This window comes from Ancylobacter novellus DSM 506 (genome assembly GCF_000092925.1).
GTDB lineage: Bacteria > Pseudomonadota > Alphaproteobacteria > Rhizobiales > Xanthobacteraceae > Ancylobacter > Ancylobacter novellus.
Genome location: NC_014217.1, coordinates 4264408 through 4375581, shown reverse-complemented (window position 1 = coordinate 4375581; position 111174 = coordinate 4264408). Strand labels below are relative to the sequence as shown.

The 111174-nt window shown below is 68.7% G+C and carries 109 protein-coding genes (1 of these 109 only partly in view); 50 read left to right on the top strand and 59 right to left on the bottom strand.

Translation table 11 applies throughout. The features are described from left to right. On the bottom strand, positions 1-308 hold the start of the coding sequence (locus SNOV_RS20620; protein WP_013168913.1) for an ABC transporter substrate-binding protein. 697 nt of this gene lie to the left of the window's left edge; the window shows 308 of its 1005 coding nt (coding positions 1-308); the start codon lies at positions 306-308; the stop codon falls past the left edge of the window. Between the two features lie 183 nt (positions 309-491). On the opposite strand from SNOV_RS20620, the gene SNOV_RS20615 reads away from it, so the two are divergent. Then, positions 492-1202 carry a FadR/GntR family transcriptional regulator gene (locus SNOV_RS20615; protein ID WP_013168912.1) on the top strand — a complete coding sequence of 237 codons (711 nt, stop codon included), beginning with the start codon at positions 492-494 and terminating at the stop codon, positions 1200-1202. Positions 1203-1315: 113 nt separating this feature from the next. Here the strand turns inward: SNOV_RS20615 and SNOV_RS20610 are convergent, their stop codons facing one another. From SNOV_RS20610 to SNOV_RS20585, 6 genes are all read right to left on the bottom strand, one after another. Then, positions 1316-2251, bottom strand: a complete 936-nt coding sequence (locus SNOV_RS20610) for an acetamidase/formamidase family protein (protein ID WP_013168911.1) — start codon at positions 2249-2251, stop codon at positions 1316-1318. Between the two features lie 31 nt (positions 2252-2282). Beyond that, complete coding sequence (gene urtE / locus SNOV_RS20605) at positions 2283-2975, bottom strand: urea ABC transporter ATP-binding subunit UrtE (protein ID WP_013168910.1); 693 nt, start codon at positions 2973-2975, stop codon at positions 2283-2285. Positions 2976-2977: 2 nt separating this feature from the next. After that, a complete protein-coding gene (locus tag SNOV_RS20600) occupies positions 2978-3727 on the bottom strand; it encodes an ABC transporter ATP-binding protein (RefSeq protein ID WP_013168909.1) in 750 nt (249 codons plus the stop codon). Continuing rightward, entirely contained in the window at positions 3727-4821 is a 1095-nt protein-coding gene (gene urtC, locus SNOV_RS20595) for an urea ABC transporter permease subunit UrtC (protein WP_013168908.1), read from the bottom strand. The genes SNOV_RS20600 and urtC overlap by 1 nt, the downstream gene beginning before the upstream one ends. Then, positions 4818-6425, bottom strand: coding sequence for an urea ABC transporter permease subunit UrtB (urtB, locus tag SNOV_RS20590; RefSeq protein WP_013168907.1), 1608 nt, complete (start codon positions 6423-6425; stop codon positions 4818-4820). Before urtB ends, urtC begins: the two co-directional genes overlap by 4 nt. 71 nt (positions 6426-6496) lie before the next feature. Then, positions 6497-7747: a transporter substrate-binding protein gene (locus SNOV_RS20585; protein ID WP_013168906.1), complete on the bottom strand. Its 1251-nt coding sequence runs from the start codon at positions 7745-7747 to the stop codon at positions 6497-6499. Positions 7748-8155: 408 nt separating this feature from the next. Here SNOV_RS20585 and SNOV_RS20580 point away from each other — a divergent pair, with 408 nt between their 5' ends. From SNOV_RS20580 to SNOV_RS22745, 7 genes are all read left to right on the top strand, one after another. Continuing rightward, complete coding sequence (locus tag SNOV_RS20580; protein WP_013168905.1) at positions 8156-8551, top strand: transposase; 396 nt, start codon at positions 8156-8158, stop codon at positions 8549-8551. A gap of 271 nt (positions 8552-8822) precedes the next feature. Then, on the top strand, positions 8823-9845 hold the full coding sequence (locus SNOV_RS20575; RefSeq protein WP_013168904.1) for an ABC transporter substrate-binding protein: 1023 nt from the start codon (positions 8823-8825) through the stop codon (positions 9843-9845). Next, positions 9842-10669, top strand: coding sequence for an ABC transporter ATP-binding protein (locus tag SNOV_RS20570; protein WP_013168903.1), 828 nt, complete (start codon positions 9842-9844; stop codon positions 10667-10669). Before SNOV_RS20575 ends, SNOV_RS20570 begins: the two co-directional genes overlap by 4 nt. Before the next feature lie 11 nt (positions 10670-10680). Next, complete coding sequence (locus tag SNOV_RS20565) at positions 10681-11535, top strand: ABC transporter permease (RefSeq protein ID WP_013168902.1); 855 nt, start codon at positions 10681-10683, stop codon at positions 11533-11535. Positions 11536-11561: 26 nt separating this feature from the next. Continuing rightward, entirely contained in the window at positions 11562-12485 is a 924-nt protein-coding gene (locus SNOV_RS20560; protein WP_013168901.1) for an acetamidase/formamidase family protein, read from the top strand. 295 nt (positions 12486-12780) lie between these two features. Then, on the top strand, positions 12781-13176 hold the full coding sequence (locus SNOV_RS20555; RefSeq protein ID WP_013168900.1) for a DUF1236 domain-containing protein: 396 nt from the start codon (positions 12781-12783) through the stop codon (positions 13174-13176). 89 nt (positions 13177-13265) lie between these two features. Further along, the gene (locus SNOV_RS22745; protein WP_013168899.1) at positions 13266-13994 is read left to right on the top strand and encodes a DUF1236 domain-containing protein; all 729 of its coding nucleotides are present in this window, start codon (positions 13266-13268) and stop codon (positions 13992-13994) included. Positions 13995-14164: 170 nt separating this feature from the next. Here SNOV_RS22745 and SNOV_RS20545 read toward each other — a convergent pair whose 3' ends face one another. The 3 genes from SNOV_RS20545 to SNOV_RS20535 all read right to left on the bottom strand — a co-directional run bounded on the left by SNOV_RS20545 (position 14165) and on the right by SNOV_RS20535 (position 15780). Continuing rightward, entirely contained in the window at positions 14165-14662 is a 498-nt protein-coding gene (locus SNOV_RS20545) for a YciE/YciF ferroxidase family protein (RefSeq protein ID WP_013168898.1), read from the bottom strand. Positions 14663-14736: 74 nt separating this feature from the next. Further along, positions 14737-15357 (bottom strand): cysteine hydrolase family protein, encoded by a 621-nt coding sequence (locus tag SNOV_RS20540; RefSeq protein ID WP_013168897.1) that lies wholly within the window; start codon positions 15355-15357, stop codon positions 14737-14739. A 12-nt stretch (positions 15358-15369) separates the two neighbouring features. Continuing rightward, on the bottom strand, positions 15370-15780 hold the full coding sequence (locus SNOV_RS20535; protein ID WP_013168896.1) for a DUF2934 domain-containing protein: 411 nt from the start codon (positions 15778-15780) through the stop codon (positions 15370-15372). A 129-nt stretch (positions 15781-15909) separates the two neighbouring features. Between SNOV_RS20535 and SNOV_RS20530 the strand changes: the two genes are divergently transcribed. Both SNOV_RS20530 and SNOV_RS20525 read left to right on the top strand, forming a co-directional pair. Then, positions 15910-17034, top strand: a complete 1125-nt coding sequence (locus SNOV_RS20530) for a DNA topoisomerase IB (RefSeq protein ID WP_013168895.1) — start codon at positions 15910-15912, stop codon at positions 17032-17034. A gap of 17 nt (positions 17035-17051) precedes the next feature. Next, positions 17052-17324: a hypothetical protein gene (locus tag SNOV_RS20525; protein WP_013168894.1), complete on the top strand. Its 273-nt coding sequence runs from the start codon at positions 17052-17054 to the stop codon at positions 17322-17324. Positions 17325-17393: 69 nt separating this feature from the next. Here the strand turns inward: SNOV_RS20525 and SNOV_RS20520 are convergent, their stop codons facing one another. The 6 genes from SNOV_RS20520 to SNOV_RS20495 form a co-directional block, all read right to left on the bottom strand. After that, positions 17394-18428, bottom strand: a complete 1035-nt coding sequence (locus SNOV_RS20520; protein ID WP_013168893.1) for an extracellular solute-binding protein — start codon at positions 18426-18428, stop codon at positions 17394-17396. A gap of 26 nt (positions 18429-18454) precedes the next feature. Continuing rightward, positions 18455-19270 (bottom strand): ABC transporter permease, encoded by an 816-nt coding sequence (locus tag SNOV_RS20515; RefSeq protein ID WP_013168892.1) that lies wholly within the window; start codon positions 19268-19270, stop codon positions 18455-18457. Then, complete coding sequence (locus SNOV_RS20510) at positions 19263-20183, bottom strand: ABC transporter permease (RefSeq protein ID WP_013168891.1); 921 nt, start codon at positions 20181-20183, stop codon at positions 19263-19265. The genes SNOV_RS20515 and SNOV_RS20510 overlap by 8 nt, the downstream gene beginning before the upstream one ends. A gap of 2 nt (positions 20184-20185) precedes the next feature. Next, positions 20186-21292: an ABC transporter ATP-binding protein gene (locus SNOV_RS20505; protein WP_013168890.1), complete on the bottom strand. Its 1107-nt coding sequence runs from the start codon at positions 21290-21292 to the stop codon at positions 20186-20188. A 122-nt stretch (positions 21293-21414) separates the two neighbouring features. Next, the gene (locus SNOV_RS20500) at positions 21415-22872 is read right to left on the bottom strand and encodes an amidase (protein ID WP_013168889.1); all 1458 of its coding nucleotides are present in this window, start codon (positions 22870-22872) and stop codon (positions 21415-21417) included. Positions 22873-22884: 12 nt separating this feature from the next. Beyond that, positions 22885-24123 (bottom strand): CaiB/BaiF CoA transferase family protein, encoded by a 1239-nt coding sequence (locus tag SNOV_RS20495; RefSeq protein ID WP_013168888.1) that lies wholly within the window; start codon positions 24121-24123, stop codon positions 22885-22887. 75 nt (positions 24124-24198) lie between these two features. Between SNOV_RS20495 and SNOV_RS20490 the strand changes: the two genes are divergently transcribed. Both SNOV_RS20490 and SNOV_RS20485 read left to right on the top strand, forming a co-directional pair. Then, entirely contained in the window at positions 24199-24444 is a 246-nt protein-coding gene (locus SNOV_RS20490; RefSeq protein ID WP_013168887.1) for a type II toxin-antitoxin system VapB family antitoxin, read from the top strand. Next, the gene (locus SNOV_RS20485) at positions 24444-24860 is read left to right on the top strand and encodes a type II toxin-antitoxin system VapC family toxin (RefSeq protein ID WP_013168886.1); all 417 of its coding nucleotides are present in this window, start codon (positions 24444-24446) and stop codon (positions 24858-24860) included. The genes SNOV_RS20490 and SNOV_RS20485 overlap by 1 nt, the downstream gene beginning before the upstream one ends. A 23-nt stretch (positions 24861-24883) precedes the next feature. Here SNOV_RS20485 and SNOV_RS20480 read toward each other — a convergent pair whose 3' ends face one another. After that, positions 24884-25483, bottom strand: a complete 600-nt coding sequence (locus tag SNOV_RS20480) for an invasion associated locus B family protein (protein WP_013168885.1) — start codon at positions 25481-25483, stop codon at positions 24884-24886. Positions 25484-25684: 201 nt separating this feature from the next. On the opposite strand from SNOV_RS20480, the gene SNOV_RS20475 reads away from it, so the two are divergent. Continuing rightward, positions 25685-27580 (top strand): ATP-binding protein, encoded by a 1896-nt coding sequence (locus tag SNOV_RS20475; RefSeq protein WP_013168884.1) that lies wholly within the window; start codon positions 25685-25687, stop codon positions 27578-27580. 1 nt (position 27581) lies between these two features. Here the strand turns inward: SNOV_RS20475 and SNOV_RS20470 are convergent, their stop codons facing one another. The 13 genes from SNOV_RS20470 to SNOV_RS20410 all read right to left on the bottom strand — a co-directional run bounded on the left by SNOV_RS20470 (position 27582) and on the right by SNOV_RS20410 (position 39474). Continuing rightward, positions 27582-28571 carry a dihydroxyacetone kinase subunit DhaK gene (locus SNOV_RS20470; protein WP_013168883.1) on the bottom strand — a complete coding sequence of 330 codons (990 nt, stop codon included), beginning with the start codon at positions 28569-28571 and terminating at the stop codon, positions 27582-27584. 22 nt (positions 28572-28593) lie between these two features. After that, a complete protein-coding gene (locus SNOV_RS20465) occupies positions 28594-29004 on the bottom strand; it encodes a hypothetical protein (protein ID WP_013168882.1) in 411 nt (136 codons plus the stop codon). A gap of 2 nt (positions 29005-29006) precedes the next feature. Further along, complete coding sequence (locus tag SNOV_RS20460) at positions 29007-30557, bottom strand: putative PEP-binding protein (protein WP_041783713.1); 1551 nt, start codon at positions 30555-30557, stop codon at positions 29007-29009. Then, the gene (locus SNOV_RS20455; RefSeq protein WP_013168880.1) at positions 30541-30891 is read right to left on the bottom strand and encodes an HPr family phosphocarrier protein; all 351 of its coding nucleotides are present in this window, start codon (positions 30889-30891) and stop codon (positions 30541-30543) included. Before SNOV_RS20455 ends, SNOV_RS20460 begins: the two co-directional genes overlap by 17 nt. Continuing rightward, the gene (gene dhaM / locus SNOV_RS20450) at positions 30891-31304 is read right to left on the bottom strand and encodes a dihydroxyacetone kinase phosphoryl donor subunit DhaM (protein WP_013168879.1); all 414 of its coding nucleotides are present in this window, start codon (positions 31302-31304) and stop codon (positions 30891-30893) included. The genes SNOV_RS20455 and dhaM overlap by 1 nt, the downstream gene beginning before the upstream one ends. Then, on the bottom strand, positions 31301-31921 hold the full coding sequence (gene dhaL / locus SNOV_RS20445; RefSeq protein ID WP_187291081.1) for a dihydroxyacetone kinase subunit DhaL: 621 nt from the start codon (positions 31919-31921) through the stop codon (positions 31301-31303). The genes dhaM and dhaL overlap by 4 nt, the downstream gene beginning before the upstream one ends. Before the next feature lie 25 nt (positions 31922-31946). Continuing rightward, a complete protein-coding gene (locus SNOV_RS20440) occupies positions 31947-33578 on the bottom strand; it encodes a dihydroxyacetone kinase subunit DhaK (protein ID WP_013168877.1) in 1632 nt (543 codons plus the stop codon). A gap of 64 nt (positions 33579-33642) precedes the next feature. Then, entirely contained in the window at positions 33643-34653 is a 1011-nt protein-coding gene (locus SNOV_RS20435) for an ABC transporter ATP-binding protein (RefSeq protein ID WP_013168876.1), read from the bottom strand. Beyond that, complete coding sequence (locus SNOV_RS20430) at positions 34646-35758, bottom strand: ABC transporter ATP-binding protein (protein ID WP_013168875.1); 1113 nt, start codon at positions 35756-35758, stop codon at positions 34646-34648. The genes SNOV_RS20435 and SNOV_RS20430 overlap by 8 nt, the downstream gene beginning before the upstream one ends. A gap of 4 nt (positions 35759-35762) precedes the next feature. Then, positions 35763-35969, bottom strand: a complete 207-nt coding sequence (locus SNOV_RS20425) for a hypothetical protein (RefSeq protein WP_013168874.1) — start codon at positions 35967-35969, stop codon at positions 35763-35765. After that, a complete protein-coding gene (locus SNOV_RS20420; RefSeq protein ID WP_013168873.1) occupies positions 35966-36934 on the bottom strand; it encodes a carbohydrate ABC transporter permease in 969 nt (322 codons plus the stop codon). The genes SNOV_RS20425 and SNOV_RS20420 overlap by 4 nt, the downstream gene beginning before the upstream one ends. After that, positions 36931-37911, bottom strand: a complete 981-nt coding sequence (locus SNOV_RS20415) for a carbohydrate ABC transporter permease (protein ID WP_013168872.1) — start codon at positions 37909-37911, stop codon at positions 36931-36933. The genes SNOV_RS20420 and SNOV_RS20415 overlap by 4 nt, the downstream gene beginning before the upstream one ends. Before the next feature lie 240 nt (positions 37912-38151). Further along, the gene (locus SNOV_RS20410) at positions 38152-39474 is read right to left on the bottom strand and encodes an ABC transporter substrate-binding protein (RefSeq protein ID WP_041783712.1); all 1323 of its coding nucleotides are present in this window, start codon (positions 39472-39474) and stop codon (positions 38152-38154) included. A 276-nt stretch (positions 39475-39750) separates the two neighbouring features. On the opposite strand from SNOV_RS20410, the gene SNOV_RS20405 reads away from it, so the two are divergent. Then, positions 39751-41241 (top strand): FAD-dependent monooxygenase, encoded by a 1491-nt coding sequence (locus SNOV_RS20405; protein WP_013168870.1) that lies wholly within the window; start codon positions 39751-39753, stop codon positions 41239-41241. Positions 41242-41247: 6 nt separating this feature from the next. Here the strand turns inward: SNOV_RS20405 and SNOV_RS20400 are convergent, their stop codons facing one another. The 3 genes from SNOV_RS20400 to SNOV_RS20390 form a co-directional block, all read right to left on the bottom strand. Next, the gene (locus SNOV_RS20400) at positions 41248-42753 is read right to left on the bottom strand and encodes a tripartite tricarboxylate transporter permease (protein ID WP_013168869.1); all 1506 of its coding nucleotides are present in this window, start codon (positions 42751-42753) and stop codon (positions 41248-41250) included. Next, a complete protein-coding gene (locus SNOV_RS20395; protein ID WP_013168868.1) occupies positions 42753-43211 on the bottom strand; it encodes a tripartite tricarboxylate transporter TctB family protein in 459 nt (152 codons plus the stop codon). The genes SNOV_RS20400 and SNOV_RS20395 overlap by 1 nt, the downstream gene beginning before the upstream one ends. A gap of 142 nt (positions 43212-43353) precedes the next feature. Beyond that, a complete protein-coding gene (locus tag SNOV_RS20390) occupies positions 43354-44340 on the bottom strand; it encodes a Bug family tripartite tricarboxylate transporter substrate binding protein (RefSeq protein ID WP_013168867.1) in 987 nt (328 codons plus the stop codon). A gap of 556 nt (positions 44341-44896) precedes the next feature. Between SNOV_RS20390 and SNOV_RS20385 the strand changes: the two genes are divergently transcribed. Continuing rightward, positions 44897-45691 (top strand): enoyl-CoA hydratase/isomerase family protein, encoded by a 795-nt coding sequence (locus SNOV_RS20385; protein ID WP_013168866.1) that lies wholly within the window; start codon positions 44897-44899, stop codon positions 45689-45691. 148 nt (positions 45692-45839) lie between these two features. Here SNOV_RS20385 and SNOV_RS20380 read toward each other — a convergent pair whose 3' ends face one another. Further along, positions 45840-46652 carry a FadR/GntR family transcriptional regulator gene (locus tag SNOV_RS20380; protein WP_013168865.1) on the bottom strand — a complete coding sequence of 271 codons (813 nt, stop codon included), beginning with the start codon at positions 46650-46652 and terminating at the stop codon, positions 45840-45842. Next, a complete protein-coding gene (locus SNOV_RS20375; protein ID WP_013168864.1) occupies positions 46618-47805 on the bottom strand; it encodes a mandelate racemase/muconate lactonizing enzyme family protein in 1188 nt (395 codons plus the stop codon). The genes SNOV_RS20380 and SNOV_RS20375 overlap by 35 nt, the downstream gene beginning before the upstream one ends. A 187-nt stretch (positions 47806-47992) precedes the next feature. On the opposite strand from SNOV_RS20375, the gene SNOV_RS20370 reads away from it, so the two are divergent. The 6 genes from SNOV_RS20370 (at position 47993) to denD (ending at position 54876) form a co-directional block, all read left to right on the top strand. Beyond that, positions 47993-48847, top strand: a complete 855-nt coding sequence (locus tag SNOV_RS20370; RefSeq protein ID WP_013168863.1) for a substrate-binding periplasmic protein — start codon at positions 47993-47995, stop codon at positions 48845-48847. 229 nt (positions 48848-49076) lie between these two features. Next, on the top strand, positions 49077-49757 hold the full coding sequence (locus SNOV_RS20365; protein ID WP_013168862.1) for an amino acid ABC transporter permease: 681 nt from the start codon (positions 49077-49079) through the stop codon (positions 49755-49757). Positions 49758-49765: 8 nt separating this feature from the next. Beyond that, positions 49766-50935, top strand: coding sequence for a mandelate racemase/muconate lactonizing enzyme family protein (locus tag SNOV_RS20360; RefSeq protein WP_013168861.1), 1170 nt, complete (start codon positions 49766-49768; stop codon positions 50933-50935). 32 nt (positions 50936-50967) lie between these two features. Continuing rightward, the gene (locus SNOV_RS20355) at positions 50968-51720 is read left to right on the top strand and encodes an SDR family NAD(P)-dependent oxidoreductase (protein ID WP_013168860.1); all 753 of its coding nucleotides are present in this window, start codon (positions 50968-50970) and stop codon (positions 51718-51720) included. A 350-nt stretch (positions 51721-52070) separates the two neighbouring features. Next, a complete protein-coding gene (locus tag SNOV_RS20350; protein ID WP_013168859.1) occupies positions 52071-53714 on the top strand; it encodes a Na+/H+ antiporter in 1644 nt (547 codons plus the stop codon). A 172-nt stretch (positions 53715-53886) separates the two neighbouring features. After that, the gene (denD, locus tag SNOV_RS20345; protein WP_013168858.1) at positions 53887-54876 is read left to right on the top strand and encodes a D-erythronate dehydrogenase; all 990 of its coding nucleotides are present in this window, start codon (positions 53887-53889) and stop codon (positions 54874-54876) included. 143 nt (positions 54877-55019) lie between these two features. On the opposite strand, the gene SNOV_RS20340 is transcribed toward denD, so the two are convergent. After that, positions 55020-55688, bottom strand: a complete 669-nt coding sequence (locus SNOV_RS20340; RefSeq protein WP_144296023.1) for a GntR family transcriptional regulator — start codon at positions 55686-55688, stop codon at positions 55020-55022. Between the two features lie 166 nt (positions 55689-55854). Here SNOV_RS20340 and SNOV_RS20335 point away from each other — a divergent pair, with 166 nt between their 5' ends. The 9 genes from SNOV_RS20335 to SNOV_RS20295 all read left to right on the top strand — a co-directional run bounded on the left by SNOV_RS20335 (position 55855) and on the right by SNOV_RS20295 (position 65589). Continuing rightward, the gene (locus SNOV_RS20335; protein WP_013168856.1) at positions 55855-56994 is read left to right on the top strand and encodes an ABC transporter substrate-binding protein; all 1140 of its coding nucleotides are present in this window, start codon (positions 55855-55857) and stop codon (positions 56992-56994) included. Positions 56995-57205: 211 nt separating this feature from the next. After that, on the top strand, positions 57206-58081 hold the full coding sequence (locus SNOV_RS20330; protein WP_013168855.1) for a branched-chain amino acid ABC transporter permease: 876 nt from the start codon (positions 57206-57208) through the stop codon (positions 58079-58081). An 11-nt stretch (positions 58082-58092) separates the two neighbouring features. Further along, positions 58093-59847 (top strand): branched-chain amino acid ABC transporter ATP-binding protein/permease, encoded by a 1755-nt coding sequence (locus SNOV_RS20325; RefSeq protein WP_013168854.1) that lies wholly within the window; start codon positions 58093-58095, stop codon positions 59845-59847. Beyond that, positions 59834-60565: an ABC transporter ATP-binding protein gene (locus SNOV_RS20320; protein ID WP_013168853.1), complete on the top strand. Its 732-nt coding sequence runs from the start codon at positions 59834-59836 to the stop codon at positions 60563-60565. The genes SNOV_RS20325 and SNOV_RS20320 overlap by 14 nt, the downstream gene beginning before the upstream one ends. 67 nt (positions 60566-60632) lie before the next feature. Continuing rightward, positions 60633-61577 carry a 3-hydroxyacyl-CoA dehydrogenase gene (locus SNOV_RS20315; RefSeq protein WP_013168852.1) on the top strand — a complete coding sequence of 315 codons (945 nt, stop codon included), beginning with the start codon at positions 60633-60635 and terminating at the stop codon, positions 61575-61577. 29 nt (positions 61578-61606) lie between these two features. After that, positions 61607-62884, top strand: coding sequence for a 3-oxo-tetronate kinase (otnK, locus tag SNOV_RS20310; protein ID WP_013168851.1), 1278 nt, complete (start codon positions 61607-61609; stop codon positions 62882-62884). Positions 62885-62895: 11 nt separating this feature from the next. After that, a complete protein-coding gene (otnC, locus tag SNOV_RS20305; protein WP_013168850.1) occupies positions 62896-63528 on the top strand; it encodes a 3-oxo-tetronate 4-phosphate decarboxylase in 633 nt (210 codons plus the stop codon). Continuing rightward, positions 63525-64214 carry an aspartate/glutamate racemase family protein gene (locus tag SNOV_RS20300; RefSeq protein WP_013168849.1) on the top strand — a complete coding sequence of 230 codons (690 nt, stop codon included), beginning with the start codon at positions 63525-63527 and terminating at the stop codon, positions 64212-64214. The genes otnC and SNOV_RS20300 overlap by 4 nt, the downstream gene beginning before the upstream one ends. Positions 64215-64332: 118 nt before the next feature. After that, positions 64333-65589, top strand: coding sequence for a porin (locus SNOV_RS20295; RefSeq protein WP_013168848.1), 1257 nt, complete (start codon positions 64333-64335; stop codon positions 65587-65589). Positions 65590-65604: 15 nt separating this feature from the next. On the opposite strand, the gene SNOV_RS20290 is transcribed toward SNOV_RS20295, so the two are convergent. Then, positions 65605-66738 (bottom strand): mandelate racemase/muconate lactonizing enzyme family protein, encoded by a 1134-nt coding sequence (locus SNOV_RS20290; protein ID WP_013168847.1) that lies wholly within the window; start codon positions 66736-66738, stop codon positions 65605-65607. 179 nt (positions 66739-66917) lie between these two features. On the opposite strand from SNOV_RS20290, the gene SNOV_RS20285 reads away from it, so the two are divergent. Continuing rightward, a complete protein-coding gene (locus SNOV_RS20285; RefSeq protein ID WP_013168846.1) occupies positions 66918-67640 on the top strand; it encodes an SDR family oxidoreductase in 723 nt (240 codons plus the stop codon). Positions 67641-67658: 18 nt separating this feature from the next. On the opposite strand, the gene SNOV_RS20280 is transcribed toward SNOV_RS20285, so the two are convergent. Genes SNOV_RS20280 through SNOV_RS20270 form a run of 3 tightly spaced genes read right to left on the bottom strand, consistent with a single transcriptional unit; the run spans position 67659 to position 69984 of the window. Beyond that, positions 67659-68285, bottom strand: coding sequence for a 2-dehydro-3-deoxy-6-phosphogalactonate aldolase (locus SNOV_RS20280; RefSeq protein WP_013168845.1), 627 nt, complete (start codon positions 68283-68285; stop codon positions 67659-67661). Between the two features lie 2 nt (positions 68286-68287). After that, complete coding sequence (locus tag SNOV_RS20275) at positions 68288-69241, bottom strand: 2-dehydro-3-deoxygalactonokinase (protein ID WP_013168844.1); 954 nt, start codon at positions 69239-69241, stop codon at positions 68288-68290. Positions 69242-69249: 8 nt separating this feature from the next. Beyond that, on the bottom strand, positions 69250-69984 hold the full coding sequence (locus SNOV_RS20270) for a FadR/GntR family transcriptional regulator (protein ID WP_013168843.1): 735 nt from the start codon (positions 69982-69984) through the stop codon (positions 69250-69252). A gap of 117 nt (positions 69985-70101) precedes the next feature. On the opposite strand from SNOV_RS20270, the gene SNOV_RS20265 reads away from it, so the two are divergent. Continuing rightward, positions 70102-70884 (top strand): 2-keto-4-pentenoate hydratase, encoded by a 783-nt coding sequence (locus SNOV_RS20265; RefSeq protein WP_013168842.1) that lies wholly within the window; start codon positions 70102-70104, stop codon positions 70882-70884. A gap of 18 nt (positions 70885-70902) precedes the next feature. Here the strand turns inward: SNOV_RS20265 and SNOV_RS20260 are convergent, their stop codons facing one another. Both SNOV_RS20260 and SNOV_RS20255 read right to left on the bottom strand, forming a co-directional pair. Further along, complete coding sequence (locus tag SNOV_RS20260) at positions 70903-71901, bottom strand: 2-hydroxyacid dehydrogenase (protein WP_013168841.1); 999 nt, start codon at positions 71899-71901, stop codon at positions 70903-70905. Positions 71902-71979: 78 nt separating this feature from the next. Next, positions 71980-72789, bottom strand: a complete 810-nt coding sequence (locus tag SNOV_RS20255; protein ID WP_013168840.1) for a FadR/GntR family transcriptional regulator — start codon at positions 72787-72789, stop codon at positions 71980-71982. Between the two features lie 233 nt (positions 72790-73022). Between SNOV_RS20255 and SNOV_RS20250 the strand changes: the two genes are divergently transcribed. Then, positions 73023-74213 carry an alpha-hydroxy acid oxidase gene (locus SNOV_RS20250; RefSeq protein ID WP_013168839.1) on the top strand — a complete coding sequence of 397 codons (1191 nt, stop codon included), beginning with the start codon at positions 73023-73025 and terminating at the stop codon, positions 74211-74213. A 37-nt stretch (positions 74214-74250) separates the two neighbouring features. Here SNOV_RS20250 and SNOV_RS20245 read toward each other — a convergent pair whose 3' ends face one another. Beyond that, entirely contained in the window at positions 74251-75354 is a 1104-nt protein-coding gene (locus tag SNOV_RS20245) for an isocitrate/isopropylmalate dehydrogenase family protein (protein WP_013168838.1), read from the bottom strand. 306 nt (positions 75355-75660) lie between these two features. Next, the gene (fabG, locus tag SNOV_RS20240; RefSeq protein WP_013168837.1) at positions 75661-76440 is read right to left on the bottom strand and encodes a 3-oxoacyl-ACP reductase FabG; all 780 of its coding nucleotides are present in this window, start codon (positions 76438-76440) and stop codon (positions 75661-75663) included. A 257-nt stretch (positions 76441-76697) separates the two neighbouring features. On the opposite strand from fabG, the gene SNOV_RS20235 reads away from it, so the two are divergent. The 10 genes from SNOV_RS20235 to SNOV_RS20190 all read left to right on the top strand — a co-directional run bounded on the left by SNOV_RS20235 (position 76698) and on the right by SNOV_RS20190 (position 86076). After that, a complete protein-coding gene (locus SNOV_RS20235; protein WP_013168836.1) occupies positions 76698-77852 on the top strand; it encodes an ABC transporter substrate-binding protein in 1155 nt (384 codons plus the stop codon). 218 nt (positions 77853-78070) lie between these two features. Continuing rightward, the gene (locus SNOV_RS20230; RefSeq protein WP_013168835.1) at positions 78071-79192 is read left to right on the top strand and encodes an ABC transporter ATP-binding protein; all 1122 of its coding nucleotides are present in this window, start codon (positions 78071-78073) and stop codon (positions 79190-79192) included. Between the two features lie 3 nt (positions 79193-79195). Further along, a complete protein-coding gene (locus tag SNOV_RS20225) occupies positions 79196-80101 on the top strand; it encodes an ABC transporter permease (RefSeq protein WP_013168834.1) in 906 nt (301 codons plus the stop codon). After that, positions 80101-80901, top strand: a complete 801-nt coding sequence (locus SNOV_RS20220) for an ABC transporter permease (RefSeq protein WP_013168833.1) — start codon at positions 80101-80103, stop codon at positions 80899-80901. Before SNOV_RS20225 ends, SNOV_RS20220 begins: the two co-directional genes overlap by 1 nt. Positions 80902-80910: 9 nt before the next feature. Then, positions 80911-81720, top strand: coding sequence for a DeoR/GlpR family DNA-binding transcription regulator (locus SNOV_RS20215; protein WP_013168832.1), 810 nt, complete (start codon positions 80911-80913; stop codon positions 81718-81720). A 5-nt stretch (positions 81721-81725) separates the two neighbouring features. Next, positions 81726-82703 carry a proline iminopeptidase-family hydrolase gene (locus SNOV_RS20210; RefSeq protein WP_013168831.1) on the top strand — a complete coding sequence of 326 codons (978 nt, stop codon included), beginning with the start codon at positions 81726-81728 and terminating at the stop codon, positions 82701-82703. Next, complete coding sequence (locus SNOV_RS20205; RefSeq protein ID WP_013168830.1) at positions 82700-83413, top strand: cysteine hydrolase family protein; 714 nt, start codon at positions 82700-82702, stop codon at positions 83411-83413. Before SNOV_RS20210 ends, SNOV_RS20205 begins: the two co-directional genes overlap by 4 nt. A gap of 10 nt (positions 83414-83423) precedes the next feature. After that, positions 83424-84449, top strand: a complete 1026-nt coding sequence (locus SNOV_RS20200) for a phosphotransferase enzyme family protein (protein WP_041782456.1) — start codon at positions 83424-83426, stop codon at positions 84447-84449. Continuing rightward, complete coding sequence (locus SNOV_RS20195) at positions 84446-85759, top strand: aspartate aminotransferase family protein (RefSeq protein WP_013168828.1); 1314 nt, start codon at positions 84446-84448, stop codon at positions 85757-85759. The genes SNOV_RS20200 and SNOV_RS20195 overlap by 4 nt, the downstream gene beginning before the upstream one ends. 83 nt (positions 85760-85842) lie before the next feature. Beyond that, positions 85843-86076 (top strand): BON domain-containing protein, encoded by a 234-nt coding sequence (locus tag SNOV_RS20190; protein ID WP_013168827.1) that lies wholly within the window; start codon positions 85843-85845, stop codon positions 86074-86076. Between the two features lie 22 nt (positions 86077-86098). Here SNOV_RS20190 and SNOV_RS20185 read toward each other — a convergent pair whose 3' ends face one another. Both SNOV_RS20185 and SNOV_RS20180 read right to left on the bottom strand, forming a co-directional pair. After that, the gene (locus SNOV_RS20185; RefSeq protein ID WP_013168826.1) at positions 86099-87103 is read right to left on the bottom strand and encodes an aldo/keto reductase; all 1005 of its coding nucleotides are present in this window, start codon (positions 87101-87103) and stop codon (positions 86099-86101) included. A 77-nt stretch (positions 87104-87180) separates the two neighbouring features. After that, the gene (locus SNOV_RS20180) at positions 87181-87594 is read right to left on the bottom strand and encodes a (R)-mandelonitrile lyase (RefSeq protein ID WP_013168825.1); all 414 of its coding nucleotides are present in this window, start codon (positions 87592-87594) and stop codon (positions 87181-87183) included. Positions 87595-87830: 236 nt separating this feature from the next. Here SNOV_RS20180 and SNOV_RS20175 point away from each other — a divergent pair, with 236 nt between their 5' ends. Together SNOV_RS20175 and SNOV_RS20170 are read left to right on the top strand one after the other, a co-directional pair. Beyond that, on the top strand, positions 87831-88412 hold the full coding sequence (locus SNOV_RS20175; protein WP_013168824.1) for a DUF2478 domain-containing protein: 582 nt from the start codon (positions 87831-87833) through the stop codon (positions 88410-88412). Then, complete coding sequence (locus SNOV_RS20170; RefSeq protein WP_013168823.1) at positions 88387-88743, top strand: winged helix-turn-helix domain-containing protein; 357 nt, start codon at positions 88387-88389, stop codon at positions 88741-88743. Before SNOV_RS20175 ends, SNOV_RS20170 begins: the two co-directional genes overlap by 26 nt. 191 nt (positions 88744-88934) lie before the next feature. On the opposite strand, the gene SNOV_RS20165 is transcribed toward SNOV_RS20170, so the two are convergent. The 3 genes from SNOV_RS20165 to SNOV_RS20155 form a co-directional block, all read right to left on the bottom strand. Beyond that, the gene (locus SNOV_RS20165) at positions 88935-91655 is read right to left on the bottom strand and encodes an HAD-IC family P-type ATPase (RefSeq protein WP_013168822.1); all 2721 of its coding nucleotides are present in this window, start codon (positions 91653-91655) and stop codon (positions 88935-88937) included. Between the two features lie 175 nt (positions 91656-91830). Next, positions 91831-92379, bottom strand: a complete 549-nt coding sequence (locus SNOV_RS20160) for an ActR/PrrA/RegA family redox response regulator transcription factor (RefSeq protein ID WP_013168821.1) — start codon at positions 92377-92379, stop codon at positions 91831-91833. A 140-nt stretch (positions 92380-92519) separates the two neighbouring features. Continuing rightward, positions 92520-93893 (bottom strand): ActS/PrrB/RegB family redox-sensitive histidine kinase, encoded by a 1374-nt coding sequence (locus tag SNOV_RS20155; protein WP_013168820.1) that lies wholly within the window; start codon positions 93891-93893, stop codon positions 92520-92522. 181 nt (positions 93894-94074) lie between these two features. Here SNOV_RS20155 and SNOV_RS20150 point away from each other — a divergent pair, with 181 nt between their 5' ends. Continuing rightward, on the top strand, positions 94075-95427 hold the full coding sequence (locus tag SNOV_RS20150; protein WP_013168819.1) for a polyhydroxyalkanoate depolymerase: 1353 nt from the start codon (positions 94075-94077) through the stop codon (positions 95425-95427). Positions 95428-95441: 14 nt separating this feature from the next. Here SNOV_RS20150 and SNOV_RS20145 read toward each other — a convergent pair whose 3' ends face one another. Then, positions 95442-96365 carry a LysR family transcriptional regulator gene (locus SNOV_RS20145; RefSeq protein ID WP_013168818.1) on the bottom strand — a complete coding sequence of 308 codons (924 nt, stop codon included), beginning with the start codon at positions 96363-96365 and terminating at the stop codon, positions 95442-95444. Between the two features lie 136 nt (positions 96366-96501). Between SNOV_RS20145 and SNOV_RS20140 the strand changes: the two genes are divergently transcribed. Both SNOV_RS20140 and SNOV_RS20135 read left to right on the top strand, forming a co-directional pair. Beyond that, positions 96502-97266 (top strand): SDR family oxidoreductase, encoded by a 765-nt coding sequence (locus tag SNOV_RS20140; protein WP_013168817.1) that lies wholly within the window; start codon positions 96502-96504, stop codon positions 97264-97266. A gap of 247 nt (positions 97267-97513) precedes the next feature. After that, entirely contained in the window at positions 97514-98593 is a 1080-nt protein-coding gene (locus SNOV_RS20135; protein WP_013168816.1) for a bifunctional transcriptional activator/DNA repair enzyme AdaA, read from the top strand. Positions 98594-98839: 246 nt separating this feature from the next. On the opposite strand, the gene phoB is transcribed toward SNOV_RS20135, so the two are convergent. The 7 genes from phoB to SNOV_RS20100 form a co-directional block, all read right to left on the bottom strand. Continuing rightward, entirely contained in the window at positions 98840-99541 is a 702-nt protein-coding gene (gene phoB / locus SNOV_RS20130) for a phosphate regulon transcriptional regulator PhoB (protein WP_013168815.1), read from the bottom strand. Positions 99542-99566: 25 nt separating this feature from the next. Continuing rightward, positions 99567-100280 (bottom strand): phosphate signaling complex protein PhoU, encoded by a 714-nt coding sequence (phoU, locus tag SNOV_RS20125; protein ID WP_013168814.1) that lies wholly within the window; start codon positions 100278-100280, stop codon positions 99567-99569. A 25-nt stretch (positions 100281-100305) separates the two neighbouring features. Beyond that, positions 100306-101127 (bottom strand): phosphate ABC transporter ATP-binding protein PstB, encoded by an 822-nt coding sequence (gene pstB / locus SNOV_RS20120; protein WP_013168813.1) that lies wholly within the window; start codon positions 101125-101127, stop codon positions 100306-100308. Between the two features lie 8 nt (positions 101128-101135). After that, positions 101136-101969 carry a phosphate ABC transporter permease PstA gene (gene pstA, locus SNOV_RS20115; protein WP_013168812.1) on the bottom strand — a complete coding sequence of 278 codons (834 nt, stop codon included), beginning with the start codon at positions 101967-101969 and terminating at the stop codon, positions 101136-101138. A 14-nt stretch (positions 101970-101983) separates the two neighbouring features. After that, the gene (gene pstC, locus SNOV_RS20110; RefSeq protein WP_013168811.1) at positions 101984-102955 is read right to left on the bottom strand and encodes a phosphate ABC transporter permease subunit PstC; all 972 of its coding nucleotides are present in this window, start codon (positions 102953-102955) and stop codon (positions 101984-101986) included. 191 nt (positions 102956-103146) lie between these two features. Beyond that, entirely contained in the window at positions 103147-104187 is a 1041-nt protein-coding gene (pstS, locus tag SNOV_RS20105) for a phosphate ABC transporter substrate-binding protein PstS (RefSeq protein WP_013168810.1), read from the bottom strand. Between the two features lie 163 nt (positions 104188-104350). Continuing rightward, positions 104351-105649, bottom strand: coding sequence for an ATP-binding protein (locus SNOV_RS20100; RefSeq protein ID WP_013168809.1), 1299 nt, complete (start codon positions 105647-105649; stop codon positions 104351-104353). Positions 105650-105809: 160 nt separating this feature from the next. Between SNOV_RS20100 and ppk2 the strand changes: the two genes are divergently transcribed. Both ppk2 and SNOV_RS20090 read left to right on the top strand, forming a co-directional pair. Then, positions 105810-106775: a polyphosphate kinase 2 gene (gene ppk2 / locus SNOV_RS20095; RefSeq protein ID WP_013168808.1), complete on the top strand. Its 966-nt coding sequence runs from the start codon at positions 105810-105812 to the stop codon at positions 106773-106775. 67 nt (positions 106776-106842) lie between these two features. Then, a complete protein-coding gene (locus SNOV_RS20090; RefSeq protein ID WP_041782453.1) occupies positions 106843-107448 on the top strand; it encodes a hypothetical protein in 606 nt (201 codons plus the stop codon). 21 nt (positions 107449-107469) lie between these two features. Here the strand turns inward: SNOV_RS20090 and SNOV_RS20085 are convergent, their stop codons facing one another. Together SNOV_RS20085 and SNOV_RS20080 are read right to left on the bottom strand one after the other, a co-directional pair. After that, complete coding sequence (locus SNOV_RS20085; protein ID WP_013168806.1) at positions 107470-108555, bottom strand: putative bifunctional lysylphosphatidylglycerol flippase/synthetase; 1086 nt, start codon at positions 108553-108555, stop codon at positions 107470-107472. A 208-nt stretch (positions 108556-108763) separates the two neighbouring features. Beyond that, positions 108764-110647, bottom strand: a complete 1884-nt coding sequence (locus SNOV_RS20080; protein WP_013168805.1) for a potassium transporter Kup — start codon at positions 110645-110647, stop codon at positions 108764-108766. Between the last annotated feature and the right edge of the window lie 527 nt (positions 110648-111174).

Here is a 111174-nt window from a genome sequence, read left to right as displayed (position 1 = left end):
CGCACCGGCACCTTCACCTTCTGGATCAGCGCATAGGGACCGCCGACGCCGATGTCGGCCTGGCCGCTGACCACCGCCTGGGCGGCGATGTCCTCGGACTTCAGATAGGTCATCTCGATGTCGACGCCCTTCTGCTTGGCCAGCTCGAAGGCGGCGAGCAGGTGGAGATTCTCCACGCTGGCGATGTCGCCATAGGCGACGCGGACCTTCGCCTCGGCCTGCGGCGCGGCGATGAGCACAGCGCCGAGACCAATGGCGGCCGCGGCACCAGAAAGATTGCGGAATCCTGACGTGAGGCTCTTGAGCATTTTCCGACTCCCATGAGTGTCGAGTGGTTGAGTCCACTCCTGACCAACCCCGCGAGGTTGGATACCAATTGGAATTTGGTTTATATTGGCGGTCGCCGACGGTCAAGGCGCTTTCGCTTGACCTTGCGCTTTCTTGGCTCCATAGATTGAACCAATCTCCACTTTGGTTGACCCGAGTCGCCTATGCTAATGCCGCCTGCCGACGCGTATCCCGAGAAGAGCATCGTCACGCAGCTGCGCGCCTATCTGGCGCAAGCCGACCTGCCACAGGACGGGCGCATTCCGCCCGAACGCGACCTCGCGGTGGCGCTCGGCGTGTCGCGCACCGAGCTGCGCAAGGCGCTCGACGTGCTCGAAGCCGAAGGCCAGCTCTGGCGCCATGTCGGCAAGGGCACCTTCATGGGCAGCCGGCCGCTCGACACTTTCGCCGACATCGCGGCGCTCGCCCGCCGCAGCAACCCGGCCGAGGTGATGCGCGCGCGCCTCGTCATCGAGCCGGAGATCGCCCGCGCCGCCGCCTTCATGGCGACGCCGGCGGCGATCTCAGAGATGCGGCTGTGCCTCGCCCGCTCACGGCAGGCGGATACGTGGCGGCAATATGAGGGCTGGGACGCGCGGCTTCACCGCACCATTGCGGAAGCGACGCAGAACAGTCTGCTGCTAGGCCTGTTCGACACGCTGAACGCGGTGCGGCGCGCCGTCACCTGGGGCCGGCTGCGCACCGCGCCGGTGAAGCCCCTGCCGAGCCATCACAGCTTCGCCGAGCACGACGCCATCGTCGACGCCATCGAGCACCGCGACATGACCGGCGCCGCCTCGGCGATGCGGACGCATCTGCGCAGCGTCGAGCGCAAGCTGCTGGACAAGCAGGACGCCCGCGCCGACGAGGGGTGAGGCTGGCGTTTTCCTTGGCGCCACGATGGCCGAGAGAACGGCTGAGCTCCCTCTCCCCGACGGGGAGAGGGAAAGAAGCCTCGGGCGCTCCGGATAACGCCGTCAAAAGTCTCTCACAGCAGCGACTTGCGCAGCAGCATGTGGACTCCCTTGTTGCCGTCCACCATCTGCGTCACGCGCAGATTCCCCGCCAGCGAGCACAGCATATAGGCCTGGTTGCGCGAGAGGTTGGTGCGCTCGCAGACATGCTTGACCATCTCGCGCGTCGCCTGCTTGGCGGCGTCGTCGAGGTCCTCGTCGAGGCCGATCGACATCAGATGCGTCGCGCTCTCGGCGAAGGGCCAGCTCAGCTCCATGTCCTTGCGCAAGGTGAGGCGGAAAGTGCCGGTGACGCCGGTCTCGAGCGCCGTAATGCACACCTCGCCGTCGCCCTGGACGCCATGGCCGTCGCCGGCGAAAAACAGCGCGCCTTCGTTGAACACCGGCAGATAGAGCGTGGTGCCGGCGCGCAGCTCCTTATTGTCCATGTTGCCTCCGAAGGCGCGGGGGACGGGGGAGCCGCAGCGGCCCCAGGCCGGTGGCGGGGCGGTGGCAATGATGCCGAAGAACGGGTCGAGCGGAATCTCCGTGCCCCACGGCATGACGCAGACATTCTTGGCGTGGTCGACCACCGGATGGATGGTCTCGTAATCGGTGAATTCGTCCGGCAGCGTGCCGAGCAGCGGCAGGATGGAGACGAAGCCCCAGTCCTGGCGCACCTTCACGTCGAGAATGTCGACCTGCAGCACGTCCCCGGGCTTGGCGTCCTTCACATAGACCGGCCCGGTGATGAAATGCGGCCCCGGCCCCTGCGGCAGGGTGTCGAGCGCCAGCATGTAGTCGTCCGGCACCGGGAGCGTGTCCGGCAGCGTCTCCTTGCCGCCGGCGGGGAAGGAATGGAGCGTCACCACGTCGCCCGAGGCGACTTCGAGCACCGGCGGCGTCGTGCTGTCGAGATAGCCCCACACCATGTTTTCCGGCGTGGCGGGGATTTCAAAGCGGCGCGACATAGATAACTCCTGCATGCGGGTTCGAAGCTGTTCAGACGGCGATGAAGCGGGTGAGGTGATCGCGGCTCATCGCCTCGGCGCGGCCGCTCTCGACGACGGCGCCGCGCGAGAGGATGACGAAAGCGTCAGCGGTCTCGATGGCGAAGTCGAGATATTGCTCGACCAGCAGGATCGACAGCCGACCTTTGAGCGACCGCAGCACCTCGCCGATGGCGGCGACGATGTTGGGCTGGATGCCCTCGGTGGGCTCGTCGAGGATGAGCAGGCGCGGCCGGGTGACAAGGGCGCGGGCGATGGCGAGCTGCTGCTGCTGGCCGCCCGACAGCGCGCCGCCCGAGCGCTTCCACATCTCGCGCAGCACCGGGAAGAGCGCGACCGCCGCCTCCATCGCCGGCGTGCCATAGGTGCCGTGGGCGCGGGCGGCGGCCTCGATGTTCTCGCCCACCGTGAGCTCGGAGAAGATCTCGCGGCCCTGCGGCACATAGGCGACGCCCGCGCGGGAGCGGCGGTTCGGCGACCATGCGGTGGCGTCCTCGCCGTCGAGCAGCACCCTTCCCGAGGTCGGCGCGATCAGCCCCATGACGCATTTGAGCAGCGTCGTCTTACCGGCGCCGTTGCGGCCGAGCACCGCCATGCACTCGCCCGGCGCGATCTCCAGCCCGACATGGCGGAGCACCTGCGAGGAGCCGTAATGCTGATCGAGAGCCTCGATACGGAACTGCATGGTCAGCGCCCCAGATAGACCTCGATGACGCCGGCATCGGCGCGGACCTTGTCCATCGGCCCTTCGAACAGCGTGCGGCCTTCGTGCAGCACGGTGACGCGGTCGGCGATGCGCTCGACGAAATCCATGTCGTGCTCAACCACGACGATGGCGCGGTCCGGCCGGTTGAGCCGGCGCACAAGCGCCGCCGTCCGCTCGGTTTCCTCGTCGGTGAGGCCGGCGACCGGCTCGTCCAGCATCAGAACCTTCGGGTCGGAGGCTAGTACCATGCCGATCTCCAGCCATTGCTTCTGGCCGTGGCCGAGTTCGCCGGCGAGGCGGTCGGCATGCTCGGTGAGGCCAACCGTTTCCATCACCTCACTAATACGGTCCTCCAGCGCCGGCTCGTCGAGGCGGCGGCGGAATCCGGCATCGGCGCCGATGGCGATGTGCTGGCGCACGCTCAAACCCTCGAAAACACTGGGTTTCTGGAACTTGCGGCGGATGCCGGCGCGGGCGATGGCGGATTCGCTGCGGGTGGTGACATCAAAGGTGACATTTGCGCTGCCACCGGTGGCGTCGAAGATGACCCTGCCCTCCTTCGGCCGGGTGATGCCGGAGATGACGTCGAGCAGCGTCGTCTTGCCCGCCCCGTTCGGTCCGATCACCGCGCGCACCTCGCCATAGTCGATGGCGAGCGACAAATCGTCGATGGCGCGGAAGCTGCCGAAGCGGACGGTCAGGCCGTCGACGAGGAGAGCGGTCACCGCCATCAGCGCGCCTCCTCCAGCTCGGCCGCCATGCGCCGCGCGCCCATCGGGCGGACGAGCCTGAGCTTGGCGAGGTCGATCAGGCCGTTGGGGAAGACCAGCACCACCAGCACGATCAGGCCGGAGAGGATGAACGGCCAGACCTCCGGCGCGGCGAAGGACAGCCAGAACTTCACCGCGTTGACGAGGAGCGCGCCGATCACCGCGCCGACGAGATGGCCGCGCCCGCCGATCGCGACCCAGACGGCGATCTCCAGCGAGAGTTCGGGCGAGAGCACGCGCGGATTGATGATGCCGACCTGCGGCACGTAGAGCATGCCGGCAAGCATGGCGATGAGCGCCGACAGGCACCAGACGCCGAGCTTGAGCCGCAGCGTCTCGTAGCCGAGCGTGCGCAGGCGGGTCTCGTCGTCGCGGGTCGCCAGCATCAGCGCGCCGAAGCGGCTGCCGACGAGAAGACGGCAGCCGAGCAGCACCGCCGCCAGCACCAGCAGCGAGGCGACGGAGAGCGCGGTGATCATGCCGCTCGTGCCCATCGGCCAGCCGAAGGCGACGGCGAATCCGGTCATGCCGTTATTGCCGCCGAAGCCGGTGTCGTTGCGGAACATCAGCAGCATGGCGACGTAGACCAGCGCCTGGGTGATGATGGCGAAATAGACCCCGCCCACCCGCGAGCGGAACGACACATAGCCGAAGAGGCCGGCGATCAGCCCCGTCACCGCGATCGCGACAAAGAGCGCATAGGGGAAGAAATCGAAGCCGGCCCAGTAGAAGGGGAATTCCTTCCAGCCCATGAACTGGAGGAAGTCCGGCACCGTGCCCGTCACCTCGAAGGAGTGCTTGAGCAGGTACATGGCGATCACATAGCCGCCTATGGCGAAGAACAGGCCATGGCCGAGCGAGAGGATCCCCAAGTAACCCCAGATGAGATCGAGCGAGAGCGCCAGCACGGCGAAGGCGGCGAGCTGGCCGATGGCGTTGGTGAGGTAGCGCGACAGCCCGAAGGGCGTGCCGGCGAGCAGCGGCATCGCCACGGCGACGACGACGAGCGCGAGCACCAACGCGAGGAAGGGGCGGTCCTTGCCGATGGACGTCATTTGCGGCGCCCCTTCACGGCGAACAGCCCTTCGGGCCGCCATTGCAGGAAGCCGATGATCATCAGCAGCACGATGACCTTCGCGGCGACCGCGCCCCAGAGCGGCTCGATCAGCACGTTGATCTGGCCGATGCCCAAGGCTGCGACCACCGTGCCGGCGATGGTGCCGACGCCGCCGAGCACCACGACCATGAAGCTGTCGATGATGAAGTTCTGGCCCATTTGCGGGTTCACCGAATAGATCGGCGACAGCGCCAGCCCGGCGAGCCCGGCAAGGCCGGAGCCGAGGCCGAAGGCCATCATGTCGACGCGCCTTGTGGGGATGCCGATGCAGGCCGCCATGTCGCGGTTCTGCGTCACCGCGCGGATGTTGAGCCCGAGCGGGGTCTTGCGCACGACCAGCCACGTCAGCGCCAGCGTCACGACAGCGAAGAGAATCGCGAACATGCGGTTCCAGGTGAAGATGAAGTCGCCGATCACCGGCACGCCGCCGGTGACGTAGAAGGGCGTCTCGAACTGCAGATTCTGCGTGCCGAAGATGACGCGCACGAGATTGACCAGGAACAGGCTCACCGCCCAGGTGGCGAGCAGGCTCATCAGCGGCCGCTTGTAGAGATGGCGCAGCAGCGCCGCCTCCAGCGCGATGCCGATGGCCGCCGTGACGAGGAAGGCGGCGGGGATGGCGAGGATCAGGTACCAGTCGAGCAGGCCGGGGGCGACGCTGCGCAGGCCCTGCTGCACCAGCCAGGTGACATAGGCGCCGATCATGATCAGCTCGCCCTGGGCGAGGTTGATGACGCCCATCAGCCCGAAGATGATGGCGAGGCCGATGGCGGCCATGAACAGGATCGAGGCGAAGCTCAACCCGTTATAGAGCGTCGCCATCACGTCGCCGATGGCGATGCCGCGCTCGACCCTGGAGATGCCCGCGTCCACCGCCTGCCGGAAGCCGGCATCCGCGCCATAGGCGGGATCGTTCTTCAGCGCGGTGAGCTGGGTCAGGGTACGGCGGTTGGTGTTCTCGGCGACGCGGCCGATGGCGCGGATGCGCGCGGCGGGATCGGAGGCATTGAGCGCGGCGCTCTGGGCGAGGTTCTCGATCTGCGCCTTCAGCCCGGCATCGGCCTCGGCTTGCGCGGCCCGCTCCAGCAGGCCCTCGGGGATCAGCGCCGGGCGGCGCTCCAATATCTTCAGCGCCGCCGCGCGCTGGCCCGCGTTCGGCGCCGTTCGCAGGGCGAAGGCGGCGTCGGCGAGCTCGAAGACCGGGCGGTTCTTCAGGCTGAGCAGCGGCGAGCGCGGCGTGCCCTGCGCCTCGCGCGGCGCGCGAGTGACGGCATCGAGCCCGCCCTCGGTGAGAACGGCGCCGGCCTCGTCGCAGGCGAGCTTGCGGTCGATGGCGGCACGGGGCAGCGCGGCGGCCCAGGTGCGATCCGCGTCGTCCCCCGTTGCGGCGATGGAGGCGAGCGCCGTCCCCGCCTCGCCCATCTGCCCGGCATCGCCGCAGAGTTTCGCGACGAGCCCGGCGCGGTCGACCGGCGCCGCAACCGCCGCGATGGGCAGCGCCGCGAGCAGGCCGGCAATGAGAGGCAGGAACCAGTGCTTCATTCGGGAACTCAAGACGGCCGCCCTCTCGCGAGGACGGCCGCCCAAGGGGTCAGGGAAGGGTTCGCGCCGGCTCAGCCATAGGGGCTGAACGGCACGGGCTTCGGCGTGTCCTTGGACTGCCAGAGGATGTCGAAGCCCTGCTTGTCGTTGACCGAGCCGATGAACACGCCGCGCGAGACGTAGTTGTTCTCCCCGGTCATCGCGATCTTGTAGCCCGACGGGCAGTCGAAGGAGAGGCCGGCGAAGGCCTTGGAGACCTCCGGCACGTCGAAGGAGCCGGCCTTCTGCGCCGCCATCGCCCACAGATGCACGGCGTCATAGGCCGAGACCATCGGGTCGATGGAGACGTCCGGGCTGAACGGCACCTTCTTGGCCTTCACATAGTCGGCCCAGCTAGCGAGGAACTTCTTGTTGGCCTCGCCCTTGGCGTTCTGCAGATAGGCCCAGCAATTGAGGTGGCCGACGAGCTTGGAGGTGTCGAGGCCCTCGAGGTCGGCCTCCACCATGTCGAGGCCGAGCACCGGGATGTCGGTGGCGAGGATGCCCTGATTGGCGAATTCGCGCAGGAAGTCCGGGATCGAGTTGCCGACCACGGTCAGCACCACGATGGGCTGGCCGCCGCCCTCGTCGGCGAAGGCGCGGATCTGGTTCACCAGCGTCTGGAAGTTGGAGAAGCCGAAGGGGACGTATTCCTCCTTCCAGGCGCTCTCCGGAATGCCCTTGGACTTCCAGTAGCCCTTGAGCTGCTTGTTGATGGTGCGCGGCCACACATAGTCCGAGCCGAGCATGAAGAAGCGCTTGGCCGAGACGCCTTCCTCGCCCATCAGGTAGTCGACGGCGGGCAGCACCGAGCTCGCCGGCGGCGAGTTGACGTAGACGACGTTCTTGGAGTTCTCGTCGCCCTCGAAATGCAGCGGGTAGTAGAGCAGGCCGTTCTCCTGCTCGACCACCGGCAGCACGGTCTTGCGCGACACCGAGGTCCAGCAGCCGAACAGCGCCGCCACCTTCTCCTGCTGGAGCATCTGCTTGGCGGACTGGGCGTAGAGCGGCCAGTCGGAGGCGGGATCGGAGACCAGCACGTCGATGGTCGAACCGTTGACGCCGCCCTTGGCGTTGATCTCGTCGGCCGCCATCTTCACCACATAGTTCAGACGGCCTTCGAGATTGGCCATGGTGCCGGAGGAGGAGAACAGGCAGCCGAGCTTCACCGGGCCGGCGGCCCGAGCGTTGCGGAGGATGGCCGGCATGCCGATGGGAGATGCCAGCCCGGCGGCGGCGAGGCCGGTCGCCTGCATGAAGGAACGCCGCGAGAACTTGACCATGTGACGGACACCTCGATGTTCGGAAGATGCCGCGAATTCTGTTGAGCCCCCGCGCCGGCGCAACTTCATATAATGTTCAGCCCTGCCCAATGGCGCGGCACAAGGCACACAAGGCCGCCATTTCTGGCAGTATTGCCACTTGATGACAGAGGTCGCGGCCCGCCGCCGCTACGGCAGGGCGCGCTTGAAGGCGCCGCCTCGCCAAGCGCGGCCAAGGGCGGATGCCCCGCCCTGCTGCGGCGCAATAAATGCATTCACCTCGCGCGGTGATCGGCTATAGTATGCCCATATTAAGCGCATGCTCATCTGATGTGCGGCTGACGGCCGCCGCGCAGGGTGGGCGGCTTCGGAGATCCGAGGAGAGGTTCGACCGTCATCCGATCCGTCAACTTTCATGAGGACGATCCGATGCGACGTTCGCAGTTCACCGAGAGCGAGATCCTCCACCTGATCCAGGAGGCCAATGCCGGCGTGCCGGTCGACGAGATCTGCCGCACCGCCCAGGTCTCGCTGCGTACCTTCTACCGCTGGCGCCGTCGCTTCGGCGGCCTGAGCGCGCCGGCGGTGATGCAGATGAAGGAGCTGGAGGCGGAGAACCGCCGGCTGCGGGCGCTGGTCTCCAACCTGTCGCAGCGGCTGCACGAGCCGCAGGACGCCCCACTCCCCGGCGAGCTGCCGCACCGCGCCGACCGTCTCGCCGTGCGCGCCAGCGGGATGCAGCCGCAGCGCGCCTCGATGCTGGCGGCCGAGCGCTGCGGCGGCGCGCTGGTCGGCCGCTTCGCCTCGGTGCGGATCACGCGGTGAGCCCACCTGCCAAATTGTTGGGCGGGCTAAATGTCAAAACTGCCATAATGCGCCGTCCGGCGCGGGCCGAATAACCATGGCGCCGCCCGAGTAATCGCCACCGGCACGCAAAATACGCACGCCAAATGTCACCGCTGACATTTAGCGCCGGCGGGTCGTTCCTGCCGCCGGGGGCGGCAAACCGCTGCGTTCTATTTCGACTTGTGACGCGACGATGATGGGAATTCTCTAGCTTCCAGATTTCCGGGCCCCGGAGAGTGGAGAGCAACCCATGTCCAACAGCGTGCGCACCGGCCTCGACCGGCGTGGTTTCCTCAAGACATCGGCGCTGGCCGCCGGCGGCCTCGTCGCCGCTCCCTATGTGATCCGCCGTGCCTCGGCGGCGGCGCTGAAGACGGTCAATTTCAGCGAAGCCGTGCACAACCTCGGCTACATCAACCTCTATGTCGGCATGCATGACGGCATCTTCGAGAAGAACGGGCTGGACATGAAGGTCACCGCCGCCGGCGGCGACACCCAGACCTTCGCCGCGGTGCTCGGCGGCTCGGCCGACTTCGCCATCGGCGACGCCACCATGGCGCAGATCTCGCGCGAGAATGGCGGACCGGGCGTCGTCGTCGGCACGGTGGTGCAGCGCGCCCATTATTTCGGCGTGTCAAAGACCATGGAGCCCTTCACCGACCCGAAGGACCTCAAGGGCAAGAAGGTCGTCACAAGCCCCGAGCCCAACACCAACTTCTCCGTCACCAAGCGCATGGTGGAGAAGGCCGGCATGAAGCTCGGCACCGACGTCACCATCGTGCCGGTCAACCCCGGCACCGAGATCGGCGCCATGCTCGCCGGCCAGGCCGACATGGCGGTCGCCTACCAGCCGAGCGTCGCCGCCGCCGAAGCGCAGGGCTCCAAGGTGGTGTTCGACTTCTCCAACTATATCGGCCCGTTCTGCAACACCGGCATCATGGTGCTGCCCTCCACCATCGCCAAGGACCCGGCCATGGTGCAGGCGCTCGTCACCTCCTTCGAGGAAGCCTCGCGCAAGACCTATGCGGACCCCGCCTTCGCCAAGAAGGTGGCGCGGCTCGAATTCCCCGATCTGCCGGGCGAGGTGGTCGACAAGGCGATCGATGCCGAGCTGAAATACCTGATCCCGGCGCAGTCGGTGATCACCAAGCCGGACCAGTGGGCGAACCTGATGGACATGCAGGTCTATCTCGGCAACGCCAAGGGCACGATCAAGTTCGACGAGATCATCGACAATTCCTTCGCCGAGAAGGCCATCAAGCAGCTCGGGTGAGCGCGGTGGAGACCCCCGCCATCGCGGCAGGGGCGGTGGCGCCGGCTCGGGCCGGCGTTCCGCCCCTCACCGTCGAGCACGTCGCCAAGAGCTACGATTCGGACGGGCGCATCGTGCCCGTCATCGGCGACCTGTCGCTGACGCTGAACGAGGGCGAGATCGTCGCCATCGTCGGCCCGTCCGGCTGCGGCAAGACCACGCTCCTGAACACGCTGTGCGGGCTCATCTCCGCCGATGCCGGCCGCATACGCTGGCACGGGCGGGAGATTTCCGGCCAGCCGTCCGGCGTCGGCTACATGCTGCAGAAGGACCTGCTGCTGCCCTGGCGCACGGCGCTGCGCAACGTGATGCTGGGGCTGGAAATCCGCGGCGTCTCGCTGTCCGAAGCGGAGGAGCGCAGCCATGTCGTGCTCGACAAGCTCGGCCTGCACGGCTTCGACGAACACTATCCCTCGACGCTGTCCGGCGGCATGCGCCAGCGCGTGGCGCTCGCCCGCACGCTGGTCAACGAACCGGATGTGCTGCTCCTCGACGAGCCCTTCGCCGCGCTCGACTTCCAGACCAAGCTGCTGATCGAGAGCGACACCGCCAAGCTCGTGCGCGAGAGCGGGCGCTCGGTGCTGCTCATCACCCACGACATCGAGGAAGCCGTCTCCATCGCCGACCGGGTGATCGTGCTGTCGAAGCGGCCGACACGGGTGAAGGCGGTCTACGACATCGCGCTCGACAGCGACCGCACCGACATGATCGCCGCCCGCGAGAGCCACGGCTTCACCGATTACGTCCGGCGCATCTGGGCCGATCTCGACGTGGCGCGGAATTGAGGAGGCGGCACATGGACAGCTCCGCCGGCTATGGCGCGCCCCTCGCGGCAACCAGCAAGACCGAGGCCGCCCCCGCCCTGCTCGCCGCGCGCCGCCGCGCCCGGCTGCGGGCGACGCTGCTGGTCATTTTCACCCAGATCGCGCTGCTCGCCGCCTTCCTCGCCTTCTGGGAATACATGACCGTCTTCGACAAGCAGACGGCCTTCATGTTCGGCTCGCCCTCGGCCATCGCCGGCTTCCTGATGACCATGGCGGCCGATGGCAGCCTCTGGCGCGATAGCTACGTCACCGGCCTGGAGACGCTGCTGGGCTTCGCCGTCGGCAACGTCATCGGCACGCTGATCGGCCTGTCGCTCTGGTATTCGCGTTTCGTCTCGCGCGTCATCGAGCCCTTCGTCATCGCGCTCGGCTCGATCCCGATCATCGCCCTGGCGCCGATCATCATCATCTGGTTCGGCACCGGGCTGATGTCGAAGATCGCCATGTCGACGCTCTCCGTGGTGATCGTCGCGCTGGTCACCTCCTACAAGGGCGCGGTCGGCGTCGACGAGGACCAGATCAATTTGATGCGCACGCTCGGCGCCTCGAAGTTCCAGATCTTCCGCAAGCTGGTGGTGCCGGCTTCCCTCACCGATATCTTCGCGGGGCTGAAGCTCACCGTCGGCTTCGCGCTGATCGGCGCCATCGTCGGCGAATTCATGTCGTCCTCGGAAGGGCTCGGCCATGCCATCTTCAAGGCCGGCTCGCTCTACATCATCCCCAAGGTGTTCGCCGCGCTGGTGGCGACCATCGCGCTCGCGCTCATCCTCACCTTCCTCGTCGGCAAGGTCGAGAAGCTGCTCATGCCCTGGCGCCGCCTCGGCTGATATCCACAGTGCCCATCGGAGTGACCATGACCCAGCGTGTCAGCAAGGTCGGCAACATCAAATATGCGCTTTCGGCGAATGAGGCCTTCGTCGCCAGCGTCGAGCCGGGCGAGACCTTCGTCGTCGAATGCGCCATCAACGCCAATGACGGCACCATCCGCCATCTCGGCCAGCAGCTCACGCCGGACGACGTCACCTTTCCCTTCGTCAACGGCGCCACCGGCCCGATCGAGGTGAAGGGCGCCAAGGCCGGCGACATGCTGGTTCTGGAGATCCTCAAGATGGAGGTCGACACGCTCGGCTACACCGCGCTGTGGCCCGGCATCGGCATGTTCCCGGACTGGGTGCGGCAGAAGGAATTCGGCCTGCGCACCCATGTCGTCGAGGTGAAGGACGGCATCGTCCACTGGAGCGACAAGGTGAAGCTCCCGGTGCGCCCGATGATCGGCGTCGCCGGCGTCGCGCCGATCCACGGCGCGGTGCTGACCGTCGACAACGGCCCGCATGGCGGCAATCTCGACGTGCAGGAAGTGACCGAAGGCAACACCGTGATGTTCCGCATCAGCCATGACGGCGCGCATCTCTTCCTCGGCGACTGCCACGCGCTGCAGGGCGACGGCGAGGCCAACGGCATGGGCGCCATCGAGATCGCCGCGACGCTGACGGTGAAGGTGTCGCTGAAAGCGGCGCCGAAGCGCCTCAACCATCCGCGCATCGAGACGCCGACCCACATCTGCACGCTCGGCTGCGCGCGGCCGCTGGAGGACGCGATGCGCACCGCCTTCCAGGAGATGATCTACTGGCTGGAAGACGAGTACGGCATCCCCGCGCCCGAGGGCTACATGCTGCTCGGCCAGATCGCCGAGGCGCGCTGCACCCAGGTGGTGAACCCGAAATACACCTATATCTGCAAGGTCGATAAGAAGGTGCTGGCGCAGTTCGCCGGCTGACGACCCAACAGAGCGTCCCAAGACATGCGGCGTGAGGTTCGGCCTCACGCCGCCCTCGCTCTCCGCTCCACCACAAGCGGCAGCAAAGATGGCGTCATGGTGGCCGCAATCGTCCGCTCCATTGGCGGTGGCGCGACGAAGCTATGCAATGTTGCGGAATATACCGCAAGGTAAAGCCTTATCTCATAATATAAATACCACATATTACCTCGAATTCACGCCGACGTTACGGCGCTTCCCTCGAAACATTGTTTGGACCGGACGTTTACCGGCCAGTTCGACAATGGAGGGATCCATGAGAAAACCGAACCTTCTTACCACTACTGCCCTGCTCGCCGGCCTCGCCATGCCGGCAGTGGCCTATGCCCAGCAGGGTGCAGTCCCCGGCGCGATCGGCGGTGCGGCCGCCGGTGCCGCGGTGGGCGGTCCGGCCGGTGCCGTGGTCGGCGGTGTCGCCGGCGCGACGGTCGGTGCCGCGGCGACGCCCCCGGCCGAGGTACGCACCTATGTGATGAGGGAGAGCGTGCCGTCGGTGCGGGTGGAGGAACAGGTCGTCGTCGGCTCGGCGCTGCCGGCCACCGTCGAAATCCATCCGGTGCCGAAATATGAGCGCTACAGCTACGCCGTGGTCAACGACCAGCGCGTCATCGTCGACGCCGGCAGCCGCAAGGTCATCCAGGTCATCAACTGACGGATGACCGACTGACCTGACATCCGACAACCAGCCGACCGGCGCGACGTCCGCGTCCGCCGGGCCGGCCATGCAATGGAGAAACGCTCATGCGCAAGCTGATCATTCTCGCAACCGTGGCCCCCGTCGCGCTCTTCGCCGGCGGCGCCATGGGCCAGACTCCGCTGCCGCCGTCGAGTGGCGCCGCCCCGTCCACCGGCGGTGGCGCGGGCGGCATGCAGCCTTCGACCCCGCAGGCGACGCCGGACCGGCCGGACGCCACCGGCGGCGAGCTCGGCGGCACGCCGCAGGGCGGCAACACCGCCCAGGGCAACACGCAGATGCCGCCCGGCACCGGCAATGCGCCGCAGCGCAGCGCCCAGCAGCCCGACGCGCAGGTGCCCAAGGCCAACCGCAACGCCCAGGACACCCAGGGCAAGCAGCAGGACCGCATGCAGGGCCAGAACGCGCAGCGCAACGAGCCTGCGGCGACGCCGGGTACGGGCACGGCCGACTCCGGCGCCACCCGCGACAAGAGCTCCCAGACCACCACCAACACGACGAACACGACCAACAACACCAACGTCAACATCACCAGCGAGAAGCGCACGACGATCAAGCAGACCATCACCCAGACCGACGTCGAGCCGGTCCGCGACGTGAACTTCTCGGTGAGCGTGGGCGTGGCGATCCCGCAGACGGTGGAGCTGCACCCGCTGCCGCCGCGCGTGGTGGAGATCGTTCCGCAGTACCGGAACTATCGCTACTTCGTGCTGGCGGACGGGCGCATCGTCATCGTCCAGCCGAACACCTACACGATCGTCTACGTCGTCGCGTAACGCGGCCGACGCGGACGACAGGCTTCCCGTCTCTTGCGGGGACGGGAAGCCTTCCTGCGTCCGGTGCCCGGCCGGAGCGGCCCTCGCGGGCGAGGCGCCACCTTATTGATAGCCGGCAAACTGCAATCACGGAGAAATGGCGCCGGCGGATCACGCCGGCGCCATTCCGGTCACGCCGCCTTCAGCGCCTTGGCGTTGGCGACCTGGTCGGCGAGCTTGGTCAGCGTCTCGTCGGTCAGGGTCTCTTCCTTCAGCGTCGCGTCGAACAGCTTCACCGCGTCCTTCAGGCCCATCACCTGGGCCCAGCGCTTCAGCGTGCCGTAGCGGCTGATCTCGTAATGCTCGACCGCCTGGGCGGCGGCGGCGAGCCCGGCATCGAGGGCCGGCTGGCCCTTGAATTCCTCGAGGATCTCCTCGCCTTCCTCGATGATGCCGTCGATCGCCGGACAGGTCTTGCCCTGCGCCCGCTTGCCGATCATCTCGAACACCTGCTGCAGGCGCTCGATCTGGCCTTCGGTCTCGTCGCGGTGCTTCTCGAAGGCCGCCTTGACCTGCGGCGACTGCGCGCCGCGGGCCATTTTCGGCAGCGCCTTGAGGATCTTGCGCTCGGCGTAATAGATGTCCTTGAGGGTCTCGTGGAAAAGCGTGTCGAGTGTCTTCTCGGCCATGGCCGTCTCCTGCTGGCTTGTCTCCCCAAGCGAGCGAAGAACGAGATGGCGGGCGCTTCGTTCCGATCCGTCCGCTAAAGCGCGCGGGCTTCCGCCCGTTCGAGCAGCGCCTGCGTCGTCAGCGTCTCGATCTGCTGGGCGAAGCGGGTGCGGTAGAGCGTCAGCGCCGCCTCGTGCCCCTCGTCGGAGGAGGAGCAGACCGCGTCCTCGACCACGACCACGCGATAGCCGCGGTCGACCGCGTCCATCACACTCGCGAGCACGCACATGTCGGTCTCCGCGCCGGTGACGATGAGCGTCTCCGCGCCGTGGCCGTTGAGGACCTCCGCAAGCCGCGGCGCCGAGAAGGCGGAGAAGCGGCGCTTGTCGACGACGCGGGCGAAGCGCGCGAGGGGCTTCAATTCGTCGACCAGTTCGAGAAGGCTCGGGTCGAGCCGCTCCAGCGTGAGCGCCGACCAGCGCCGGTAATAGTCGCGCCAGGTGCCGATCTCGGTGCCGGGGTCGCGGGCGGGGATGAAGCGGGTGAACACGGTCCGCCCGGCGAACCTCTCCGCCACCGCGGCGATGTTCGGCAGGGAATTGACCATCCACGGCGTCGGCCATGGGCCGCCCGGCGAGAACAGCCGCTGCATGTCGAGGCACAGATGCACCGCGCGGCCCCGACAGCCGGTGTCGCCTCCCGCTCCGCCATCCATCACGCGCCGCCGCTACCTGACGCGCGAGCCGGAAAGTCCACCCATCGCGCCTTCGCGGTCGGCGACGGGGGAGGCGCGGCCGCGACGCTTCGGCGGCACCTCCAGCGTGCGCCGCACGGTCTCGATCTCGCTCGCCGGCTCGTACTCGCCGCCGTCGATCACCACGTTGGGATCGACCTCCAGCGCGTGCGGCAGCGGCGGCTTGCCGGCCGCGTCGTCGACGGCCGGCGCGCCATGCGTCTGCGTGTCCCCCATCGGCTCCGGCGGGGCCTCCGCGGCGTCGACGGGGCGGAAGCTGCCGCCTTCCCCGTCGAGCGTGGCTTCGGCGCGCAGCCAGTGCTCATGGGCGCGCCCGTCCGGGCGGCCCTCCTCCTCCCAGAATCTGTGCGCCTGCACGCGGATGCGGTCCTCGCGGTCGTCCATGGCTTCCTCCTGCATGTGTGTTGCGGAACAACGTGCCGACGCTCGCCCGTGTTCCTGAGCCCGAGGGAACGCCGCCCGATCGCCGACGTTGACGGGGCGGGCGCCTCTGCCCCCTGCCGGGTTCTACCCATGTCCGACACGACGACCGTTCGGCGGCTCGCGCGGCGCTTCGGCCTGCGCCTGGTGCGGCCCGCCGCGCTGACCATCCGCCGCAAGCGCCATGGCAGCGGCTTCGCCTACCGCCATGCCGACGGCACGCCCGTCACCGACCGCGAGACGCTGGACCGGCTGCGGCGCCTCGCCGTGCCGCCGGCCTATGAGAATGTCCGCTTCGCCACCGACGCGCGCGCGCATCTTCAGGCGGTCGGCGAGGACGCGGCCGGGCGGCTGCAATACCGCTACCATCCCGACTGGACCTGCGTGCGCGAGGCGGTGAAGGCGCAGCGCCTCGCCGGCCTCGCCGAGGCACTCCCCGTGATCTCGCGCGCGGTGCGGCGCTCGCTGCGGCGGCCCGAGCCGGACCGGCGGCTGGCGCTCGCCGCCGCGGTGCATCTGGTCTCGCTCACCGCCATCCGCGCCGGCAGCGACCAGTACGCCGCCGAGCACGGCACGCGCGGCGCCACCACGCTGCTGAAATCGCATCTGCGGATCGAGGGCGACACGATCGCGCTCAGCTTCAAGGGCAAGGGCGGCAAGGCGATCGCCAAGCAGGTGCGCGACGCGGCGCTGGCGCAGGCGCTGACGAGGCTGCGCGAACTGCCGGGCCGCCGGCTGTTCAAATACCGCAACGGCAAGGGCGCGATCCACGCCATCCGGGCCGGCGACGTGAACGCCTTCCTGAAGGAGGTCGGCCGCCGGCCGATCTCGCTCAAGGATTTCCGCACGCTCACCGCCTCGATGGGCGTGCTCGACCAGCTCGGCCGGCTTACCCCCGAGACCAGCGAGCGCGGGCGGCGCCGGCAGGTGAAGGCGGCCATCGCGCCGCTGGCGGAAGAACTCGCCAACACGCTCACCGTCTGCCGCACCTCCTATGTGCACGACACCGTCATCACCGCCTTCGAGGCGGGGCGGCTCGCCGAGATCACCGGCCGGACCCGCTCGGCGTCGGCCCGCGCGGCTCTGCTCTCGGAGCTGCTGCGCGAGGGCGGGCGCGGCGCCGGCGAGGCCGGCAGCACGGCCGCCGCGCCCATGCGCACCGGGCGGAAAGCGGTCATGGTGCCGGAACACATGGCCCGCGCAGCCGTTGATTTCTGACGATGGAGGGCAAGACGATGCAGACGGCTTCCAACGGCAGAACCGATCAGGCCAACACCGACATCTACCGCATCCAGGGCAGCGAGGCGGACTGGCACGTCGCCGTCAACGAGCAGCTCGGCATGGGCTATGCCAGCAAGGAGGCGGCCTTCGAGGCCGCGGTGGCGGCGGCTTCCAACGCCATTCGCGATGGCCACGAGGTGGTCATCATGGTACCCGGCGCCAAAGCTGGCGAGACCCTGCTCGGGACGGAGGACAGCGGCGGGCTCGACTGGGGTTCGCTGAGCTAGGCGCCAGCAGAGATGGGGCACGGGCGGGAGAGGACCCGCCCGTGCGCAAGGCTCACCTGTTCACGCCGCTCACTTGTTCACGTCGGTCCAGATGCGGGTGTAGAGCTCGCTCACTTCCGGCGCGCAGGTCTTGAGGAACTCGCCCGCCTTCTCGAACTGCGGCGGGATCACCAGTTCGGGCGCGTCCTTCATGTCGGCGGGCAGGAAGGCGTCGGAGCCCTTAATGCCGTTGGCATATTTCGCGAAGGCCGAGATCAGCGCCGCGTTTTCCGGCTCCATGATGAAGTTCATGAACAGCTTGGCGTTCTCGACGTTCTTGGCGTCCTTGAGGATGGTCACGCTGTCCATGAACACCGGGTAGCCTTCCTTCGGGTAGCCGAAGGCGATGTCCGGATTCTTCAGCCGGGCGCGCATGATCGCGCCGTTCCAGTAATAGACGCCGGCATAGTCGCCCGAGGGCAGCTTCTCGGTGACGGAATAGTCCATGGCCAGCCATTTCGGCTTCGCCTCGAGCAGCTTGTCGCGCACCTTCTTCAGAACGTCGCGATCGCTCGTGCACCAGTCGCCGCCGAAATATTTGATGGTGGCGAACAGGACGTCGCTCATCTCCGGCTCGACATTGATCTTGCCGACCAGCTCCTTGGGCGGGTCGAGGAAGATGGCCGAGGTGTTGATGTCGCCGCCATAGACCTTCTTGTTGACGCCGATGCCGCTCAGGCCCCACTGCCACGGCACCGAATAGTGCCGGCCCGGATCCCACGGCACGTTGACCCAGCGGTCCTCCACGTTCTTGAAGTTCTCCATCTGGTCGGGGCGCGCTTCCAGCAGCAGCCCTTCCTTGATCCAGATCGGCAGATAGTTGGCCGAGGGCACCACGATGTCGAAGCCATGGCCACCGGCGCGCACCTTGGCGAGCGCGGTGTCGTTCGAATCGTAGTCGGTGACGGTGACCTTGACCTTGTACTTGTCCTCGAACTTCTTGATCAGCTCGGGGCTGGTGTAGTCGCCCCAATTGTAGATGTTGAGCGCGCCTTCGGCCGCCGCGCTGCCAGCGAAACCGAGCGTGGCGAAGGCCACGATGGCGGCTGTCTTCTTCCAGTTCATGCTCACTCTCCGTAGGTTTTGTTGTTTCAGGCTTTCCGGCGGTTGATGAAGAAGAACACGGTCACCAGCAGCACCGAGAGCGCGAGGAAGGCGGTGGCGATCGCGTTGATCTCCGGCGTGACGGCGCGGCGAATCTGGCCGAGCATGTAGGTCGGCAGCGTGTCCTGCCCGCCCGACTTGACGAATTCGGTGATGACGACGTCGTCGAGCGAGATGACGAAGGCCAGCATGAAGCCGGCGATGATGCCGGGCCGCAGGAGCGGCAGCGTCACCCGGCGGAACGCCATCCAGGGCGTGGCGTAGAGGTCGGCGGCGGCGCGCTCCAGCGAGGAATCCATCCCCTCCAGCCGGGCGCGGATCGGCAAATAGGCGAAGGGGATGCAGAAGGCGGTGTGGGCGAGCACGAGGTAGCCGAGCCCGGAATAGCCGGTCCACACCTTCACGCGCGAGAACACGATCAGCAGCGCCACCGCGGTGACGATCTCCGGCACCATCAGCGGCTGGTTGATGAAGGCGTATTTGAAGCCGAGGCCGCGATAGGGCGCGGTGCGGGTCGTGGCGATGGCCGCCATGGTCGCCGCGACGGTGGCGATGCTGGCGGCGAGCACGGCGACGATGAAGGAACGCAGCGCCGCGTCCTGCACCGAACTGTTGCGCGCGGCGTCGGCGAACCAGCGCAGCGAGAAGCCGCCCCAGCTGGAGAGCGAGTCGCTGCCGTTGAAGGCGTAGACGACGAGGGTGACGATCGGCAGATAGAGCAGCGCGAAGGTGAACAGCGCGATGACACCGAAGCCCGGTTGCACGCGTATGTCGAAGCGTCGGGCGATACCCCACCTAGCCATGGCCGGCCCCCGAGCGCGCGGCGTTGCGCACATAGACCATGAGCGCCAGCATCACCACGGCCATGAGGGTGATCGACAGCGCCGCGCCGAGCGGCCAGTTGCGCCCCGAGCCGAATTGCAGCTCGATCAGGTTGCCGAGCATCAGGTTCTTGCCGCCGCCGAGCACGCGCGGGATGACATAGGCGCCGAGCGAGGGGATGAAGACGAGGATCGAGCCCGCCACGATGCCGGGCTTCACCAGCGGGATGATGATCCGCCGGAGCACGGCAAGGCGGCTGGCATAGAGGTCGTAGCCCGCCTCGACCAGCCGGAAGTCGAGCTTCTCCATGCTGGCATAGAGCGGCAGCACCATCAGCGGCAGGTAGACATAGACCATGCCGAACAGGATCGCCCAGTCGGTGTACATGATCTGCAGGGGCTGATCGATGATGCCGAGGGCGCGCAGGCCGGTGTTCAGCACGCCCTCGTTGCGGATCACCTGCTGCATGGCGAAGGTGCGGATCAGCAGGTTGGTCCAGAAGGGAATCGTGACCAGGAACACCCACATCTCGCGGGTGTGGCGCGGCCTTGTGGCGATGAAATAGGCGGTGGGGAAACCCAGCGCCAACGTCGCCAAGGTGGTGATCACCGAGAGCCGCACCGAGCGCCAGATGATCGACAGATGCGCGTCGGCGATCGACAGCGTGTCGTCGAAGATGTCGCGCTGGAAGAACACCGAGAACCAGCCGTCGAGCGAGAAGACCGGCTTCACGTCGCCATAGTCGCCCTTGGTCATGAAGGAATAGGCCAGCATGACGAAGAGCGGGCCGATGGCGGCGATGAAGATGATGATGAGCGCCGGCGCGGAGAGCAGCCAGCGCCCGCGTATGTCCCGGCGCCCGGCCTGCTTCGCGATCTCCGCCGCCGACGCCATGTTCAGTCCCTCAGCACTTGCGCGGCGTCGGAGGCGATCTCGATGCCGACGCGGTCGCCGACCTCGAAGCCGCAGGACTGGGTGCGGCGGTTCTGCTGGCGCACCATGAAGATGTCGCCGGCGTCCAGCCGGACATGGATATGCGTGTCGGTGCCGAAATAGACGACGTTCTCGACGGCGCCGGCGACCTGCCCGCCCGACGTCACCGCGCGGGCATGCTCGGGCCGCACCACGATGGTCGCCTCGCCCTTCGGCGAAACGCCTTCCGCGAGGGTGGCGACGATCTCGGCGCCCGACTTCAGCCGCACCCGCGCCAGCCCGTTCTCGATGCCGAGGACGGAAGCGGTGAGGAAATTGGTCTCGCCGATGAAGTCGGCGACGAAGCGGTCGGCCGGCTTGTCGTAGATGTCCCAGGGCGAGCCGACCTGCAGCACGCGGCCCTTCGACATGACCGCGATGCGGTCCGACATGGTGAGCGCCTCCTCCTGGTCATGGGTGACGAAGACGAAGGTGATGCCGGTCTCGTGCTGCATGCGCTTCAGTTCGATCTGCATCTCCTTGCGCAGCTTATAGTCGAGCGCGGAGAGCGGCTCGTCGAGCAGGAGCACCTTCGGCCCCGGCGCCAGCGCGCGGGCGAGCGCGACGCGCTGGGCCTGGCCGCCGGAGATTTGGTCGGTGCGGCGCTTCGCCAGCTCCTCCATCCGCACCAGCTTCAGCATGGCGGCGACGCGGGATTTGATCTCGGCCTTCGAGCGGCCGAGCATCTCCAGCCCGAAGGCGACGTTCTCCTCAACGGTGAGGTGCGGGAACAGTGCGTAGCTCTGGAACACGGTGTTCACCGGCCGCTTGAAGGGCGGCAGCCCGGCGATGTCCTCGCCATGCAGCAGGATGGCGCCTTCGGTCGGGTATTCGAAACCGGCGATCATCCGCAGCAGCGTGGTCTTGCCGCAGCCGGAGGGACCCAGCAGCGTGAAGAACTCGTTCTCGCGGATGGAAATCGACACGTCGTCGAGGGCGCGCAGCGCGCTCGGCCCCTCTCCGAACTCCTTGACGATGCCCCTGGCTTCGATCGCGACGCGCTTGTCCTCAGGACCGGAAGGCTCCGGCATTCTCAGCACCCGTTATCGTCGGTTGTCGCTCTCGTGAGGTAGCCTATGTGGCGCTCAGGCTTCCGGCAAGGCGATGATTTGCACGCCGACACGGGTGCAAGGCGCGGGCCATCCGGCCCCTCTCAGGGCGCGGCGGCGTAGCGCAGGGGCGGGCGCCGGTCGAACCAGGGCCGCGCCTCTTCCAGCCGCGCGCACAGGCCCATGAGCTTCTCGTCCTCGCCGAAGGGCGCGGCCAGATGGATGCCGACCGGCAGCCCGTCCGTGGTCCAGTGCAGCGGCAGCGAGGCCGCCGGCTGGCCGGAAGCGTTGAAGGCGGCGGTGAAGGGCGAATAGGCGAAGACCCGGCCCGGCCCCATGCGGTAGTCGACATAATCCTCGGTGCCGTGGGCGAAGCGGCCGATCTGCGCCGGCGGCTCGGCCAGCGTCGGCGTGAGGAAGATGTCGTAGCGCTGGAAGAAGGCCGCCATTTCGCGGCCATAGGCGTGCACCTTGTTGACGGCTTCGAGATAGTCGGCGCCGCTCACCGTGCGGGCATAGGCCATGGCGCCGCGGGCGATGCCTTCGATCTCGCCGGGCTCCAGCGGCCGGCCGCGCTTGCGTACCGCTGTCTCGACCGACAGCGCGCTGCCGCAGGCGACGATCTTCGTCCACGCCGCCATCATGCCGGACGTGTCGACCTCGGGCAGCGCCTCCTCGACGAAGTGGCCGAGCTCGGCGAGCAGCTTCGCGGCGTCCTCCACCGCGGCCCGGCATTCGGGATGCACCGGCGCGCCGGTCAACGACGTCGTGGCGAAGCCGATGCGCAGGCGCTTGTCGTGCCGGTCCATCGCCTGCCGGAACGAGCCCTCCAGCGGCGGCGCGACATAGGGCGCGCCGAGGTCCGGCCCCTGCGTGGCGTCGAGCAGCACGGCGGTGTCGCGCACCGAGCGGGTGAGGAAGCCGTCGATCGCCATTCCGGCCCAGCCCTCGCCGACATAGGGCCCGTCCGGCGTGCGGGCGCGCGTCGCCTTGAAGCCGAACAGGCCGCAGCTCGAGGCCGGTATGCGCACCGAGCCGCCGCCATCCGAACCGTGGGCGGCGGGGATGATACCGGCCGCCACGACCGCACCGGCGCCGCCGGAGGAGCCGCCCGGCGTATGATCGAGGTTCCACGGGTTGCGCGTCGGCCCGCCATAGACCGCGGCTTCCGTCACCGGGCCGATGCCCCCCTCCGGCGAGGCGGTGCGGCCGAAGGTGACGAGCCCCGCCGCCTTCAGCCGGGCATAGATGGCGGAATCCCTGGCGTAGCGCGTGCCGGCGAACAGCTTCGAACCGTTGTTGCAGGGGAAGTCGATGGCCTCGGCGCCGAGATCCTTGAGCAGGAACGGCACGCCGCGCAGCGGCCCTTCCGGCAGGCCCTCCTCGATCAGGCGGCGGGCGACCGGCTCGGCCAGCACGGTGACGGCGTTGAGCTGCGGGTTGAGCGCTTCGACCCGCGCCAGCGCCTCGTCGAGCAGTTCGCCCGGCGTCACCTCGCGGCGCTCGACCAGCTCCGCCAGCCCGACCGCGTCATAGGTCTCGTAGAGATCACGGATGCTCACGATGCCAACCCTCTAGATGATTCCCGCGCCGCGCAGCCGGTCGCGCTCCTGCGCCGACAGGCCGAGCACGCTTTCCAGCACGAACTCCGTGTCCTGCCCGAGCGTCGGCGGCGCCAGCGGGCCGCCAATCGGCGAATCGCTCAGCCGCAGCGGGCTGCGCACGCCTGGCGCGAGACCGCCGAGCGCGTGGGGGAGGTTCATCGCCAGTCCCCGCGCAATCGCCTGCGGCTCGGCGAAGGCCTGGGCGATGGTGTTGATCGGTCCGGCCGGAATGCCCGCCGCGTCCAGCATGGCGAGCCACTCGCCCGTCGTCTGGCGCTTGAGCGCGGCAGCGACGATGGGGATCAGCAGGTCGCGTTCCGCCACCCGCCCGGCATTGGTGGCGAAGCGCGCGTCGCCGGCGATATCCGGCAGATCGGCGATGCGGCAGAAGCGGGCGAACTGCGCATCGTTGCCGACCGCGAGGATGAGGTGCCCGTCGGCGGTCTCGAACGCCTGATAGGGCACGATGTTCGGGTGCGCGTTGCCGAGCCGCCGCGGCGCCGTGCCGCCGACGAGGAAGTTCAGCGCCTGGTTGGCGAGGCTCGCCATGGCGACGTCGAACAGGGCGACGTCGATATGCTGGCCACGGCCGGTGCGCTCGCGCTGCTGCAGCGCCGCCAGCACGGCGATCGCCGCGTTCAGCCCGGTGAGCACGTCGACCAGCGCCACGCCGATCTTCTGCGGCTCGGCCTCGGGGCTGCCGGTGACCGACATCAGCCCGGACATGCCCTGGATCATGAAGTCGTAGCCGGCGCGCCCCGCCTCCGGCCCGTCCTGGCCGAAGCCGGTGATCGAGCAGTAGACGAGGCGCGGGTTGAGCGCGGCGAGGCTCTCATGGTCGAGGCCGTAGCGCTTCAGCCCGCCGACCTTGAAGTTCTCGATCACGACGTCGCTCTGCGCCGCCAGCCGGCGGATCAGCGCCTGGCCTTCCGGCTGTGCCATGTCGATGGTGACCGAGCGCTTGCTGCGGTTGGCGCAGAGGAAATAGGCGCTCTCGCGCGTCGCGTTCCCCTCGCCGTCCTCGAGCCAGGGCGGTCCCCAGCCGCGCGTGTCGTCGCCGGCGCCGGGCTTCTCGATCTTGATCACCTCGGCGCCGAGATCGCCGAGGATCTGCGTCGCCCAGGGGCCCGCGAGCACGCGGGAGAGGTCGAGCACCCGGATCCCGGTCAGCGCCTGCGCCGTCGGGGAGCTCGTCGGGTCGTCGGTCATGGGGGGCTGTCCGGCATGCTGCGGTGGAATGCATATCTACTACGTGATATCCTGATATCCAAAGGAGATATGCAGATGGCGCTGTTCATTCGCGACCCGGAGGTGGACGCGCTGGCGGAAGAGGTCCGCCGGCTCACCAAGGCGCGCACCAAGACCGAGGCGGTTCGCAGCGCGCTGAAGGCGCAGCTCGCGGAGGCGCGGCGCGCCCAGCCGCTGCGCAAGCGGCTGGCCCGCTCCAAGGCACTGGCCGACGCGATGGGACGAGGCGATCCGGACTTCGACATGAAGGCCTTTACCGACTCCCTGTGGGGCGACGCCTGATGTTCATCGACGCCTCGGCGATCGTCGCCATCCTCGGGCGCGAGCCGGGCCATGAGGAGATCGAGAAGCGGCTGGCGGATGCCGGCGGGCCGTTCTTCCTCTCGCCGCTGGTGACGTTCGAGGCGTCTGTCGCCCTCGCCCGGCAGAAGACCATGGGCGGGCCGCCTTCGGCCGGGCTGCTGCGGCAGGCCCAGGCTGCGGTGGACGCTTTCGCCGACGATCTGGCGGCGGAGGAGATCGCCATCACGGCGGAGCTCGGCCGCATGGCGGTCGAGGCGAGCGCGACCTATGGCAAGGTGGTCGGGCATGCGGCTGCGCTCAATTTCGGCGACTGCTTCGCCTATGCCTGCGCCAAATCGCTCGGCGTGCCGCTGCTCTACAAGGGCAACGACTTCGCCCATACCGACCTCGCCTGACCACTGCCGAGGCCGCCCGGACGTCACTTCGGGCTCAGCGCCGCCTCGGTGGCGGCGGGAAGGCCGTTGAAGGAGATCGGCACGGCGATGCGCTTGCGGGCGCCGTCGACGAACTCCAGCCGGCCCGGCCCCTTGGCCGCCTTCAGCGCGGCGAGCTGGTCGGGCTTGAGTTCGGCATCGGCGAAGCAGGCCTGGGTGCAGGTGGCGAACACCGTGGCGAGCCCGCTCTTGTCCTTCTCGTCGAGATAGAGCGTCGCCCCCGGCGGCAGGAAGACGCCGGCGGGCAGCTGGATGACGAGGCGCGTCGGCTGGTCCTTGTTCAGCCGGCCGATGACGATCTGCGCCAGCAGCCCCTGCTGCCCCTGCACCTGCACGCCGGTGCCGGCTTCGCAGACCCGCGCCGTCTGGTTCGGCGGGATGGCGCAGCGCACCACCCAATCGCCATAGGTGGCGGTGGTGGCCTGCGGGGCGTTCGGATCGGCAGCCGGCGCGGCCGGCTTCTTCGCCGGCGGTGCGGCCTGCCCGAAGGCGGCGCCCGCTCCCGCGGCAAGAGTCGCGCCGATGGCGAGCCCGCAGGCCAGCGACAGGGCGACGAGGGGCTTGAAGGCGCGGGAGCAGGTCATTGCGGGAACCTCGCAGAGGAATCGGACGAAACAAACAATGCAACCGGCCGGGACGCAACTGCGGACATCCCGTAGCCGGCGGCGCGCCGACCCGGCGACCGGCCCGAGCCGCTGCTTGTGTGCCTGCAAACGAGCCTATATTTTGATACCGATTGACGCTCGGGAGTGGGTCGTCGCGGGGCGGCCCGGATAGAGGCTGTCTTGGACGACGACGCGAGCGGCCGCCAGCAACTGCATGTACCGTCCTTCGTGGCGAAGCTCGACGAGCTGACGCCCGCCCAGCGCCTGATCGCGCTCTGGATCTTCGGCGGCGCGTCGCTGGCGTTCGTCATCTGGGCGTCGGTGCATTTCGAGCTCAATCTGGCCACGACGGCCGCCGCACTGCTGATCGTCATCGTGCTGCTGTCGCTGCTGGACAGCTTCGTCTCGTCGGCCTTCTTCTCGCTGATCGCGGTCCTCAGCCTCAATTATTTCTTCGTCCAGCCGCTCCACACGCTCGACGTCAGCGACGTGCAGGACGTCGCCGCCCTCGCCGCCTTCCTCGTCTGCTCGCTGACCGTCACCGGGCTGGTCAGGCGGCTGCGCGACTCGGCCGAGGTCCAGCGCGAACAGGCCCAGCTCCTCGAACTCACCGCCGACGCCATCATCGTCCGCGGCATGGACGGCACGATCTCCTACTGGAACCGCGGGGCCGAGCAGCTCTACGGCTGGAGCCGCGCGGAAGCGGCCGGCAAGGTCACGCACGACCTGCTGCAGACCCGCTTCCCGGTGCCGCTGGCGCAGATCAACACGCTGCTGCTCGACACCGGACGCTGGGAGGGCGAGCTGGTGCATCGCACCCGGGACGGCACGGAAGTGCCCGTCGCCTCCCGCTGGACATTGCAGGAGAATGCGCGGGGCCGGCCCGTCGGTATCCTCGAGAACAACACCGACATCACCGAGCGCAAGCGGGCCGACGAGCTGCTGCACCGCAGCCAGGCCGCCTTCCTCGCCGAGGCGCAAAGGCTGAGCCACACCGGCAGCTTCGGCTGGAACGTCGTCACCGGCCGCATCCACTGGTCGGACGAGACCTTCCGCATCTTCGGCTACGAGCCGGCGGCGGCGCCCTCGATCGATCTCCTGATCCAGCGCGCGCATCCCGACGACGCCGCTCTGGTGCGCGAGACCGTCTACAACGCGGCGGATGGCGAGCGCGGCTTCGACTTCGAGTTCCGCCTGCTGCTGCCGGACGGCGCGGTCAGGCATGTGCATGCGGTGGCGCATTCCATGCGCAACGGCTCGCCCGACCTGCACTATGTCGGCGCGGTCTCCGACATCACCGCCGCCAAGGAGGCGCTGGCCGAGCGAGCGCGCGCACAGGAGATGCTCGACCGCGTGCAGACCGACCTCGCCCATGCGGCGCGCGTCTCGGTGCTCGGCGAACTCACCGCCTCCATCGCCCACGAGGTCAACCAGCCGCTCACCGCCATCGCTTCCAGCGCCGCTGCCGGCGTGCGCTGGCTGCGCCGCCCCGTGCCGAACATCGAAGAGGTGCGCGAGCTGGCCGAGAGCATCGTCTCGGATGCGCAGCGGGCCGGCGAGATCATCGCGCGCATCCGCTCCATGGCCGCCCGCAAGGCACCCGAGCACACGCCGCTCGTCCTCGACGAGGTGATCGGCGAGGTGCTGCTGTTCCTGCGCAACGAGGCCCGCTCGCGCGCGGTCACCGTGCTGCAGCACCCCGCGCCCGACGCGCCGCAGGTGATCGGCGACCGCACGCAATTGCAGCAGGTGATCGTCAACCTCGCCATCAACGCCATGCAGGCCATGGCACAGGCGGGCAGCCCCGAGCGGCGGGTCGTCATCCGCACCGTCGCCACCGATGGCATCGGCGTGCGCTGCATCGTCGAGGATAGCGGCCCCGGCATTCCGCCCGAGCATATGGACCGGCTGTTCGAGAGCTTCTTCACCACCAAGGCGTCCGGCATGGGCATGGGCCTGCCGATCTGCCGCTCGATCATCGAGGCGCATGGCGGGCGCATCAGGGTCGACGAAGCGGGTGCGCAGGGCGGCGCCAGCTTCTCCTTCACCCTGCCGGCCGCGAACGGGCCGGGCTAGCTCACCAGGCGAGCACCGGCGTCGCCACCGGCGCGCACCACAGGGCGAACTCCTCCTCGGTGAGCAAGGCCAGCGTCACCGAGAAGCCGGCCATGTCGAGCGAGGTGACGAAGGTGCCGACCAGCGAGCGCCGGGGCATGACGCCCTCGGCTTCGAGGAAGCGGCGGGCGAGGCCATAGGCGAGGTGCAGCTCGATCGGCGGCGTGCCGCCGAAGCCGTTGACGATGAGGAGCGGGTGCAGGCCCTCGGCAACAGGAAGCTGGTCGAGGATCGGCGCGCAGATCAGCCGGACGATCTCGTCGGCGGAAGCGAGGCGCTGGCGGGAAAGGCCTGGCTCGCCATGGATGCCGACGCCGATCTCCATCTCGTCCGACCCGAGGGCGAAGGTCTCGCGCGCATTGTCCGGGACAGTGACGCCGCGCAAGGCGACGCCCATGCTGCGCAGGCGCGGCGACAGGCCCTCGCCCAGCGTCTTCAGCGCAGCGAGGTCGTCGCCCCGCTCGGCCGCGGCGCCGAGGATCTTCTCCACCACGATGGTGCCGGCGACGCCGCGCCTTCCGCGACTGCGCACGGAAGGGCCATAGGCGGCGTCGTCCTCGACGACCACCATATCGATGCGGTGGCGCGGCGCGGCCATCTCCGCCGCCATCTCGAAATTCATCACGTCGCCGTCGTAGTTCTTCACCACGAGCAGGCAGCCGGCGCCGGTGTCCGTCTCGTCCATCGCCGCGAGGATCTGGTCGGGGGTGGGCGAGGTGAAGATATGGCCGGTGCAGGCGGCGTCCAGCATGCCGGTGCCGATGAACCCGCCATGCAGCGGCTCGTGGCCGCCGCCGCCGCCGGAGATCAGCGCGACCTTGCCGGGCTTGAGCGCCCGGCGGCGCAGGAAGCGGCCGCCGCCGCCGAAGGCGACGAGGTCCTCATGCGCGGCGACGAAGCCGGCGAGGCTCTCGGCCACCAGCGTCTGGCCGGAGTTCATGACCCGCTTCATCGCCGGCGCCTGCGAGACTGCATCACTCGCCTCCGTTCACCAGCGCCGCCATTTTGGCGACGAACTCCGCGACGGCATCGTCGAAGGCGCGGTTCTTCTTCTCGTCGCCGAAATCGGGCGCCATCACCGACAACGTGCGCATCTTATCCGCCCCGCCGACATCCGGCAGCCGGCCGGGATGGGCGGCCTCATAGGCGGCGAGGAAGCGCTCCTGCTCGGCCGGGCTGAAATGGCAGACGCGGAACACGGTGGCGAGGTGGCGCGCCGGCAGCGGCGTGTCATAGGTCGGGCTCGTCACCTGGGTGACGAAGCTGCGATGCTTGCCGAGCGCCGCGGCGAGGCGCTGGCGCGTGCCCGAGGGCCGGTTGTCGAGGATGCCGGCGAGGATGGTCTTGTAGGCGATCACCGCCTCGTCGATGGGCTCGCGCGCCATGGTCAGGCTTCCGACCGCGGGCCGAGCGCCGCGCGCAGGGCCGGCAGGCGCGAGGGCGCCACGGAGAGATCGCGCAGGCCCATCCCGACGAGGCGGCCGAGCGCCGCCGGCTCGCCGGCGATGTCGCCGCACAGCGAGACCGGTCGGCCGAGCCCGCGGGCAGTGGTCGCGATGTGCTCCAGCAGCCGGAACATGGCCGTCTCCGCCCCCGCATAGAGGTGCGCGACCGCCGGATTGTCGCGGGCCGCCGCCGCCAGATACTGCATCAGGTCGTTGGTGCCCACGGAAAAGAACGCGGCGTCGGTGAACATATCGAGCGTCAGGGCGACCGCCGGCACCTCCACCATGATGCCGAGCGGCGGGCGCGCGACGGCGATGCCCTGCCGTTCCAGCCGGGCGGCTTCCTCGTCGAAGAGCTGCGCCATCGCGGCGCGTTCGGAGGGCAGCGTCACCATGGGCAGCAGCACGCTGACCGGCCCAAAGGCGGCGGCGCGCAGCAGCGCGCGGGCCTGCAGCCGGGCGAGGTCGGGATGGGCGATGAGGAAGCGCACGCCGCGCTCGCCCAGCACCGAGGCCGGGCTGCCCTCGACGAGGCCCGGCAGCGCCTTGTCGCCGCCGACATCGAGCATGCGCAGCGTCACCGGCCTGCCGGCGAGACGGTCGAGGATGCGCCGGTAGCGGGCGAGATGGCATTCCTCGTCCAGCGCCTCGGCAGCGCTCGGCAGCAGGAATTCGGTGCGCACCAGACCGACGCCGTCGACCTGCGCGGGATCGAGCGCGTCGAGGTCGGCCAGCGTGTCGATATTGGCGAAGAGCCGGGCCGACGGCGCCCCGCCGGTGGAAGGTGCGGGGGCGGCGACGACCGAGGGTGGGGGACTGGGCAGCCGCTCCTCGGGATCGAGCCGCACCACGCCTTCGCTGCCGTCGACCAGCAGCCGGTCGCCACTCTCCACCGGCAGCGCGCCGAGCCCGACCACCATCGGCACGCCGCGCGAGCGCGCCAGCATGGCGACATGGCTCGCGGCGCTGCCGGAGATCAGCGCGATGGCGCCGCCGCCCGACCAGTCATGCGCGAGGAAGAGGCTCGGCGGCATGTCGCGGCCGACATAGACGGCGCCTTGCGGAAAATCGGCGCGGGCGCGGCCGGCCAGCGCGTCGAGCACCCGGCTCTTGAGGTCGGCGAGGTCGGCGGCTCTCAAGGCGAAAGCGTCGCCGCCCCCGGCGATCGTGTCCATATGCGCGTTCATCGCCGCCGCGAAGGCGAGCGCCGCGCCCTCGCCGCGGGCGATGCGTTCCAGCGCCGGGATGAGCAGCTCGCCGTCGAGCAGCAATTCGATCTGGAAGTCGAGTATGCCGGCGCTCTCGGCGTCCGAGCGGTCGGAGAGCGCCTTCAGCTCATGCACCGCCAGGGCGACGGCGGCCTCCAGCGCGGCGCGGGCATCCTCTCCCTGCGTGCCGGGCGACGGCACCGGACGCTCCTCGGCGCGGTGCACGGCGCCGAGCGCCCGGCCCGGCGCCGCCGGCCGGCCGCGCAGGTCACGCGGGACGGCCATCGGGACGCCCATTTTTCCGGTCCTCGTCGAAATTACGCCGCACGAGCTCGCTGAGCGCGGCCACCGCCTCCTCGGCGCGCGAGCCCTCGGCGCGGATGCGCAGCCGTGTGCCGCGTCGGATGCGGGCGCCGATGATCTTCACGATGCTCTTGCCGTTGAACCATTCATTGGAGCCGTCCACCGCCACCTCGATGGTGCAGGGGAAGCTCTTGGCGAGGCGGGTGAAGGCGACGGAAGGGCGCGCGTGCAGGCCGATGCCGTGGGTGACTTCCACCACGGCCTGTCCGCGATGGGCGGCGCCGGGCCGCCCGAGAAGGGGAGTGAGCTCGCTCATCAGGACGACAACTCTTCCGCCGTCGCGACGACGCGGGCGAGCGCCGAGCCGCCCGAGGCTTCCGCCGCCGCCACCACGGCGCCCTCGACGAGCGGCGCATTGCAGATGGCGACCTTGGCGGCGCGGGCGGGGCCGAGCAGTTCCACCGCCATCTCGCTGTTGGTCTCCGCCCCGCCGAGATCGACGAAGATGGCGACCCCCGCCTCCGACCATGCCTTCTCGATGGCCGCGCTGATGCCGCGCACATGGGTGCCGAGCCCGCCCTCGGCATTGCCGCCGGTCCAGGCCAGCGGCACGCAGTCGCCGACCATCTGGCGCACCATGTCGGCCGCGCCCTGCGCCACCAGCGGCGAGTGCGAGACGATGACGATGCCGACATTGGCGGCGGATGACCCCTGCTCTCGCGCGGTCATGGGGCGGCATGCTCCTTGAGGTAGAGGCAGATCGTGGTGGTGAGCAGGGCGCAGCTCGACGCGCCCGGATCCTCGTGGCCGACCGAGCGCTCGCCGAGATAGGACGCCCGGCCGCGCCGCGCCAGCATCATCTCGGTCGCGCGGGCCGCCGATTGCGCGCATTCGGCGATGCGGGCGGGTGCCGCGCGGCCGGCGACCTCCGCCTGCACCGGATAGAGTACGTCGAGCAGCGTCTTGTCGCCCGGCCCGGAGCGCCCGCGCCGCGCCACCGCCTCGACCGCGCGGCCGAGGGTGGCGGCGAAGGCGGCGGCATCGGGCGCGTCGGGCAGGCCGCGGCCGAGCTCCATCAGCAGCGTGCCGTAGAGCGGCCCGGCGGCGCCGCCTATGCTCATCACCAGCACGAGGCCGATCTTCTCCAGCGCCGCCGGCAGCGGGAGGGCGGCGATCGCCTCGCGCTCGGCATACACCGCCTCCAGCCCGCGCCGCATATTGGCGCCGTGGTCGCCGTCGCCGATGGCGCTGTCGAGCACCGAGAGATGCTCGCAATGAAGGTCGATCTCGGCGCGGCAGAGCGCAATGAGCGCGGTGAGATCGGCGGCGTCGAGCTGCATCCTCATCCCCTCTCCCGCGCTCCGGCGCGGCTCAGCCGCGCGCGAGCGCCTCGAACGCCCGGGCCACCGCGACCGCTCCGGGATCGGGCGAGCCTTCCAGATCGCGCGCGCCGAGATAGGCGGCGCGGCCGGCCCGTGCCCGCGCCATCGCCTTGGTCGCTTCCGCCCCCGCCCCGGCCGCCGCCGCGGCGGCGGAAAGGCCGTTGGCGGCGAGCGCCTTCAGGCCGGGATCGAGCGCGTCGACCATGGTACGCGCGCCGGGCGTCGCCCCGCCATAGAACACCACGCGGTCGAGGCCGGCGAGCAAAGCGGCGGGCACGTCGCCGCCCTCGGCCGAGGCCTTGGCGGCGGCGGTGAAGAAGATCGACATCAAGACGCCGCTCGACCCGCCCATGGCGGTGCCCAGCGTCTCGCCGATGGCGGCGAAGGTCGCGGCCCGGTCGGCGAGCGGAAGCTGCGGCAGCACGGCTTCGATGGCGCGGGCGCCGGTGGCGACCGTGGAGCCGGTATCGCCGTCGCCGGCGCGGGCGTCGAGGCGGTTCAGCTCCTCCTCCAGCCCGGTCAGCGTGGCGCAGACCGCGCGGATGGCGGCCTCCGCCGTCGCATCGCCGCTCCCCGCCGCCACGGGCACCTTGTGCGAGGCGGGCGCGGGCAGCACGGCGATGTCGCCGGTGACGACCGCCGGCCGCCAGGCGAGCGGCTCGACCGGCGAGGCCAGCGCCACCGCGCGGGCGGCGTCGAGGCGCAGATAGGAGAGCGAGAAGCCGTTCATGTTGAGCGCCGTCATCAGCGGCGCCGGGCCGATGACGAGCCGCGCATCCTTGCCGAGCTTCGAGGTGAGGAGCGCCTCGGCGATCAGACCCATCTCCAGCGGCGGCACGGCGCCGAGATTGTTGATCAGCAGCGCATAGTCGGCGCCGTCCTCCAGCCGGGCAGAAAGCCGCTCGGCCATCAGCGCGACGATCTCGGAGGCCGGGCGCAGGGCTATGCGCTCGACGCCGGGCTCGCCATGGATGCCGAGGCCGAGCTCGCCCTCGTCCTCGCCGAGCCGCGCCTCGAAGGGCTGGCCGGGAATGGAGCAGGAGGAGAGCGACACGCCGAGCGAGACGATGTCGCCCGCCGCCGCCCGCGCCGCCTCGGCGACGGTCGCAAGGTCCGCGCCCATCTCCGCATGATGGCCGGCGATCTTGTGCACGAACAGCGTGCCGGCGACGCCGCGCGGCTGGGCGATGTCAGGCAGGGCGATGTCGTCGGCGACGATGACCATCTCGACGTCGAAGCCTTCAGTGCGGGCGCGCTCGGCGGCGAGGCCGAAATTGAGCCGGTCGCCGGTGTAGTTCTTGACGATGAGCAGGCAGCCCGGCGCGCCGGTCACCGCGCGGATGGCGGTGAGCACGGCTTCCACGCTCGGCGAGGCGAAGATCTCGCCGGAGACGGCGGCGGTCAGCATGCCCTTGCCGACGAAGCCGGCGTGCGACGGCTCGTGCCCGGCGCCGCCGCCGGAGACCACGGCGACCTTCGACTTGTCCCAGTCGGCGCGCAGCACGACCTTGATGTCCGGATAGGTGTCGAGCCGCGCCAGCCGGCCGGGCGGCGTCGTGCGCAGGAGCCCGTCCAGCGCCTCGGTGACGATGCTGTCCCGGCGGTTGAAGAAATGTTTCATCGCTGCCTTCCCATCCGTTCAACGCGACATCCGGCGCGGGCGCCGGACCTCGTTACGCAAGCCTTCAGCCACCGAGTCGGCTTCCATCGTGACCGAAATAGAGCGGGTTCCTTAAGGTGACGCTGATCCCGTCGCCGGGCACGACCGGCATGTCGGGATCGGCCAGCGTCACCAGCCTGTGCTCGCCCACCTTGATGTGCAGGTGGTTCTGGTCGCCGAGATGCTCGATCCAGTCGACCCGCGCATTGCCGCCGTCCTGCCGGGCGATGGCGATGTGCTCGGTGCGCGCGCCGACCCGCGTCGCGCCCGCCGGCGCCTCGCCGCCCGGCAGCAGGCCGACCGGCAATATGTTGATGTGCGGCTGGCCGAGGCGGGCGGCGACGTGCAGGTTCGCCGGGTCGGTGTAGATCTCGCGCGGCGTGCCGATCTGCACCAGCCGGCCCTCGGAGAGGATGCCGATGCGGTCGGCCATGGTCATGGCCTCGATCTGGTCGTGGGTGACGTAGAGCAGCGTCGCGCCCAGTTCCTTCTGGATGCGCTTCAGCTCCAGGCGCAGTTCCGCCCGCAGCTTGGCGTCGAGCGAGGAGAGCGGCTCGTCCATCAGGTAGATGGAGGGCCGGCGCACCAGCGCCCGGCCGATGGCGACGCGCTGCATCTCGCCGCCGGAGAGCCGCGTCGAGCGGTTCTCCAGCTTGTGGTCGATGCGCACCATCTTCGCGACCTGCCGCACCCGCGCATCGATGGTGGCCGCGTCCATGCGGCAGGCCGGCGAGCGCAGCGGGAAGGCGAGGTTCTCGTAGACGGTCAGATGCGGGTAGAGCGAATATTGCTGGAACACGAAGGCGACGTCGCGGCTCGCCGGCGCGAGGCCCTGCATCGGCCGCCCGCCTATGTGCAGCGTGCCGGCGTCCGGCGCCTCCAGCCCGGCGATGAGCCGCAGCGTCGTGGTCTTGCCGGCGCCCGTGGGGCCGAGCAGCACGACGAACTCGCCGTCATGTATGTGGAGATCGACCGCGTCGACGGCGCGCTTGTCGCCGAAGCTCTTGGTGATGCCCTTGAGGATGACGTCAGCCATGGCGGGCCTCCCGGCGCAGTTCGCCCTCGTGCAGGGCGGAGCGGATCGCCCGGCCGGAACGGGCCTCGAACAGCGACAGCCGCTCGCTCTTGAAGGCGAGGCCGACCGGCTCGCCTATGGTGTAGCCGCGGTCGGCCGGCAGGCGGGCACGCACCAGCCCGCCCTCGGTCTCCACGGTGACGATCTGGTTGGTGCCGAGATATTCGCTGCCATAGATCGCCCCGCGCAAAGGCGAGGACTCCACCAGCCGCACATGTTCGGGCCGCACGCCGAGCGCGAGGTCGCCGGGCGCGACCTCCTCGCGCAGCTCCGGCATCTCGATCGCCGCCACGCCGATGCGGGCGATGCGCGCGCCGCGCGGCAGGCCGCCATTGAAGCGGATGAAGTTCATCGGCGGCGAGCCGATGAAATCGGCGACATACATGGAGGCCGGGCGGTCATAGATCTCCTGCGGCGTGCCGAACTGCTCGACCACGCCATGGTTCATGACCGCGATCTTGTCGGCCATAGCCATGGCCTCGATCTGGTCGTGGGTGACATAGACCGTGGTGGCGTGGATGCGGTTGTGCAGCTCGCGCAGCTCGCGGACCATCACCTCGCGGAACTCGGCGTCGAGCGTGCCGAGCGGCTCGTCCATCAGGAAGCATTTCGGCCGGCGCACGATGGCGCGCCCGAGCGCCACGCGCTGGCGGTCGCCGCCGGCGAGGCCCGAGACCGGGCGGTCGAGGATGTGGTCGATCTGGAGAAGCTTGGCCGTCTCCTCGACGCGACGCTTTATCTCCGCCTTGGGCACGCCCTGCGCCAGCAGCGGGAAGCCAATATTCGCGCGCACATTCATATGCGGGTAGAGCGCGAAGAGCTGGAACACGAAGGCGATGTCGCGCTCGCTGGCCCGGCGATAGGTCACGTCCTCGCCGGCGAGGCGGATGGCGCCGCCGGTCGGCAGTTCCAGCCCGGCGATCATGCGCAGCGTCGTGGTCTTGCCGCAGCCCGAAGGCCCCAGCAGCGCGAGGAACGAGCCGTCCTCGACGGTGAAGGTGGAATCCTGCACGGCGACGAAATCGCCGAACTCCTTGCGCAGATGCTCGACCCTGATCTCGGCCATGGCGTTATTCCGGGAACTTGGACACGACGGTGAACATCGCCGTGCCGGCCAGGAGGGTGACGAAGGAATAGGTGTAGAGCACCAGCCAGAAGGGCTGGAACAGCATGAGGAAGCCGAGCGCGATGAGGAGGACGGCAAGCGCCTCCATCGGCCCGCGCCGCAGGAAGAAGGGGCGGCGCTTCTTCGGGATGATGAGGGTGCGGTCGCTCATTTGCGCACCGCCCCGAAGGTGATGCCGCGCAGCAGCTGCTTGCGCAGCAGGATGGTGAAGACGAGGATCGGCACCAGGAAGATGGTCGTGCCGGCCGCCACCGCCGGCCAGTCCTGCCCGCCCTCGCCGATGATGGTCGGGATGAAGGGCGGCGCGGTCTGGGCGCTGCCCGAGGTGAGCAGCGAGGCGAAGGCATATTCGTTCCAGGCGAAGATCAGGCAGAAGATGGCGGTGGCGGCGATGCCGGTCGTCGCCTGCGGCAGCACCACCTTGCGGAAGGCCTGGAGGCGCGTGTAGCCGTCGATCATCGCCGCCTCCTCGTATTCGCGCGGGATCTCGTCGATGAAGCCCTTGAGCAGCCAGACGGCGAGCGAGACGTTCACCGCCGTGTAGAGCAGCATCATGCCGATGGCGGTGTCGGAGAGGCCGAGCTCCCGGTACATCAGGAAGATCGGGATCGCGACCGCGATGGGCGGCATCATCCGCGTCGACAGGATGAAGAAGAGCAGGTCGTCGGCCAGCGGCACCTTGAAGCGCGAGAAGCCATAGGCCGCCAGCGTGCCGAGCCCCACGGCGAGGAAGGTCGAGCCGAAGGCGATGATCAGCGAATTGACGAAGCGCGGCAGGAAGTTGGACGGGCCGGCGATCACCATGTTGCGCTCGCGGGTAACGGCGTCGCAGGTGTTCTCCGGCGGCGGCAGCGCGGCGATATATTCCGGCGTCTGCCGCGTGCGGGTGGTGAAGAGGTTGCAGTAGCCCTCGAGCGAGGGGGTGAACAGGATCTTCGGCGGATAGGAGATCGAATCCGGCGGCGACTTGATGCTGGTCAGGAAGATCCAAACCAGCGGCACCATGGTGATCACCGCGTAGAGGATGACCAGCGTGGCGGCGATGCGCTTGGAATTGGCGCTCGGCTCGACGACGGAGTGGGCGGCGGTGCCCGCGGCGGGCTTGGCGGTGCTCATCTCTGCTTCACCCGGTTGAGCGCCTTGACGTAGATGTTGGCGAGGCCGAACACCGCGACGAACAGCACGATGGCGAAGGCCGAGGAGCGCCCGGTCGCCCAGGCCTCGAAGGCGTCGCGCTTGAGCGCGATGGAGGCGACCTCCGTGGTCGAGCCGGGCCCGCCGCCGGTGAGCAGGTTCACCATGTCGAACATCTTGAAGTTCTCGATGCCGCGGAACAGCACCGCCAGCATGATGAAGGGCAGCGCCATCGGCACGGTGATCGACCAGAACTGCCGCCAGGGCGAGGCGCGGTCGACCTCGGCCGCCTCATAGATGTAGTCGGGGATGGACCTGAGCCCGGCGAGGCAGATCAGCATGACGTAGGGCGTCCACATCCAGGTATCGACGATGACGATCGCCCAGGGCGCCAGCTGCACGCTGCCGAGCATCTGGATGTCGGAGGTCGGGATGCCGGTTAGGAACGACACCGCATAGGCGAAGAGGCCGATCTGCGGCTCGTAGAGGAAGCGCCAGAAATTGCCGACCACGGCGGGCGACAGCATCATCGGGATCAGGATGAGCGTGGTCCAGAAGGCGTGGCCGCGGAACTTGCGGTCGATCAGATAGGCGAGGCCGAAGCCGATCACCGTCTGCAGGAGGATGGTCCAGAATACGAAATGCGCCGTCGTCTGCATCGACGCCCAGATGTCGGGGTCGTTGAGGATGCGCGAATAGTTGCTGAGCCCGATATTCCTCACCTCGGCATTGGGCCGGTTGGCCCGGTAGTTGGTGAAGGACAAGTAGATCGCCCAGAACAGCGGGAAGATGTTGATCGCCAAGAGCAGGGCGATGGTCGGGGCGATGAACAGCCAGGCGATGGCCCGGTCTGAGAAGCCGCGCACCCGTTTGGCGAGGGGCTCCGGCGTCGCCCGCACGGCCGCCTCGGTGGCCAGTCGGGACGCCTTCTCGGCGAAGGTCTGATGGGATGAGTTCACGCGCGCACTCGCTGGTGTCGGCGGAAAGGGGGCGACCCGGTCCGGTCTCGAAGAACCGGGTCGCCATCGGGAGGAGGTCGGGAAAGGCCAAGGCCTCGGGGGACCTCGCAGCGGTCAGGTGCTGCGTCCTTCGAGGCCCGGCTGCGCCGGGCACCTCAGGATGAGGAAGCCTCCCTCATGCTGAGGAGCGGGGCGACGCCCCGCGTCTCGAAGCACGCAGGCGCTCGCCGCCGAGCTTCGTCAGATCTTGCCGTCGTCCTTGAAGATCTCGGTCCAGTCGACGACCAGCTCGTCCAGCGCCTGCTTGGCCGTGCCCTTGTTGGCGATGACGTAGTCATGCACCCGCTTCTGCATGGCCTGCAGCAGCTCGGCGTAGCTCGGCTCGGCCCAGAAATCCTTCACGATCGCCATGGATTCGAGGAAGGCCGGGGCGTAGGGCTGGCTGGTCTTGAAGTCGGGGGCGTCGACCACCGCCTTCAGGCAGGAGAAGCCGCCGAGCTTCCACCATTTGGCCTGCACGTCGGGCTGGGCGAACCACTTGATGTACTGAAGCGCCGCGTCGCGCTTGTCGGAATAGGAGACCACCGAGATGCCCTGCCCGCCGAGCTGGGCGAAGTGGTACTTCTCCTTCGGGTTCGGGAAGAAGCCGATGCGGTTGCCGCCGACCTTCTCGTCCTTGTAGAGGCCGGGCCAGGTGAAGGCGAAGTTCATCTGCATCGCCACCTGGCCGGATTTGAAGGCGTCAGCCGATTCCACCATGTAGACGTTGGACGCGCCGGGCGGCGTGCAGCAGTCATAGAGCGCCTTGTAGAACTCCAGCCCCTTCACCGCGTCGGGCGAGTTGACGTAGCCCTCCATGTCGTAGGGCTTCTTGGGGTTGTCGTACATGAAACCCCAGTCGTAGAGGACGTTGGTCACGCCCATGGTGATGCCTTCCGAGCCGCGCTCGGTGTAGATCGAGGCGCCATAGACGGTCTTGCCGTCGATCTGCCGCTTCTGGAAGAACTCGCCGATCTGCTTGAGCTGGTCGTAGGTCTTGGGCGCGGCGAGGTCCCAGCCATACTTGGCCTTGAACTCCTTCTGGAGCTCGGGACGCTCGAACCAGTCCTTGCGGTAGGTCCAGCCGACCACGTCGCCCATGGCCGGCAGCGCCCAGTAGTTCGGCGTGTTCTTCGGCCATTCCGAATAGCCGACCACCGTCGCCGGCACGAAGTCATCCATCTTGATGCCTTCCTTGGCGAAGAAGTCGTTCAGCTTCACGTAATGGCCGTTCTCCGCCGCGCCGCCGATCCACTGGCTATCGCCGATGATCAGGTCGCAGAGCTTGCCCTTCGAGTTGAGCTCGTTGAGGAAGCGGTCGGCATAGCTCGTCCACGGGACGAACTCGAACGTCATCGTGGTGCCGGTCTTGGCGGTGAAGTCCTTGGACAGTTCCACCAGCGCATTCGCCGGATCCCAGGCCGCCCAGCACAGCGTCAGCTGCTCGGCTTTCGCCGCCTGGGGCATGGCCGCCGCGGCGCAGACGGCCGCCGCCCCGAACAGGGGTACCCACTTCTTCAGCATGCTCTCCTCCCAGAGAAAGAGGTGGGCCCAAGCCCCCTCCATTGATTTTCCATCGGCACGATTGGCGTCGGCAGATTTAGTGTTGTGTTTAGTTGAGTACGATTTGCTCAACAACGCAAGTGCCATTCATTGCTGCATTGCAGCGTGCCGCGTGTTTAGTTCGGGCAGGTCGGCGGTTGAGTAGCGGCGCGTCCCGTGCGCCGCCGGTGGATGTCGACGCCCCGCCGTGCATGAATGACGGCGGCCCGATCCATGAACCAGGCAGGGAAAGCGGTCATGACCGAACCCGTCCTCATCGTCGGCGCCGGTCCGGTCGGCCTCACCATGGCGCTGGAACTGGCGCGCTACCGTGTGCCGGTGCGCCTCGTCGACCAGATGACCGAGCGCGCCTACACCTCGCGCGCGGTGGCGCTGTGGCCGCGCACGCTGGAACTCCTGGAGCGCGCCGGCGACGGGGTCAGCGCCGAGCTCGTCTCGCGCGGCAACAAGGTCACCGTCGCCAACATCATCGCCGGCGCCGAGCCCATCGCGCGGATCGAGCTGAAGGACGTCGTGACCCCCTACCCCTTCGCGCTGATGCTGCCGCAGAGCGGCACCGAGGGGGTGCTGGGGCGGCATCTGGCGGAGCGCGGCGTGCGGCCGGAGCTCGGCGTGCGCCTCGTCGACTTCACCCAGGACGAGGAAGGCATCACCGCGACGCTGCGCCATCCCGGCGGAAGCGAGGAAACCGCGCGCTTCGGCTGGATGGTCGCCTGCGACGGCGCCCACAGCGTGGTCCGGCACCGGCTCGGCCTCGCCTTCGAAGGCGACACGCGCGGCGACGACTGGGGGCAGGGCGACTTCCACATGACGGGCGTGCCCTTCCCGGTGAACGAGCTCGCCACCTACTGGCACGAGGAAGGCCCCCTCGTCCTGTTCCCGATGGCGCCGGGGCGCTACCGGCTGATCGCCGGCCTCGGGAGCTCGACCGGCGCACCGCCGGCGGCGCCGAGCTTCGAGGCGTTCCAGGCCATCCTCGACCGGCGCGGACCGGGCGGCATCGTGCTGCAGGACGCGGTCTGGACATCGGCCTTCCGCATCAATGAGCGGCAGGTCGAGCGCTACCGCTCGGACCGCGTCTTCCTCGCCGGCGACGCCGCCCATGTGCACAGCCCGGCGGGCGGCCAGGGCATGAACACGGGCATGCAGGACGCCATCAACCTCGCCTGGAAGCTCGCCCTCGTCATCCGCGGGCTCTCCACCGCTCCGGCGCTGCTCGACAGCTACGACCCCGAGCGCCGGGCGGTCGGCGCGGGGGTGATCGCCGCCTCCGGGCGGCTCACCCGCATGGCGACGATCCAGAATACGCTCGCCCGCCGCATCCGCAACGCGCTGATGCAGTTCGTGCTCGGCCTCGCGCCGGTGCAGCACGCGCTGGAGGGCTCGCTGACCGAGACCTCGACGCGCTACGACGACAGCCCGCTCAACGGCGTCTCCTGGGAGGCCGGGCCGCGGGCGGGCTCGCGCATGCCCCCAATCGAGGGCGAGGCGCCCTATGGCGCCGGCGACACGCCGCGCTTCACCCTGCGCGCCGGTGCCTGGGCGGGAGAGCCGCCCGGCCCGCTCGGCGATCTGGTCGATCCTGTGATCCGCGCCAATCCGGTCGATGGCGGCATCGAGCTGGTGCGGCCGGACGGCTATCTCGCCATCTCGGTGGCGGATGGCGAATGGGAGCCCATCCTCGGCTATCTCAACCATTTCCGCCCCGCCGGCACCGGGCCGGCGTGAAGAGGGTCAGTCCTCGTCCTGGAACGCCACCTCGCGGGTGCGCCGGAAGGCGGGGACCACCACCAGCACCAGGCAGGCGGCGGCCGCGACGAGCAGAGCGAGGCTGATCGGGCGGGTGAAGAAGATGCCCGGATCGCCATAGGAGACCTGCATGGAACGGCGCAGGTTCTCCTCCATCAGCGGGCCGAGCACGAAGGCCAGCAGCAGCGGCGCCGGCTCGCATTTCCACTTGCTGAACAGATAGCCGAAGAAGCCGAAGATCAGCAGCAGGTAGACGTCGATCACGCTCGAATTCACCGTGTAGACGCCGATGCAGCAGAAGACGAGGATCATCGGGTAGAACAGGTGGTAGGGCACCTGCAGCAGCAGCGTCCAGATGCGGATCAGCGGCAGGTTGATGACCACCAGCAGCGCATTGCCGACCAGCATCGAGGCGATGAGGCCCCAGAAGATCTCCGGGTTCGAGGTGATGACGCGCGGGCCGGGCGTGATGCCGTGGATGAGCAGCGCGCCGGCCATCAGCGCCATCATGGCGTTGGAGGGGATGCCCAGCGTCAGCAGCGGGATGAAGGAGGTCTGCGCTCCCGCATTGTTGGCCGCCTCCGGCGCGGCGACGCCTTCCACCGCGCCCTTGCCGAAGCGCTGCGGCTCCTTCGAGATGCGCTTCTCGATCGTGTAGGCGGCAAAGGAACTCAGCATGGCGCCGCCGCCCGGCAGGATGCCGAGGATCGAGCCGATGAGGGTGCCGCGCGTCGCCGCCGGCCAGGAGCGGCGGAAATCGTCGCGCGAGGGCCAGAGATTGCTGACCTTCTTGTCGACCACCGACTGGTGCTGAACGTTCTCGAGATTGCGGATGATCTCGCCGACGCCGAACAGGCCCATGGCGAGCGGGATGAAGCCGATGCCGTCGAACAGGCCGGGAATGCCGAGCGCCATGCGCAGCGAGCCGGAATCGACGTCGGTGCCGACGCAGCCGAGCAGCAGCCCGAGCACGATCATGCCGAGCGCCTTCAGCACCGAGCCGTGCGCCAGCACGATCGCCGCGATGAGGCCGAGCACCATCAGCGAGAAATATTCCGCCGGGCCGAACATCAGCGCGAGCTGCGAGATCGGCGGCGCGAACAGGGTGATGACGAAGGTGGCGAAGATGCCGGCGAACAGCGAGGCGAGCGCCGCCACCGCCAGCGCCGGGCCGGCGCGCCCGCGCCGGGCCATCTGGTGGCCGTCGAGACAGGTGACGACCGAGGAGTTCTCGCCGGGCATGTTGATCAGGATCGCCGTGGTCGAGCCGCCATACTGCGCGCCGTAATAGATGCCGGCGAGCATGATCAGCGCCGAGACCGGCTGCAGGTAGAAGGTGATGGGCAGCAGGATGGCGATGGCGGTGAGCGGGCCGATGCCCGGCAGCACGCCGATCAGCGTGCCGACCAGCGTGCCGGCGAGGCAGTAGACGATGTTGCCGGGCTGCAGCGCGATGGAGAGCCCGTGAAAGAGCGAGGAGAAGCTTTCCATCACCGCACCAGAGCCATGGGCCAGATCTGCATGGGCAGACCGAGGGCGAAGGGGAAGACCAGATAGATGAAGAGCGTCATGCCGGCGGCCAGCAGCACGGCCTCGACGTAGCGCGTGCCGCGATGCGCGCCGCAGGCGATCAGCACCGTGCCGAACACGGCGAGGATCACGCCGAGGTCGAAGATCGCCAGCCCGAAGAACAGGATGCTGGCGAGCACGAAGAAGATCTGCCGCGGGAACCAGCGCTCGAACGGCTCGCCCTCGGTGACGAAGCCCTGGCCGATGATGGCGAGCCCCAGCCCGATGAGGATGAAGCCGAGCAGGCGCGGGAAGAAGCCCGCGCCCATGGCTGCCACCGTGCCGGGGTTCAACGGCCAGGCAAGGATGAGCGCGAAGACGGCGATGGCGATGAGCGTGAGCCCGACCATGACGTCGTTGAGGTTCTTGATCTGGGACATGGCGTTCCACCGGGCACCGGGGCGCGGGACCGGAGCCCGTGGCCGCGACATGCGCGCGGCATAAGCTCCGGTCGGGCGTGGATGATCCCGGCCGTGCGCCGGCCGCGCGGCGGCACACGGCCGGGGCGTGGTCAAAGCGGGATCAGAGCGAGATCTTGGCCTCGCGCACCACTTCCTCGACGACGCCCTGCCAGTTGGCGAGGAACGCCTTGAACTCCTCCGTGGTGCTGCCGACCATGAGGGTGCCCTGCCCGGCGAGCTTGTCGTAGGCCGACGGGGTCTTGGCCGCCTTCGCCACCGCCTGCTGCATCTGGGCGACGATGTCGGCCGGCGTGGCGGCAGGCGCGAAGATGCCGCCCCAGTCGGCATGATTGGCCTTGGGCAGGCCGAGCTCGCCCAGCGTCGGCACGTCGGGGAAGTCCTTCAGGCGGGTGTCATTGCCGACCGCGAGCAGGCGCACCTTGTCGGCCTGAATCATCGGGGTCAGCGTCGACACGTTGAGCACCGCGAGGTCGAGCTGGCCGCCGACCACGTCGCGCGCGATCTCCGGCGCCACGCGATAGGAGATGTTCACGAACTTGACGCCGCCATAGAGCTGGATCGCCTCGGCGACGATGTGCGGCACGCCGCCGACGCCCGAGGTGCCGTAGCGGATGCGGCCGGGATTGGCCTTGGCGTAGTCCATCAGCTCCTTGAAGGTCTTCCACTGGGAATCCTTGGCGACCGCGATGGTCTCCGGGTACTTCACCATCTGGGTGACCGGCTGGAAGTCCTTGGCGTAGTTGACCGGCATGTCCTTCATCAGCAGCGGGGTGACGAGCTGCTGCAGGCCGTTCATCAGAAAGGCGTAACCGTCATGCGGCAGGGCGAGCACCGCCTGCGCCGCGACCAGCGAGTTGCCGCCGGTGCGGTTCTCCACCACCATCGGCTGCTTCAGGATCTCCGACACCGCCTGGTAGGTGACGCGGGTGGCGATGTCGCCGCCGCCGCCCGGGCCGAAGCCGGTGATGATCTGCACGGGCCGCGTGGGCCACGCCGTCTGCGCCTGGGCACCGAGCCGGCCGCCGGCGAGCACCATCGGCGCGGCCAGGGCCATCTTGAGCGCATCGCGCCGCCTAATCGTCGACATTTCTCTTCTCCTCCCTGTGGCGAGCCGCGCGCGTCCAGGCGCGCCGGTTCCTTGCTTGGAGCACCGCCGCGCCCTTGCGCGCGGCCGTCCCGGCTTCTGCGGCCGTTCGTGCCCATGGCGCGTATGTGAAGACGAGGGCGCGCCTCTTGTCAATGAATCTGTCGACAGAAATGAGCCTGACGCGAACGCTACCGCTTGATCGACGGCTACGGGCGCCCCCGTCACGGAATGAGCGATTGCATATAACTCGACCCTCGGCGCGGGCTGTTGGTGGCGGTGAATGGCCGTCGTACCGACATCGGCAACCAAAGCCCTCTGTCGACACTGTTATTCCAGCTAGGGATTCGGCTCGTCCTCCTCCGGATTCATGCTCCCGACGACGAACGCAGTGGAGCGGAAAGCCGCCAAACAGCGGCGAAACCTACAATGAAACGTTTACCGACGCGTCCGGCTGCGCTAGATGGGACGGCATCGACAAGCGCGGCCAGCGCGCGCCGCCGCCCGGGGCTCACGTCCCGGCCGGCGATCCCCAGATGGTGGAAAGGTCCAGGAACAGATGACGTCTCAGGAGCCGAACTTCGCGTTCTTCGACATCCGCACGAATGATGGCGTGGCGGTGCTCACCATCGACCGCCCGCCGGTCAACGCGCTCTCCCGCGAGCTCTATGAGAGCCTCGACAAGGTCATCGACCATATCGAGGCGACGCCCGACATCCGCGTCGTCGTCTTCGCCTGCAAGCCGGATGCGCGCGCCTGGATCGGCGGCGGCGACCTGAAGGAATTCCTCACCCTTACCTCTGAGACCCGCCGCAGCCGGCACGAATATGTCGAGGCGATCACCGACCGCTTCTACCGGCTCTCCTGCCCGACCATCGCCGCCGTCACCAAGCCGGCGCCGGGCGGCGGCATGGTGTTCGCCAGCTTCTGCGACCTCATCGTCGCCGCCGACACGGCGTTCTTCTCCATGCCGGAAGTGGACCGCAGCCTCACTGGCGGCGCCGGCGCCTATTTCAGCCGGCTCAACATGCCGGTCAGCTTCATCCGCGAGATGATCCTCACCGGCCGCAGGCTGAGCGCGGCGGAGCTGAAGGAGGTCGGCTTCATCAACTACGTGCTGCCCGAGGCCGAGGTGATGGGCAAGGCGATGGAGCTCGCCGAACTAATCGCCTCCAAGAGCTCGGCGGCGGTGCGCGCCATCAAGCGCGGTGCCAACAAGATCGACGAGATCGGCTGGAACGAGGGCCGCGCCTATGCCCATGAGATCAGCGCCTCGGAGCTGGTCGACGGGCCGGACTACAAGGAATCCATCACCGCCTTCCTCGAGCGCCGCAAGCCGCAGTTCAACCGCTGAACACCGGCGACCGCCGCCACCTGCACGACGTCATGGCCGGGCTTGGCCCGGCCATCCACGCCTTTTCCTGGCGCCCGGCCGAAGTCGTGGATCCCCGGGCCAAGCCCGGGGATGACGGAAGACGGGCGGCGCCGGACAGGCGGCGCGGCTACTCGAGCGCCGCCAGCAGCGAGTTCTTGCCGTTGAGGATCACGTCGCGCATGGCGAGCGCCGCCGCTTCGCCGTCGCCGCGGTTGATCGCGTCGAACACCAAGCGGTGCTGGCCCACATCGTCCTCGATGCGGTTGTCGGCCTCGTTCAGCGCCTCCTGCTGGATGGAGAAGCTCAGCTGCAGGAAGTCGGCTACGAGATGGGCGAAGGAGGCCAGCAGCGCGTTGTGCGCGGCGGCGAACACCGCCATGTGGAACTCGACATCGGCGCGCGCATAGGCGGAGAGGTCGCCCACCGCCGCCTCCATCGCCTGCAAGGCGGTGCGCAGGCGCCGCAGATCCTCCATCGAGCCGCGCCCGGCCGCGAAACGGGCGGCGGAAGGCTCGATCACCTGCCGGAGCTCGATCAGGTCGCGCAGCATGCCGTCGCGCTGCGGGCCGGCGGCCGCGCCGTCGCCGAAATGCCAGGCCAGCACGTCGCTGTCGAACATGTTCCAGAGGTCGCGCGGGCGCACCCGCGTGCCGACCTTCTGGCGCATCTCGATCAGGCCCTTGGCGGCCAGCACCTTGAGCGCCTCGCGCAGCGAGGGGCGGCTGGCGGAGAACTCGGCCATCAGCGCCGGTTCGCGCGGCAGCAATTCGCCCGGCGCGAAGCGGCCGGAGACGATGGCGCGGCCAAGCTCGGTGATGATGCCGCCCTGCAGGCCGCTGAGGCGATAGCCCGAGCGGCGCGGGACGCGCGGCTCCCCGCCCTCCCCGGGCTCGCCCGTCTCCGGCTCAGAGCGCCGGCGTGGCGTAGAGGGTCTGTCCACCGACCTTGATCTCCGTCTCCACGAGGTAACGCCGGATCGCGGCGAGGTCGATCCCGATGCCGAGGCCCGGTGTCTCGGTCAGCATGATCTCACCATTCGCGTCCGGGCGCAGGTGGTTGTTCGTCATGTCGATGCAGAGCGCGCGCGGCGCCGCCGGATATTCGCAGATCCGGTGCGCCTCCAGCCCGGCATAGGGTTGCAGAGAGGCGGAAAGCGCGAGATGCGAGGTGAAGGTGTGGTTCACATAGGTGACCCCGCGCGGGGCGGCGTAATCGGCGACGCGCTTGGCCGGGCCGATGCCGCCGATACGCCCGCAATCGATCTGCACATAGCCGATGCCGCCATAGTCGATGAGGTGCCGCGCCATGTGGAAATTATGCGCTCCTTCGCCGCCGGCGAGCTTCACCTTGGTGCTGCGGGGGCTGAGGGCGCCATAGGCCTCGTAGGCGCTGGCGAGGAAGGGCTCCTCCAGCCAGGTGGCGCCGAATTCTTCCAGCGCCGGCAGGCGCAGCGCGGCACGCTCGACATCCTCGACCCAGATCTGCCCGACATCGACGAGGAGCAACGCCTCCGGGCCGAGTCCCTCGCGCGCGGCGGCGAGTTGGTCGACGTCGCGGGCAAGCTCGCCGGCGCCGAAATCGGCCCAGCCGAACTTGGCGGCGCGGAAGCCGCGCGCCACCGCGTCCTTCGCCCGGCTAAGCGTGTCCTGCGGCGTCGGACCGAACAGCAGCGAGGCATAGGGCGTCTTCGGATAGGCGCGCTGATAGCCGATGAGCCGCCAGACCGGCTCGCCGCGTACCTTGCCGAGGAGGTCCCACAGCGCCATCTCCACGCCCGACCAGGTGTGCGCGGCCTGAAGCAGGTCCATGCTGTCATGCTCGACCAGCGCGGCGATGCGGGCGATGTCGGCCGGCCCGTCGATCGCCTGGCCGAGCACCGAGGCGCCGACCGGCCGGCAGATGCCGTGCGACATCGGGGCGACGAAGGCGGCGATCGAGGTGAGCGGCGACGCCTCGCATTCGCCCCAACCCTCGTAGGCCGCCCCTTGCTCGCCGGCCCGCACCCGCACCAGCAGCGCGTCCTGGCTGCCATCGGCATCCGTCGTGATCTCCGGCATCGCCAGATAGAAGAAGTCGACCGCCTCGATACGCATCACGCTCTTTCCTGCCGGGCCGCCGCGCGCCGTGCGCTCCACTCGTTCGCGTCACAATAAATCATATTTTTCTGCATTCCATCCCGTCGCGGCCTGAAATCATCTGGACAGGATAATTTCAAGAAGTCATATTTTTCGCAAGACAGCGTCGGCGGCAAGCCGGCCGTTCCAGACAGAGGAGTGAGCAATGCTGAAGTCCGTGTTGGCGGCGCTGTTCGTCGCCGTCGTGAGCACCGGCGCCGTCGCGCAGGAGTTCCAGTTCGAGGCCCCGCCGCTGTTCGACAATTGCGGCGACCCGTCGCTCGCCAAGGCCAAGACCGAGGGCGTGACGCTCGGCTTCTCGCCCTCGCCGCCCTATTCCTCGCTCGACCCGGCGACCAAGCAGGCGACCGGCCTCGATGTCGAACTGGTCGAGGCGGCGCTGAAATGGGCCGGCGTGACCAAGTTCAAGTACGAGGTCATGCCCTTCGGCCAGCTCATCCCGGCGCTGCTCGCCAAGCGCATCGACGTGGTCGCGGCCAACATTCACGTCACCCCGGACCGCCTGAAGGCGGTGTCCTTCACTGGCCCCGCCTGGTGGTACGGCCCGGCCATCGTGGTCGCCAAGGGCAACCCGGCCGGCATCACCTCCTTCGACACGCTGAAGGGCAAGAAGATCGGCGCCATCGCCGGCTCGGCGGCGGACGAGTACCTGCGCAAGATCGGCGTCGCGGTCACCGCCTTCCAGACCGACGCCGAGGAGTTCTCCGCCATCTCCACCGGCCGCGTCGACGCCATCCTCGAGGACGACGTGAAGGTCATCGAGTTCATGAAGGCCAACGCCGCCTCGCCGATCGAGATCGTGCAGAACGTCGCCATTCCCGACGAGCTGATCTTCAAGTTCGGCTACGGCTATGCCCGCTACGCGCTGCGCAAGGAGGACTGCTCGTTGCGCTCCGCCTTCACCCAGGGCCTCGCCGAGGTGCGCGGCAACGGCCAAGCATCTTCCATCCTGAAGAAATACGGCCTGACCAACCGCAACATGTTCTTCTTCCCGCTGTGAACGTTCTTCGTCGGGCCGAATAGCGGTGCAGCGCATCAACCACCCTCTCGCCCTCATGGCCGGGCTTGACCCGGCCACCCAGTGACCGGGCGCGCCCAGTCCCCTGGGTGCCCGGGTCAAGCCCGGGGATGAGGGAAAGTGAGCGATGAGCCGATCCATGCCGGGAGCGCCCGGCCGTGCGGCGCGCTAGTCTCGCCGCACGACCCCGCAACACCCGGCGAACCGACCCATGAACCTGCTCGATCTCTCGGTCGTCAACGATTACGGCTCGGTCTTCCTGCAGGGCCTCGCCATGACGACCTTCCTCACCGTCGTCGTCATCCTGCTGGCCGGGGTGATCGCCATTCCCATCGCGCTGGCACGGCTCTCGCCGAAGCGCTGGATTCGCTGGCCCGCCGACTTCTATGTCGAGTTCATCCGCGCCACGCCGCTGATCCTGCAGCTCATCTACATCTATTACGTGCTGCCCAGCGCCGGGATCCGGCTGGAGCCGGTCACCGCCGCCATCATCGGCCTGACCATCAACTATTCCGCCTTCATGAGCGAGGTGTACCGCTCCGGCATCCAGTCGGTGCCGAGGAGCCAGTACGAGGCGGCGCAGAGCCTCGGCCTCAGCCCCACCATCACCTTCGTCAAGGTCATCTTCCCGCAGGCCTTCCGCGTCGTCCTGCCGGCGCTCGGCAACTACCTCATCGCCCTGTTCAAGGACACGGCGCTCGCCTCGGTGGTGACGGTGCAGGAGCTGATGTTCTCCGGCCAGATCATCGCCGCGCGCAACTACCAGTACTTCACCGTCTACACCGTCACCGCCATCCTCTATTTCGCGGTCGGCTACCCCTCGGCCCTGCTGGTCCGGCGCCTGGAGCGCTGGTCGCAGCGCGGCTGGGCGGCCGCCCCCGGCAAGAGCTGAGTTCCGCCATGCATGATGTTTCGCTGCCCAAGGTCACCATCCGCTCGGTCGCGGTCGCGCCGCTGTTCGGCGAGAGTCCCAAGGGCGGCTGGTCGGCCGAGATCCGCCCGGAGGATTCCGTGCATGCGCTGATCGCCGTGCATACGGAAGAGGGCATCACCGGCTTCGGCAGCGTGTTCACCGACGGGCGGCTGGTGAAGGCGGCGGTCGACGTGCTGGAGCCGCTCTGGCGCGGCGAGAACGCGCTGGAGCCCGAGCGCGTCACCGAGAAGATGCACCAGAACACCTTCTGGATGGGCCGCGGCGGCTCGCTCACCCATGCCATCAGCGGCATCGACATCGCGCTGTGGGACATTCTCGGCAAGGCGCTGGGCCAGCCGGTCGGCCGGCTGCTCGGCGGCACCTACAGGGACCGGGTGAAGCCCTATTGCTCGCTGCTGATGGAGGAGCCCGAGCAGATGGCGGCCGTGATCGGCCCGCACCGCGAGCGCGGCTTCAAGGCGTTCAAGATCGGCTGGGGACCGTTCGGCCGGCGCGGCGACGCCAAGCTCGACGAGGCCATCGTGCGCGCCGCGCGCGAGGCGGCGGGCGAGGACGCGCAGCTCTTCGTCGATGCCGGCGCCTCCGACGCCCATTGGCCGCAGGGGTTGAAATGGGCGCTGAACACGGCGCAGATGCTGAAGGACTATGATGTCGGCTGGTTCGAGGAGGCGCTGCGTCCGGACGCGCTGGACGATTTCATCGCCCTGCGCCGCGCCAGCCCCGTGCCGATCGCCGGCGGCGAGGTGCTGACCCGCCGGCAAGCCTTCCTGCCCTGGCTCGCCAAGGGCGCGCTGGACATCGTGCAGCCGGACGTGACCAAGGTCGGCGGCATCTCCGAGCAGCGCCGCATCGCCTGGCTCGCCGACGAGTTCGGGGTGAAATATGTCGGCCATGGCTGGAACACCGCACTCGGCCTCGCCGCCGATTTGCAGCTCGCCGCCGCCATGCCGCAGTCCGACCTCGTCGAATTCATCGGCGGCAGCCCCTATCTCGACGGCATCGTCGCCGAGCCGTTCACGGTCGATGCCGAGGGCTATCTGCGCATCCCGGCCAGGCCCGGCCTCGGCATCGCCCTCGATCCGGTGGCCGTCGGCCGCTATACCACCGACGTTGAAACGTTTTTTGCGCCGGCCTGAGCGCGAGCAGATCGGGAAGAGGAAGTGCCGCCATGAACGCCATCGACCTGAAGGGGCGCGTCGCCATCGTCACCGGCGGCGCCCGCGGCATCGGCTACGCCACCGCCGAACGGCTCTTGAAATCCGGCGCCACCGTCGCCCTGTGGGACATCGATGGAAGGCGGCTGGCGGAGGCCGCCAGCGCGCTCTTCGCGCTGGGCAAGGTCTCCACCCATATCGTCGAGCTGACCGAAGAGATCTCGGTGAACGCGGCGACGCAGGCGACGCTCAAGGCGCACGGCAAGATCGACATATTGATCAACAATGCCGGCATCACCGGCGGCAACGGCAAGCTGTGGGAGCTCGACACGGAGAGCTGGCGCCGGGTGGTCGACGTCAACCTGATCGGCCCGTTCCTCACCTGCAAGGCGGTGGTGCCGGAGCTCCTGAAGAATGGCTGGGGGCGCATCGTCAACGTCGCCTCCATCGCCGGCAAGGAGGGCAACCCCAACGCCTCGCACTATTCGGCGTCGAAGGCCGGCGTGATCGGGCTGACCAAGTCGCTGGGCAAGGAGCTCGCGGGCTCGAACATCCTCGTCAACTGCGTCACCCCGGCGGCGGCGAAGACCGACATCTTCGACCAGATGAGCCAAGAGCACATCGACTTCATGCTGTCGAAGATCCCGATGGGACGCTTCCTGCACGTCGACGAGGTGGCGGCGATGATCGCCTGGCTGTCCTCCGAGGACTGCGCCTTCTCCACCGGCGCGGTGTTCGACATTTCCGGCGGGCGCGCGGTGTATTGAGGCCGGCTCGCCCCGCCAGTCGTCATCCCGAGCCCAACCCGAAAAGCGCCCCATCCTGAGGTGCTCGCGCAGCGAGCCTCGAAGGATGGTCGTGTAAAGAGCACCCGGACGAGCATCCTTCGAGGCCCGGCCTCCCGGCCGGGCACCTCAGGATGAGGTCGATCCAGCTGAAACCGGAATCCTGAGCCAGACGCCGGCGGCCCAGAGGGCTTCGTGCCCTCACCCGGTCGTGCCGTCCGGCAAGAACCGTGCGCGCCACGGGCTATCATCGCACCCTGCGCAGGCGACGGCCGGCGGCTGCCTGAACTATACCTGCCCGATCTGCCCGCCTCGTCCCCATCGGATCGCGCATGGACGCCATCACCACCGCCCTCATCCTGCTCCTCGCCGTCGTCGCCAGTGGCGGGATCACCCGGTCGCTGCCGCTCCCGGTGCCGCTGCCGCTGGTGCAGATCGTTCTGGGCGTACTGATCGCCGCCGTCGCCGATCTCGGCGTAGAGCTGAAGCCGGAGATCTTCTTCCTCCTGTTCCTGCCGCCGCTGCTGTTCCTCGACGGCTGGCGCATCCCCAAGGACGGGCTGATGCGCGACCGGGGCACCATATTGCAGCTCGCCTTCGGGCTGGTGGTGTTCACCGTGCTCGGCGTCGGGCTGTTCCTGCATTTCATGATCCCGCACATGCCGCTGGCGGTCGCCTTCGCGCTCGCCGCCGTGATCTCGCCGACCGACCCGGTGGCGGTGTCGGCGATCGCCGCGCGCACGCCGATCCCGCACCGGCTGATGCGCATATTGCAGGGCGAGGCGCTGCTGAACGACGCCTCCGGCCTCGTCTGCATGCGCTTCGCCGTCATCGCGGCGCTGACCGGCAGCTTCTCGCTCATCGACGCCTTCGGCAATTTCCTCTGGCTCGTGACCGCCGGCGTCGGCGTCGGCGCAGGCGTCACCTGGGCCGCGGGCGTGGCCAAGGACTGGATCACGCGGCGGGTCGGCGAGGAGACCGGGTCGCAGATCCTCATCAGCCTGCTCATCCCCTTCGGCGCCTACATGCTCGCCGAGGCGGTGGGCGGCTCGGGGATATTGGCGGCGGTCAGCGCCGGCATCGTGATGAGCCATATCGAGCAGGCGGGCCATGTGATGGCGCTCACCCGCGTGCGCCGCGCGGCCTTCTGGGACATGATCCAGTTCTCCGCCAATGGCGTGGTCTTCGTCCTGCTCGGCGAGCAGCTGCCGACCATCGTCCACGCCGCCACGCGGGCGGTGAGCGAAGCGGGCCAGCGCGAGCCGGTCTGGCTCATCGTCTATGTCGTCGCCATCAACATCGCAGTGGCCGTGCTGCGCTTCCTGTGGGTGTGGGTGTCGCTGCAATTCACCCTGTTCCGGGCGGCGCGCAAGGGCGAAACCGCGGAGAAGCCGAGCTGGCGCCTCATCGCCGCTACCTCGCTCGCCGGTACGCGCGGCGCCGTCACGCTGGCCGCCGTGCTCTCGCTGCCGCTGCTGCTCGACGACGGCTCGCCCTTCCCCACCCGCGACCTCGCCATATTGCTCGCCGCCGGCGTCATCATCGTCTCGCTGCTGGCGGCGAGCATCGGCCTGCCCTTCCTGATGAAGGGCCTGAAGCTGCCGCCCGAGCCGACCCATCACGAGGAGGAGGACAAGGCCCGCCTCGTTGCCGCCCGTGCCGCCATCATGGCGGTCGAGCGGGCGCAGCACGATCTCGGCGAGGGCCGCAGCGACGCCGACCTCTACGCCGACGCCGGCGCTCGCATCATGGAGAGCTACCGCCAGCGCATCGAGCGCGGCTCGAAGACCGGCGACGCGGCCGAGCATCTGCGCCGGATGGAACGCATCGAGCGCGAGCTGCGCCTCGCCGGCATCCGCGCCGAGCGCAACGAATTCTACCAGCTCGCCCGCACCCGCCAGCTCACCGACGACACGGTGCGCAAGCTGGTGCGCGAGCTCGATCTGCTGGAAACCCGCCTCGCCCCCGGCGCGTGACGCGCAGGCGTCGCGCACCGGCCGGCGCGCACGGACCTGCTTCAACTTCCCGCGGACATGATCTAAGTCTGCGGGCGAACCTGCCCCCAGCGACCGCGCGCCCCGCCCTCCCGCCTTGCCCGAGGCCTCGCCGCGCGAGCCGCCCCTTCCTGCCTGCAAGATCGGAGTTCACATGCACGTCCTGATTATCGGTGCGGCCGGCATGCTCGGCCGCAAGCTGACCGCGTCCCTGCTGCGCGAGGGGCTGAACGGGCGCGCGCCCGACCAGCTCACCCTCGCCGACGTCGTCGCCCCGCCGATGCCGGAAGGCGCCCCGGTCGAGACGAGCCTGGTGACCGCCGACCTCTCCGCGCCCGGCACCGCCGAGCAGCTGGTGGCCGGACGCCCGGACGTGATCTTCCACCTCGCCGCCATCGTCTCCGGCGAGGCCGAGGCCGATTTCGAGAAGGGCTACCGCATCAATGTCGACGGCACGCGGGCGCTGTTCGAGGCGATCCGCCTCACCCAGCCGGAAGGTTCCTATAAGCCGCGCGTGGTGTTCACCTCCTCGCTGGCGGTGTTCGGCGAGCCCTTCCCGGAAAGCATTCCCGACGACTTCTTCCTGACGCCGCTGACCAGCTACGGCGCGCAGAAGGCGATCGGCGAATTGCTGCTCGGCGACTATTCGCGGCGCGGCTTCCTCGACGGCATCGGCATCCGCCTGCCGACCATCTCGATCCGCCCCGGCAAGCCGAACCGCGCCGCTTCCGGCTTCTTCTCCTCCATCCTGCGCGAGCCTCTCAATGGCCAGGAGGCGGTGCTGCCGGTGTCGGAGAGCGTGCGCCACTGGTTCGCCAGCCCGCGCGCGGCGACCGGCTTCATCAAGCGCGCCGGCGAGCTCGACACCAGCGCGCTCGGCAACCGCCGCTCGCTGACCATGCCGGGGCTGTCGGCGACCGTCGGCGACCAGATCGAGGCGCTGCGCCGCGTCGCCGGCGACAAGGCGGTGGCGCTGATCCGCCGCGAGCGCGATCCCGTCGTGGCGCGCATCATCGAGGGCTGGCCGCAGCGCTTCGAGACCAGGCGCGCCGAGGCGCTCGGCTTCAAGGCGGAGACCTCCTTCGAGGACATCATCCGCATCCACATCGAGGACGAGCTCAGCGGCCAGCTGCCGGGGGCGTGAGGGCGGCTGCCTGCGTTGACGTCGTCATCCCGGACGGCCGAAAGGCCGATCCGGGATCGCGGCCCGAATGGAGAGCGATCCCGGCTCTCCGCTACGCTACGGCCGGGATGACGAGGTGAGGAGCGGGGCCGCCGCCGCCCCCCTCAGCTGTCGAAGACGTCCTTGAAGCGGGCGTGCGCCTTCTCGATATGCGAGCGCATCGCCGCCGCGGCGGCTTCCGGGTCGCGCTGGCGGAAGGCCTCGATGATCCGCGCATGCTCGACGATCGCGTCCTGGGTGACGCGGGTATAGAAGCGCAGCCGGAACAGGTGCAGGTGCACCCGCTGGTGGGTGACGATGTCGTGCAGCAGCGCGTTGCCGCTCGCCCGCGCCACCTCGCCGTGGAACCGCGCATCCTGCTGGGCGAAGGCGTTGTAGGCCGCCAGCGGGTCGCCCGGCACCGGCTCCTCCATGTCCGCCGCCAGCGTGCGCAGCGCGCCGAGCTCGTCCTCCGACATCCGCACCGCCGCCCGCGCCGCCGCGGCGGGCTCCAGCAGCAGCCGCAGCTCGCACAGATCGTCGAACTGCTTGCGGGTGAGCTGCGAGGCGGCGCGGTAGCCGGACAAGTGGATCTTCACCACCAGCCCCTGCGCCTCCAGCTGGCTGAGCGCCTCGCGGATCGGCGTCTGCGACACGCCGAGCTCGCGCGCCAGCTTGTCGACGCTGATGCGCCCGCCGGGCTCGATCTCCAGCGACATCAGCTTCTTGAGAAGCCAGTCATAGACCTCGGCGCCGAGCCGAACGGGACGGGGAATGGAGAACGTGCTGCTCATCGGCACCGGCTTCATGCTCGTGGGGAGATAGTCCTGGAACGGCTCCATAAGTCAACGAAACCGATTCCAGACAGCGAAAAGGCCTCTTGACTCGGTGTCATTTTAGCGACGATGGTGCGCCCCGAACAATCCGATATCAAATCGGATTCATATCTGGGAGGTCTTTATGGCATTGTCACGTCGTTTCGCGCTCGGCCTGATCTCGGCCGCCGCGCTTGCCGGCTCGCTGGTTCCCGCCGCCGCCGAGGACACGATCAAGATCGGCATGGCCGCCCCGCTCACCGGCGTCGCCGCCGAGGTCGGTCACTTCCAGCAGGCCGGCGCCGAGCTCGGCATCGAGCGCGTGAACGCCGAGGGCGGCGCGCTCGGCCGCAAGTTCGAGCTCGTCATCGAAGACGACCAGACCACCAATCCCGGCATCGTCCTGGCCTTTTCCCGCCTGATCAATCGTGGCGACCTCGTCGCCGTTCTGGCCTCGCTGCGCTCGACGCAGGTCAACGCCATCTCCGCCGACGCCAAGCGTGCGGGCATCCCGGTGTTCTTCGGCGGCACCGACCCGTCGCTGACCCAGAACGGCAATCCCTGGTTCTTCCGCACCCGCCCCAACGATTCCTTCTCGGCCAAGGTGATCGCCGACTACGGCGTGAACACGCTCGGCAAGAAGAAGTGGGCGATCGTCCACTCGACCGACGCCTTCGGCACCGCCGGCGCCAAGGCGCTGACCGCCTCGCTCAAGGCGCTCGGCATCGAGCCGGTGCTGGTGCAGGGCTTCAACAACAGCCAGGCCGACATGACGCCGATCGTGCTGGCGGTGCGCCAGTCCGGCGCCGACATCATCGCCAGCTACACCCCGCTCGAGACCGACGTCGCCGTGCTGGCGCGCCAGTTCAAGCAGTTCGGCATCAACGCCCCGTGGGTCGGCTCGGCCTCGGTCGCCTCGACCACCGCGCTGCAGCTCGCCGGCCCGGCTCTGCACGGCACCTTCGCGGTCGCCGACTACAACTCGGCCGCCAATGACGAGGCGAAGGTCTATTTCGACGCCTTCTCCAAGAAGGTCGGCCGTCCGCCGGACTACACCTCGGCCTGGACCTACGATTCGATCCGCCTGATCGCCGAGGCGGTCAAGAAGGCGGGCAGCACCGAGCCGGCCAAGGTCCGCGAGGCGCTGCTTTCGCTCAAGGACTTCAAGGGCGCCGAGGGCACCTACAATTTCGACCAGAACGGCGACGGCCTGCGCGGCTACAACATCGTCCGCAACGACAAGGGCACGATCGTCTTCGAGCGCCACATCTCCTTCGACAAGTGATCTGCGAGAAGTGATCGGCGACACGTAATGGCGGCGCGGCTTCTCCCGCGCCCCCTTCCTTCCGCGTCACGGCCCCTCTTCGTGACGTCACTCAGCGGCCGCGTCCGCGCGGCCGCCTCTTTCGTGATCTCCTGATCGCACCTCCGCCTTCCTGCCACATGGCGCCGAGCGCCCGCAGGAAGACCTTGTTCTCTCGCGCGCAGGACCGGCGATGAGTCTGCTTCCACAGCTTCTGTTCACAGGGATCGGCATCGGCAGCATCTATGCCATGGTCGCCCTCGGCTTCGTGCTGCTGATCCGCTCGGCGAACGTCGTCAATTTCGCCCAGGGCGAGTTCTCCATGCTGGGCGCCTACGCCATGGTGATCCTGCTCACCGGCTTCGGGCTGAACTATTTCGTCTCGCTCGGCCTGGCCGTGGTGTGTATGGCGGTCTTCGGCGTCATCTTCGCCTCGATCACCTACTGGCCGCTGCGCGACCGCGGGCAGATCCCGGTGATCATCAGCACCATCGGCGCCACCATCCTGCTGTCGAACCTGATCCTCGCCACCTACGGGCCGAGCCCGGAAGTGCTGCCCGGCCTGTTCGACGGCGCCGGCTTCCTGGTCGGCAACGTGTTCATGGACAGCCAGTACCTGACCATCATCGCGGTCACGGCGGTGCTGGTCGGCCTGCAGTACCTGATCTTCGAGAAGACCATGGTCGGCAAGAAGCTGCAGGCCACCTCGCAGGACAAGGAGATGGCGAGCCTGCTCGGCATTCCTGTCATCGCCATGATCTTCGGCACCTTCGCCTACAGCGCCGCGCTCGGCGGCCTCGCCGGCATCCTCGTCGCGCCGATCCTGTTCGTCTCGGTCGGCATCGGCCCGCTGATCGCTCTCAAGGCCTTCGCCGCCAACATCATCGGCGGCTTCGGCTCGATCCCCGGCGCCATCTGCGGCGGCCTGATCATCGGCATCGTCGAGACGCTGGGCGCCACCTACATCTCCGTCCCCTACAAGGACGCCTTCGCCTTCCTGATGCTGCTCGCGGTGCTGCTCGTGCGCCCGCAGGGCCTGTTCGGCGAACGCATCGCCGAGAAGGCGTGAGGAGGACAAAAGTGACCCGTACCGCTTCCTCCACCGGCCGCACGGCCCTCTACGGCATCCTCGCCCTCGCGGCGGTGGTCGCCGTCGCCCTCTTCGCGCCCACCCAGGGCTACTACCTCAACATCATGATGCAGGCGGCGACCTATGCCATCGCCGTCGCCGGCGTCGTCATCGTGCTCGGCTATTGTGGCCAGCTCGCGCTGTGCCAGGCCGCCTTCCTCGGGCTCGGCGCCTATTGCGTCGCGCTCGGCACGGTCGATTACGGCCTGCCCTTCTTCGTGGCGCTGGCGCTCGGCGTCGTCGTCACCTCGATCGGCGGCATCTTCCTCGGCCTCGCCACGCTGCGGCTCGGCGGCCACTACCTCGCCATGGTGACCATCGGCTTCCAGATGATCGTCACCATGGTGCTGACCAACTGGATCAGCTTCACCCGCGGCCCGGACGGCATCTCCGGCGTCGAACGGCCGGTGCTCGGCCCCATCGACCTGTCGGGCGGCTCGTCCTATCTGGCGCTCTGCCTCGCCTTCCTGGTCGGCGTCACCTTCTACGCCGCCGGCCTCAAGGCGAGCCGGCTCGGCCGCGCCATGCAGGCGGTGCGCGACAACGAGATCGCCGCCTCCACCTGCGGCATCAACGTGTTCCGCACCAAGACGGTGGCCTTCGGCATCTCGGCGGCGCTGGGCGGCCTCGGCGGCGGCCTGTTCGCCGGTGCCTTCTCCTATATCAGCCCGGACCAGTTCACCTTCAACGAGTCCATCGTGCTGCTGACCATGGCGCTGCTTGGCGGCGTGCAGTCGCCGGTCGGCGCGCTGCTCGGCACCATCCTCCTGGTGCTGCTGCCGGAATGGCTGCGCTTCCTGCGCCAGGCGTACCTTGCCGTCTACGGCGCGGCGGTGATCGCCATCATGATCTTCCTGCCGCGCGGCGTGTGGGGCCTCGTCGCCGATCGCTTCTTCAAGGCGGCGCCGATCGAGGGCGGCCCGGTCACGCCGCTGCCGCTACTCAGCCGCAAGGGCGAGGCGTCGAAGGAGATCGTCCTCGACATCTCCGGCCTCGCCAAGCACTTCGGCGGCCTGAAGGCGCTCGACGGCGTCGACATGGCGGTGCGCAAGGGCTCGGTGCATGCGCTGATCGGGCCGAACGGCTCGGGCAAGACCACCATGGTCAACGTCATCACCGGCCTCTATGTCGCCACCGCCGGCCGGGTGAAGCTGCTCGGCCGCGATGTCACCGCGCTCGCCCCGCATGAGCGCGCCAAGCTCGGCATGTGCCGCACCTACCAGAACATCCGCGTGTTCCGCGGCCTCACCGTTCTGGAGAACGTCACCATCGGCGCCGAGCGCGACGGCAACGATGTCGCCGGCGCGCAGGCGACCCGCGAGCGGGCGCTCGCCGCGCTCGACTTCGTCGGCCTGCGCGACGTCGCCGGCCTGCCGGTGGGCGACCTGCCCTACGGCCACCAGCGCTATGTCGAGATCGCCCGTGCGCTCGCCGGCTCGCCGGAAATCCTGCTGCTCGACGAGCCGGCCGCCGGCCTCAACCTCACCGAGAAGGGCGAGATGGCGGCGCTGCTCAAGCGGCTGAAGGGCCACGGCCTGACCATCGTCATCATCGACCACGACATGAAGCTGATCGAGCAGGTGGCCGACCACATCACCGTGCTGAACTTCGGCAAGCGCATTGCCGATGGCGAGCCGCGCGCCGTGCTCGCCCATCCCGAAGTCATCGCCGCCTATCTGGGGGAGCCGCGCAATGAAGCTGCTTGAGATTAAGGGCCTCACCGCACGCTACAATGCCGGCGACGTGCTCAAGGGCCTCGACCTCACCGTCGAGGAAGGCGAGATCGTCGCCCTGCTCGGCTCCAACGGCGCCGGCAAGAGCACGACGCTGCGCTCCATCTCCGGGCTGGTGCCGCATATCGGCGGCTCCATCACCTTCGCCGGCCAGCCGATCCTCGGCCTGAAGACCGAGGCCATCGCCAAGCTCGGCCTCGCCCATGTGCCGGAGGGCCGCCGCCTGTTCCCCGGCCTCACCGTGCGCGACAACATCCTGCTCGGCTCGTCGAACCGCGCGGGCGTCTCGCGCGGCCAGCTGGAGCGCGAAGCCGACGACATGTTCGAGTTCTTCCCGGACCTGAAGCGGCTCGAGCACGCCTATTGCTGGAGCCTGTCGGGCGGACAGATGCAGATGGTGGCGGTGGCGCGCGGCCTGATGGCCAAGCCGAAGCTGCTTCTGCTCGACGAGCCCTCGCTCGGCCTCGCCCCGCTGATCGTGCAGCAGGTGTTCCGCATCATCGGCGAGATCCGCAAGCGCGGCACCACTGTGCTGCTGGTCGAGCAGAACGCCAACATGGCGCTCTCGGTCGCCGACCGCGGCTATGTACTGGAAGCCGGCTCGCTGCTGGTCTCCGGCAAGCCGGACGAACTGTGGAACAACGACCAGGTGCGCGCCGCCTATCTCGGCGGCCTCGCCGCCTCCGCGTGAGCCCTCCCGGCCGGCGGCCTCGCGGCGCGCCGGCCACTCTCTACGACCCTGCTTTGGACGGAATGGAATGACCAAAATCGCTCTTGTCGGCTGCGGCCTCGTCGGCGGCTCCTGGGGTCTCGTCTTCGCGCGCGCGGGCTATGAGGTGACGCTCTACGATCCCTCGCCGGCCTCTCTTCAAGCGGCGCTGGACTTCGTGCGCGGCGCCGCACCGGCGCTGGCCGCGCAGGGCCTGCTCAACGGCGAGACGCCCGAGACCATCCTGTCCCGCCTGAAGCCGGCCTCCAGCCTCGCGGAGGCGGTGAGCGGCGCCGACTACATCCAGGAGAGCGCGCCGGAGCGGCTGCCGATCAAGCAGGCGCTCTACAAGGAGCTGGCGAACCTGGTGAAACCGGACGCGATCATCGCCTCCTCCACCTCCGGCTTCCCCGCCTCCTCCTTCACCGGCGAGATCGAAGGCCGCGAGCGCTGCGTCGTCGCCCATCCGATCAACCCGCCGCACCTCATCCCGCTGGTCGAGATCATCCCGGCGCCGTGGACCGCGCCCGCCGTCGTCGAGCGCACGGATGCGCTGATGCGTGCGGTCGGCCAGGTGCCGATCCGCCTCAACCGCGAGATCGCCGGCTTCGTCGTCAACCGGCTGCAGAGCGCGGTGCTGGCGGAAGCCTTCCGCCTCGTCGAGGACGGCGTGGTCTCGGCGACCGACGTCGACGCGGCGATGTCGGAAGGGCTCGGCCTGCGCTGGTTCTTCATGGGCCCGTTCGAGACCATCGACCTGAACGCGCAGGGCGGCGTCGCCGACTATTGCGCCAAGCTCGGCCCGATGTATTACGACCTCGCCAAGGAACAGGCCGATCCGCGCCCGTGGAGCGAGGCACTGGTCGCCACCGTCGAGAAGCAGCGCCGCGCCAAGACGCCCGCCGATGGGCTCGACGCCCGCAAGGCCTGGCGCGACCGCTGCCTCGCCGCGCTGGTGACCGCCAAGCGCAAGGTGCTGAAGGAAAACGCCTGACCACAGGCGACAGGGAGAGGGTGGAAGACATGCTGCTCGGAGTGATCGCCGACGACTTCACGGGGGCGAGCGACATCGCCAACACGATCGCCAAGGGCGTCGCGCCGGAAGGCGGGCTGCGCACGGTGCAATATCTCGGCGTGCCGACCACCGACGCCGCCGCCGACGTCGAGGCTTGCGTCATCGCGCTGAAGAGCCGCTCCATCCCCGCCGAGGAGGCGGTCGAGCAGTCGCAGGCGGCGCTGGACTGGCTGCTGGCGCAGGGCTGCCGGCAGATCATCTTCAAGTACTGCTCGACCTTCGATTCCACTCCCGACGGCAATATCGGCCAGGTCGGCGAGGCACTCGCCAAGCGGCTCGGCGTCAAGGGCGTGATCGCCTGCTCGGTGTTCCCCGATGCCGGGCGCACCATCTACAAGGGCCACCTCTTCGTCGGCGACCGGCTGCTGAACGAATCGGGCATGGAGCACCACCCGCTCAACCCGATGACCGACCCGGACCTGCGCCGCTGGCTGCGGCTTCAGACCACGGAAGCCGTCGGCCTCGTCGACTGGAGCATCGTGCGCCGCGGCCCGGATGCCGTGCGCGAAGCACTGGCGGCGGCGGGCGGGCGCGGCGAGCGCCTCGTCATCGTCGACGCCATCAGCAATGACGACCTCTTGACCATCGCGGAAGCCTGCAAGGACGCCCGGTTCCTCACCGGGGGATCGGGCATCGCGCTCGGCCTGCCGCGCAACTTCATCAAGGCCGGCCTCGCCAAGGGCGGCGCGCCGGCGATCGACGCCATCGAGGGGCCGGAGGCGGTTCTCGTGGGGAGCTGCTCGCGCGCCACGCTCGGCCAGATCGAGCGGCATTCGGCTGATCATCCCGTGCTCGCCATCGATGTCGAGCAGGTGATGGCCGGCACGCTGACCTCGGACGACCTCGTCGCCTTCATCAAGGCCAATGCCGGCAAGGCGCCGCTGGTCTATTCCTCCTCGAAGCCGGAGCAGGTCGCGGCGCTACAGGAACGCTACGGCCGCGAGGCGGTGGCCCACAAGCTCGACGCCCTGTTCGCCAAGGCGGCCAAGACGCTGTTCGATGCCGGCGTGCGCCGCATCGTGGTCGGCGGCGGCGAGACCTCGGGCGCCGTGGTCTCGGCGCTCGGCGTCACCTCCTTCCGCATCGGCCCGGAGATCGATCCCGGCGTGCCGGTGCTGGTCACCGAGGACGGCACCGGGCTGGGCATGGCGCTGAAGTCCGGCAATTTCGGCGCCGTCGACTTCTTCGAGAAGGCGCTCGGCGCCATCTCGGCGAAAGCGGCGTGAGGGAGCGGACGATGGACGAGCAGGCGACGCGTGAGCTTCTGGTGCGCCTGTCGCGCTCGCTGTTCGAGCGCGGCTATTCGGTCGGCTCGGCCGGCAATATCAGCGTCGCCGTCGATGACGGGATCCTGATGACGCCGACCAATTCCTGCCTCGGCTTCCTGGAAGCCGACCGCATCTCCAAGCTCGACCGCTCGGGCAGGCACATCTCCGGCGACAAGCCGTCCAAGGAGGTGTTCCTGCATCAGGCATTCTACGAGACGCGGCCGGGCACCGGCGCGGTGGTGCATCTGCACTCGACCTATGCCACCGCGCTCTCCTGCCTGCCGGACCTCGACGCGAACGACTGCATCGCCCCGCTGACCCCTTACGTGGTGATGCGCGTCGGGCAGGTGCGCCTGCTGCCCTATGTGCGGCCGGGCGAGCCGGCCATGGGCGAGATGATCCGCGAATTGCAGGGCAAGCACGCCGCCGTGCTGCTGGCCAATCACGGCCCGGTGGTCACCGCCAAGGACCTGACGACCGCCGTCTATGCCGCCGAGGAGCTGGAGGAGACGGCGAAGCTCCTCGTCCTGCTGCGCGGCCAGAACCCGCGCCTGCTGACCCAGGCCCAGATCGACGAGCTCAACACCGCCTTCCCGAAATGACCGCTGCTTCCACTCCCCGCTCGCTGGCGCTCATCCACACCGTGCCGGGGTTGATCCCGGTGTTCGAGGAGCTTGCGGCCAGGCACCTGCCGGGCTGGCGGCCGTTCAACATGGTCGACGAGAGCCTGCTGCGGAACACCATCCGCGAGGGTTCGCTGTCGCGCCTCACCATGCGCCGCCTCGCCGGGCATGTGTGGTCGGCGGTCGATGCGGGCGCGCAGGCCATCATGGTCACCTGTTCCTCGCTCGGGCCGGCGGTGGACGCGACCGGCCCGCTCTGCCCGGTGCCGCTGTTCCGCGTCGATGACGGCATGGCGATAAGGGCGCTGGAGCAGGGCCGCCGCATCGGCGTGCTGGCGACGCTCTCCACCACGCTGGAGCCGACGGCGGCGCTGATCGAGCGCCATGCGGCCGAAGCCGGGCGCCCGCTCACCCTCACCAGCCATCTCTGCGCCGGCGCCTTCGAGAAGCTGGCGCAAGGCGACCGCGCCGACCATGACGCGCTGGTGCGCGAAGGCTTCGAGGCGGTCGCCGGCAAGGTCGACGCCGTCGTGCTGGCGCAGGCCTCCATGGCCCGCGCGCTGGACGGGCTCGGGGCGACGAAAGTGCCGGTGTTCACCTCTCCCGAACTCGGCGTGCTGCACATGCGCGCCGCGCTGGCGGACCGGGATCACGTCGCGTTGTAGGCGCTGTCGCCGCGCATCCCCAGCCGCGTAGTCCCTTGGACATTCCGTTTGCATGGAGCCGGCGGTAATATCCGCACCGGCGATCGGCACCTCCCATGGCGGCGATCACGGGGGGTGCATGAGGGTTCAACTGATCGGGCTGCTTGCGATGGGGGGCGTGCTGGCATCCGTCCCCGCCCTCGCCGCCGAGCCGCCAGCCCGCACCGCCGCCTATGAGAAGGCCTGCAAGGCGCAGGGCCCCGGCTTCGTCTATGTCGTCGGCACCGACACCTGCCTCAGAATCGGCTCCTATCTCTGGGCCGAGACCTATTACAACACCTATACCGACTACCCGCCGCAGAACGCCACGCTCTACTGGGTCTCCACCCTGGGGCTGGAGGTCGACGCCCGCACCGCCACGGATTACGGCACGCTGCGCTCCTATATAGAGTTGCGCATGATCCACCGCACCGCCGACCCGTGGTCGGAAACCTCGGAGCAGGCGCAGTTCCAGCCCTGGGACATGCATATCGAGTTCGCCGGCTTCACCTTCGGCTTCACCCAGTCCTTCTTCGACTTCTACGCCAACCAGGACGTGCTCGGCACCGATCCGGCGACCATCGGCGACCAGACCCAGCTCGCCGTGCTCGGCTACACCTGGCATCTGCCGAACGGCTTCGCCGCGCAAGTGTCGCTGGAGGATTCGACTGCCCGCGACGAGGGCGTGCTGCCCTCCGCGCCGAACCTCGTCGATCCCGATGCGCTCTCCACCGACACGCGGCTGCCGGAGATCGTCGCCACCTTCGGCCAGTCCGGCGACTGGGGGCAGTTCCTGCTGTCCGGCGCGCTGCACCAGATCTCGGCCAGCCCCAACGGCGACACCATCGCCAATGCGACGAGCGACTGGGGCTATGCAATGCAGGCCGGCGTGATGTTCAACCTGCCGGCCATCGCGGCGGGCGACACGCTCTATCTCCAGGCCGCCTATGCCGAGGGAGCGGTGTCCTATCTCGGCATCATCGACGCCAGCGGCGACCTCTCCCCGCCCGACGCCTTCCAGCGCGTCGACGGCAGCCTTTCGAAGACGCGCGGTTGGAGCGTCGTCGGCCAGTACCTGCACAACTGGAACGACGATTGGAATTCGGCGGTGTTCGGCGGCTACGCCACCTTCGACATCGCCGATCCGGTGGCGCAGGCGGCCTATGGCGCCAGCGGCATCGCCAACGTCAATGTCGGCGCCAACCTCACCTGGACCCCGGCGCCACCGCTCGCGATCACGCTGCAGTACGACTACAACCTCTATCAGGCGGAGAATTTCCGCCTGACGGAGGACGGCCTGCCGGTCCGCTCGCAGCAGGCCCATCAGCTGCTGCTGCTGGTCGCCGCGACGTTCTGAAGGGGCTGCGTCTCCTCACGCCGCCCGGAAGCGCTCCAGCGCGGCGCGGTCGATCTCGACGCCCAGACCCGGCCCGGTCGGCACCTGCACCACGCCGCCCTCGTGCTCGATGGGGGTCGTCAGGATGGCCTGGCGGATCGGGTGCTCGGTGCGGTCGAATTCGAGGATCGGCTCCAGCGGCGCGAGCGAGGGCGGGGTGAAGGCCGGCACCACCGCAAGCAGTTGCAACGAGGCCGCCATAGCGACGCCCGAGCCCCACACATGCGGCAGGCAGCGCATGCCGTGGACCATCGCCATGTCGGCGATCTTCTTGACTTCGGAGATGCCGCCGGCCGAGCAGGTGTCCGGCTGCAATATGTCGATGGCGTTGCGGGCGAGCAGCTCGCGCACGCCGTAACGGGTGAACTCGCATTCGCCGCTGGCGATCGGCATGGCCAGCGCCTCGCGCACCCTGAGATGGCCGGCGATGTCCTCCGGCGGCACCGGCTCCTCGAACCAGCCTATGTCGAACTCCTCGATCTTCCGCCCGAGGCGGATGGCGGCGACCGCGTCATAGGCGTGGTTGGCGTCGATCATCAGCCCGATATCCGGGCCGATAGCCTCGCGCACGGCCCGCACCGCGCGGGCGTCGCGCTCGACGCCGTAGCCGACCTTGAGCTTCACCGCGTGGAAGCCCTGCCCGACATAGTCGAGGGCTTCCTCGACGAGATAGTCGACATGGTCCTCGCGCCGACGGCCGTAGAGGCCGGTGGCATAGGCCTTCACCTCGCTGCGCAGCGGCCCGCCCATCAGCCGGTGGATCGGCTGGTCGAAGAACTTGCCCTTGATGTCCCACAGGGCGATGTCGATGCCGCTGATGCTCTGGATGATCACGCCCTTCTGGCCGTGGTCGCGGTAGCGGGCATAGAGGTCCTGCCAGATCCATTCGGTGCGCAGCGGGTCCTGGCCGATCAGCAGCGGCGCCATGGCCTCGACGATGGCGGCGTTGATCCGCGCCGGACCGTAGCACTCGCCCCAGCCGGTGATGCCCTCGTCGGTCTCGATCTCGACCAGCATCGAGGTGCGGGTCGAATACCAGGCGCGCGAATAGGAGAAGGGCTCGGCGAGCGAGGCTTCGAGCACATGGGTTCGGATATGGCTTATCTTCACGGCGCTTGTCCTCCGCTCGACGCGCTCTGCACGCTAGCGTCCAGTTTTTCATATTATAATATGAAAAATCGATCGACATAGGGAATGCATCGCGCTGGCAGCTAGTCGCCCAACGCGATAAACCATCCCGTCCCGCCTGCGCGGCGGGACGTCAAAAACGACATCCTGGGAGAGAACGAGTGGCGGGTTTGCAGGGACGCGTGGCGCTGGTGACGGCGGCCGGCAACGGCATCGGCCGAGCCATCGCCGAGGGGCTCGGGCGCGCGGGCGCCGAAGTTTGGGCGACGGACGTCAACGAGGCGGCGCTGGCCGGGCTCGACGGACTGAAGACCCGCAAGCTCGACGTGCTCAGCGATGAGGCGGTCGCGGCGCTGACGAGCGAGATCGGCCGCATCGACATCCTCGTCAATTGCGCCGGCTTCGTGCATGCCGGCACCGTGCTCGACTGCACCTCGGACGATCTGGATTTCGCCTTCCAGCTCAACGTGAAGTCGATGTACCGCACCATCCGCGCGGTGCTGCCGGGCATGCTGGAGCGGGCCGACGGCTCGATCATCAACATCGCCTCGGTCGCCAGCAGCCTCAAGGGCGTGCCCAACCGCTTCGCCTATGCCACCACCAAGGCGGCGGTCATCGGCCTCACCAAGTCGGTGGCGGCGGACTACGTCGCCAAGGGAATCCGCTGCAACGCCATCTGCCCCGGCACGGTGGAGAGCCCCTCGCTGCAGAACCGGCTGCGCGCGCTCGGCGACTACGACAAGGCGCGGACCGAGTTCATCGCCCGCCAGCCCATCGGCCGCATCGGCCAGCCCTCGGAGATCGCCGACCTCGCCGTCTATCTCGCCGGCGCGGCCTTCACCACCGGCCAGACGCACATCATCGACGGCGGCTGGGCGATGTAGCCCAGCCTTTCTCCACACTCAGCGCCCGGGCAGTTCCTTCACCGCCCGGGCGAACGCGGCGGAGGTGATGCTCACCTCGGCTCCGCTCATGCCGGGCTGGTAGAGCGCCGAGCCGAGGCCGAAGCCGCGGGCACCGGCCTGCCAATAGGCCGGCATGGTCTCCGGCTTCACCCCGCCGACCGGCATCAGCGGCACCTCGGCCGGGAACACCGCGCGCCATGCCTTCACGATGGCCGGCGGCAACATCTCGGCGGGGAATAGCTTCACCGCGTCGGCACCGGCCTTGAGCGCGGCGAAGGCTTCCGTCGGCGTCGCCGCGCCGGGCGTGCAGGCGAGGCCCAGCTGCTTCGCCCGGCCGATCACCTCGATGTCGGCATGCGGCATGACGATGAGTGCGCCGCCGACGTCGCGGATGCGGTCCACATCCGCCGGGTCGAGCACGGTGCCGGCGCCGACCAGCACGCCGGGATGCCGGCTCGCCAGCGTGCCGATGCTCTTGAGCGGCTCGGGCGAGTTCAGCGGCACCTCGATGATGCGGAAGCCCGCCTCGACCAGCGCGTCGCCGACGCCGACGATCTCGTCGGGCTTCACCCCGCGCAATATGGCGATCAGCGGGAAGGCGGCGAGCTGCGCCCGGAAATCCATTCTCACACCTTCATCTGTGCACGATGCGTGCGCGCCAGCGCGAACAGGCCCGCAAAGGTCACGCCGTCGTCGAGCGCGGCCGATTGCAGGTCGTAATGCGCCAGCGCCCGCCGGTAGAGGCTGGCGAGGTCGCCGCGCCCGACCAGATAGACCGGCGACGGCGCTTCTGTGAAGAAGGTCCTGGCTTCGCGGACCTCCTCGCCGATGATGAGGCCGGACATGTAGTCGGCCAGTTGCTCCGGTGCCGTCTTGCCGAGCAGGCCGCGGCTGCGCACGGAGAAGAGGTGGTGCAGCAGGGTTCCGCTGCCCGAGAGCTCGCAGCCGAGGTCGAACGCCTCTCCCGGCTCGCCGCCTTTCGGCGCGCCTTCCGGCATCAGCCGGCCGAGGATGGAGTGCCGGCGCAGCAGGTCGAACATCTCGCCGGTCATGAAGGTGCGGAAGCCGATGATGCGCCCGCCTTCCACCCGCACCCATTTGGAATGGGTGCCCGGCAGCACGAAGACGCCCTCGCTCACCCCGAGCGAGGCGAGCGCGCCGAAGACCTGGGTCTCCTCGCCGCGCATGACGTCGGGCACGCCGTCGTCATGCTCGATGCTGAGGCCCGGCACGAAGCCGACCTTCGCCAGCCCCTCGACCTCGGCGAAGACGAGGCCGCGCGCCAGATCCTCGAAGCCGGCAGGACAAGCGGCATAGGGCGCCTCGACCCAGCCCTGTCGGCTGCCGATCATGCCGGAGGCGAGGATGGTGGCGCCGGGATGGCGCGCGATCCACTCGCCGAACAGCGCGCGGAAGATGTCCTCGAAGCGGCGGCCATTGGCGAACATGATGCCGTCGGGCGAGGCGATGCGCTCGCGCACCGCGCCGTCCGGCGCCATCAGCGCCGCCCTGAGCGAGGACGTGCCCCAGTCGATGGCGATGACCTCGCCGGAATCCGCGATGTCGGAAGGGTGCATCATGGCGAGGTTCAGCTCCGCGCGGCTGAGCGGCGCTGCTCGGTGTCGTCGAGGTGGCGCTTCATCGCCGCGGCCGCGGCTTCGGGATCATGCGCCAGTATGGCGTCGAGGATCGCCTTGTGCAGGGGCAGCGCGATGGTGCGGTTGGCCTCGGGATCACGGTTGGTGATGCGCAGCGACGCCATCATCTCCGAGCGTATGGCATGCGCGACCGGCGCCAGCAGGTCGTTCTTGGCCGCGAAGAGGCAGGCGGTGTGGAAGGCGAGGTCCGCCTCCATGAAGGCCTCGGCCGAATCGCCGGCCTGCTCCATGGCGGCATAGGCGTCCCTGATGGCCTCGAAATCCGCGTCCGTGCCGCGCTGGGCGGCGAGCGCCGCGGCACCCGGCTCGACGATGCGGCGCACTTCCATCAGCGCATCGCGCCCGTCCTCCGCCGCGGCGTCGGGCTGCGCGTTCCCCTGCCAGCCGAGCACCACCGGGTCGAGCTGGCTCCACTCGTAGCGCGGGCGCACCCTTGTGCCGCGCTTGGGCCGCGCGTCGAGAATGCCCTTGCCGGCAAGCACGTTCAGCGCCTCGCGCAGAACCGTCCGGCTGACGTCGTAGCGGCCGAGCAGCACATCCTCGCTCGGCAGGAAATCCCCCGGCTTCAGCCGGCCGGAAACGATCTCGTTGCCGATCTCGTCGACGACCTGCTCGCGCAGATTCCGTTTGAGGGAGCGCTGAACGACGGGTGAAACTCTATTCATAATATCATACTGAGTTACTGCTCGCCGGTGTCAAGCCGAGGGCACCGATGCTGCCCCTCGCGGCACGGCGCGAATGAACTACCCGCCCTTGCGCCCTCTCCTGAAACGGACCGGATGATGTCGCCCAGCCTTCCCGCAGACGATGTGACCGCGCTTGCCGAGATGCGCAGGCGCCGCCCCGACTGGCACCGCTTTTCCGACGCGCGGCGCCCCAAGGACATCGAAGCGGCCTATCGGCTGCAGCAGCAAATCCATGCCGCGCTCGAACGCGGCGGCGTCAACCGCGTCGGCTGGAAGATCGCCTCCATCGCTACCGAGGGCCAGCGCGCGCTCGGCCTCACCGAGCCCGCCTATGCCGGCATCTACGACCTGACGCGGAAGCCGACTCTGCGCGAGGCGCTCGCTTTGCCCTTCGTCGCGCCCTCGCTCGAATGCGAGATCGCCTTCGTCATGGGCCGGCCGCTCACCGGAACCAGCGATCTGTCGGACGAGGGGCTGCGCGCCGCCATCGCCTCGGGCCATCTCGCCTGCGAGGTCATCGACAACCGCTACGGCGCGCCGCTCGATGTCGGCATCCCCACCATCCTCACCGACGACTTCTTCCATTCCGCCTTCGTGCTCGGCCCGCCGGTCGCGGACTGGGAGACGCGGCTGGAGCGCGACGTGCCGGGCTTCATCGAGATCGACGGCAAGGTCGTGCATGGCAGCACCGCCGACGCGCTGCGCCCGTTCGAAGCCTTGCGCTGGCTGGTCGGCAAGCTCGCTTCGCACGGCCTTGCCCTCGCCGCCGGCGACATCGTGCTCGCCGGCTCGCTGGTGCAGCCGACGCCCGTGTCGCTGCCCGCGGCCTCGGTCACCATCGCCACTGAGGGCTTCGGCGCGCTGACCCTCGCCGATTGAGGCGGCCGCCGGTGGCTCTCAGCGGGACGCCCGCGTGGGAAGGCCGGCGCATTCGCGCACCGAGGTGAGCGGGCGGCCGTCGTCGAACCAGGAGACGAGGTTGTCGACGCACAAATCCGCCACCGCCTGCCTTGTGCGGCGGGAGGCCGAGGCGATGTGCGGCAGCAGCACCGTGTTCGGCGCGTCGAGCAGCGCCTGCGGCACGTTGGGCTCGTCGGCGAAGACGTCGAGCGCCGCGCCGCGGATGATGCCGCGGGTCAGCGCCTCGGCCAGCGCCGCCTCGTCGATGGTGCTGCCGCGCCCGACATTGACCACCACGCCCTCCGGCCCGAGCGCCGCCAGCACCTCGGCATTGATCGCCTTCTCGGTCGAAGGCCCGCCCGGGGCGACGCTGATCAGCGTGTCGACCGAGGCGGCCAAGTCGAGCAGCGTCGGGTAGTAGCGGTAGGGCACGGAATCGTTGCGCGAGCGGTTGTGGTAGCCGATCGTGACGCCGAAGGCCTCCAGCCGGCGGGCGATGGCGGTGCCGATGCGGCCCATGCCGTAAATGCCGATGGAGCGCCCGCGCAGCGTCGCCGCGCTCAGCGGATAGCTGCCCTTGCTCTTCCAGCTGCCGTCGCGAAGCCACTGCTCGGCCTTGGCGAATTCGCGCACGCAGGAGAGCAGCAGGCCGACGGCGACGTCGGCCACCTCCTCGTTCATCACGTCCGGCGTGTTGGTGACCATGACGCCGCGGCTCGCCGCGTGGGCGGCATCGACCGATTCATAGCCCATGCCGAAATAGCCGATGATCTCCAGCTTCGGCAGCGCGTCGATGAAGGCGGCGTCGAGCGTGGTCGACGCCGCGGCGACGCCCTGCACCTGCCCGGCGAGCTGCGGCGTGATCAGCGCCGGGTCGGCCCGCTCGATGCGCACGAGGCGGAACGCGCCGTCGATGCGCGCCACCGCGTGCGGATGCAGCGTGGTGCCGGGCACAAGGATGGTGACGTCTCGGCGGGCGGGATGTTCAGCACTCACGGCGCGTCCTCGGCGGGCAATGAAAGGTTTCAAAGCGAAGGCACGCGCATCGGCCCAATGCCCGCGCGGCGCGCATTTCTAGGGGGCGCCGTGCCTCAGCATGTTGGAGCGGAAATCGACCGAGTTCCGGCAATGCGTCCAGATGGCCTGACGGACACGGTCCTCGTCGCGCGCCATGAGGGCAGCGACGATCTCGTCATGCTCGCGCATCGAGTTTCGCCAGCGCTCGTTCATCTCCTCGGTGCGGCGGCTGTTCTCGATCGGGCGGAACACGTTGACCATGGGCACGGCGATGAAGAGCTGGATCGACTTGAAGAAGGGCCGCCCGCTCAGTTCGGCGATCTTCAGGTGGAACAGCAGGTCGTCCTCGATGGTACCGTTCTGCTCCAGGATCTTGGTCCTGACCCATTCCTGCGTCTCGGCGAGCGCGCGCAGATCCTCGTCGGTGGCGGTGCGGACCAGCGGCAGGGCGGCCGATTCCTCGAGGAAGGCGCGGAAGCGGTAGAGGTGCTCAATGTCATCGGCCTCGACCGTGATGAAGTTGGCGTTCATCACGTTGTACATCAGCGCGCCGAGCGCATCGCTCTCGATGCCGGCGAGATAGGTGCCGCTCTGCGGCACGGTGCGGATCAGGCCGTAGGCCTCCAGCTTGGCATAGGCGCGCGACACCGCCGAGCGCGGCACGCCGAGCTGGCGGGCGAAGCTGATCTCGGCCGGCAGCCGGTCGCCGGGCGAGAGCACCTTGTCGCTGATCATCGCGTTGATGCGGGCGATGACCTCCTCGGTGGCGCCGCGCGCCTGCCCGCGGCTCGGCAGCCGCAGCGGCGCAAGGGGAACCGCCCCGCGCCTGCGCTCGTTTCGCGGCCGGTCCGCGCTCTCGCCTTCCATCCTTGCTCCGTTTCCTTCGCCGGCATCCGGCACTCGACGGACCTTTATACCCTTCGCGCGAGGACGCTCAATCGCGGCGTCGAACGGTGCGGATCGCATTTTTGATCCCAAACCATTGACATCTAGTTTCTAGATGTCAATGGTTTGGGACGATATTATCTGTCGACTTTATTATGTTCTATCGACGATAATTTCGGCAGAAAGCAGCCGTATAGCGCATTGAGTGTCGACATATGAAGATCGAGAGGATGATCACCGCCGAGGACATGCGCAAGGCAGCGAAGCGCCGGCTGCCGCGCGTGGTGTTCGACTTCATCGAGGGTGGCGTCGAGGGCGAGCACGGCATCGCCCGCAACGAGCGCATCTTCAGCCAGTGCCGCCTGCTGCCGCGCTATTTCGTCGACGTGTCCCAGCGCAGCCAGAAGACCACCGTCTTCGGCAGGACCTATGACAGCCCCTTCGGCTTCTGCCCGACTGGCACGCCGGACCTCTGGCGCCCCGGCGCGGAGGGGCTCCTGGCCGAGACCGCGGGCGAGGCCAACCTGCCCTTCCTGCTGTCGACCGCCGGCAACAACACGGTGGAGGAGGCCACCCGGCTCGCGCGCGGCAATCTGTGGTTCCAGCTCTACACCACGCGCGACCGCGCAATCGCCGACTCGCTCATCGGCCGGGCGAAGGATTGCGGCGTCGAGACGCTGGTGATCACCGCCGACGTGCCGGTGGCGCCGAACCGCGAGCGCAACATGCGCAACGGCTTCTCGCGCCCGCTGCGCAAGACCGCCTCGCTGGTCTTCGACGGCCTGACCCATCCGCGCTGGACCTGGGACTATGTGTGCAGCGGCGGCATGCCGCTGATGGGCAGCTTCAAAGCCTATGCGCCGCCGAACGCCACCCCGGACGAGGTGGCGGACTTCTTCGGCACGCAGCTCCCGACACCCGACCAGACCTGGCGGGACTTCGAGCACATGCGCAAGATCTGGCCGGGCAATCTCGTCATCAAGGGCGTGCTGCATCCCGACGACGCCCGCCAGGCGGCCGAGCTCGGCGCCAACGGGCTCTATGTCTCCAACCATGGCGGGCGCCAGCTCGACAGCGCCCCCGCCCCGCTCGAGGTGCTCCCCGCCATCCGCGCGGCGGCGCCGGAGCAGACCATCATCATGGACAGCGGCTTCCGCCGCGGCACCGACATGCTGATGGCGATGGCGATGGGCGTGGACATCTGCCTGCTCGGCCGCGCCGCGCTCTACAGTGTCGCCGCCTTCGGGCGGCTGGGGGCGCAACGTCTGGTGTCGATCCTGCGCCGCGAGATCGACCTCAACCTCGCGCAGATCGGCTGCCCCGACATCGCCAATCTCGACGAGAGCTTCGTGGTGCCCCCTCCGGTGATCCAGTTCGGCAACGGCCGCGCCCGCTTCGAGGGCTGAGAAGCCTCGAAGCGCCGGCCCGGCGGACGAAGCGGGATCAGGCGACCTTCAGCGACGAGCCGAGTTCGCCGATGACGGCGGCGGTCACGTCCCTGGTCATCGCCTTGCCGCCGATGTCGCGGGTCTTCACGCCGCCGGCGAGCGCGCGGGCGCTGGCCTCCTCGATGCGGCGGCCAGCCTCGGCGAGCGTGGGATCGTCATGCCGCTCGGCGAGCCAGTGCAGCATCATCGCGCCGGCGAGGATGGTGCCGTAGGGGTTGGCGATGCCCTGCCCGGCGATGGTCGGCGCGGAGCCGTGCGCGGCCTGGAAGAAGCCGTGATGGTCGCCGAGCTCGGCGGTGGGCGACATGCCCATGCCGCCGACGGTGACGGCGCCGAGGTCGGAGATGATGTCGCCGAACAGGTTCTCGGCGACGATCACATTGTAGAAGTCCGGCCGCTCGACGAGGTGCACGGTCATGGCGTCGACATAGGAATAGTCGCGCTCGACGTCGGGATACTGCTCACCGACCTCGTCGAAGACGCGGCGGAAGAAGGCGAGGCTGCGCAGCACATTGGCCTTGTCGCAGCAGGTGACGCGCTTCTTGCCGTCGCGCGGGGCGCCGCCGGTCTTGCGGGCGAGCTCGAAGGCGGCGCGCACGACGCGCTCGATACCCTTGCGGGTGACGATCAGCATGTCGACCGCCATCTCCTCGCGCACCACCGCGCCGGCGCCGCGGCTGGCATACATGCCCTCGCTGTCCTCGCGGATAATGGTGTAGTCGATCTGGCCGACCTCGCGCCCGCGCAGCGGCGAGACGATGCCCTCGCGCAGCCTGATCGGGCGGACATTGGCGTAGAGGTCGAGCTGGACGCGCAGGCCGAGGCCGATGTCGACGCCCGCTTCCGTGCCGTCGGGATGGACGACGCCCGGCAGGCCGGCGGCGCCGTGCAGGATCGCATCGGCCTTGCGGCAGGCATCCATGGTGGCCTTGGGCGCGCCGTCGCCGGTCTTGAGGAAATGCGCGGCGCCGGCCGGGTATTCGGTGAATTCGAGGACCTTGCCATTGCCCAGCGCCGCCTCGATCACGTCGGTCGCCGATTGGCACACTTCCGGGCCGATGCCGTCGCCATGAATCACGGCGATCTCGTAGGTCTGCATGCGCGTCTCCTCGGGCTTCCTGCCGCCTTCTGCATTCGGCCAGCCGGGGACGGCTCGCCGGACGACGCGGCGGCGCCTCGGCACGAGCGGCGGCAGGCCCTTCCCTCCGGTCCGGCGGTGGGACGTCGAAGGGCTCATGCCGATTTAGTATTATGATATGAGTTTGTAAATCGACTTCGCAGCGCGTGCGGTCCCGGACGCGGCCGAGGTGCTCGGCCGCGGGGACGATGCGTGTCGATCCGCCGAAGGAAATTGGGTCTCGATTTCGCCGGTTCCGCGCCGGAACGCGCGCCGGCCGGCCTCCCGTCAGGCCGCGCCCATCTCGTCGAGCGCCATGGGCGACTCGGGGAGCACCTGGCCGCCGTCGATCACCATGCCCTGGCCGGTGATGTAGGCCGCCTCCTCGGAGGCGAAGAACAGAGCCGCATTGGCGATGTCGAACACGCTGCCGAGCTTCTTCATCGGCACGCTGGCGGCGGTCGACGCGATATAGGCCTCGCCCATCCCCTCCATACCTTCGGTCAGGATGTTGCCGGGCATCACCGCGTTGACGGTGATGTTCCACGGCGCCAGCTCGATCGCCGCCGTGCGCATGAAGCCGAGCTGGCCGGCCTTCGACGCGCCGTAATGCGTCCAGCCGGGAAAGCCGGTGATCGGCCCGGTGATGGAGGAGGTCAGCACGATGCGGCCCTTCCTCTGCGCCTTCATCGCCGGCAGCACGGCAGAGACGGACAGGAAGGTGCCCTTCAGGTTGGTGTTCATGACGAGGTCGAAATCGGCCGCGGTCATCGCGCCGAGCTTGGCGGCGGGGAAGATGCCGGCATTGGCGCAGAGCACGTCGATGGAGCCGTAGCGGTCGAGCGCCACCTGCGCCATCGCCTGCGTTTCCTCCTCGCTCGTCACGTCGGCGGCGAGCCCCGACGCGTTCGGCCCGATCTCGCGCGCCACCTTCTCGGCTTCGGCGAGAGAGCGGCTGACCACCAGCACGTTCAACCCCACCTCTCCGAAGCGCAGCGCGATGCCGCGCCCGATGCCCTTGCTGGCGCCAGTGACGATGACGGTCTTTCCCGCGAGCGACGTAAACATGTTCAGGCTGTTCCCGATTTTTCTGGCTGATCAATGATTTGGCAGGTCAGCGCACCACCGCGCCGGCACGGATGCCGTCGATTTGGGCTGCCTGCCTTTTCATCACGTTGCGCTGCAAAATTGGTGTTGTAAAGCCCAAAACAGAATGTTTAGGATCACACACAGTCCAACATAAGAACCACATCGGATCGCTCCCGGTGCGGCATCGAACGCGCGGCGGCAAACCATCCGCGCCAACAATCCAGAGGGACTTCGAGATGGCCGGAATATCCAGAAGGTCGCTGCTGAAGGGCATGGGCACGGGGCTCGGCGCGCTCGCCGCCGCCGGTCCGCTGCTGGGCGCCAACAAGGCGTTCGCCGCGCGCGAGAAGGAGCTGAACATCCTGTGCTGGGAGGGCTACAACTCCGCCCAGGTGCTCGACCCGTTCCGCTCCAAGACCGGCGCCACGGTGAAGGCCGAGAGCCTCACTAACGATCCCACCATGATCAACCGACTGCGCGCCGGCGAGACCAACACCTGGGACCTGATCAATGTGAATAACCCTTGGGCGCGCAAGGTGATGCTGCCCGAGAAGCTGATCAAGCCGTTGCCCAAGGCCGAGTTCGAGCCGTTCTTCGACAAGATGCTGCCGAGCTTCAAGCCGCCCTACAAATGGGCGATGAGCGACGACGGCAAGGACCTGATCGGCATGGCCCAGCGCTTCGGGCCCTACAGCTTCGTCGTCAACACCGACAAGGTCAGCCGCAAGACCGCCGAGGAGGTGGGCTGGGACCTGTTCAACGACCCGAAGCTCGCCGGCAAGTACGGCATCCTCGAATCCGACGACTGGAACGTCTTCAACATCTTCGTCGTCGCCGGCATCGACCCGTTCAAGGTTCATACGCCGGAGGAATTGGCGAAGTTCGACGAGACCGCCAAGCGCGTCTTCAAGGGCGCCAAGCTGATCGGCGACATCGCCTCGATGAACCAGGCGCTGATCTCCGGCGAGATCGACCTGCACCTGACCGGCGGCACCTATTCGGTCTCGCCGGCCCGCGCCGACGGCCATCCCGAGCTGCGCGGCATCACCCCGCTGAAGGGCCCGCTGCCGGGCGGCAAGGGCGGTATCGCCTGGATCGAGATCACCTCGACGGTGAACAACCCGAACCTGTCGCCGCTGGCGCTGGAGTTCCTGAAATACGTGCAGGCGCCGGATGTCGCCCACACGGTGGCGTTCGCCGAGGGCACCTTCAACCCCGTCGCGCAGATGGGCAACAAGGCCTGCTTCGATCTCTTCACCAAGGAGGAGCTCGACGCCATCCAGTGGGACAGCCTGGAGGAGGAGATGGCCCGCTCGGTCGAGTACGACATCGTGCCCGACTACGACAAGGCGCTCGACATCATGAACGCGGCGAAGCGCCTGCGGGGGTGAGGCCAAGACTGGCAAGCGGATCGCGCCTGCGTCCTTCCACCCATCCTGCCCTCATGGCCGGGCTTGACCCGGCCACCCAGGGGCCACGCCGTGCGTCGGCGGGAAAGTCTGGGTCCCCGGGTCAAGCCCGGGGATGAGGGACCGATCGGAACGATCGGACATCCTCGACATCACCACCGGCGACGACCACCCGCCGCCGGCGCATCACGGAAGACGACATGCTCCAGACCTCGCCGACCGAAGCCGCCCTCGCGGAAGCGCCTCCCAAGCCCATCCTGCAGCTCGTGGGGGTGCGCAAGACCTTCGGCAGCTTCGCGGCGGTCGAGAACATCGATCTCGACGTGCGCGAGGGCGAGTTCCTCACCATCGTCGGCCCCTCCGGCTCGGGCAAGACCACGCTCCTGCGCATGCTCGCCGGCATGGACACGCCGAGCGAGGGCAACATCACGCTGCATGGCGAGCTGATCAACGACGTGCCGCCGAACAAGCGCCCGACCTGCCTCGTCTTCCAGTCGCTGGCTCTGTTCCCGCACAAGAGCGTCGGCGAGAACATCGCCTTCCCGCTAAAGGTGAAGGGCGTCGATGCTGCCGCCCGCAAGGCGCGCGCGCTGGAATTGATGCGCATCGTGCGCCTGCCGGAGAGCTACCACGACAAGAACGTGATGAAGTGCTCGGGCGGCGAGCGCCAGCGCGTCGCGCTGGCCCGTGCGCTCGCCTACGACCCGGAGGTGCTGTTCTTCGACGAACCGCTCTCGGCCATCGACTACAAGCTGAAGAAGACGCTGGAGAAGGAGCTGAAGGACCTCCACCGCGAGACCGGCAAGACCTTCATCTACATCACCCATTCTCTGGAAGAGGCGATGGTGATGTCGGATCGCATCGGCGTGATGCGCGCCGGCCGGCTGGTGCAGGTCGGAACGCCCGAGGAGATCTACGGCGCCCCGGTCGACCGCTTCGTCTGCGAATTCGTCGGCGAGGTGAACACCATAAAGGTGAAGCGCGGGCCGAACGGCCTCTGGTCCGGCGTCGACGTGCCGGGCAGCTTCCATGTGGCCCCGCCGCAAAACGGCGCCGCGCCGGACGAGGCCTTCGTCGTCGTCCGCCCGGAATTCATGCGCTTCCTCGGCCCCGGCGAGAGTGCCGACAACCGGCTCGAAGGCACCGTCTACAACGAATACTCGCTCGGCTCGCGCATCCAGTACCAGGTGCGCGTCGAGGCGAAGGGCGGCGAGAAGGTGATGCTGGTCGAGCTCTCCCGCGCCCGCGCGCTCGCCCCCGGCGCCGACCCGCATGTGACGCTCGGCTGGGACGCCGCCGACGCCTTCACGCTTGAGAGCTGAGCGATGGCCGACATCGCCCTCTCCCACGCCCCCGGGACCGTCGCCGAGCTGCGCCACGCGCGGATGCTCTCGGCCGGCGCGCGCTGCGCCCTGCCCGTCGCCCTCCTGCTCGGCATCGGCTTCGCCGCCCCGCTCGTCGCCATCCTCGGCTATGCCTTCGCGACGCCGCGCTCCTTCGACGTGTTCCGTTCCTTCACGTTTGCGAACTTCGCCACCCTGTTCGACCCGTCGAACACGGTGTGGCTCTCCTTCCTGTGGTCCTGCGGCTTCGCGCTGTCGACCGTCGCCATACTCGCGGTCGTCGCCTATCCCATCGCCTACGGCCTCAACGTCGTGTTCGGCCGGGCGGCGCCGCTGATCAGCGTGCTGTTCGTGTTCCCGCTCTTCGTGTCGGAGAACGTCCGGCTCTATGGCTGGGTGCTGTTCTACATCAAGAACGGCGTGCTCGACGGCACGCTGAAATGGCTGGGCCTTGCCGGCGGGCCGGAGGTGCTGTTCACCCCCGGCATCACGCTGTTCGGCATGGTCTACACCTACCTGCCCTTCATGCTGTTCCCGATGACGCTGGGCCTCGCCCTCGTGCCGCGCGACCTCGTCGACGCCGCGCGCGATCTCGGCGCCGGGCGCCTGCTGATCTGGCGCGAGATCGAATTGCCGCTCGCCATGCCCGGCATCCTCATCGGCATGCTGCTCACCTTCGTGCTCGCCATCGGCGCCACGGCGGAGGCGAAGATCCTCGGCGGCCAGTCGATCATCGTCATCTCGCACGACATCGAGATCGCCTTCACCTATTCGCAGAACTGGCCGCTCGGCTCGGCGCTTGCCGTCGTCGTCACCGCCTTCATCGGCGGGCTGACGCTGTTCGCGCTGTCCAAGCTCGACCTCGACCGCATGCTGGGGAGGCGCTGATGGCCATCACCCACAAGCGCCGCGACGCCGCCATATGGGGCTGGACGCTCTTCGTCCTCGTCGTGGTCTATCTCCCCATCGCCTGCGGCGCGCTCGCGAGCTTCAACAAGAGCCGCTATTTCGGCTTCCCGGTGAAGCAGTACTCCACCGACTGGTGGGGCAAGACGGTCGATTCCATCGAGATCGGCATGATCGTGAAGACCTCGATCAGCGTCGCCCTGCTGGTCACGGTGTTCTCGGTGGTCATCGCCACCTTCGGTGCGCTGGCCTTCGCGCGCTATGACTGGAAGGGCCGCCGGCTCTACCAGAAGCTGATCCTGCTGCCGATCTTCTTCCCGCAGCCGGTGCTCGGCCTCGCCATGCTGCTCGGCTTCAACGCGGTCGGCATCCAGACCAGCTGGGCGACGGCGGTGTTCGCCCACATGGTGTGGATCGTGCCCGTCGTGACGCTGGTGATCGCCATCCAGGTCTATGGCTTCGATCCCTCGCTGGAGGAAGCCGCCTTCGATCTGGGCTGCTCGCGCATCCAGGTGCTGCGCGAGGTGACGCTGCCGCTGCTCTGGCCGGGCATCTGGTCGGGGATGCTGTTCGCCTTCCTGCTCTCCTGGAGCAACTTCCCGCTCTCGCTCTATACGACCGGCGCCGACAGTACGATCCCCGAATGGCTCTATGCCAAGATGGTCGCGGGCTATACGCCCATGGTCCCGGCGCTCGGCACCATGGCGACGCTAGGGGCGGCGGCACTGCTGCTCGCCGGCGGGCTGGTGGGAATGCTCGTGCGGCGGCGGGCCGCGGCGTGAGGGAATAGCATGAGCAGTGACGACATCATCCGCACCGTGGAGCGCCGGCGCCCCCGCCTCGACAAGGCGGGGAGGCAGGAGCGGATCCTCGCCGAGATGCGCGCTTCCGCCACGCTGAGGGTCGGCGACCTTGCGGCGGAGCTCGACGTCTCCACCGAGACCATCCGCCGCGACCTGTTCGAATTGCAGGAACGCGGGCTGATCAACCGCACCTATGGCGGCGCGGTCAGGCCCTTCGCGGCGGAGCCGGCTGTCACCGAGCGCCACCGCATGATGGTGGCCGAGCGCGAGGCCATCGCCGCCGCCGCGGTGAAGTTCATCAAGCCGCGCGAGGTCATCGCCATCGGCGCCGGCGCCACCACCACCCATGTCGCCCGCCGCATGTCGGCCGAGTGCCGCGACCTCACCGTGATCACCCATTCCTTCTCGGTGGCGACGGTGCTGGCGGCCAACCCGACCATCGACATCATCATGTGCCCGGGCCGCTACAATGCCCGCGAGGGCATGATGGTCGGGGTGGAGACCATCGAGTTCCTGCAGAACTACAACGTCAACCGCGCCGTGCTCAGCGTCTCCGGCATCACCACCGACGGGCTGGCCGATGCCGAGGCGGATTCCGCCGCCGTCTACAAGGCGATGATGAACCGGGCGGCGGAGACCATCGTGGTTTCCGACCACGCGAAGTTCGACGTGCCCTCGCTCGCCATCTGGGCGCGCATCCCCGACATACAGCGTCTCGTCACCGACCGGCCGCCGGCGGGCGCGGTGGGCCGGGCCTTGGGCCGGGCGCAGGTCGAGATCACCGTGGCGGGGAAATAGCGGCGATGTGGCAGCAGGTTCCCGCCGACGAGCGGATCGAGGTCGAGGTCGACGGCCACAAGGTCGTCGCCTACAGCTACGGCACCGGCGAGGAGGTCGTGTTCCTCTTGAACGGCGGCCCCGGCCTGCCCTGCGACTACCTGCGCGACGCGCATTCCTTCCTGAAGGACCATGGCTACCGGGTGGTCACGTTCGACCAGCTCGGCTGCGGCGCCTCCGACAAGCCCGATGATTCCACGCTTTGGGAGATCGGCCGCTATGTCCGCGAGACCGAGACGGTGCGCCGGGCGCTGGGCCTCGGCAAGGTGCATCTCCTCGGCCACTCCTGGGGCGGCTGGCTGGCGATCGAGTATGCGCTGACCCATCCGGAAGCGTTGAAGACGCTCATTCTCGAGGACACCGCCGCCGACCTGCCGCACCTGATGAGCGAGATGCACCGGCTGCGCGCCTCGCTGGGTGCAGAGACCGTGGAGATGCTGCTCGCCCATGAGGCGGACGGCACCTACGACCACCCCGAATATCAGGCAGCGATCACTATTCTGAACTACCGCCATGTCTGCCGATTGCAGCACTGGCCGGCGCCGCTGATGGCCTCGCTCAATGACTGGAACATGGCGCCCTACATGGCCATGCAGGGGCCGAACGAGTTCCTCTATATCGGCAATCTCAAGGACTGGAACCGCGTCCCCGACCTCAACCGCATCACCTGCCCGGTGCTGATCACCGTCGGCCGGCACGACGAGATCACCCCCGCCTGCGCGCTGCGGATGAAGCAGGGACTGAAGCAGGCGGAACTCATCGTGTTCCCGAATTCCAGCCACATGCCTTTCTATGAGGAGCCCGCCGCCTATGACGCCGCGCTCACCGGCTTCCTCGCCCGCCACGCCCTAGCAATGTCACCGATCCTGCCACTGGTGGCGTCAAAGGTGACATTTGCCGGCGACAGCGGTGGCACGCCCATGGTGACAGGAGTCACCTCATGAGCTGGAAGACCGAACACCGCTCCTTCTACTACGCGCTGGCGCCGGAGCCGGACGATCCCGTGCTCGATCCGGCGACCACCGCGCTGCTCGTCATCGACGTGCAGAACACCTATCTGGAGCGCCCCGACCGGGCCTCGCTCGCGACCGAGGCCGAGCGCGCGCATTACGACGGCTGGACGCCGTTCCATGAGCGCACGCATGGGACGGCGATCCCCAACATCGCCGAGCTGCTCGCGCTGTTCCGCGCCAAGGGGATCGAGCGGCTGTTCGCCCGCATCGCCTGCCGGACGCTGGACGGGCGCGACCGCTCGCTCAGCCAGAAGAAGCCCGGCTTCAACAATCTGCTGCTTCCCAAGGACGAGCACGCCTCGCAGATGGTCGCGGCGCTCGCGCCGGAAGGCGACGAGATCACCGTCATCAAGACCACCGACAGCGCGCTGACCGGCACCAATCTGCGCCTGATCCTGTCGAACCTCGGCATCCGCACCGTCATCTGCGTCGGCATCTTCACCGACCAGTGCGTCTCCTCCACCGTGCGCAGCCTCGCCGACGAGAGCTTCGACGTCGTCGTGCTGGAGGATTGCTGCGCGGCGGCGACCGACGAACTGCACCGGCAGGAGCTCGCGATCATCAACATGATCTACTGCAACGTGATGCGGCTCGCCGACCTCAAGGCGCTGATGAAGCTCGAACTCGAACCGGCCCAATGACGCGACGCAAATGACGACACCGATGTATGACGACGCCTTTCTGATCCGGCTCGAAGGCGGGCTCCGCTCCGCCTTGCCGCGCTGGGGGCTGTCGGAGGCGACCGAGCTGAAGCTGCTCACCATCTCCGAGAACGCCACCTTCCGCGCCCATGATCCGACGAGCGGGCGCGACGTCGTCTTCCGCGTGCATCGGCCGGGTTATCACAGCCGCGCCGAGATCGAATCCGAGCTTGCCTGGCTGACCGCGCTCGGCCGCGACGGCGTGATCGCGACGCTCACCCCCGTGCTGCAGGCCGATGGCAGCCTCATCGCCGACCTCGACGACGGCGGCACCATCCGCCATGCCGTCGCCTTCGGTCTTCTGCCGGGTAAGGAACCTGCCGAGGGCGAGGACCTGCCGCGCTGGTATCGCGAGTTAGGGGCCATCAATGCCCGCCTGCACGCCCATGCCAAGAACTGGCAGCCGCCGGACGGCTTCGTGCGCAAGCGCTGGGACTATGACGCCATGCTTGGCGAGGTCCAGCTCTGGGGCGACTGGCGCGCCGGACTTGGCCTCGATGCGGAAGGCCGCGCGGTGCTGGAGCGCACGGCTGAGCTGCTGCGCGATCGGCTGGAGGAGTACGGCACCGGCGAGGAACGCTTCGGCCTCGTCCATGCCGACATGCGCGTCGCCAATCTGCTCGTCGAGGGCGACAACCTCTCGGTGATCGACTTCGACGATTGCGGCTTCTCCTGGTACCTCTACGACTTCGCCGCCGCCATCAGCTTCGCCGAGCACGAGCCCTATGTCCCCGAGCTTCAGGCCGCGTGGATCGAGGGCTACCGCACCGTCGCGCCGCTCTCGGACGAGGACTGCGCGATATTGCCGGTCTTCATCATGCTGCGGCGCATGCTGCTCACCGCCTGGATCGCCTCGCATTCCGAAACCCCGACCGCGCAGGCGATGGGCGAGGACTATACGCAGGGCACGGTCGAACTCGCCCGCGCCTTCCTCGCCACCACCGACGCAGCTGAGAGCGAGAGGGCGGCATCATGAAGAGCCAGCAGCTACAGATCCTCTCGCTCAACGCCTTCGCAGGGAATAGCGCGGGCATCGCCCCGGACATCGCCGCGCTGGTCGAGCGGCGGAAGAAGAGCTTCGGCGCCGGCTCGGTGCTGTTCTACGACGAGCCCTTGAAGATCGTGCGAGCCGAGGGCGCGCATATCCACGCCTCGGACGGGCGGGCCTATCTCGACTTCTACAACAACGTCCCGACCGTCGGGCACTGCCACCCCAAGGTGGTGGAGGCGGTGCGCAAGCAGATGGGCGAGTTCAACATCCACTCGCGCTATCTGTTCGACGTCGCCCATGACTATGCCGAGAAGCTGCTCGCCACCTACCCGGCGAGCCTGAGCAACCTCGTGCTCACCTGCACGGGCAGCGAGAGCAACGACCTCGCCTTGCGCCTTGCGAAAAAGGCCAGCGGCGGCGAGGGCTTCGTGGTCACCAAGACCGCCTATCACGGCAACACCTCCGCCGTGACCGAGGTCTCGCCCTCCTCCTACAAGCAGGGCGGCCCGCCCCGCCATGTGCGCATGGTGCCGCCGCCCGATCCGGCGCTGTTCGGCAACGACGTGGCGCAGGGCTTCGCCGATGCGGTCGCGGCGGCCATCGCCGGCATGGAGGCGGACGGCATCCGCTTCGCCGGGCTGCTGGTCGATTCCATCTTCTCCTCGGACGGCGTCTATGCCGACCCGCCCGGCTTCCTGAAAGCCGCGGTGGAGGTGGCGCGCAAGGCCGGCGGGCTGTTCATCGCCGACGAGGTGCAGCCCGGCTTCGGGCGCACCGGCGAGGGCATGTGGGGCTTCTCGCGCCATGGCGTCGAGCCGGACATCGTCACCATGGGCAAGCCGATGGGCAATGGCTACCCCATCGCCGGCGTGGTGACGCGGCCGGAGATCCTCGCCGATTTCTGCGCCGATTTCGGCTATTTCAACACCTTCGCCGGCAGCCCGGTGGCGACCGCCGCCGCGCTCGCGGTGCTGGAGGCGATAGAGGAGGACGACCTCATCGCCAATGCCGCCCATGTCGGCCGGCACCTCGCCGCCCGGCTGAAGCGGCTCGCCGCGCGCGCGCCGATCACCGCCGTGCGCGGGGCGGGCCTCTATATCGGCGTCGAGTTCGGCACCGAGGAGGGCCCGGCGCCGGAGATCGCCAAGGGGCTGATCAACGGCCTGCGCCGCCACGGCATCCTCATCGGCGCCGCCGGCGGCTATGGCAACGTGCTGAAGATCCGCCCGCCGCTCTGCGTCACCACCGATCATGTCGACCAGCTGGTCGACGCCATGGAGGAACTGCTCGGCTGATCCGCCGCACATCTGCTTGCGGCAGATCAATGCGGAAAGCCGCCCCCCGTTCTTTGCTGTCGCGTCGAACGGAGGAGGCTGCCATGCCGGACCAGCAACTCTACGAGCGCCTGGCCAATGCGGTCGGCAATGACGGCGAGATCGACATCGCGCTGTCGACCGAGAAGCGGATCATCACCCTCACCGGCACGGTCGCCTCGCGCGGCGAGCAGATCGCGCTGGAAGACGCGGTCAACCACCTCGCCGAGGGGTTCATCGTGGTCAACTTGGTCAAGGTCGACCCACGGCTCGGCTGCGGCGGCCACCGCGTGCATTGAGGCCAGGCTCGGCGGCCGCCATTCAGCGGTCGATCATGCCCAGCATCTGCTCGTTGTAGCGCGCGCCCTCGACGGCGATGGCCGACACCGCCCGGTCGATGCCGGCGAGTTCGGCCGGGCTGAGCACGAGCCTGGCCGCGCCGATGTTCTCCTCCAGCCGGCTGACCTTGGTGGTGCCGGGGATCGGCACGATCCACGGCTTCTGCGCCAGAATCCAGGCGAGCGCGACCTGCGCCGGCGTCGCGCCCTTGGCCTCCGCCGTGGCGCGCACCACCTCGACGAGGCTCTGGTTCGCCGCCCGCGCTTCCGGCGCGAAGCGCGGGACCGCGGCGCGCACGTCGCCGGCCTCGAAGGTGGTGGACGCGCTGATGGCGCCGGTGAGGAAGCCGCGGCCGAGCGGGCTGAACGGCACGAAGCCGATGCCGAGTTCCTCCAGCACGCCGAAGATCTCGTCCTCCGGCTCGCGCCACCACAGCGAATATTCGCTCTGCAGCGCCGTGACGGGCTGCACCGCATGGGCGCGGCGGATGGTGCTCACGCCGGCTTCCGACAGGCCGAAATGCTTCACCTTGCCCTCGGCGATCAGCTCCTTCACCGTGCCGGCGACGTCCTCGATGGGAATCTGCGGGTCGACGCGGTGCTGGTAGAACAGGTCGATGCGGTCGGTCTTCAGCCGCTTCAGCGACGCTTCCGCCACCGCGCGGATATGCGCCGGCCGACTGTCGAGGCCGGTGCGCTGGTAGCTGCCGGGCTTGTCGCCCGGCTCCCATTTGAAGCCGAACTTGGTGGCGATCACCACCTGGTCGCGGAACGGCGCCAGCGCCTCGCCGACCAGTTCCTCGTTGACATAGGGGCCATAGGCTTCGGCGCTGTCGAAGAAGGTGATGCCGCGCTCATAGGCGGCGCGGATCAGGCCGATGCCAGCCTGCCAGTCGACGGCCGGGCCGTAGCCGCTGCTCAGCCCCATGCAGCCGAGGCCGAGCGTGGAGACCTTCAGGCCGCTTCTTCCGAGTTCGCGTGTCTGCATGACGATCTTTCCTCCTGGGAGTCGCGTGGCGACGGCCGTCCGGCCGAACCGCAGCGAGGGGACGATGATGGGAAAATCTAGCCGCCGGAGCCGGTGGCGCGGCCGAGATATTGCGCGTCGGTGACGTGCTCGAGCCAGTCGACCTGCCGGCCGTCCAGCGCCTCGGCGATGGCGACATGGGTCATGGCGGAATCCGTGGTGGCGCCGTGCCAGTGCTTCTGGCCGGGCGGGAACCAGACGACGTCGCCCACCCCGATCTCCTCGATCGGCCCGCCCTCGCGCTGCACCCAGCCGTTGCCGGCGGTGACGATCAGCGTCTGGCCGAGCGGATGGGTGTGCCAGGCGGTGCGCGCGCCGGCGGCGAAGGTCACGATGGCGCCGCCCACGCGGGCCGGCGCGGCGCGCTGGAAGCGGGAGGCGATCTCGACCGTGCCGGTGAAATACTCCGCCGGCCCCGCGGCCGGCTCGCTGCCGTGCCGAAGAATCTCCATGCCGTTCCTCCCTCGCACGTCGGGCGCCCGCGCTGAACATCCCCTCGGCGATCCCCGCCGGCAAGAAGGCCGCGTTCAATTATCGGGTAATTTTCATCGGTCAGCCGGGCCTTTCGGAAAGCCACAGTGGCAACCTGCGGCTTCGTGAATTGGGCACCGGCGCTATGCACGGCTATATAGGGCGCTGTCGGCACAGGGACGCGGTGGTCGCGGACGGGGCCGGAGGGAAGCGCCGGATGAGCCGAATTCTTGCCCTGCAGGGCGCGCCGCGCGAGGCGATACAGGCCGCGCTCGCCGCCTTCGCCGCCCGGCGGCGGGCGGAGGGCTGGCGCGTCGCCGGGCTGATCGAGGTCGCCGCCGGCCCGGACGGGCCCGGCTGTGCCGGGCAGGCGCTGCTCGACCTCGCCACCGGCACGCTGCACCCGATCGGCCAGGACCTCGGGCGCCATGCGAGCGCCTGCCATCTCGACAGTTCCGGCGTCGCCGCCGCCTGCCAAAGCGCGATCAACGCGCTGGCCGAGGGCTGCGACGTGCTGGTGCTGGCGAAGTTCGGCAAGCTGGAAGCGGCGCGCAGCGGGCTGATCGACGCCTTCGGCCATGCCATGGAGCGCGACGTGCCCGTGCTCACCTCCGTGGCGCCGAGCTCGATGGCGAGCTGGACGGCGTTCGAGGGCGGCCTGGCGCGCCTCGCCCCGCCGGAGGCCGACATCGTCGATGCCTGGTGGCGCGCCGCCGCCGAGCCGGCGACGCCCGCGCGCCCGGAAACCGCACACGAGAACGCGTCACCCCATCATGGCCTCGCTGTCGATCCGCATTGACCTCGACCCGGAGGGCCGCATCGGCCCCGGCAAGATCGAGCTGCTGGAGGCCATCGCCCGCACCGGCTCGATCTCCGCGGCCGGCCGCGCCATGGACATGTCCTATCGGCGCGCCTGGGACCTCGTGGACGAGCTCGGCCACATCTTCGGCCAGCCGGTGGTCGCCTCGCGGGCGGGCGGGCACAAGGGCGGCGGGGCGACGCTCACCCCGCTCGGCGAGGAGCTGATCGCCCGCTACCGCATGATCCAGCACAGCGCCGCCAACGCGGCCCGCCCGCATCTGGAGGCGCTGCAGAAGATCGCCGCAAGGAAGCCGCAGCCGGTGGAGTGAAGGGAGCAGTTCGTTCCGCTGTGCTTTTCCTGAAGTCACACCGTCATCCTGAGGTGCGAGCGCAGCGAGCCTCGAAGGATGGTCGGCACGGTGCACCCGAACGAGCATCCTTCGAGGCTGGCCTTCGGCCAGCACCTCAGGATGACGTCGTCTTGGGTAGATAGACATCCTCGGGGGAGCCTTCAGCAGCCTCACATCTCTTCCGACGTGAACACGCCGAGGTGCCGGAGCAGCGCCTTCTCCACCTCCAGCACCACCATCAGCAGCACGCCGACGCCGACGATCATCAACCCGTCGAGCAAGGCGACCGGCCGGGTGTCGAAGATCGCCTGCATCACCGGCAGATAGGTGAAGGCGAACTGCCCGAGGGTGACGCCCGCCAGCGCCATCAGCACCGCCGGCGTGCCGAGCACGCCGCGCCAGGTGATCGAGGTCATGTGCATGAAGCGAACGTTGAACAAATAGAAGATCTCCAGCACCACCAGCGTGTTGACCACGATAGTGCGCGCCATCTCGACGCCCTGCCCCCGCGCGATGGACAGTTCGAACATGGCGAAGGTCGCCAGCATGAACAGCACGGAGACGACGACGATCCGCCAGACCATGAAGCGCGACAGCAGCCCGGCCTTGGCCGGGCGCGGCGGGCGGTCCATGACGCCGGGCTCGGTCGGCTCGAAGGCGAGCGCGAGGCCGAGCGTGACGCTGGTGGCAAGGTTGATCCAGAGGATGTGCGCCGGCGACATCGGCATGATCGAGCCGAAGGCGATGGCGGCGATGACCGAGAGCACCTCGCCGCCATTGGTCGGCAGGGTCCAGGCGATCATCTTGCGGATATTGTCGTAGACGGTGCGCCCTTCCTTCACCGCCGCGACGATGGAGGCGAAATTGTCGTCGAGCAGCACCACCTCGGCGGCCTGCTTGGCGGCCTCCGTGCCCTTGCGGCCCATGGCGATGCCGACATCCGCCTGCTTGAGCGAGGGCGCGTCGTTCACCCCGTCGCCGGTCATCGCCACCACCTGCCCGGTGGATTGCAGCGCGCGCACGATGCGCAGCTTGTTCTCCGGGCTGGTGCGGGCGAACACGGCGGTGTCGCGGGCGATGGCGACGAGATCCTCGTCCGAGACGGCATCGACGTCGGCGCCGGTGATGACCTGCGGGTCCTCGGCGAGGCCGAGCTGGCGGGCGATGGCCTGCGCGGTGGCGCCGTGGTCGCCGGTGATCATCTTCACGCCTATGCCGGCGGTGCGGCACTCGGCGATCGCTGCCAGCGCCTCCGGGCGCGGCGGATCGATGAAGCCGACGAGGCCGAGGAAGGCGAAGCCGTCCCGGACATCGTCCAGTCGAAGGCGCTCAGGCATGTCTTCGAGCCGCTTCATGGCGAAGCCGAGCACCCGCTCGCCCTCCGCCGCGGTGCGGGCGAGCGCGGGGTCCCAGCCCTCGCCGGGCGTGTCGCACATGGCCAGCACCGCCTCCGGCGCCCCCTTGACGAAGATCACCGCCCCGCCTTGGGGATGGCGATGCAGGCTCGCCATGAAGCGGTAGGCGGCGTCGAAGGGAATCTCGTCCTGCCGCGTGAAGTCGCCGCGCTCGATGACGGGGCTGAGGCCCGCCTTCACCGCCAGCGCCACCAGCGCGCCTTCCATCGGGTCGCCCTCGACCCGCCAATGGCCGCCATCGACGTTCAGATGCGCGTCGTTGCACAGCAGCGCGCAGTGCAGCAGCTTGCCGGCCGCCAGCGCCGGATCGCCGGGCTCCGGCCAGCTCAATTCGCCCTCCGGCACGTAGCCCGTGCCGGACACCGCGATCTCCGCCGGCGCGGCGCCCTCGGGGATGAACAGCCGGCGGGCGGTCATCTCGTTGCGGGTGAGCGTGCCGGTCTTGTCCGAGCAGATCACCGAGGTGGCACCCAGCGTCTCCACCGCCGGCAGGCGGCGGATCACCGCGTTGCGCCGCGCCATGCGGCGGACGCCGATCGCCAGCGTGATGGTGATGACCGCCGGCAGGCCCTCCGGCACCACGCCGACCGCCAGCGCGACCACCGCGATCAGCGCGTCGGTCCAGCTATAGCCGCGCAGCGTCACGGCGAAGAGGAACAGCGCCACCGCGCCGCCGATGGCGAGCCAGGTGAAGCGCTGCGCGAAGGCGTCGACCTGGCGCAGCAGCGGCGTCGCCAGCGGCTCGACCTCGGCGATCAGCTTGCCGATGCGGCCGATCTCGGTCCGCGCGCCGGTGGAGACGACGATGCCGGCGCCCTGCCCGGTGGCGATGGTGGTGCCGGAGAAGGCCATGGAATGGCGGTCGCCGAGCGGGGCCTCGGCCGGCGCCGGTTCCTCGCGCTTGGCTGATGCGACGGATTCGCCGGTGAGGATGGCCTCGTCCACCAGCATGCCGCGGGCGCGCATGAGCCGCGTGTCGGCGGGCACGCGGTCGCCCGGCTCCAGCAGCACGATGTCGCCGGGCACGAGATCGCGGGCGTGCACGCTGACCCGCTGGCTGCCGCGCAGCACATTGGCGTGCGGGGCGATCATGCCGCCGATGGCGCGCAGCGCCTGCTCGGCCTTGCCCTCCTGCACGAAGCCGACGATGGCGTTGATGAGCACCACGGCGACGATGACGCCGGCATCGACGTGATGGCCGAGCAGCAGCGCCGCCAGCGCGCCGGCGAGCAGGAAATAGATCAGCGCGCTGTTGAACTGGGCGATGAAACGCAGCAGCGGGTGGCGGCCGGGCGGCTCGGGCAGCGCGTTCGGCCCGTGCTCGGCGAGGCGGGCCTGCGCCTCCTCGACGGAGAGGCCGGCGGGGGAGACGCCGAGCCGGCCGGCGACCTCCTCATGCGGGAGCGCGTGCCAGCCGGGCGACGGCGTAGAGGGGGCGTTCGGACCGAGCGTGGGCGGGACGGCGGCGGTGTTCATCGATCCGGGGCGCTCGCATCTCGTGACGAACGCAGGGTAAGGACACGAGAAAGAGGTGCCTACCGGATTTTTCCTACCTTGCCCTTCGCGGACGGCCGCGCGTCCTCATCCCCGGACCTCATCCGGGGAGAAAGGGCCGTGGGGCTGCCCGGGGGCAAGCCCGGGCATCGGAGCGTCAGCGCGGGGCGCGCTTGGCGAGGATGCGCTGCAGGGTGCGGCGGTGCATGGAGAGCCGGCGCGCGGTCTCCGACACGTTGCGCCCGCACAGCTCGTAGACCCGCTGGATGTGCTCCCAGCGCACCCGGTCGGCCGACATCGGGTTCTCGGGGAGCTGGGGCTTGTAGTCGCCCTGCACGTTCAGCGCGGCGCAGATGTCGTCGGCGTCGGCGGGCTTGGCCAGATAGTCGACCGCGCCCATCTTCACCGCCGTCACCGCGGTGGCGATGTTGCCGTAGCCGGTGAGGATGACGCCGCGCGCTTCGGGGCGGCGGCGCTTCAGCGCCGAGATCACGTCGAGGCCGTTGCCGTCGCCGAGGCGCATGTCGACCACGGCATAGGCCGGGGCGCTGCCCTCGAGGCTGGCGAGGCCGTCGGCCACCGTCTCGGCGGTGGTGACGGTGAAGCCGCGCGTCTCCATGGCGCGGGCGAGGCGCTGCAGGAAGGGCCGGTCGTCATCGACGATCAGCAGCGAGCGGTCCTGCAGGTCCGAGGTCGTGTCAAGCATCTCCAACTATTCCCAAAATGCCGGCCGGATGCCGGTTGCCTGCCGCGGCGGGGCGAAAAGCGGCTTACGCCTGTTCTGTTTTCGGTCCGCTTATACTCCCGCACGCCGACAAGCGCAAAATTGTCGCAGAGCCTTTGCGCTCACGCCTTCGTGGCGGGCTCCCCCTCGGCCTCGCGCTCGCCGGAGATGTCGATCAGCCGGCGCGGCCAGCGTATGTTCACCGAGGCGCCGTGGGCGGGCGGCGGGCGGTTGACAAAGCCGAGCTCGGCGCCGGAGCGCTCCAGCAGCGTCTTGGCGATGAACACGCCGAGGCCGAGCCCCTGCTGGCCGTCCTCGCCCTCGGCCTCCGTCTCGCGCCGCCAGCGGTTGCGGCCGCGGCTGGTCACGTAGGGCGCGCCGATCTGGTCGAGCAGCTCGGGCGGGAAGCCGGGGCCGTCATCGGTGATGGTCACGGTGATGTCCTCGCCGGTCCAGCTGGCGACGATGTCGACGCGGCTGGCGGCGAAGTCGACGGCGTTCTCGACGATGTTGCCGAGGCCGTAGAGCAGGCCCGGATTGCGGGCGATGATCGGCTCCTCCTCGGCGCGGGCGGGCAGCGTCACCGCGATGGCGATGCCGAAATGCCGGTGCGGGGAGACCACGTCCTCCAATATGTGCGAGATCGGCATGCGGTCGAAGGGCGCGTCGCCGGCGCCGAGCGAGGTCAGCGTGCGCAGGATGGCGCGGCAGCGCTCGGCCTGCTCGCTGACGAGGCGGATGTCCTCGCCCACCGGGCTGTCGGGCGGGAGCGAGCGCACCAGCTCCTTCGCCACCACGGTGATGGTGGCGAGCGGCGTGCCGAGCTCATGCGCCGCGGCGGCGGCGAGCCCGTCCAGCGCCGAGAGGTGCTGCTCGCGCGCCAGCACCAGCTCGGTGGCGGCGAGCGCCTCGGAGAGCTCGCGCGTCTCCTCCGCCACCCGCCAGGCATGCACGCCGATGAAGGCGATGGCGATGGCGAGCGCGGACCAGATGGCGGCAAGGTAGAGCGGCGGCAGTTCCGGCGCGCTGCCGAGAACCCCTTCCGCCGCCCAGGGCAGCGGCATCTGCCACAGCCCGACCAGCGCCGCGCACAGCCCCGCCAGCACGCCGAGCAGGATGGTCGTGCGCGGCGACAGCGCCGTCGCCGAGATCAGCACCGGGGCGAGGAACAGCAGCGCGAAGGGGTTGGCGAGGCCGCCGGTGAGGAACAAAAGCGCGGCGAGCTGGAGGATGTCGTAGGCCAAGAGCCACGCCGCCTCGACGTCGGAGAGCCGCCTGGCGCCGGGATTGCGCAGGCGCAGCGCGAGATTCAGCCAGGCCGAGAGCGCGACCACCGCCAGGCACGCGCCGATCGGCAGCGAGAAGCCCAGCAGCCACTGCACCACCACGATGGCCAGCGTCTGTCCGGAAATCGCCAGCCAGCGCAGGCGGATGAGCGTGTCGAGCCGCAGCCCGAAAAAACGTTCGCCGATCGGATGGTCGAGCGAGAGCGACATGTTACCGTCCGTCCCCGAGGTCATCGGCTTCTATAGCGGCAGATACGACCAAAGGGCGAGAGCGCCGATTCGTTGACGCGGTCGGGAAAGAGCCTATTTATGCTGCAACGCACAAGAACCGCCGCCCGCCGTGAGCCGTCCGGTTTCGGGCCTTTCGGGCGGATCTGAGGACGGAGACATCATGGCGATCGGCGTTTTTGGAGACGTGCCCGACGCTGCGGAAGCGGCACACGCGCCCGAGGCGGAGCTGGAGACGGCTTCGGCCCTGTCGAAGCCGCTCTACTGGATGTTCGAGATGGGCCACGCGGCCCTCGACCCCCTGCGCGTCATGGCCGATGCCGGCCGGCTGTTCTACCGCAACCCGGTCAATCCGCTCAGCCACACCCGCTTCGGCAAATCGATGTCGGCGGCGCTTGAGATGTTCGAGCGCACCACGCGGCGCTACGGCAAGCCGGAATGGGGCATCGACGAGACGGTGATCGGCGCCACCCATGTGCCCGTTCATATCGAGACGGTGTGGGAGCGCCCCTTCTGCCGGCTGCTGCATTTTGTACGCGACTTCCCGCAAAAGCCGCGCCGGCCGCAGCCGCGCATGCTGATCGTGGCGCCGCTGTCGGGGCACTATGCGACGCTGCTGCGTGGCACGGTGCAGACGCTGCTGCCCAACCACGACATCTACATCACCGACTGGGTGGACGCGCGGGAAGTCCCTATCGCCGAGGGCCGCTTCGACCTCGACGACTATATCGACTACCTCATCGACATCTTCCGCCATCTCGGCGGCGGCGTGCATGCGCTCGCCGTGTGCCAGCCGGCGGTGCCGGTGCTCGCCGCCGTGGCGCGCATGGAGGAGATGGGCGATCCCGACGTTCCCGCCTCCATGGTGCTGATGGGCGGGCCGATCGACACCCGCGAGAGCCCGACGGCGGTGAACGATTTCGCCATGGCGCGCGGGCTCGACTGGTTCCGCCGCAACGTCATCACCACCGTGCCCTGGCCGCATCCCGGCGTGATGCGGCAGGTCTATCCCGGCTTCCTGCAGCTGCACGGCTTCGTGTCGATGAATCTCGAGCGCCATCTGAAGGCGCATGCCGAGATGTTCGGGCACCTGGTGAAGGGCGACGGCGATTCCGCCGCCAAGCACCGCGAGTTCTACGACGAGTATCTCTCGGTGATGGACCTGCCGGCCGAGTACTATCTCCAGACCTTGCAGGCCGTGTTCATCGACCATGCGCTGCCCAGGGGCGAGATGACCCATCGCGGCGAGAAGGTCGACCCGTCGAAGATCAAGAATGTGGCGCTGCTGACCATCGAAGGCGAGAACGACGACATTTCCGGCGTCGGCCAGACACGGGCGGCGCAGACGCTGTGCTCCGGGCTCGCCGACGACATGAAAGTGCACTACCTCCAGCCCACCGTCGGGCATTACGGCGTGTTCAACGGCTCGCGCTTCCGCTCCGAGATCGCCCCGCGCATCTCCGACTTCGTGCTCTCGCACAACTGGCCGACGAAGGGGCACAACCGGGCGGGGTGAGAGGCCCCGCCGGGTCAGGCGGCCGGAGAGGGCGCCCCGAGCCCGCTCTCCCAATAGGGCGGGTTGCCGAAGGCCGCGCGCAGGCAATCGGCCAGCGTGCGCAGCTTGGCCGAAGGCCGGCGCCCTTCGGGATGGGCGATATAGATGAACTCCTCCTCGGTGACGGCGCCGACCTCCACCACCTGGAGGCTGCCGGCCCTAATCGCCGCGCCAGCAAGGAACATCGGCAGCAGGGCGATGCCGAGACCGGCGACGGCCGCGTCGCGCATCACCTCGCCATTGTTAACGCGCAGTCCGACCTGAGCGCGCACCTGCACCGTCCTTCCCGGCATCACGAAGCGCCAGTCGGCGATGCCGCGATGGGTGTAGAAGATGCCGCGATGGCCGTTGAGCGCGGCGAGACTGTCCGGCGAGCCATGCCGGGCGAGATAGTCCGGCGCCGCGACCAGCAGGCGCCGGCTGCGGGCGAGGCGCCAGGCGACCAGCCGGCTGTCGTGCATCGGCCCGTGCCGGATCACCCCGTCATAGCCTTCCGCCTGCGCGTCGATGCGGCGATCATCGAGGTCGAGCGTCAGCTCGATGCTCGGATGGGCGCGCAGGAACGGATAGAGCGCCGGCCCCAGATGCAGCCGGGTGAAGCTCACCGGCGCGGAGAGCCGCAGTGGCCCGGCCAGCGTGCCGCGCCGTTCGGCGAGATCGGCAGCGGCGGCATCGAGCTCGCGCAGCGCCGCCGAGGCGCGCTCCAGGAAGGCCACGCCGTCCTCGGTGAGCGACAGCTTGCGGGTCGAGCGGTGGACGAGGGTGGCGCCCAGGCTGCGCTCCAGCTCGACGAGCCGGTCGCTCGCCACGGATTTCGCGATCCGCAGCCGGCGGGCGGCCTCGCTGATCGAGCCGGCCTCGGCGACGGCGACGAAGACCGCGATGCCGTCCAGTTTCATCGTTCGGGTTTTCCGTACGCGAAATCCATCATTGACAGACTAATCCGAACGCCGGACCCGCACCATACTCCCTGACGAAACAGGCCGGCCCCGGATCGTCCGGCAGCCGCTGGAACGGACATCACGGAGAAGTCTCATGCCCCGCCTCAAGGAAAAAGTCGCCATCGTCACCGGCGCCAGCTCCGGCATCGGCCGCGCCACGGCGCTGCTCTTCGCCGCCGAGGGCGCGAAGGTCGTGGTGGGCGCGCGCCGCAAGGATGAGCTCGACGCCCTGGTCGCCGAGATCGCCTCCGCCGGCGGCGAGGCGGTGGCTCTCGCCGGCGACGTGCGCTCGAAGGACTATGCGCAGGCGCTGGTGGCGCTGGCGGTCGAGCGCTACGGTCGGCTCGACGTCGCCTTCAACAATGCCGGCATTCTCGGCGAGGGCGGCGACAGCACCGGCGTCTCCGCCGAGGGCTGGAACGAGGCGCTGGCGATCAACTTGACCGGCGCCTTCTTCGGCGCCCAGCAGCAGATCGCGCAGATGCTTAAGGATGGCGGCGGCTCGGTGATCTTCACCTCGACCTTCGTCGGCTACACGCTCGCCTTCCCCGGCACGGCCGCCTATGCCGCCTCCAAGTCCGGGCTGATCGGGCTGACGCAGGCGCTCGCTGCCGAATACGGGCCGCAGGGCGTGCGGGTGAACGCGGTGCTGCCGGGCGCCATCGACACGCCGATGTTCCGCGAGCGCAGCCCCGACGCGGCGAGCCAGGCCACTCTCGCCGGCATGCACGCGCTGAAGCGCGTCGGCGCGCCGGAGGAGATCGCGCGCTCCGTGCTCTATCTCGCCTCGGACGACGCGTCCTTCGTGTCGGGCACCGCGCATCTGGTCGATGGCGGCCTGTCGATCACCCGCAGCTGAGACGGCTGGCGCGATAGCCTTCCAACACGGACAACCTCATCCTGAGGTGCCCCGCCTCTTGGCGGGGCCTCGAAGGATGCTCGTCCGGGTGCGCGATAGCGAGCATCCTTCGAGGCTCGCTTGCGCTCGCACCTCAGGATGAGGGTGCTTTGTGGGCGGGCCTCCGAACGCCGATAGCCGTCCCGCGCAAAACAATAACCGCCCGATTTGCGGCGGCGGCGCCGGGTGGGCGTGATAGTTTCCGGGCATGTTCTTCGACCTGCCCGATCACTCCACGCTCTACCAGGCCCTGCTCGACCGCGACGAGGCCTATGAGGGGCGCGCCTATGTCTGCGTCGCCTCGACCGGCGTGTTCTGCCGGCTGACCTGCCCGGCGAGGAAACCGCTCGCCGCGAACTGCACCTTCCACGCCACCATCGGCGCCTGCATCGAGGCGGGCTTCCGGCCCTGCAAGCGCTGCCATCCCTTGCAGCCGGCGGCCAGCGCCGACCCGACGATCGGCCGGCTGCTGGCGGCGCTCGATGCCCGCCCGCATTATCGCTGGGGCGAGGACGACATCGCCCGCATGGGGCTCGACCTCTCCACCGTGCGCCGCGCCTTCAAGCGACAATACGGCATGACCTTCCTGGAGATGGCGCGGCACCGGCGGCTGCGCGAAGGCTTCGAGACGCTGTCGGAGGGCGGCACGGTGATCGCCGCGCAGCAGGATGCCGGATTCCAGTCGGCAAGCGCCTTCCGGGCGGCCTTCGCGCGGGTGATCGGCTGCGCGCCGGGCGAGCTTTCCACCAAGGGCATGCTGCTGGCGGACTGGATCGGCACGCCGCTCGGCGACATGATCGCGATCAGCAGTGCCTCGCATCTGCATCTGCTGGAATTCGTCGAGCGCAAGGCGTTGCCCACCGAGGTCGCGCGGCTGCGGGCGCGCGCCAAGGGCGATCTCGGCATCGGCAGCTACGCCCCGACCGAGCAGATACGCGCCGAGCTGGCGGATTTCTTTGCCGGCAAATCAGCTCAGTTCCGCACGCCGCTGGCGCTCGACGGCAGCGCCTTCACCCGCGCGGTCTGGGCCGAATTGCAGCAGATACCGGCGGGCGACACCCGCTCCTATGGCGAGATCGCCCGGCGCATCGGCCAGCCCTCGGCGGTCAGGGCGGTGGCGCGGGCCAACGGCGCCAACCAGCTCGCCCTGATCATCCCCTGCCACCGCGTCATCGGCGCCGACGGCGCGCTCACCGGCTATGGCGGCGGCCTCTGGCGCAAGCAGCGGCTGCTGGAGATCGAGCAGCAATATCGGGAGAACGGGGGCGGGGTGGCGGCGGCGGGCTGATCCTGCGCCGAACCCTTCCACTTTCCCTCATCCCCGGGTCAAGCCCGGGGATGAGGGTGGGGTTAGTCGTCATCCCGGCCGGAGGCGGCTTCGCCAACGCGACGTCATGGCCGGACTTGATCCGGCCATCCACGTCTTTCCGCCTGCACCCGGTCCCAAGGCGTGGATGCCCGGCACAAGGCCGGGCATGACGGCGCGCTAGGGTATGGCGGCCCATACACTGTCGCAGGGAGGGCGGAGCGCCCCTCAATGCGCGCGGGCGAACATCTCGTTGAACGAGTAGCCGGAGCCGCGCACGGTGCGGATCGGGTCGGGCTGGCGCGGGCGGTTGAGCGCCTTGCGCAGGCGGCCGACATGCACGTCGACCGTGCGCTCGTCGATATAGACGTCCTGGCCCCACACGCCGTCGAGCAGTTGCTCGCGCGAATAGACCCGGCCCGGCGACTGCATGAGGAATTCCAAGAGCCGGAATTCGGTCGGCCCGAGATGCAGTTCGCGCCCGGCGCGGTGCACCCGCTTGGTCTCGCGGTCGAGCTCGATGTCGCCGGCGCGCAGCAGCGTCGAGATGTGCTCGGGCTTGGCCCGGCGCAGCAGCGCGCGCACCCGCGCCACCAGTTCGGGCACCGAGAAGGGCTTCACCACATAGTCGTCGGCGCCGGTGGCGAGGCCGCGCACGCGCTCGGTCTCCTCGCCGCGGGCGGTGAGCATGAGGATCGGCATGCGCTCGGTCTCGGGCCGGGCCCGCAGCCGCCGGCACAATTCGATGCCGGAGAGGCCGGGCAGCATCCAGTCGAGGATCAGGAGGTCCGGCACGCTCTCGCGCAGCCGGGTCTCCGCCTCGTCGCCGCGGCCGACGCTGTCGACCGCATAGCCTTCGGATTCGAGGTTGTAGCGCAGGAGGAGGGTGAGGGGCTCCTCATCCTCCACGATCAGAATGTTGGTCGGCATCGTCGCGTTCCCGCTCGTTCGCGGCTCAGGCCAGGAACGCCACGCTGGTCAGGCTGCTGGTGTCCTGCTTGGGCCGTTCCTCGGTGAGGAGCTGCCCGGTGACGAGATAGTGCACGGTCTCGGCGATGTTGGTGGCATGGTCGCCGATGCGCTCGATGTTCTTGGCGCAGAACAGGAGATGCGTGCACAGCGAGATGTTGCGCGGGTCCTCCATCATGTAGGTGAGGAGCTCGCGGAACAGCGAGGTGTAGAGCACGTCGACCTCGCCGTCGCGCTGCCAGACTTCCAGCGCCTTGGCCTCGTCGCGGCTGGCATAGGAATCCAGTACCATCTTCAGCTGCTCGAGCACGATGCCCGACATGTGCTCGACGCCGCGCACCAGCTTCTGCGGGTGGAACTCGCCGGTCAGCGCCAGCACGCGCTTGGCGGTGTTCTTGGCGAGGTCGCCGATGCGCTCGAGGTCGTTGGCGATGCGCATGGCGGCGACGATCTCGCGCAGGTCGCCGGCGAGCGGCTGGCGGCGGGCGATGGTGAGCACCGCCTTCTCCTCGATCTCCCGCTGCAGCAGGTCGATCGGGCCGTCGAGCACGATCACCTTCTGGGCCAGCTCGGCGTCGCGCTTGACCAGCGCCTGGACGGAGTCGGCGACGAGACGCTCGGACTGCCCGCCCATCTCGACCACGCGGCGGCCGATTTCCTTGAGGTCGGTGTCGAACGACGAGACGATATGTTCGGTCATGGGTCTGGCCTCTCTCGTCGCCGGCTCAGCCGAAGCGGCCGGTGATGTAGTCGCGGGTGCGGGCTTCGCGGGGATTGGTGAAGATCTCGTTGGAGGGACCCGCCTCGATCAGCTCCCCGAGATAGAAGAAGGAGGTGATGTCGGCGCAGCGGGCCGCTTGCTGCATGTTGTGGGTCACGATGACGATGGTGAATTCCTGCTTCAGCTCGTCGATCAGGTCCTCGATCTTCGAGGTCGAGATCGGGTCGAGCGCCGAGGTCGGCTCGTCGAGCAGGATCACTTCCGGGCGCACCGCGATGGTGCGGGCGATGCACAGGCGCTGCTGCTGGCCGCCGGACATGCCGAGCGCCGAGGTGTGCAGGCGGTCCTTGGTCTCTTCCCAGATGGCGGCCTTGCGCAGGCACCACTCGACGCGCTCGTCCATCGCCGCCTTGCCGAGGCTCTCGTGCAGCTTCACGCCGAAGGCGATGTTGTCGTAGATCGACATCGGGAACGGTGTCGGCTTCTGGAACACCATGCCGATGCGCGAGCGCACGACGGTGGAGTCGAGCTGCTTGCCGAGCAGGTCCTGGCCGTCGAACAGGATCCTCCCTTCCGCGCGCTGGCCCGGATAGAGCTGGTACATGCGGTTGAAGACGCGCAACAGCGTGGACTTGCCGCAGCCCGAGGGCCCGATCATCGCGGTGACGCGCTTCTCGGGGATCTCGAAGTTGATGTTCTTCAGCGCGTGGTTGTCGCCGTAATAGAAGTTGAGCTTCTCGACCTTGAGCTTGGGATCGGCCGACGGCGCGGTGGCGCGGTTGACGGCGGAAGCGATGTCGATCGACGTTTCAGGTGCGAAGTTCATGGTCCGTCTCACTTCATCTTCGCCAGGACGAGGCGGGAAAGGATGTTCAGGGTCAGCACCCCGACTGTGATGATCAGCGCGCCCGCCCAGGCGAGCGCGACCCAGTCCTCGAACGGGCTGGCGGCGTACTGGTAGATGGCGATCGGCAGGCTGGCCATCGGCGCGTCCAGGCTGATCGACCAGCCATTATTGCCGAGCGAGGTGAACAGCAGCGGCGCGGTCTCGCCGGCGGCGCGGGCGAGCGCCAGCAGGATGCCGGTGACGATGCCGGCGCGGGCGGCGCGCCAGGTCACGAAGGTCACCACCTTCCACTGCGGCGCGCCGAGCGCGAAGGCCGCCTCGCGCAGGCCGATCGGCACCAGGTTCAGCATGTCCTCGGTCGTGCGCACCACCACCGGGATGATGATGATGGCGAGCGCGATGGCGCCGGCCCAGCCGGAGAAGCCGCCGAAGGGAATGACGAGAAGCTGGTAGACGAACAGGCCAATGAGGATCGACGGGGCGGAGAGCAGCACGTCGTTGACGAAGCGCACCGCGTTGCCGATGTGCGTGCCACGCCCGTTCTCGGCCAGGAAGGTGCCGCAGAGCAGGCCGACCGGCGTGCCGATGATGAGCGCCACGACGATCTGGATCAGCGAGCCGACAATGGCGTTCAGGAGACCACCGCCGGCGCCGGGCGGAGCGGTGATCTTGGTGAACACGTGCGGACCGAGCGCCGGCAGGCCGCGCGAGAGCAGGGTCCACAGGATCCAGGCGAGGAAGACGATCGACAGCGCGGCGAAGCCGGTGGAGATCGCCTTGACGGCGTAGTCGGTGGCGCGGCGGCGGGCGAGCGATGCCATGGTTCTAACTTCCCTCAGCCCTTGGACCGCACCAGCATGCGCGAGAGCGCAAGCACGATGAAGGATATGACGAACAGGATGAAGCCGAGCTGGAGCAGCGCCTGCAGCTTCAGCGAGCCGATCGAGGCCTCGGGGAACTCGTTGGCGATGGTGGAGGCGATGGTGGCGCCCGGCGCGAACAGCGAGGCCGACATGCGCGTGGCGTTGCCGATGACGAAGGTCACGGCCATGGTCTCGCCCAGTGCGCGGCCGAGGCCGAGCATGACGGCGCCGACCATGGCGGTGCGGCCATAGGGCACCGAGACGTTGCGGTAGACCTCGTAGGTGGTGGCGCCCACGCCGTAGGCGGATTCCTTCAGCATCGACGGCACCGATTCCAGCACCTCGACGAACATGGCGGTGATAAAGGGCAGGATCATCAGCGCCAGGATCAGGCCGGCGGTGAGCATGCCCGCGCCCAGCGGCGGGCCCTGGAACAGCGCGCCGATCAGCGGGATCGGGCCGAGCCATTCGATCAGCGGCGGCTGCACATAGGCGGCGATCAGCGGCACGACGACGAAGAAGCCCCACATGCCGTAGATGATGGAGGGCACGGCCGCGAGCAGCTGGACGGCGACGCCGATCGGCCGGCGCAGCGGGCCGGGCGCGATCTCGGTCAGGAAGAAGGCGATGCCGAAGGACAGGGGCAGCGCCACGATGACCGCGATGACGGCGCTGAAGATGGTGCCGAACACCATGACGCCGGCGCCGAACTTCTCCGTCACCGGGTTCCAGGTGGTGGACCAGAGGAAGCTGATGCCGAATTCCTGCAGGGCCGGCAGGCCGCCCTCGAACAGCATGGCGATGATGAGGCCGAGCAGCACGAGAACGAAGATCCCGCAGCCCCAGAGGAGCCCGACGAAGATGGGATCGCTGACGCGGCCGGTCGGCTTGTGCACGGTGGCCAGGCCCTGCGCTGCCTGGTTTCCGCTGAGAGTGGCGTCCATTTGTATGTCCTTCGGGCGGCTTCCCCGGGATCAGGGCCGCGCTGTCGGCCATCGGGGCGGCTTTGCGTCACCGTTACGGGCAGCGCCGGCGGCGGAACGCGGCTCGTCAGCGTACAGGTCGAACGTTCTTGCGTCGATCTCGGACGAGAAGGGGCGGCCGGTGGCCGCCCCTTCGGACTTCACGTCGGCGATCAGTTGGTCCAGACGGCCTTGCCGTCGGCCTTCACTTCGCTCGCCCAGGCCTTCTTGACCTCTTCCACCACCGCGTTCGGCAGCGGGATGTAGTGCAGCTTCTCGGCGAGAGCGTCGCCATCCTCGCCATAGGCCCAGTTGAAGAACTTGATGGCCTCGGCCGACGCAGCGGCGTTGGACGGGTTCTTCGGCAGCAGGATGTAGGTGGCGGAGACGATCGGCCAGGCTTCCTCGCCGGCGGTGTCGACCATCGAGGCGGCGAAGTTCTTCGCATGCGCCCAGTCGGCGGCGCTGGCGGCGGCCATGAAGGTCTTGACGTCGGGCTTCACGACCTTGCCGGCCTTGTTGACGAGGTCGGTGGCGTGCAGCTTGTTGGCGGCGGCGTAGATGAACTCGACGTAGCCGAGCGCGCCCTTGGTGTTCTTCACGGTGCCGGCAACGCCTTCATTGCCCTTGGCGCCCGCGCCCGCCGGCCACTGCACGGAGGTGGCGGCGCCGACGTTCGACTTCCAGTCGGCGCTGGCCGACGAGAGGTAGGAGGTGAACACGAAGGAGGTGCCCGACGAGTCCGAACGGTAGACCGGGACGATGGCGAGGTCGGGGAGCTTCGCACCCTTGTTCAGCGCCGCGATCTTCGGGTCGTTCCACTTGGTGATCTTGCCCTGGTACATCTCGGCCAGGACCGCGCCGTTCAGGGTCAGCGGGATGTCTTCGCCGAGGTTGACGATCGCCACCACCGAACCGATCACGGTCGGGAACTGCAGCAGGCTGTTCTTCTCGAGCTTGGCATCGTCCATCGGGGCGTCGGAGGCGCCGAAATCCACGGTGCGGTTGACGATCTGGTTCTGACCGCCGCCGGAGCCGATCGACTGATAGTTCAGGCCGGTGCCGGTCTTCTCCTTATAGGCCGCAGCCCAGGCCTGGTAGACCGGGGCCGGGAAGGACGCGCCGGCGCCGTTGATGTCGGCAGCGAAGGCAGCGCCCGAAAAGGCGGCGCCGAACGAAAGCGCCGCAACGCCGAGAATATGAGCAAATTTCAAGGGTCTTCTCCTTAGGTCGGGAGATCGCCTGCATCTCGGGAAACGGTCCGGATGCGCGATTGGCCAGAGGGGCGGATGGGTTTCACACTGGACTCTTACCGCTCCGGCACCACGGTTCTATGACCTCTGGGTGACGCCTTGATGACAGTTCAAGCTATTGAATTCACTTGCCTTTATGATCAGCCGGCAAAGTGGCGGACAATCTTACCGAGAATGTCGAGCCCTCGCCGGGAACGCTTTCTATGCCCAGCTTTCCGCGGTGGCGGGCGACGATGTGCTTGACGATGGCGAGGCCCAGCCCCGTGCCGCCCTGCTCGCGCGAATGGGCGGTGTCGACCCGGTAGAAGCGCTCGGTGAGGCGCGGCACATGCTCGGGCGCGATGCCGGGGCCGTAATCGCGTACCGACACGACGGCATCGCCGCCCTCGCGGGCGATGGCGATCTCCACCCGGCCGCCGGCGCCGCCATATTTCAGCGCGTTCTCGACCAGGTTCTCGAAGACGCGGATCAGCTCGTCGCGGTCGCCGCGCACGTTCACCGGCGGCTGCGGGTGCTCGAAGGCGATCTCCACCCCGCGCTCGCGCCCCAGCGGCCCGAGCGCGTCGCGCACATGGCTGATGACGGAGACGAGGTCGATCTCCGCCTCCGGCCGCAGATGCGCGTTCAGCTCGATGCGCGAGAGCGAGAGCAGGTCGTCGATGAGGCGCGACATGCGCCGCGCCTGCTCGCCCATGATCTTGAGGAAGCGCTCGCGCGCATTGGCGTCGTTGCGGGCCGGCCCTTGCAACGTCTCGATGAAGCCGGAGAGCGAGGCGAGCGGGGTGCGTAGCTCGTGGCTGGCATTGGCGATGAAGTCGACCCGCATCTGCTCGACGCGGCGCTGCGGGGTGAGGTCGACGAAGCCGAGCAGCACCGCCTCGGTGGGGGCACCGTCGCGGGCGGGCCCCGGCCGGATCGGCACGATGTCGGCGCGCAGCCAGCGGTCGATCGGCACGCGCTCGGCGAATTCGATGCGGCGGGCGACGCCGTCGGCGGCGGAGGCGCGGATGGCCTCCAGCACTTCCGGCACGCGCATGGCGAAGGAGACGGGATCGCCGACCCGCACGCTGGCGAGCAGGCCGACGGCACTGAGATTGGCCGCGAGCACGGTGCCGCGCGCGTCGAGCAGCAGCGCCGGATCGGGCAGCGCCCGCACCAGAGCGGGCAGGCGCTCCTCCGTGCGCACCGGCTTCGGCTCGCCGGAGAAGCGCGCCAGCGCCGCGGCCACCGGGCGCTTGCGGGCGGGCAGCAGCGCCGCCCCGGCGACGAGGGCGCCGATCACGAAGGCGACGCTCGGGTCGAGCGCATCGGTCCAGACCGCACCCCCGAGCCCGAGCGCGGCCGCGCCGAGGATCCAGCGCGCGCCGACGAGACGCTCGCGCAGCGTGTCTTCCGCCAACTGGCTCGACTCTCCCAGGGCCATACCGGACGCTTCCTGCCCAACGCTATCGCCGGCGATTCCCGCCGGCCGCTTCAATGGATATGCTGTCTGCGCGCCGCGCGCGAAAGGCTATTGGTCCGAACGCGCGAATCGGGAAAAGGCGGCACCACCGTCCCTTATGTTACAGTTGAGAGGCTTCCATATGACGAAGAAGCCGGCCAAATCCTCCGCTAAATCGGCGGCGAAATCCGCTGCGAAATCCGCGCCTGCCGCCGCCAAGGCGGGGCCGTCCCCGAAAGCCGGGCGCGACGACGCGCTCGCCGCCGCGCTGGCGGACTTCTCGGTGGACAGCCCGGAGCTGTCGCCGGTCATCGCCCGGCGCGCCTATGGCAGCGGCGGCTACCCTTACGTCGACCGGCCCAAGCGCAAGACCTACGAGAAGGAGCTGCGGGCGCTGCAGATCGAGCTCCTGAAGCTGCAGGAATGGGTCAAGGGCACGCGCGAGCGGGTGGCGATCGTGTTCGAGGGGCGCGATGCCGCCGGCAAGGGCGGCACCATCCACCGCTTCATCCAGCATCTCAACCCGCGCTCGGTGCGGGTGGTCGCCCTCACCAAGCCGAACGACACCGAAGCCGGCCAGTGGTACTTCCAGCGCTACGTCGCCCATATGCCGAGCAAGGGCGAGATCGTGATCTTCGACCGCTCCTGGTACAACCGCGCCGTGGTCGAGCCGGTCATGGGCTTCTGCACGCCGGGCGAGACGGCGCATTTCCTCGAGCAGGTGCCGACCTTCGAGAAGATGCTGGTCGACGACGGCATAAGGCTGTTCAAGGTGTGGCTCGACATCGGCCGCGAGATGCAGCTCAAGCGCCTGCACGACCGGCACCAGGACCCGCTCAAGCGCTGGAAGCTCTCGCCCGTGGACCTCGCCGCGCCGGCGCGCTGGGACGCCATATCGGCGGCGCGCGACGCGATGATCACCGCCACCCACGCACCGGCACCGTGGACGATCGTGCTCTCCAACGACAAAATGAGGGCGCGACTCGGTGTCATACGTCAAATTCTGGCCCAAATCCCCTATGAGGGCAGGGATGACCGGCTGATCGGCATCCCCGACCCGGCCATCGTGCTGGACGGCCGCGCGTTCCTCGGCCGCCAACGGGCCTGAATCGCGTATCACGGGGCAAGGGCGTCGGCGAAGGCATCCGATGGACGTCGAAGTACGGCGAAGGACGATGTGCAGTCGCGTTCTCATCGCGTTGACGCTCAGTGCCGGCATGTCGCTCGCCGCGAGCGCCGCCAGCGCGGAGCCGATGCCGCGCCCGCAGGTCGACTACCGGGCGAGCGTGAAGACCCCGCAGGGCACGCAGATGACCATGGCGCATAGCCAGGGCCGCATGCGCATGGACGTCACCGGCGCCGAGATCCCCGGCACCATGACCAGCTTCATCGACCTCAGCCGCGGCCGCATGACGGTGCTGATCGCCGCGCCCGGCATCGACAAGCGCGCGCTGGAGATCGAGCTGCCGGCGACCTTCGCCTTCGTCGACCCCGAGGGCGAGGGCACGCGCACCGGCACCGACATGGTGGCGGGCGAGGCCTGCGACCTGTGGGTGATGAAGCCGCCGGTCGGCAACGCGCCGATCGAGACCTGCATCACCTCCGACGGGATCGTGCTCAGGGCGTCGACGGCGATCGAGGGCAAGAACGTCGTGGTCTACGAGGTGCTGGAGCTGGAGCGCACGCCGCAGGACCCGGCGCTGTTCGAGCTGCCCAAGGGCGTGAAGGTGACGAAGATACCGCCGGGCGTGCAGGGGCTGATCCCCAATCTCGGCCGCTAGGCTTCCAAATCCGAAGGGCGGCTAGCCCGCCGCGCGGCGGCGTTCCGGGCTCTCGGCGGGCGCCTCGATGCCTTCCGGCTCCAGCACCGGCAGCGCCGCCAGCGGCTCGGGCGAGGCGTGCGAGGTCGGCACGGCGCGCTGGCGGCGGCTGATGACGAGCTCGCGCGTGCCCATGATGACCAGCGCCAGGATGAAGGGCGTCACATAATAGAGCAGGCGCAGCAGCAGCAGCGCACCGAGCAGCGGCTCCTTCTCGAACTGCGGCAGCGCCACCAGCATCGCCGCGTCGAACACGCCGAGCCCGCCCGGCGCGTGGCTGGCGAAGCCGAGCAGCGTCGCCGAGATGAACACCACGCCGAGCGCGATCGGGTCGATGAACGGCACCTCAGGCATCAGCACGTACATGGCGGCGGCGCAGAACGACAGGTCGATGATGCCGATGACGATCTGCAGCAGCGTCAGCTTCGAGCCGGGCAGCGTCACCGTCCAGTGCCCCTCGCCCACGCCGATGCGCCGCGGCTTGAGGCCCACCCACACCACATAGGCGGCAAGCGCCGCCAGGAGGCCGAGGCCGATCAGCCGGTTGACCCAGGGCGGCAACTGGTCGACCGCGCTCGCCGCCCAGGGCTCCACCGAGATGCCGAGGCCGAGGATGGCGATGTTGCCGAGCCAGAAGGTCAGCCCGGTGATGAAGCACAGCTTGGCGACGTCGATGGCGCCGAGCCCGTGCGCCGAATAGATGCGGTAGCGCACCGTGCCGCCGGTGAAGGCGGAGAAGCCGACATTGTGGCCGATGGCGTAGGAGGTGAAGGAGGCGAGCGCCGCCACCCGGTAGGGCACATGGCCGTGGCCGATGGTGCGCAGGGCGAACCAGTCGTAGAAGGTCAGGGTGAAATAGGCGCCGGCGACGAAGAGCGCGGCGAGCGCGATGCGCCACGGGTCGGTGCCGGAGATGGCGTCGAACACCTCGCCCGGATGGATGTTGCGCAGCATCTCGTAGAGGACGACGACCGCCACGCCGATGATGACGAGGCTCGCGACGAGACCGAGCGTGTGCCAGCTGAGCCGCTCGCGCAGCCAGCCGGGAAGCAGCTTCAGCCCTTTCATCGCGTGCCTTTCCCCCTCTGGTTCTTTGTCGACCGTGCGCAGCCCTAGCAGACCTGAACGGCTTTCGGAACAAAATCCGAGCAAGCGCGCCGCCGCGCCTCGCGCAAGGCGGCGAGGCCGGCGGGATGCCCCGCCAACTGCCCCCAGATGGCGGCGAGGCCAAGGCGGGACGAGCCCGCTCGCGGCAGCGTGAAGTCCGCGGGCGGCGTCAGAGCCGCACCGGGTAGCCGATCTCGATGGTGCGCGGGCGCGGCAGGCCGAAGCGGTCGACCGAGCGCTCGGCGTTGCGGGCGAGGAAGGCGAAGACATGGGCGAGCACGTCGCGCACGCCGCGTATGTCGTCGGGCGGCATCACCCGCTCATGGCCGATGACGTAGACCGCCTCGTCGGGATCCACCCCCTGCGCGTAGAGCGCCGGGCCGAGCACCGCCGGCACGTCGATCTGCTGCATGTAGCCGAAGCGCAGGTCGACGCGGATATGGGTCGGGTCGAGGGGGAGGACGCGCACGCGCTCGTCCACCGGGACGCGCGGGCGCGAGGCGATCCACACCGAGACCACGACGGATTTGGTGAACTGCACGTTGAGCAGCTCGGACAGCCGCCCGAGCGCCACCGGCGTCACCGCGCCGCCGCGCGACAGGAAGATGGCGGTGCGCGGGCTGACCGCGCAATTGGCCGGCCGGCCGCGGGCGACGAAGTCCTCCAGCGGCTCGGTGAAGCGGCGCTGCTGGATGCCGAGCCCTTCCAGGCCGCGCCGCCAGGACACCATGATGATCAGCACGATGCTGGCGATGGCGACGGGCAGCCAGCCGCCGTCGTGCAGCTTGGTGAGGTTGGCGGCGGCGAAGGAGACGTCGATCACCGCCAGCCCGCCGGCAAGGCCGATCAGCGCCGGCAGCGGCCAGTGCCAGCTGCGCCGGACATAGGCGACGAACAGGATGGTGGTCGACACCATCGCCATGGCCACCGCGATGCCATAGGCCGAGGCCAGCCGGTCGGAGGAGCCGAAGGAGACGACGATGGCGGCGCAGGCCACCATCATGATCCAGTTCAGCCGGCCGATATAGATGTGCTGCTCATTGTGCTCGCTGGTGTAGCGGATGCGCATGGGCGGCAGGTAGCCGAGCTCGATCGCCTGCTTGGCCAGCGAGAACACGCCGGTGATGATGGCCTGCGAGGCGATCACGGTAGCGGCGGTGGCGAGGATCAGCAGCGGCACGTCGAAGACGTCCGGCGACAGGTCGTAGAACGGATTGCGCACCGAATCCCGGTGCAACAGCACGTTGGCGCCCTGGCCGTAATAGTTGAGCAGCAACGCCGGCATGGCGACCACGAGCCAGGCCCGGGTGATCACCGGCCGGCCGAAATGGCCGAGATCGGCATAGAGCGCCTCGCCGCCGGTGATGGCGAGGAAGGTGGCGCCGAGTATGGCGCCCGACAGCCACGGATGGTCCGCCAGCAGCAACAGCCCGTGGCGCGGGTCGAGCGCCATCAGCACGTCCGGCGCCTGGACGATGCCGTGCACGCCGAGGGCGCCGAGCGAGACGAACCACAGCAGCATCACCGGGCCGTAGAAGGTGCCGATGCGCTCGGTGCCGGCGCGCTGGGAGACGAAGACCAGCAGGATGACGATCACCGTCGCGGCGACGATCCAGTGGTCCAGCGCCGGGGCGATGACCTCCAGGCCCTCCATGGCCGAGAGCACCGAGATGGCGGGGGTGAGCACGCCGTCGCCGATCAGCATTGAGGCGCCGACGAGGCCGGCGACGAGCAGGAACAGCCGCCGCCCGGTGGCCGAGCGGTGCAGGTCGAGCAACGTCACCAGCGCGAGGATGCCGCCTTCGCCGTCATTGTCCGCCCGCAGCACCAGCGAGACGTATTTGATGGTGACGGACAGGATGATCGCCCAGGTGATGAGCGAGAGCAGCCCCAGCACCTCGGCATCGGTGACGCCCTGCCCGTTGACCGCCAGCAGGCCCTGCCGGAAGGCGTAGAGCGGGCTTGTGCCGATGTCGCCGAACACCACGCCGAGCGCGGCGATCTCGGCGGTGAAGGGCAGGGTCCGGCTGCCGACGACCTGACGCTCAGCCATGGCGCGTCCGGCCGCCCGGACAGGGAGCGGCAGCCCGCGCGGCGCGCGTTACGATGGATCGTGGCACGGGGGAGCGCGAGGCGGACGGGCGTGACGCGAGGTAGCTGGGCATGGCGGGCCGGGATTCGCACGGGGGTCGCCGGAGCATCCGGCACCGCAGCAATACTCTGGCGAGGCAGCGCCGCCAAGCTCAGACTCCCGATCCCGACGTCGGAAGCCGCCCGACCGAGGCCCGGCATCACGGCAAATAAATGGGGGAGAGTAAGCGAGGGAGGAGGATTGGGGGGCGGATTAACCCTCCTCCCTCTACCAACTGCCGATCATGTCCAAGGGCTTGCGGGTTCCCTTGGACTCGGGCGGTCGGTGAAGGCAGATGATTATCTGTTTCTATGGATACGATCAAGCCAAACCGAACGGTTCGGTCAATCGCCGCGGTGGATCACGTCGCCGCGGTCACGATGGCGTGCCGCCATTGCCAATCCGAACGCCTTGATCCAGATTATTGTATTAAATCTACCCGCTTTTTT

Excerpts from the sequence above, each read along its gene's own strand:
- SNOV_RS20230 (WP_013168835.1), top strand. The coding sequence starts at position 78,071 with ATGCTCCAGACCTCGCCGACCGAAGCCGCCCTCGCGGAAGCGCCTCCC.
- SNOV_RS20405 (WP_013168870.1), top strand. The coding sequence starts at position 39,751 with ATGACCGAACCCGTCCTCATCGTCGGCGCCGGTCCGGTCGGCCTCACC.
- SNOV_RS20175 (WP_013168824.1), top strand. The coding sequence starts at position 87,831 with ATGAGCCGAATTCTTGCCCTGCAGGGCGCGCCGCGCGAGGCGATACAG.
- SNOV_RS20400 (WP_013168869.1), bottom strand. The coding sequence starts at position 42,753 with ATGGAAAGCTTCTCCTCGCTCTTTCACGGGCTCTCCATCGCGCTGCAG.
- SNOV_RS20545 (WP_013168898.1), bottom strand. The coding sequence starts at position 14,662 with ATGGCCGAGAAGACACTCGACACGCTTTTCCACGAGACCCTCAAGGAC.
- SNOV_RS20165 (WP_013168822.1), bottom strand. The coding sequence starts at position 91,655 with ATGAACACCGCCGCCGTCCCGCCCACGCTCGGTCCGAACGCCCCCTCT.
- SNOV_RS20530 (WP_013168895.1), top strand. The coding sequence starts at position 15,910 with ATGTCCGACACGACGACCGTTCGGCGGCTCGCGCGGCGCTTCGGCCTG.
- fabG (WP_013168837.1), bottom strand. The coding sequence starts at position 76,440 with ATGTTTACGTCGCTCGCGGGAAAGACCGTCATCGTCACTGGCGCCAGC.
- SNOV_RS20225 (WP_013168834.1), top strand. The coding sequence starts at position 79,196 with ATGGCCGACATCGCCCTCTCCCACGCCCCCGGGACCGTCGCCGAGCTG.
- SNOV_RS20090 (WP_041782453.1), top strand. The coding sequence starts at position 106,843 with ATGTGCAGTCGCGTTCTCATCGCGTTGACGCTCAGTGCCGGCATGTCG.
- phoB (WP_013168815.1), bottom strand. The coding sequence starts at position 99,541 with ATGCCGACCAACATTCTGATCGTGGAGGATGAGGAGCCCCTCACCCTC.
- SNOV_RS20185 (WP_013168826.1), bottom strand. The coding sequence starts at position 87,103 with ATGCAGACACGCGAACTCGGAAGAAGCGGCCTGAAGGTCTCCACGCTC.
- SNOV_RS20145 (WP_013168818.1), bottom strand. The coding sequence starts at position 96,365 with ATGAAACTGGACGGCATCGCGGTCTTCGTCGCCGTCGCCGAGGCCGGC.
- SNOV_RS20200 (WP_041782456.1), top strand. The coding sequence starts at position 83,424 with ATGACGACACCGATGTATGACGACGCCTTTCTGATCCGGCTCGAAGGC.
- urtB (WP_013168907.1), bottom strand. The coding sequence starts at position 6,425 with ATGAAGCACTGGTTCCTGCCTCTCATTGCCGGCCTGCTCGCGGCGCTG.
- SNOV_RS20470 (WP_013168883.1), bottom strand. The coding sequence starts at position 28,571 with ATGAAGCGGGTCATGAACTCCGGCCAGACGCTGGTGGCCGAGAGCCTC.
- pstA (WP_013168812.1), bottom strand. The coding sequence starts at position 101,969 with ATGGCATCGCTCGCCCGCCGCCGCGCCACCGACTACGCCGTCAAGGCG.
- dhaM (WP_013168879.1), bottom strand. The coding sequence starts at position 31,304 with ATGACCGCGCGAGAGCAGGGGTCATCCGCCGCCAATGTCGGCATCGTC.
- SNOV_RS20320 (WP_013168853.1), top strand. The coding sequence starts at position 59,834 with ATGAAGCTGCTTGAGATTAAGGGCCTCACCGCACGCTACAATGCCGGC.
- SNOV_RS20220 (WP_013168833.1), top strand. The coding sequence starts at position 80,101 with ATGGCCATCACCCACAAGCGCCGCGACGCCGCCATATGGGGCTGGACG.
- SNOV_RS20140 (WP_013168817.1), top strand. The coding sequence starts at position 96,502 with ATGCCCCGCCTCAAGGAAAAAGTCGCCATCGTCACCGGCGCCAGCTCC.
- SNOV_RS20270 (WP_013168843.1), bottom strand. The coding sequence starts at position 69,984 with ATGAATAGAGTTTCACCCGTCGTTCAGCGCTCCCTCAAACGGAATCTG.
- SNOV_RS20525 (WP_013168894.1), top strand. The coding sequence starts at position 17,052 with ATGCAGACGGCTTCCAACGGCAGAACCGATCAGGCCAACACCGACATC.
- SNOV_RS20190 (WP_013168827.1), top strand. The coding sequence starts at position 85,843 with ATGCCGGACCAGCAACTCTACGAGCGCCTGGCCAATGCGGTCGGCAAT.
- SNOV_RS20350 (WP_013168859.1), top strand. The coding sequence starts at position 52,071 with ATGGACGCCATCACCACCGCCCTCATCCTGCTCCTCGCCGTCGTCGCC.
- SNOV_RS20250 (WP_013168839.1), top strand. The coding sequence starts at position 73,023 with ATGAAGATCGAGAGGATGATCACCGCCGAGGACATGCGCAAGGCAGCG.
- SNOV_RS20100 (WP_013168809.1), bottom strand. The coding sequence starts at position 105,649 with ATGGCCCTGGGAGAGTCGAGCCAGTTGGCGGAAGACACGCTGCGCGAG.
- SNOV_RS20555 (WP_013168900.1), top strand. The coding sequence starts at position 12,781 with ATGAGAAAACCGAACCTTCTTACCACTACTGCCCTGCTCGCCGGCCTC.
- SNOV_RS20265 (WP_013168842.1), top strand. The coding sequence starts at position 70,102 with ATGTCGCCCAGCCTTCCCGCAGACGATGTGACCGCGCTTGCCGAGATG.
- ppk2 (WP_013168808.1), top strand. The coding sequence starts at position 105,810 with ATGACGAAGAAGCCGGCCAAATCCTCCGCTAAATCGGCGGCGAAATCC.
- SNOV_RS20205 (WP_013168830.1), top strand. The coding sequence starts at position 82,700 with ATGAGCTGGAAGACCGAACACCGCTCCTTCTACTACGCGCTGGCGCCG.
- SNOV_RS20580 (WP_013168905.1), top strand. The coding sequence starts at position 8,156 with ATGCGACGTTCGCAGTTCACCGAGAGCGAGATCCTCCACCTGATCCAG.
- phoU (WP_013168814.1), bottom strand. The coding sequence starts at position 100,280 with ATGACCGAACATATCGTCTCGTCGTTCGACACCGACCTCAAGGAAATC.
- otnC (WP_013168850.1), top strand. The coding sequence starts at position 62,896 with ATGGACGAGCAGGCGACGCGTGAGCTTCTGGTGCGCCTGTCGCGCTCG.
- SNOV_RS20155 (WP_013168820.1), bottom strand. The coding sequence starts at position 93,893 with ATGTCGCTCTCGCTCGACCATCCGATCGGCGAACGTTTTTTCGGGCTG.
- SNOV_RS20195 (WP_013168828.1), top strand. The coding sequence starts at position 84,446 with ATGAAGAGCCAGCAGCTACAGATCCTCTCGCTCAACGCCTTCGCAGGG.
- SNOV_RS20275 (WP_013168844.1), bottom strand. The coding sequence starts at position 69,241 with ATGATGCACCCTTCCGACATCGCGGATTCCGGCGAGGTCATCGCCATC.
- SNOV_RS20565 (WP_013168902.1), top strand. The coding sequence starts at position 10,681 with ATGGACAGCTCCGCCGGCTATGGCGCGCCCCTCGCGGCAACCAGCAAG.
- SNOV_RS20215 (WP_013168832.1), top strand. The coding sequence starts at position 80,911 with ATGAGCAGTGACGACATCATCCGCACCGTGGAGCGCCGGCGCCCCCGC.
- SNOV_RS20180 (WP_013168825.1), bottom strand. The coding sequence starts at position 87,594 with ATGGAGATTCTTCGGCACGGCAGCGAGCCGGCCGCGGGGCCGGCGGAG.
- SNOV_RS20330 (WP_013168855.1), top strand. The coding sequence starts at position 57,206 with ATGAGTCTGCTTCCACAGCTTCTGTTCACAGGGATCGGCATCGGCAGC.
- SNOV_RS20490 (WP_013168887.1), top strand. The coding sequence starts at position 24,199 with ATGGCGCTGTTCATTCGCGACCCGGAGGTGGACGCGCTGGCGGAAGAG.
- SNOV_RS20375 (WP_013168864.1), bottom strand. The coding sequence starts at position 47,805 with ATGCGTATCGAGGCGGTCGACTTCTTCTATCTGGCGATGCCGGAGATC.
- SNOV_RS20575 (WP_013168904.1), top strand. The coding sequence starts at position 8,823 with ATGTCCAACAGCGTGCGCACCGGCCTCGACCGGCGTGGTTTCCTCAAG.
- SNOV_RS20390 (WP_013168867.1), bottom strand. The coding sequence starts at position 44,340 with ATGTCGACGATTAGGCGGCGCGATGCGCTCAAGATGGCCCTGGCCGCG.
- SNOV_RS20255 (WP_013168840.1), bottom strand. The coding sequence starts at position 72,789 with ATGGAAGGCGAGAGCGCGGACCGGCCGCGAAACGAGCGCAGGCGCGGG.
- SNOV_RS20485 (WP_013168886.1), top strand. The coding sequence starts at position 24,444 with ATGTTCATCGACGCCTCGGCGATCGTCGCCATCCTCGGGCGCGAGCCG.
- SNOV_RS20435 (WP_013168876.1), bottom strand. The coding sequence starts at position 34,653 with ATGGCTGACGTCATCCTCAAGGGCATCACCAAGAGCTTCGGCGACAAG.
- SNOV_RS20600 (WP_013168909.1), bottom strand. The coding sequence starts at position 3,727 with ATGGCGGTGACCGCTCTCCTCGTCGACGGCCTGACCGTCCGCTTCGGC.
- SNOV_RS20610 (WP_013168911.1), bottom strand. The coding sequence starts at position 2,251 with ATGTCGCGCCGCTTTGAAATCCCCGCCACGCCGGAAAACATGGTGTGG.
- SNOV_RS20440 (WP_013168877.1), bottom strand. The coding sequence starts at position 33,578 with ATGAAACATTTCTTCAACCGCCGGGACAGCATCGTCACCGAGGCGCTG.
- SNOV_RS20370 (WP_013168863.1), top strand. The coding sequence starts at position 47,993 with ATGCTGAAGTCCGTGTTGGCGGCGCTGTTCGTCGCCGTCGTGAGCACC.
- SNOV_RS20385 (WP_013168866.1), top strand. The coding sequence starts at position 44,897 with ATGACGTCTCAGGAGCCGAACTTCGCGTTCTTCGACATCCGCACGAAT.
- SNOV_RS20245 (WP_013168838.1), bottom strand. The coding sequence starts at position 75,354 with ATGCAGACCTACGAGATCGCCGTGATTCATGGCGACGGCATCGGCCCG.
- SNOV_RS20235 (WP_013168836.1), top strand. The coding sequence starts at position 76,698 with ATGGCCGGAATATCCAGAAGGTCGCTGCTGAAGGGCATGGGCACGGGG.
- SNOV_RS20080 (WP_013168805.1), bottom strand. The coding sequence starts at position 110,647 with ATGGCTGAGCGTCAGGTCGTCGGCAGCCGGACCCTGCCCTTCACCGCC.
- SNOV_RS20480 (WP_013168885.1), bottom strand. The coding sequence starts at position 25,483 with ATGACCTGCTCCCGCGCCTTCAAGCCCCTCGTCGCCCTGTCGCTGGCC.
- SNOV_RS20585 (WP_013168906.1), bottom strand. The coding sequence starts at position 7,747 with ATGGTCAAGTTCTCGCGGCGTTCCTTCATGCAGGCGACCGGCCTCGCC.
- SNOV_RS20560 (WP_013168901.1), top strand. The coding sequence starts at position 11,562 with ATGACCCAGCGTGTCAGCAAGGTCGGCAACATCAAATATGCGCTTTCG.
- SNOV_RS20505 (WP_013168890.1), bottom strand. The coding sequence starts at position 21,292 with ATGCCGGAGCCTTCCGGTCCTGAGGACAAGCGCGTCGCGATCGAAGCC.
- dhaL (WP_187291081.1), bottom strand. The coding sequence starts at position 31,921 with ATGAGGATGCAGCTCGACGCCGCCGATCTCACCGCGCTCATTGCGCTC.
- SNOV_RS20340 (WP_144296023.1), bottom strand. The coding sequence starts at position 55,688 with ATGAGCAGCACGTTCTCCATTCCCCGTCCCGTTCGGCTCGGCGCCGAG.
- SNOV_RS20160 (WP_013168821.1), bottom strand. The coding sequence starts at position 92,379 with ATGCTTGACACGACCTCGGACCTGCAGGACCGCTCGCTGCTGATCGTC.
- SNOV_RS22745 (WP_013168899.1), top strand. The coding sequence starts at position 13,266 with ATGCGCAAGCTGATCATTCTCGCAACCGTGGCCCCCGTCGCGCTCTTC.
- SNOV_RS20540 (WP_013168897.1), bottom strand. The coding sequence starts at position 15,357 with ATGGATGGCGGAGCGGGAGGCGACACCGGCTGTCGGGGCCGCGCGGTG.
- SNOV_RS20430 (WP_013168875.1), bottom strand. The coding sequence starts at position 35,758 with ATGGCCGAGATCAGGGTCGAGCATCTGCGCAAGGAGTTCGGCGATTTC.
- SNOV_RS20425 (WP_013168874.1), bottom strand. The coding sequence starts at position 35,969 with ATGAGCGACCGCACCCTCATCATCCCGAAGAAGCGCCGCCCCTTCTTC.
- SNOV_RS20410 (WP_041783712.1), bottom strand. The coding sequence starts at position 39,474 with ATGCTGAAGAAGTGGGTACCCCTGTTCGGGGCGGCGGCCGTCTGCGCC.
- pstC (WP_013168811.1), bottom strand. The coding sequence starts at position 102,955 with ATGGACGCCACTCTCAGCGGAAACCAGGCAGCGCAGGGCCTGGCCACC.
- SNOV_RS20295 (WP_013168848.1), top strand. The coding sequence starts at position 64,333 with ATGAGGGTTCAACTGATCGGGCTGCTTGCGATGGGGGGCGTGCTGGCA.
- SNOV_RS20280 (WP_013168845.1), bottom strand. The coding sequence starts at position 68,285 with ATGGATTTCCGGGCGCAGCTCGCCGCCTTCCCGCTGATCGCCATATTG.
- SNOV_RS20495 (WP_013168888.1), bottom strand. The coding sequence starts at position 24,123 with ATGACCGACGACCCGACGAGCTCCCCGACGGCGCAGGCGCTGACCGGG.
- SNOV_RS20535 (WP_013168896.1), bottom strand. The coding sequence starts at position 15,780 with ATGGACGACCGCGAGGACCGCATCCGCGTGCAGGCGCACAGATTCTGG.
- SNOV_RS20150 (WP_013168819.1), top strand. The coding sequence starts at position 94,075 with ATGGCGATCGGCGTTTTTGGAGACGTGCCCGACGCTGCGGAAGCGGCA.
- otnK (WP_013168851.1), top strand. The coding sequence starts at position 61,607 with ATGCTGCTCGGAGTGATCGCCGACGACTTCACGGGGGCGAGCGACATC.
- SNOV_RS20395 (WP_013168868.1), bottom strand. The coding sequence starts at position 43,211 with ATGTCCCAGATCAAGAACCTCAACGACGTCATGGTCGGGCTCACGCTC.
- SNOV_RS20420 (WP_013168873.1), bottom strand. The coding sequence starts at position 36,934 with ATGAGCACCGCCAAGCCCGCCGCGGGCACCGCCGCCCACTCCGTCGTC.
- pstB (WP_013168813.1), bottom strand. The coding sequence starts at position 101,127 with ATGAACTTCGCACCTGAAACGTCGATCGACATCGCTTCCGCCGTCAAC.
- SNOV_RS20135 (WP_013168816.1), top strand. The coding sequence starts at position 97,514 with ATGTTCTTCGACCTGCCCGATCACTCCACGCTCTACCAGGCCCTGCTC.
- urtE (WP_013168910.1), bottom strand. The coding sequence starts at position 2,975 with ATGCAGTTCCGTATCGAGGCTCTCGATCAGCATTACGGCTCCTCGCAG.
- SNOV_RS20355 (WP_013168860.1), top strand. The coding sequence starts at position 50,968 with ATGAACGCCATCGACCTGAAGGGGCGCGTCGCCATCGTCACCGGCGGC.
- SNOV_RS20210 (WP_013168831.1), top strand. The coding sequence starts at position 81,726 with ATGTGGCAGCAGGTTCCCGCCGACGAGCGGATCGAGGTCGAGGTCGAC.
- SNOV_RS20520 (WP_013168893.1), bottom strand. The coding sequence starts at position 18,428 with ATGAACTGGAAGAAGACAGCCGCCATCGTGGCCTTCGCCACGCTCGGT.
- SNOV_RS20465 (WP_013168882.1), bottom strand. The coding sequence starts at position 29,004 with ATGGCGCGCGAGCCCATCGACGAGGCGGTGATCGCCTACAAGACCATC.
- SNOV_RS20335 (WP_013168856.1), top strand. The coding sequence starts at position 55,855 with ATGGCATTGTCACGTCGTTTCGCGCTCGGCCTGATCTCGGCCGCCGCG.
- SNOV_RS20515 (WP_013168892.1), bottom strand. The coding sequence starts at position 19,270 with ATGGCTAGGTGGGGTATCGCCCGACGCTTCGACATACGCGTGCAACCG.
- SNOV_RS20365 (WP_013168862.1), top strand. The coding sequence starts at position 49,077 with ATGAACCTGCTCGATCTCTCGGTCGTCAACGATTACGGCTCGGTCTTC.
- urtC (WP_013168908.1), bottom strand. The coding sequence starts at position 4,821 with ATGACGTCCATCGGCAAGGACCGCCCCTTCCTCGCGTTGGTGCTCGCG.
- SNOV_RS20460 (WP_041783713.1), bottom strand. The coding sequence starts at position 30,557 with ATGGCCGTCCCGCGTGACCTGCGCGGCCGGCCGGCGGCGCCGGGCCGG.
- SNOV_RS20510 (WP_013168891.1), bottom strand. The coding sequence starts at position 20,183 with ATGGCGTCGGCGGCGGAGATCGCGAAGCAGGCCGGGCGCCGGGACATA.
- SNOV_RS20360 (WP_013168861.1), top strand. The coding sequence starts at position 49,766 with ATGCATGATGTTTCGCTGCCCAAGGTCACCATCCGCTCGGTCGCGGTC.
- SNOV_RS20315 (WP_013168852.1), top strand. The coding sequence starts at position 60,633 with ATGACCAAAATCGCTCTTGTCGGCTGCGGCCTCGTCGGCGGCTCCTGG.
- denD (WP_013168858.1), top strand. The coding sequence starts at position 53,887 with ATGCACGTCCTGATTATCGGTGCGGCCGGCATGCTCGGCCGCAAGCTG.
- SNOV_RS20300 (WP_013168849.1), top strand. The coding sequence starts at position 63,525 with ATGACCGCTGCTTCCACTCCCCGCTCGCTGGCGCTCATCCACACCGTG.
- SNOV_RS20455 (WP_013168880.1), bottom strand. The coding sequence starts at position 30,891 with ATGAGCGAGCTCACTCCCCTTCTCGGGCGGCCCGGCGCCGCCCATCGC.
- SNOV_RS20085 (WP_013168806.1), bottom strand. The coding sequence starts at position 108,555 with ATGAAAGGGCTGAAGCTGCTTCCCGGCTGGCTGCGCGAGCGGCTCAGC.
- SNOV_RS20170 (WP_013168823.1), top strand. The coding sequence starts at position 88,387 with ATGGCCTCGCTGTCGATCCGCATTGACCTCGACCCGGAGGGCCGCATC.
- SNOV_RS20615 (WP_013168912.1), top strand. The coding sequence starts at position 492 with ATGCTAATGCCGCCTGCCGACGCGTATCCCGAGAAGAGCATCGTCACG.